This window comes from Gluconacetobacter takamatsuzukensis (genome assembly GCF_014174275.1).
Lineage (GTDB): Bacteria > Pseudomonadota > Alphaproteobacteria > Acetobacterales > Acetobacteraceae > Gluconacetobacter > Gluconacetobacter takamatsuzukensis.
The window spans coordinates 1-115,343 of record NZ_JABEQK010000011.1 but is presented as its reverse complement, the minus strand read 5'-3'; the positions used below and the strand labels follow the sequence as shown (position 1 = coordinate 115,343).

At 64.0% G+C, this 115,343-nt stretch carries 96 protein-coding genes and 3 pseudogenes (1 of these 99 running past the window's edge); 45 read left to right on the top strand and 54 right to left on the bottom strand.

Annotated features, from left to right (window positions below; translation table 11 throughout):
- From HLH27_RS13890 to HLH27_RS13850, 9 genes are all read left to right on the top strand, one after another.
- Positions 1–337 carry the 3' portion of a polysaccharide deacetylase family protein gene (locus tag HLH27_RS13890; RefSeq protein WP_182950632.1) on the top strand. 560 nt of this gene lie to the left of the window's left edge, so 337 of the gene's 897 nt are visible here — the last part of the coding sequence; its start codon lies off the left edge, out of view; its stop codon occupies positions 335–337.
- A gap of 6 nt (positions 338–343) precedes the next feature.
- Positions 344–1,309 carry a hydroxyacid dehydrogenase gene (locus tag HLH27_RS13885; RefSeq protein ID WP_182950631.1) on the top strand — a complete coding sequence of 322 codons (966 nt, stop codon included), beginning with the start codon at positions 344–346 and terminating at the stop codon, positions 1,307–1,309.
- Positions 1,310–1,356: 47 nt separating this feature from the next.
- Positions 1,357–2,145, top strand: coding sequence for an HpcH/HpaI aldolase family protein (locus tag HLH27_RS13880; RefSeq protein ID WP_182950630.1), 789 nt, complete (start codon positions 1,357–1,359; stop codon positions 2,143–2,145).
- 2 nt (positions 2,146–2,147) lie between these two features.
- Positions 2,148–3,437 carry a hydantoinase/carbamoylase family amidase gene (locus HLH27_RS13875; RefSeq protein WP_182950629.1) on the top strand — a complete coding sequence of 430 codons (1,290 nt, stop codon included), beginning with the start codon at positions 2,148–2,150 and terminating at the stop codon, positions 3,435–3,437.
- 110 nt (positions 3,438–3,547) lie between these two features.
- Positions 3,548–6,031: a TonB-dependent receptor plug domain-containing protein gene (locus HLH27_RS13870; protein WP_182950674.1), complete on the top strand. Its 2,484-nt coding sequence runs from the start codon at positions 3,548–3,550 to the stop codon at positions 6,029–6,031.
- Positions 6,032–6,128: 97 nt separating this feature from the next.
- Positions 6,129–7,154, top strand: a complete 1,026-nt coding sequence (locus HLH27_RS13865) for an ABC transporter substrate-binding protein (protein ID WP_182950628.1) — start codon at positions 6,129–6,131, stop codon at positions 7,152–7,154.
- A gap of 52 nt (positions 7,155–7,206) precedes the next feature.
- The gene (locus HLH27_RS13860) at positions 7,207–8,886 is read left to right on the top strand and encodes an ABC transporter permease (RefSeq protein ID WP_182950627.1); all 1,680 of its coding nucleotides are present in this window, start codon (positions 7,207–7,209) and stop codon (positions 8,884–8,886) included.
- Positions 8,887–8,983: 97 nt separating this feature from the next.
- Positions 8,984–10,060, top strand: coding sequence for an ABC transporter ATP-binding protein (locus HLH27_RS13855; protein WP_220790423.1), 1,077 nt, complete (start codon positions 8,984–8,986; stop codon positions 10,058–10,060).
- 61 nt (positions 10,061–10,121) lie between these two features.
- Positions 10,122–11,177, top strand: a complete 1,056-nt coding sequence (locus HLH27_RS13850; protein WP_182950625.1) for an Ldh family oxidoreductase — start codon at positions 10,122–10,124, stop codon at positions 11,175–11,177.
- A 205-nt stretch (positions 11,178–11,382) separates the two neighbouring features.
- On the opposite strand, the pseudogene HLH27_RS13845 reads toward HLH27_RS13850, so the two are convergent.
- Positions 11,383–11,607: pseudogene (locus HLH27_RS13845) on the bottom strand (IS701 family transposase); the annotation flags it as partial.
- Here HLH27_RS13845 and HLH27_RS13840 point away from each other — a divergent pair.
- From HLH27_RS13840 to HLH27_RS13830, 3 genes and pseudogenes are all read left to right on the top strand, one after another.
- Positions 11,603–12,406, top strand: a pseudogene (locus HLH27_RS13840) (efflux RND transporter permease subunit); the annotation flags it as partial. The pseudogenes HLH27_RS13845 and HLH27_RS13840 sit on opposite strands and share 5 nt — an antisense overlap.
- 440 nt (positions 12,407–12,846) lie before the next feature.
- A complete protein-coding gene (locus HLH27_RS13835; RefSeq protein WP_182950624.1) occupies positions 12,847–13,548 on the top strand; it encodes a response regulator transcription factor in 702 nt (233 codons plus the stop codon).
- Positions 13,538–14,953 carry a sensor histidine kinase gene (locus tag HLH27_RS13830; RefSeq protein ID WP_246375907.1) on the top strand — a complete coding sequence of 472 codons (1,416 nt, stop codon included), beginning with the start codon at positions 13,538–13,540 and terminating at the stop codon, positions 14,951–14,953. The genes HLH27_RS13835 and HLH27_RS13830 overlap by 11 nt, the downstream gene beginning before the upstream one ends.
- Positions 14,954–15,722: 769 nt before the next feature.
- Here HLH27_RS13830 and HLH27_RS13825 read toward each other — a convergent pair.
- From HLH27_RS13825 to HLH27_RS13775, 11 genes are all read right to left on the bottom strand, one after another.
- Positions 15,723–16,340 carry a polysaccharide biosynthesis/export family protein gene (locus HLH27_RS13825; protein ID WP_246375906.1) on the bottom strand — a complete coding sequence of 206 codons (618 nt, stop codon included), beginning with the start codon at positions 16,338–16,340 and terminating at the stop codon, positions 15,723–15,725.
- 28 nt (positions 16,341–16,368) lie between these two features.
- On the bottom strand, positions 16,369–17,700 hold the full coding sequence (locus tag HLH27_RS13820; RefSeq protein WP_246375905.1) for an outer membrane beta-barrel protein: 1,332 nt from the start codon (positions 17,698–17,700) through the stop codon (positions 16,369–16,371).
- A complete protein-coding gene (locus HLH27_RS13815) occupies positions 17,700–18,869 on the bottom strand; it encodes a glycosyltransferase family 4 protein (protein ID WP_182950623.1) in 1,170 nt (389 codons plus the stop codon). Before HLH27_RS13815 ends, HLH27_RS13820 begins: the two co-directional genes overlap by 1 nt.
- A 10-nt stretch (positions 18,870–18,879) precedes the next feature.
- Positions 18,880–21,123, bottom strand: coding sequence for a GumC family protein (locus tag HLH27_RS13810; RefSeq protein WP_246375904.1), 2,244 nt, complete (start codon positions 21,121–21,123; stop codon positions 18,880–18,882).
- Positions 21,105–21,971, bottom strand: a complete 867-nt coding sequence (locus HLH27_RS13805) for a WecB/TagA/CpsF family glycosyltransferase (RefSeq protein ID WP_246375903.1) — start codon at positions 21,969–21,971, stop codon at positions 21,105–21,107. The genes HLH27_RS13810 and HLH27_RS13805 overlap by 19 nt, the downstream gene beginning before the upstream one ends.
- Entirely contained in the window at positions 21,961–23,457 is a 1,497-nt protein-coding gene (locus HLH27_RS13800; RefSeq protein ID WP_182950622.1) for an exopolysaccharide biosynthesis polyprenyl glycosylphosphotransferase, read from the bottom strand. The genes HLH27_RS13805 and HLH27_RS13800 overlap by 11 nt, the downstream gene beginning before the upstream one ends.
- Before the next feature lie 56 nt (positions 23,458–23,513).
- Positions 23,514–23,948, bottom strand: coding sequence for a hypothetical protein (locus HLH27_RS13795; protein WP_182950621.1), 435 nt, complete (start codon positions 23,946–23,948; stop codon positions 23,514–23,516).
- A 1-nt stretch (position 23,949) separates the two neighbouring features.
- Entirely contained in the window at positions 23,950–25,275 is a 1,326-nt protein-coding gene (locus HLH27_RS13790) for a UDP-glucose dehydrogenase family protein (protein WP_182950620.1), read from the bottom strand.
- A gap of 28 nt (positions 25,276–25,303) precedes the next feature.
- Positions 25,304–26,326 carry a glycosyltransferase family 2 protein gene (locus HLH27_RS13785; RefSeq protein WP_182950619.1) on the bottom strand — a complete coding sequence of 341 codons (1,023 nt, stop codon included), beginning with the start codon at positions 26,324–26,326 and terminating at the stop codon, positions 25,304–25,306.
- Positions 26,323–27,486 (bottom strand): glycosyltransferase, encoded by a 1,164-nt coding sequence (locus HLH27_RS13780; protein ID WP_246375902.1) that lies wholly within the window; start codon positions 27,484–27,486, stop codon positions 26,323–26,325. Before HLH27_RS13780 ends, HLH27_RS13785 begins: the two co-directional genes overlap by 4 nt.
- A 167-nt stretch (positions 27,487–27,653) precedes the next feature.
- On the bottom strand, positions 27,654–28,760 hold the full coding sequence (locus HLH27_RS13775) for a GumK N-terminal domain-containing glycosyltransferase (protein WP_182950617.1): 1,107 nt from the start codon (positions 28,758–28,760) through the stop codon (positions 27,654–27,656).
- A 543-nt stretch (positions 28,761–29,303) separates the two neighbouring features.
- Between HLH27_RS13775 and HLH27_RS13770 the strand changes: the two genes are divergently transcribed.
- From HLH27_RS13770 to HLH27_RS13750, 5 genes are read left to right on the top strand one after another with little or no spacing between them, the layout of a single operon-like run.
- Positions 29,304–30,500 carry an acyltransferase family protein gene (locus tag HLH27_RS13770; protein ID WP_182950616.1) on the top strand — a complete coding sequence of 399 codons (1,197 nt, stop codon included), beginning with the start codon at positions 29,304–29,306 and terminating at the stop codon, positions 30,498–30,500.
- Positions 30,497–31,786: a polysaccharide polymerase gene (locus HLH27_RS13765; RefSeq protein WP_182950615.1), complete on the top strand. Its 1,290-nt coding sequence runs from the start codon at positions 30,497–30,499 to the stop codon at positions 31,784–31,786. The genes HLH27_RS13770 and HLH27_RS13765 overlap by 4 nt, the downstream gene beginning before the upstream one ends.
- 22 nt (positions 31,787–31,808) lie before the next feature.
- A complete protein-coding gene (locus tag HLH27_RS13760; RefSeq protein ID WP_246375901.1) occupies positions 31,809–32,816 on the top strand; it encodes a glycoside hydrolase family 5 protein in 1,008 nt (335 codons plus the stop codon).
- Positions 32,817–32,856: 40 nt separating this feature from the next.
- Positions 32,857–34,014, top strand: a complete 1,158-nt coding sequence (locus HLH27_RS13755; RefSeq protein ID WP_220790422.1) for a glycosyltransferase family 2 protein — start codon at positions 32,857–32,859, stop codon at positions 34,012–34,014.
- Between the two features lie 54 nt (positions 34,015–34,068).
- Positions 34,069–35,601 carry a lipopolysaccharide biosynthesis protein gene (locus tag HLH27_RS13750; protein WP_182950613.1) on the top strand — a complete coding sequence of 511 codons (1,533 nt, stop codon included), beginning with the start codon at positions 34,069–34,071 and terminating at the stop codon, positions 35,599–35,601.
- A gap of 38 nt (positions 35,602–35,639) precedes the next feature.
- Here HLH27_RS13750 and HLH27_RS13745 read toward each other — a convergent pair whose 3' ends face one another.
- The 8 genes from HLH27_RS13745 to HLH27_RS13710 all read right to left on the bottom strand — a co-directional run bounded on the left by HLH27_RS13745 (position 35,640) and on the right by HLH27_RS13710 (position 45,351).
- Entirely contained in the window at positions 35,640–36,434 is a 795-nt protein-coding gene (locus HLH27_RS13745) for a 2OG-Fe(II) oxygenase (RefSeq protein WP_246375900.1), read from the bottom strand.
- A gap of 415 nt (positions 36,435–36,849) precedes the next feature.
- The gene (gene argE / locus HLH27_RS13740; protein ID WP_182950611.1) at positions 36,850–38,019 is read right to left on the bottom strand and encodes an acetylornithine deacetylase; all 1,170 of its coding nucleotides are present in this window, start codon (positions 38,017–38,019) and stop codon (positions 36,850–36,852) included.
- A gap of 79 nt (positions 38,020–38,098) precedes the next feature.
- The gene (locus tag HLH27_RS13735) at positions 38,099–40,510 is read right to left on the bottom strand and encodes a TonB-dependent receptor (protein ID WP_182950610.1); all 2,412 of its coding nucleotides are present in this window, start codon (positions 40,508–40,510) and stop codon (positions 38,099–38,101) included.
- Positions 40,511–40,708: 198 nt separating this feature from the next.
- Positions 40,709–42,097, bottom strand: a complete 1,389-nt coding sequence (locus HLH27_RS13730; protein ID WP_182950609.1) for a purine-cytosine permease family protein — start codon at positions 42,095–42,097, stop codon at positions 40,709–40,711.
- 43 nt (positions 42,098–42,140) lie between these two features.
- Positions 42,141–42,920, bottom strand: coding sequence for an amino acid ABC transporter ATP-binding protein (locus HLH27_RS13725; protein ID WP_182950608.1), 780 nt, complete (start codon positions 42,918–42,920; stop codon positions 42,141–42,143).
- Positions 42,917–43,627 carry an amino acid ABC transporter permease gene (locus HLH27_RS13720; protein ID WP_182950607.1) on the bottom strand — a complete coding sequence of 237 codons (711 nt, stop codon included), beginning with the start codon at positions 43,625–43,627 and terminating at the stop codon, positions 42,917–42,919. The genes HLH27_RS13725 and HLH27_RS13720 overlap by 4 nt, the downstream gene beginning before the upstream one ends.
- A 9-nt stretch (positions 43,628–43,636) precedes the next feature.
- Positions 43,637–44,539 (bottom strand): substrate-binding periplasmic protein, encoded by a 903-nt coding sequence (locus HLH27_RS13715; RefSeq protein ID WP_220790421.1) that lies wholly within the window; start codon positions 44,537–44,539, stop codon positions 43,637–43,639.
- The gene (locus HLH27_RS13710) at positions 44,536–45,351 is read right to left on the bottom strand and encodes a phytanoyl-CoA dioxygenase family protein (RefSeq protein WP_182950606.1); all 816 of its coding nucleotides are present in this window, start codon (positions 45,349–45,351) and stop codon (positions 44,536–44,538) included. Before HLH27_RS13710 ends, HLH27_RS13715 begins: the two co-directional genes overlap by 4 nt.
- A gap of 203 nt (positions 45,352–45,554) precedes the next feature.
- On the opposite strand from HLH27_RS13710, the gene hisC reads away from it, so the two are divergent.
- From hisC to HLH27_RS13690, 4 genes are read left to right on the top strand one after another with little or no spacing between them, the layout of a single operon-like run.
- Entirely contained in the window at positions 45,555–46,709 is a 1,155-nt protein-coding gene (gene hisC, locus HLH27_RS13705; RefSeq protein WP_220790419.1) for a histidinol-phosphate transaminase, read from the top strand.
- 8 nt (positions 46,710–46,717) lie between these two features.
- Positions 46,718–48,109, top strand: coding sequence for an FAD-binding oxidoreductase (locus HLH27_RS13700; protein WP_182950605.1), 1,392 nt, complete (start codon positions 46,718–46,720; stop codon positions 48,107–48,109).
- Entirely contained in the window at positions 48,106–48,651 is a 546-nt protein-coding gene (locus HLH27_RS13695) for a HutD/Ves family protein (protein ID WP_275943917.1), read from the top strand. The genes HLH27_RS13700 and HLH27_RS13695 overlap by 4 nt, the downstream gene beginning before the upstream one ends.
- A gap of 18 nt (positions 48,652–48,669) precedes the next feature.
- Positions 48,670–49,620 (top strand): isopenicillin N synthase family dioxygenase, encoded by a 951-nt coding sequence (locus tag HLH27_RS13690; protein WP_182950603.1) that lies wholly within the window; start codon positions 48,670–48,672, stop codon positions 49,618–49,620.
- 15 nt (positions 49,621–49,635) lie between these two features.
- Here the strand turns inward: HLH27_RS13690 and HLH27_RS13685 are convergent, their stop codons facing one another.
- The 5 genes from HLH27_RS13685 to hutI all read right to left on the bottom strand — a co-directional run bounded on the left by HLH27_RS13685 (position 49,636) and on the right by hutI (position 56,182).
- Positions 49,636–50,793 carry an alpha-hydroxy acid oxidase gene (locus HLH27_RS13685; RefSeq protein WP_182950602.1) on the bottom strand — a complete coding sequence of 386 codons (1,158 nt, stop codon included), beginning with the start codon at positions 50,791–50,793 and terminating at the stop codon, positions 49,636–49,638.
- A 6-nt stretch (positions 50,794–50,799) separates the two neighbouring features.
- Complete coding sequence (gene hutH / locus HLH27_RS13680) at positions 50,800–52,347, bottom strand: histidine ammonia-lyase (RefSeq protein WP_182950601.1); 1,548 nt, start codon at positions 52,345–52,347, stop codon at positions 50,800–50,802.
- A gap of 5 nt (positions 52,348–52,352) precedes the next feature.
- Positions 52,353–54,038 (bottom strand): urocanate hydratase, encoded by a 1,686-nt coding sequence (gene hutU / locus HLH27_RS13675; RefSeq protein WP_182950600.1) that lies wholly within the window; start codon positions 54,036–54,038, stop codon positions 52,353–52,355.
- Between the two features lie 106 nt (positions 54,039–54,144).
- Complete coding sequence (gene hutC, locus HLH27_RS13670) at positions 54,145–54,870, bottom strand: histidine utilization repressor (protein WP_182950599.1); 726 nt, start codon at positions 54,868–54,870, stop codon at positions 54,145–54,147.
- Positions 54,871–54,937: 67 nt separating this feature from the next.
- On the bottom strand, positions 54,938–56,182 hold the full coding sequence (gene hutI / locus HLH27_RS13665; protein WP_182950598.1) for an imidazolonepropionase: 1,245 nt from the start codon (positions 56,180–56,182) through the stop codon (positions 54,938–54,940).
- A gap of 108 nt (positions 56,183–56,290) precedes the next feature.
- Between hutI and HLH27_RS13660 the strand changes: the two genes are divergently transcribed.
- The 3 genes from HLH27_RS13660 to HLH27_RS13650 all read left to right on the top strand — a co-directional run bounded on the left by HLH27_RS13660 (position 56,291) and on the right by HLH27_RS13650 (position 59,689).
- Positions 56,291–57,670 (top strand): formimidoylglutamate deiminase, encoded by a 1,380-nt coding sequence (locus HLH27_RS13660; protein ID WP_182950597.1) that lies wholly within the window; start codon positions 56,291–56,293, stop codon positions 57,668–57,670.
- Positions 57,671–57,684: 14 nt separating this feature from the next.
- Entirely contained in the window at positions 57,685–58,485 is an 801-nt protein-coding gene (hutG, locus tag HLH27_RS13655) for an N-formylglutamate deformylase (protein WP_182950596.1), read from the top strand.
- A 370-nt stretch (positions 58,486–58,855) separates the two neighbouring features.
- On the top strand, positions 58,856–59,689 hold the full coding sequence (locus HLH27_RS13650) for a slipin family protein (protein ID WP_182950595.1): 834 nt from the start codon (positions 58,856–58,858) through the stop codon (positions 59,687–59,689).
- A gap of 170 nt (positions 59,690–59,859) precedes the next feature.
- Here HLH27_RS13650 and HLH27_RS13645 read toward each other — a convergent pair.
- The 3 genes and pseudogenes from HLH27_RS13645 to HLH27_RS13635 all read right to left on the bottom strand — a co-directional run bounded on the left by HLH27_RS13645 (position 59,860) and on the right by HLH27_RS13635 (position 62,085).
- Positions 59,860–60,311, bottom strand: a pseudogene (locus tag HLH27_RS13645) (transposase).
- A 451-nt stretch (positions 60,312–60,762) separates the two neighbouring features.
- Entirely contained in the window at positions 60,763–60,942 is a 180-nt protein-coding gene (locus tag HLH27_RS13640; RefSeq protein ID WP_182950594.1) for a hypothetical protein, read from the bottom strand.
- Positions 60,943–61,020: 78 nt separating this feature from the next.
- Positions 61,021–62,085, bottom strand: coding sequence for a hypothetical protein (locus HLH27_RS13635; RefSeq protein WP_246375899.1), 1,065 nt, complete (start codon positions 62,083–62,085; stop codon positions 61,021–61,023).
- Between HLH27_RS13635 and HLH27_RS13630 the strand changes: the two genes are divergently transcribed.
- The 3 genes from HLH27_RS13630 to HLH27_RS13620 all read left to right on the top strand — a co-directional run bounded on the left by HLH27_RS13630 (position 62,084) and on the right by HLH27_RS13620 (position 65,258).
- The gene (locus HLH27_RS13630) at positions 62,084–63,055 is read left to right on the top strand and encodes a methyltransferase (RefSeq protein WP_246375898.1); all 972 of its coding nucleotides are present in this window, start codon (positions 62,084–62,086) and stop codon (positions 63,053–63,055) included. The two genes, HLH27_RS13635 and HLH27_RS13630, sit on opposite strands and share 2 nt — an antisense overlap.
- 15 nt (positions 63,056–63,070) lie before the next feature.
- Entirely contained in the window at positions 63,071–63,955 is an 885-nt protein-coding gene (locus HLH27_RS13625; protein WP_182950593.1) for an iron-containing redox enzyme family protein, read from the top strand.
- A 112-nt stretch (positions 63,956–64,067) separates the two neighbouring features.
- Complete coding sequence (locus tag HLH27_RS13620; RefSeq protein ID WP_182950592.1) at positions 64,068–65,258, top strand: pyridoxal phosphate-dependent aminotransferase; 1,191 nt, start codon at positions 64,068–64,070, stop codon at positions 65,256–65,258.
- Positions 65,259–65,291: 33 nt separating this feature from the next.
- On the opposite strand, the gene HLH27_RS13615 is transcribed toward HLH27_RS13620, so the two are convergent.
- The 18 genes from HLH27_RS13615 to HLH27_RS13530 form a co-directional block, all read right to left on the bottom strand.
- Entirely contained in the window at positions 65,292–65,750 is a 459-nt protein-coding gene (locus tag HLH27_RS13615) for a CBS domain-containing protein (protein ID WP_182950591.1), read from the bottom strand.
- A gap of 117 nt (positions 65,751–65,867) precedes the next feature.
- Positions 65,868–67,328: an NADH-quinone oxidoreductase subunit N gene (locus HLH27_RS13610; RefSeq protein WP_182950590.1), complete on the bottom strand. Its 1,461-nt coding sequence runs from the start codon at positions 67,326–67,328 to the stop codon at positions 65,868–65,870.
- On the bottom strand, positions 67,325–68,827 hold the full coding sequence (locus HLH27_RS13605) for a complex I subunit 4 family protein (RefSeq protein WP_182950589.1): 1,503 nt from the start codon (positions 68,825–68,827) through the stop codon (positions 67,325–67,327). Before HLH27_RS13605 ends, HLH27_RS13610 begins: the two co-directional genes overlap by 4 nt.
- Positions 68,824–70,674, bottom strand: coding sequence for an NADH-quinone oxidoreductase subunit L (gene nuoL, locus HLH27_RS13600; protein ID WP_182950588.1), 1,851 nt, complete (start codon positions 70,672–70,674; stop codon positions 68,824–68,826). The genes HLH27_RS13605 and nuoL overlap by 4 nt, the downstream gene beginning before the upstream one ends.
- 7 nt (positions 70,675–70,681) lie before the next feature.
- The gene (nuoK, locus tag HLH27_RS13595) at positions 70,682–70,993 is read right to left on the bottom strand and encodes an NADH-quinone oxidoreductase subunit NuoK (RefSeq protein ID WP_182950587.1); all 312 of its coding nucleotides are present in this window, start codon (positions 70,991–70,993) and stop codon (positions 70,682–70,684) included.
- Between the two features lies 1 nt (position 70,994).
- Complete coding sequence (nuoJ, locus tag HLH27_RS13590) at positions 70,995–71,534, bottom strand: NADH-quinone oxidoreductase subunit J (protein ID WP_182950586.1); 540 nt, start codon at positions 71,532–71,534, stop codon at positions 70,995–70,997.
- A 15-nt stretch (positions 71,535–71,549) separates the two neighbouring features.
- A complete protein-coding gene (gene nuoI, locus HLH27_RS13585) occupies positions 71,550–72,062 on the bottom strand; it encodes an NADH-quinone oxidoreductase subunit NuoI (RefSeq protein ID WP_182950585.1) in 513 nt (170 codons plus the stop codon).
- A 23-nt stretch (positions 72,063–72,085) separates the two neighbouring features.
- Entirely contained in the window at positions 72,086–73,042 is a 957-nt protein-coding gene (nuoH, locus tag HLH27_RS13580; RefSeq protein WP_182950584.1) for an NADH-quinone oxidoreductase subunit NuoH, read from the bottom strand.
- Complete coding sequence (gene nuoG, locus HLH27_RS13575; RefSeq protein WP_182950583.1) at positions 73,039–75,738, bottom strand: NADH-quinone oxidoreductase subunit NuoG; 2,700 nt, start codon at positions 75,736–75,738, stop codon at positions 73,039–73,041. The genes nuoH and nuoG overlap by 4 nt, the downstream gene beginning before the upstream one ends.
- A 13-nt stretch (positions 75,739–75,751) precedes the next feature.
- On the bottom strand, positions 75,752–77,047 hold the full coding sequence (gene nuoF, locus HLH27_RS13570) for an NADH-quinone oxidoreductase subunit NuoF (RefSeq protein ID WP_182950582.1): 1,296 nt from the start codon (positions 77,045–77,047) through the stop codon (positions 75,752–75,754).
- Entirely contained in the window at positions 77,044–77,538 is a 495-nt protein-coding gene (gene nuoE, locus HLH27_RS13565) for an NADH-quinone oxidoreductase subunit NuoE (RefSeq protein ID WP_182950581.1), read from the bottom strand. Before nuoE ends, nuoF begins: the two co-directional genes overlap by 4 nt.
- The gene (nuoC, locus tag HLH27_RS13560; protein WP_182950580.1) at positions 77,525–79,300 is read right to left on the bottom strand and encodes an NADH-quinone oxidoreductase subunit C/D; all 1,776 of its coding nucleotides are present in this window, start codon (positions 79,298–79,300) and stop codon (positions 77,525–77,527) included. The genes nuoE and nuoC overlap by 14 nt, the downstream gene beginning before the upstream one ends.
- Positions 79,301–79,312: 12 nt before the next feature.
- The gene (locus HLH27_RS13555; protein WP_182950579.1) at positions 79,313–79,948 is read right to left on the bottom strand and encodes an NADH-quinone oxidoreductase subunit B; all 636 of its coding nucleotides are present in this window, start codon (positions 79,946–79,948) and stop codon (positions 79,313–79,315) included.
- A gap of 2 nt (positions 79,949–79,950) precedes the next feature.
- Positions 79,951–80,355 (bottom strand): NADH-quinone oxidoreductase subunit A, encoded by a 405-nt coding sequence (locus tag HLH27_RS13550; protein WP_182950578.1) that lies wholly within the window; start codon positions 80,353–80,355, stop codon positions 79,951–79,953.
- Between the two features lie 289 nt (positions 80,356–80,644).
- Positions 80,645–82,087, bottom strand: a complete 1,443-nt coding sequence (locus HLH27_RS13545) for an efflux transporter outer membrane subunit (RefSeq protein ID WP_182950577.1) — start codon at positions 82,085–82,087, stop codon at positions 80,645–80,647.
- Entirely contained in the window at positions 82,077–83,255 is a 1,179-nt protein-coding gene (locus HLH27_RS13540; protein WP_182950576.1) for an efflux RND transporter periplasmic adaptor subunit, read from the bottom strand. The genes HLH27_RS13545 and HLH27_RS13540 overlap by 11 nt, the downstream gene beginning before the upstream one ends.
- Positions 83,248–86,421, bottom strand: coding sequence for an efflux RND transporter permease subunit (locus tag HLH27_RS13535; RefSeq protein WP_182950575.1), 3,174 nt, complete (start codon positions 86,419–86,421; stop codon positions 83,248–83,250). Before HLH27_RS13535 ends, HLH27_RS13540 begins: the two co-directional genes overlap by 8 nt.
- 373 nt (positions 86,422–86,794) lie before the next feature.
- A complete protein-coding gene (locus HLH27_RS13530; RefSeq protein WP_182950574.1) occupies positions 86,795–87,301 on the bottom strand; it encodes a YciE/YciF ferroxidase family protein in 507 nt (168 codons plus the stop codon).
- A 510-nt stretch (positions 87,302–87,811) separates the two neighbouring features.
- Here HLH27_RS13530 and HLH27_RS13525 point away from each other — a divergent pair.
- Both HLH27_RS13525 and HLH27_RS13520 read left to right on the top strand, forming a co-directional pair.
- A complete protein-coding gene (locus HLH27_RS13525) occupies positions 87,812–88,654 on the top strand; it encodes a hypothetical protein (protein WP_182950573.1) in 843 nt (280 codons plus the stop codon).
- 295 nt (positions 88,655–88,949) lie between these two features.
- Complete coding sequence (locus tag HLH27_RS13520) at positions 88,950–89,396, top strand: hypothetical protein (protein ID WP_182950572.1); 447 nt, start codon at positions 88,950–88,952, stop codon at positions 89,394–89,396.
- Between the two features lie 16 nt (positions 89,397–89,412).
- Here HLH27_RS13520 and HLH27_RS13515 read toward each other — a convergent pair whose 3' ends face one another.
- The gene (locus HLH27_RS13515) at positions 89,413–89,883 is read right to left on the bottom strand and encodes a hypothetical protein (RefSeq protein WP_246375896.1); all 471 of its coding nucleotides are present in this window, start codon (positions 89,881–89,883) and stop codon (positions 89,413–89,415) included.
- A gap of 245 nt (positions 89,884–90,128) precedes the next feature.
- Between HLH27_RS13515 and HLH27_RS13510 the strand changes: the two genes are divergently transcribed.
- Positions 90,129–90,332: a hypothetical protein gene (locus tag HLH27_RS13510; protein ID WP_182950570.1), complete on the top strand. Its 204-nt coding sequence runs from the start codon at positions 90,129–90,131 to the stop codon at positions 90,330–90,332.
- Between the two features lie 31 nt (positions 90,333–90,363).
- On the opposite strand, the gene HLH27_RS13505 is transcribed toward HLH27_RS13510, so the two are convergent.
- From HLH27_RS13505 to HLH27_RS13495, 3 genes are all read right to left on the bottom strand, one after another.
- The gene (locus HLH27_RS13505) at positions 90,364–91,068 is read right to left on the bottom strand and encodes an SDR family oxidoreductase (RefSeq protein WP_182950569.1); all 705 of its coding nucleotides are present in this window, start codon (positions 91,066–91,068) and stop codon (positions 90,364–90,366) included.
- A gap of 99 nt (positions 91,069–91,167) precedes the next feature.
- Positions 91,168–91,734, bottom strand: coding sequence for a TetR/AcrR family transcriptional regulator (locus HLH27_RS13500; RefSeq protein WP_182950568.1), 567 nt, complete (start codon positions 91,732–91,734; stop codon positions 91,168–91,170).
- Between the two features lie 61 nt (positions 91,735–91,795).
- Positions 91,796–92,257, bottom strand: coding sequence for a MarR family winged helix-turn-helix transcriptional regulator (locus tag HLH27_RS13495; protein WP_182950567.1), 462 nt, complete (start codon positions 92,255–92,257; stop codon positions 91,796–91,798).
- 136 nt (positions 92,258–92,393) lie between these two features.
- Here HLH27_RS13495 and HLH27_RS13490 point away from each other — a divergent pair, with 136 nt between their 5' ends.
- From HLH27_RS13490 to HLH27_RS13470, 5 genes are all read left to right on the top strand, one after another.
- Positions 92,394–92,804 (top strand): organic hydroperoxide resistance protein, encoded by a 411-nt coding sequence (locus HLH27_RS13490; protein ID WP_182950566.1) that lies wholly within the window; start codon positions 92,394–92,396, stop codon positions 92,802–92,804.
- A 70-nt stretch (positions 92,805–92,874) separates the two neighbouring features.
- Positions 92,875–93,399, top strand: a complete 525-nt coding sequence (locus tag HLH27_RS13485; RefSeq protein WP_182950565.1) for a DUF1097 domain-containing protein — start codon at positions 92,875–92,877, stop codon at positions 93,397–93,399.
- A gap of 18 nt (positions 93,400–93,417) precedes the next feature.
- Positions 93,418–93,888, top strand: a complete 471-nt coding sequence (locus HLH27_RS13480; RefSeq protein ID WP_246375895.1) for a DUF6130 family protein — start codon at positions 93,418–93,420, stop codon at positions 93,886–93,888.
- A gap of 18 nt (positions 93,889–93,906) precedes the next feature.
- Positions 93,907–94,944 carry an alpha/beta fold hydrolase gene (locus HLH27_RS13475; protein ID WP_182950564.1) on the top strand — a complete coding sequence of 346 codons (1,038 nt, stop codon included), beginning with the start codon at positions 93,907–93,909 and terminating at the stop codon, positions 94,942–94,944.
- A gap of 8 nt (positions 94,945–94,952) precedes the next feature.
- Complete coding sequence (locus tag HLH27_RS13470) at positions 94,953–96,116, top strand: thioredoxin family protein (RefSeq protein WP_246375894.1); 1,164 nt, start codon at positions 94,953–94,955, stop codon at positions 96,114–96,116.
- Positions 96,117–96,191: 75 nt separating this feature from the next.
- Here the strand turns inward: HLH27_RS13470 and HLH27_RS13465 are convergent, their stop codons facing one another.
- Genes HLH27_RS13465 through HLH27_RS13455 form a run of 3 tightly spaced genes read right to left on the bottom strand, consistent with a single transcriptional unit; the run spans position 96,192 to position 99,694 of the window.
- Positions 96,192–96,782: a polysaccharide biosynthesis/export family protein gene (locus tag HLH27_RS13465; RefSeq protein WP_246375893.1), complete on the bottom strand. Its 591-nt coding sequence runs from the start codon at positions 96,780–96,782 to the stop codon at positions 96,192–96,194.
- Positions 96,783–96,827: 45 nt separating this feature from the next.
- A complete protein-coding gene (locus tag HLH27_RS13460) occupies positions 96,828–98,204 on the bottom strand; it encodes an outer membrane beta-barrel protein (protein ID WP_182950562.1) in 1,377 nt (458 codons plus the stop codon).
- Positions 98,201–99,694 carry a hypothetical protein gene (locus HLH27_RS13455; protein ID WP_182950561.1) on the bottom strand — a complete coding sequence of 498 codons (1,494 nt, stop codon included), beginning with the start codon at positions 99,692–99,694 and terminating at the stop codon, positions 98,201–98,203. Before HLH27_RS13455 ends, HLH27_RS13460 begins: the two co-directional genes overlap by 4 nt.
- A gap of 232 nt (positions 99,695–99,926) precedes the next feature.
- Here HLH27_RS13455 and HLH27_RS13450 point away from each other — a divergent pair, with 232 nt between their 5' ends.
- Positions 99,927–100,793, top strand: coding sequence for a glycoside hydrolase family 16 protein (locus tag HLH27_RS13450; protein ID WP_182950560.1), 867 nt, complete (start codon positions 99,927–99,929; stop codon positions 100,791–100,793).
- Positions 100,790–101,665 carry a glycosyltransferase family 2 protein gene (locus HLH27_RS13445; protein WP_182950559.1) on the top strand — a complete coding sequence of 292 codons (876 nt, stop codon included), beginning with the start codon at positions 100,790–100,792 and terminating at the stop codon, positions 101,663–101,665. Before HLH27_RS13450 ends, HLH27_RS13445 begins: the two co-directional genes overlap by 4 nt.
- A gap of 256 nt (positions 101,666–101,921) precedes the next feature.
- Here HLH27_RS13445 and HLH27_RS13440 read toward each other — a convergent pair whose 3' ends face one another.
- Complete coding sequence (locus HLH27_RS13440) at positions 101,922–103,907, bottom strand: AfsR/SARP family transcriptional regulator (RefSeq protein WP_182950558.1); 1,986 nt, start codon at positions 103,905–103,907, stop codon at positions 101,922–101,924.
- A 1,042-nt stretch (positions 103,908–104,949) separates the two neighbouring features.
- Between HLH27_RS13440 and HLH27_RS13435 the strand changes: the two genes are divergently transcribed.
- From HLH27_RS13435 to HLH27_RS13400, 8 genes are all read left to right on the top strand, one after another.
- On the top strand, positions 104,950–105,654 hold the full coding sequence (locus tag HLH27_RS13435) for a sugar transferase (protein ID WP_246375892.1): 705 nt from the start codon (positions 104,950–104,952) through the stop codon (positions 105,652–105,654).
- A gap of 7 nt (positions 105,655–105,661) precedes the next feature.
- Positions 105,662–107,893 (top strand): GumC family protein, encoded by a 2,232-nt coding sequence (locus tag HLH27_RS13430; RefSeq protein ID WP_182950557.1) that lies wholly within the window; start codon positions 105,662–105,664, stop codon positions 107,891–107,893.
- Complete coding sequence (locus HLH27_RS13425; protein WP_182950556.1) at positions 107,880–109,028, top strand: glycosyltransferase family 4 protein; 1,149 nt, start codon at positions 107,880–107,882, stop codon at positions 109,026–109,028. Before HLH27_RS13430 ends, HLH27_RS13425 begins: the two co-directional genes overlap by 14 nt.
- On the top strand, positions 109,025–110,323 hold the full coding sequence (locus HLH27_RS13420; protein WP_338029914.1) for a glycosyltransferase: 1,299 nt from the start codon (positions 109,025–109,027) through the stop codon (positions 110,321–110,323). The genes HLH27_RS13425 and HLH27_RS13420 overlap by 4 nt, the downstream gene beginning before the upstream one ends.
- Positions 110,324–110,391: 68 nt before the next feature.
- The gene (locus HLH27_RS13415; protein ID WP_182950555.1) at positions 110,392–111,507 is read left to right on the top strand and encodes a glycosyltransferase; all 1,116 of its coding nucleotides are present in this window, start codon (positions 110,392–110,394) and stop codon (positions 111,505–111,507) included.
- Positions 111,495–113,078 carry a lipopolysaccharide biosynthesis protein gene (locus HLH27_RS13410; RefSeq protein ID WP_182950554.1) on the top strand — a complete coding sequence of 528 codons (1,584 nt, stop codon included), beginning with the start codon at positions 111,495–111,497 and terminating at the stop codon, positions 113,076–113,078. The genes HLH27_RS13415 and HLH27_RS13410 overlap by 13 nt, the downstream gene beginning before the upstream one ends.
- A gap of 54 nt (positions 113,079–113,132) precedes the next feature.
- The gene (locus HLH27_RS13405; RefSeq protein ID WP_182950553.1) at positions 113,133–113,909 is read left to right on the top strand and encodes a glycosyltransferase family 25 protein; all 777 of its coding nucleotides are present in this window, start codon (positions 113,133–113,135) and stop codon (positions 113,907–113,909) included.
- Between the two features lie 205 nt (positions 113,910–114,114).
- Positions 114,115–115,176, top strand: a complete 1,062-nt coding sequence (locus tag HLH27_RS13400; RefSeq protein ID WP_182950552.1) for a glycosyltransferase family 8 protein — start codon at positions 114,115–114,117, stop codon at positions 115,174–115,176.
- The last annotated feature ends 167 nt before the right edge of the window (positions 115,177–115,343 follow it).

Here is a 115,343-nt window from a genome sequence, read left to right as displayed (position 1 = left end):
CGCCCCGCGCGCGCCGTGGCGTGGGCAGCCGGTATCGAATGTCCTCGAAATTCCGATCGGCTCCGATGGTCTGGGGAGCGCCTATGGCAATATCCTGCATGTGGAGCAGTCAGATCTGGAAAATCTGCTGAGAATATGGAATGTGATCGTGAATCGGGCCGAAGAGTCCGGCACGCCGCAGATCGTCCATTGCCTCTTTCACACGGCATCGGTCCAGGATGCGGCATGGCTCGATCGATATCGCCGCTTTCTCGAAGAAGTCTCGGCTCGCAAAGGGCAGTTCGTCACCTCGGTCGAGGCGCGCGGGTTGCATGAACGGTTCGAGGCAGCGGAGTAGAGTCTCATGAAATGTCTTCTGATTCAGCCGATCCATCCGCGCGGCGTGGAAATCCTGCGTGCTGGTGGCATAGAAGTCGTGTCAGCGTCCTCCTCCGATATGCAGGTCGTGGCGCGTGAAATCACCGATGCGGATGCCGTGATTACCCGTAATGCCGGGCTGAACCGCGCGGCGATCGAGGCCGGGGCGCAGTTGAAGGTCGTCGGCAATCATGGCATCGGGCTCGATCCGGTCGATGTCGCCTATGCCACGTCGATTGGCCTGCCCGTCGTGTTCACGCCCTATGCCAATGTGCGCTCGGTAGCGGAACTGGCGATCACCCAGATGCTGGCGTTGGCGAAGCGGGTCTGCCGTTGCGATACCGCCACGCGCGAGGGGCGCTTCGATTATCGCTACAGCCGGGAATTCCACGAAATCAGCGGCAAGACCCTGCTGATCGTCGGTTTCGGGCGCATCGGCCGCCTGACGGCGGAGATGGCGCATGCAGCATTCGGCATGAAGATTCTGGTGCATAGCCCGAGCGTTCCCGTCGAGGAGATCGCGGCGGCCGGCTTCGTGGCGGCGCCCGTGCTGGAGCAGGCCCTGGCTCAGGTCGATATCGTCTCGCTGCATCAGGTGCTGAACGACCGCACGCGCGGCATGTTCGATGCCGCCCGCCTCGCGGCGCTGAAGCCGGGGGCGATCCTGGTCAATACGGCGCGTGGCGCGCTGGTGGATGGCCCGGCGCTGATCGCCGCCGTCCGCTCGGGCCAGCTTTCCGGCGCGGCGATGGATGTGTTCGACAAGGAGCCGCTCCCGGCCGATAGCCCGTTCGTGGCGGAGCCCGGCATCCTGCTCTCGCCGCATACCGGCGGGGCGACCGAGGAAGCCATGGAACGCACCGCCAGCCAGGTGGCCGGCCAGGTAGTCGACGTGCTGAACGGCCGGCGGCCGGAATATCTCGTCAATCCGCAGGTCTGGCGCGGCGACTGAACGTCGTCCGGCCTGCCTGCAACGTGCTTGAAGAAAGAGAGAAGAGAATGATCAGGAAAAATCCGGTCTATGATCTATGGGCGCAGAAAAAGCCTGCTTTCGGAACATGGATCACCCTGTGCCCGCACCCCCGGGTGGTCGGCATCCTGGCATCCGCCGATTTTGATTTCGTCATCATCGAGATGGAACACACCGATTTCTCGCTGGAGACGGTCGGCGCGCTGGCCATGCTGGCCCGCGCCTCGGGCCTTACGCCGATCGTCCGGCCGCCGGGAACGCTCAAGCCGCATGATCTGACGCGGGCGCTCGATGCCGGCGCGCAGGGCCTGCTTCTGCCGTCGATCGAAACGGCCGATCAACTGCGGACGATCATCGAGGCGACGAAATATTATCCGCTCGGCAACCGGCCGATGAATCTCAAGGGCCCCCATACCGATTACTGGGCGGGTACGCCGAGGGAAATCATCGAGATCCTGAACAACCAGACGCTGAGCGTGGCCATGATCGAAAGCCGCAGGGCGATCGACAACCTGCCCGAGATCCTCAAGGTCGAGGGGCTGAGCGGCATCATGATCGGTCCGGACGATCTGTCGCAGGATCTGGGCATCCCTGGCGACCTGCAAAACCCGAAGCTTCTAGCCGCCTATGAGGAAGTCTTCGCTCGGTGCCGCGAGCACCGCGTGCCGTTCGGCATTAGCGCGCAGAGCCCGGAGATGGCGGCCCGATGGCTGGCGGCCGGCGCTACCTGGATTCCCTACCAGAACGATGCGGCGATGGTGCTCAACGCGGCGCGGGCCGCCGTACCGCAGCTTCACAAGCTGGCGAACCGGGACTGACGATGACGACCTTCCCTGATTCCACCGATTTCGCGCCGGCCGTCGATCTCGCGCGCAGGCTTCTCGATGCGCTTGCCCTCGGAACGCAGGCCGATCCGGGCGTGACGCGCGTGGCGTATGGGGAGGGCGAATGCCTGGCGTTCCAGATCGTCGCCGAGGCAGGCAGTGCCTTCGGCGCCGAAGTCCGCCACGATCCGGCAGGCAATATGTTCGTCACCATTCCAGGTCGGGTGCGCGGGCGCCACGTCCTGATCGGTTCGCACATGGATTCGGTCCCGCACGGGGGCAATTTCGATGGCGCGGCCGGGGTCATCCTCGGCATCGCGCTGCAGTCCATGCTGGTCGCCCGTGGTATCGTGCCGGTTCATGATCTCACGGTCGTCGCCCTGCGCGCCGAGGAAAGCTGCTGGTTTCCCCACAGCTATATCGGCAGCAGGACGGCACTGGGCAAACTGGCGCCCGAGGCGCTGGACCGCGTGCGGCGCAGCGATACGGGCATGAGCCTCGCGGCGCACATGGCCGCCTTGGGCTTCGTGCCCGATGCGGTGCGCGCGGGCAGAACGCTGCTGTCCCGCGAGGAGATCGTCGCCTATATCGAGCCGCACATAGAGCAGACATCCGGCCTGCTGAACGCAGGGCTGCCCGTCGGGATCGTAACCGGTATCCGCGGCAGCTTCAGATACCGGAACATGCGCTGCATCGGGGAGTATGCCCATTCCGGCGCTACCCCGCGTGCCGACCGCCGCGACGCCGCCCTGGCCGCCGGGCGCCTGATCTGCGCGATGGACGATTACTGGCAGCAGGCGCAGGAATCCGGCGCGGACCTGACCGTCACGTTCGGCCAGGTCTCGACCCATCCCGATCGGCATTCCTTCTCCAAGGTCGCCGGCGAGGTCGATCTGTGCATCGATGTCAGAAGCCAGGACGAGGCAGCGCTCCACGCGGCGGAGATGGCGCTTATGGCGAACATCCGGTCCATCGAGGCGCAGACGGGTGCGCGCTTCGAATTGGGAGAGCGCACGGGCAGCACGCCCGCGCTGATGTCTCCCCCCCTGATGGCGCTCCTGCGCGAGGGCTGCGCCCATTACGGCATCCCGACCCAGGATATGCCCAGCGGCGCGGGTCACGACGCCGCAACATTCGCGGAGGTCGGAATCCCGACTGCCATGATCTTCATCCGCAATGCGCACGGCAGCCATAATCCGGACGAGATGATGGAGATCGATGATCTGGGACGCGCCATCGAGGTCGTGGCCTTCGCCATCGCGCATATCGGTCAGATGCATGAATAGAAGGAGACCGGCTGCGAACGCGGTTGGTTCTTAACGTTACGAATTGAAAATAAAGGTGACTGTCAGCCGTTCGAGAGTCGGTTCCGAGAACAAGGAGATCTTCCGTGATCATGAAACATTCCCGTGCCTATCGTGCCACTTTGCTTTGTAGCGTCTTCTTCTGTGGCCTCGGTGCAGGGCGGAGCGCATGGGCCGATACCGCCGCCGCCGCCATCAAGGACCTGACCGAGAAGGAAGAGAATGTCACGGTCACCGGCACGGTGCTGCCGGGCAATTCGGCGATCTCGACCTCCACGAAGCGGCACAGCACCGTCCAGGTCACGGTCGTCTCCGGTGCCCAGCTTCTCGCGACGGGGCAATCCAATTTGACGCAGGCGCTGGCCCAGATGTCGCCGGATGTCTCGTCCCCACCGCTCGGCGGCGGCGGCGCGAGTTCGCTAACCCAGACCATCCAGTTGCGCGGCCTTTCGCCCGATCACACATTGATCCTGGTCGATGGTCACCGCAGGCATATCGGCGCCAACCTCAATGCGCTCGCCGCGCCGAACTGGGGGTCGGAACCGACAGATATCTCGCTGATTCCCATTTCGCTGGTGGATCATGTCGAAGTGATCACCGAGGGCGCCAGCGCGCTCTATGGACAGGATGCGATCGCCGGCGCCATCAATATCGTTTTGAAAAAAAACACGCATGGTGGATCAATAAACTTCAAGAACAGTGGATATTACGCGGGTGACGGCCAGAGCATCGATGCGACGGGAAATTATTCCTTTGCGATTGGCCGCAAGGGGGGCTATGCGGACCTCGGATTCCAGATCCTGCATCAGCTTCCGACCAATCGCAGCGGCGATTATGTCGGTACCATGTATTACCCGCTGGCGAACGGCCAGCCCGACCCGCGTGCCGCAGTGGTGGGTCGTGACGTTCAGCGCAATCTCGGCCTGCCGAAGACGACCACCGAGACCATCGGCGACAATATCGGCATTCCTATTACCGACAATGTCTCGTTTTATAATACGTCGACATACGGTCATCGGAATGTGCATGTGGCCAACACGTATCGCAGCCCTGCCGACGCGCAGACGGTGGAGGCCCTGTATCCATACGGCATGCAGCCTTATCTCGACATGGAGGAGAACGATTTTCAGGTCAATACGGGGTTCAAGGGCAAGTCCTTTCATGACATCGCATGGGATGCCTATGTGAACTATGCGAGGGACGAACAGCAATATTACAATATGCACTCGAACAACCCGACATACGGCCTGGACAGCCCGACGAACTTCTATGATGGTCAGACGACGGTCAGCGAACTGAGCGCGGGCTTCAAGGGCTCGAAGAGCATCGATCTGGGCTTCCTGCCCCGCCCGGTGGGCCTTTCGTTCGGTACCGAATACCGGCACGATACGTTCCAGATGGGCGAGGGCGAATATGCCTCTTGGGCGGATGGAGGCGTACCGATCCTCGCGGGACCGAGTGCCGGCAAGGCCGCTAATCCGGGCGCGACCGACCATGCCGGTAATCCGCCCCTTTCCGCGACCAATAATAACCGCGACGTCTATGACGGCTTCGTCAATCTCGATTTTTTTGTAACAAAAAAATGGGAATGGACGCTGGGCGGTCATGCCACGGGATATAGCCGCCTACCAACCGTAGTCACCGGCTCTGTCGGTACGCGATATAATTTCTCCAAGCGCTATGCCATCCGGGCCAGCATCAACACGGGATATCGGCCGCCGACCCTGGGCCAAGAGAATTATTTCTATTCGTCGCCGCATGTCGGCTATTCCGTGGATACGCTGCCGGGCAGCAGTGCCGCAGCGCGCGCGCTGGGCGCGCAGCCGTTGAAGGGCGAATATTCGCGCAGCTTCAGCGTCGGGGTAGACATGAACCCGATCGACGATTTCGAGATTACCGGGAATCTCTATTATATCGCCATCAATGACCGCATCTACAGCACGACGACCTTCGCCGGTACGCAGGTGGAATCCATCCTTGCGGCCGCCGGCCTCACGGGGGTGACGAACGCCACCTATTTCGCGAATATCGGAAATACCAATACGTTCGGTGGTAATCTCCAGGCCAGCTACATGCTGCATACGCCGCGCGCCGGAACGTTCAAATTCTCGCTCGGCGTGAATCTGACGGATAACGAGATGCGGAGTCATGCCAAGGCGCCGCAGGTAATCCAGAACATGGGCCTGAGTTACTTCAATTCCTATGTGCAGGAAGTCATGCTGCGTAGCGCGCCGAAGAACCGGGAAAATCTTTCCATGGACTGGCGGTTCGGAAAATTCTCCCTCTTCGTCCAGGAAATGCGCTACGGTTCTGTGGTCAATATCGAATCCCCCACGACCGACGCATCGCAGTGGCAGCTGCAGAAGCCGGCTTTCCTGACCGATCTCGAGGTCGGATACCGGGTGATCCCCAGACTCTATCTGGCCGTGGGCGCCGATAACCTGTTCAATAAATACCCGACCCGTCAGGCGGCCAGCGCACTGAGCAGTTCCACGGGGGCGAATATCTACAACAGAAACTCCCCGTACGGATTCAATGGTGGAATGTATTATGTGCGGGCAAATCTCGATTTCTAAAAATTGTTAATTTGTCGATATTGTTCCTGTTTCGTATCTTGGTGGCCGGCGACAGACCTCGATTGCAAGTCTGCGCATCGCCGGGGAGAAAATGTGAATGACGGATCCGCTGCCTGATCATCCTACGCGGCGCCAGGTACTGACGCATGCCGTCGGCGCCGGGCTCGCGCTTCCTTTTCTCGCGAGGGGTGCGCGGGCGGCAGACGCAGGTGTGGTCACGGTCTATTCTTCGGTGCCCAGCCTGTATCTCAGCCGAATCGCGGAACGCGTCAATGCGGCCGGTCTGGACGTGCAGCTCAGGATCCTGAGTGCGGGAAGCTTCCAGATATACCAGCGTCTGCGGTCGGAACTGCGTACGGGGCGGCTCAAGGCCGATCTGTTCCAGGTTTCCGATATCAGTTCCTTCGTCGAACTGAAGCGCGACGGCGCCCTGATGTCCTACGATTCCGGGGTCTATGCGCATTATCCCGAGGGCCATCGCGATCCGGACTGCACCTGGGTCAATTCGCGGAGCATCCTCAATATCTTCGCCTGCAACCGCAACGAGGTGCCGGATCGCGAAATGCCGCGCACGTGGGATGAGTATGCCGACAGCCGCTGGGTGGGCCGGGAAGGCAATTCGGATGCCCGCGTCGATGGCGGGGCGCTGAACTGGTACTATTCGCTGCGCCTCGCGAAAGGGGTCGGGTTCTGGAAGAAATATGCCAAAAACCGTCCGGAGATCTTCCGTGGCCACGGCGCGCTGACCAACCGGCTGGTGGTGGGCGAACTCGCTCTGTGCGAACAACTCGATTATGTGGCGTATGCGATGACCCGTGGCGCCGATGCGCCCGTGGTTGCGGTCTATCCGGATGTGGTTGCCAACTGCATGACGCCGCTTGCCATCATGAAGCAGGCGCCCAACCCGCGCGGCGCGAAGATCGTGTTCGACTGGCTGCTGTCCAGGGAAGGGCAGGTCATGCTGTCCCATATCAATGGCACCTACTCGTTGCGTGACGATGTGCCGCCCCTGCCGGGCAAGCCTGCCTTCGCCACGCTGCCGGTCGTGAGGATCGATCCGGTCGATTACACCAACAGCAGGGAGGCCATGCAGGATGAGTTCATGCAGATCTTCGACCTCTGAGATGCGCGGCATTCCGGTAACCCGTGCGGAATACGGCACGGGAACGCAAGCAATGGCCCGTCGTCTCGGGCGCGTCGGCCGGCGGGAAGCGCCTGTCCTGGCCACGGTGATCATCCTGTTTGGTCTGGTCGTCGTGCCGGTCCTCGCGATGGTCTGCAACTCGGTCACCACGCCGCAGGGTGGCCTGTCAGGGCGCTACTGGGCGGAGGTGCTCGGCACCGCGCGCTACCTGCGGGCAATCGGTCATACGCTTCTGCTGGCGATACCAGCCACGGCGCTGGCCGGCGTGATCGGACTAGGCCAGGCGTGGCTGATCGTCCGCTCGGACCTGCCGGGCAAGCGTTTCCTGCACATGGCCTCGATTGTGCCGTTCTTCCTCTCGCCGTTCCTCGGTGCCGTCGCGTGGGGCATGTTGCTGTCGCCGCATGTCGGGCTGTTCAACCGCCTTTTCATGTTGGTGGGCATCGGACCGGTCGATATCTACAGCAGTTTAGGCATCATCTGGGTCACGGGGCTCTATTACGCGCCCTATGTCTATCTTTTCGTGCAGAGCGCGCTGCATAATCTCGATCCATCGGTCGAGGAGGCCGCCGCGATCAGCGGTCTGTGCCCGATGGGCACGTTCTGGCGTATCACCCTGCCGCTGATCTCTCCGGCGCTGATCTCGGCACTGCTGCTCACGCTCGTTGCGGCCACCGGCCAGTTCGCCGTGCCCGCCCTGCTGGGCGCACCGGTCCGTATCCGGACCATGACAACCTACATCTACGATCTTTCCAACATGTTCCCACCCCGTTTCGGGCTGGCAGCCGTTCTGTCGCTGCTGCTGGTCGTGATCGCCGCCGCCGGCCTGGTCGTGCAGAAGATCCTTCTGGGCGGCAGAAGCTTCGTCACGGTTTCAGCCCGCGCCCGCAAGCATACGGTCGTGCCGTTGGGCCGGCTGCGTCTGCCTCTGTTCGGCGTGCTCATGGTCTTCGTGCTCGCCACCACGGTGCTGCCGATCGTGATGCTGTTCTATGCCTCGCTGGTGCCCCATTATGACGGCAGCCTCGCTTTCCATCTTCTCACTTTCGCCCATTATCGCGAGATCTTCCTCTCGAACCATCTGGTCGAGAGCGCGGTGTGGAACAGCCTGTGGTTCGCCGGCATCTCGGCGACGGTCTCCCTGCTTCTGGCGGTGTGGATCAGCCTGATCATGAACCGTACCCGTTCGCCGCTGCGTGGGCTCATCGATTTCATGGTCACGATCCCCGCGGCCATTCCGGGGGTAACGCTGGGCGTGGCGTTACTATGGACATGGATCGACGTCCCCTTGCCGGTCTATGGCACGGGCTGGCTGCTGTTCATCGGCTATATCGTGGGCTTCATGCCCTTTGCGGTGCGCGCGGTCTCCAGCGTCCACCGGCAGATCGACGTGGTGCTGGAAGACGCGCTGCGCATGGCCGGGGGCAATGCGTTGCAGCGCCTGCGCCACGTCACGCTGCCGCTGCTGAAGCCCGGCATCGCCTCGGGCTGGGTGCTGGTCTTCGTGATCTGCGTGCGCGAACTCGATGTGCCGGTGCTGCTCTATTCACCAGGAAACGAGGTCCTGTCCGTGCTGATCTTCTCGCGATGGGAGGATGGTGACTACGGCATGCTGGCGGCGATGGCCGCGATCCAGATCATGCTGATCACGGTGGTGCTGATCGCGGCCTCGTGCCTGTTCCGCGTCGAGGTCGCGCCGCCCACCAGCTAGGGCGCGGCACTGTTCCGTTCTGTTTCGAAAAGCGTTTGAATGCCATGACCGGTCTGGATCAAGCCATCTGGGCTGGCCTGACGTGGAGAGCCATCGCGTGTCATTTCTTGAGGTTGAGAACGTAAGGAAGGATTTCGGTGACTATCACGCCCTGCGCGATGTCTCCTTTGCCGTGGAGAAGGGCGAGGTCGTCACCCTGTTGGGTCCGTCGGGCTGCGGCAAGACGACGATGCTGCGCGCGCTGGCCGGGCTGGAAACGATCGACCGGGGGCGGATTGCCTTGGGCGGCAGGGAACTGGCGCATGATGGGCGTGTCCACCTGGCGGCCGAGAAACGCGGGATTGGCATGGTCTTCCAGTCCTATGCCCTGTGGCCGCACAAGACGATCTTCGAGAATATCGGTCTCGGGCTCCGGCTGAAGAAGATGCCGCAGGCGGATATCGCGGCCCGGGTGCGCTGGGCGTTGGATATCGTGGGTCTGCCGGGAAGCGAGAGCCGTTTTCCGTCCTCCCTCTCCGGTGGCCAGCAGCAGCGTATCTCGCTGGCGCGGGCGCTCGCGCTGGAGCCGACATGCCTGCTGTTCGACGAGCCGATGAGCAATCTGGATGTCTCGCTGCGCGAGAAGATGCGTTTCGAGATCCGGACGATCATGAACGATGCCGGCATCACTTCGGTCTATGTCACCCACGATCATGAGGAAGCGATGGTCGTCTCCGACAGGATCATGATCATGCAGAGCGGCAGGATCGTGCAGCAGGGCAGCCCGCGCGAAATCTATCTGCGCCCGAAAAGCCGCTTTGTCGCGGAATTCCTTGGTGGAGCAAATCTTTTTCCTCTTGATGTCGAACGGTCAGTCCCGGTAGAGGGCCAGTTCGTGACCACGGGCGGCTTGATGCTGCGGGGCTCGCCGGTCGAAGCCCTGCCGCCTGATCCGCTGGTCTTTTTCCGCGCTGAGGCCCTGCGGCATGGATCTGCGGAGGAGGAGGGGGCGACGGTGCTGCGTGCCACCGTCGAAAGCGCATGCTTCCTGGGGGGCGCGATCCAGTGCGGCCTGCGGGCGAGCGGCATGGCGATCGCCGCATCGCTGCCGGTGGTGCCGGAGGTGTCCGTGGGCGAGCAGATCGAGCTCGTCCTGTCCCCACAGAGTGTTTCAGTGATTGCCGACTGCCATTGAAAGGCTCCCGTCGCGGTGGAGGAGTATGATGGCGCAGGTCTTGAAGGAACGGGATTTTCTGATGAGCGACACAGTCCAGATTCGCCAGGATGTGGTGCGCACGATGTGCGAATCCATCTTGGCCTTCCACGGCGTCAGCGCCGAAGACGCAGCCGTCACGGCCGATGTCTTCATGCAGGCAGAGATGATGGGTGAGGAGTCGCACGGCTTGCGCCTGTTCTGCCAAGTGGTCGAACGGATCAAGGGCGGCGGCGACCGGGCGCAGACGTTCATATCCGTGCTCAGCGACCGCGCGGCGGTTGCGCATTGGGATGCCAACCGCAGCCTCGGCCAGGTGGTCGCCGGGCGCGCGATGCGGCGGGCGATCGAGAAGGCACGCATCGCGGGGATTGGGCTGGTGGCGGTCCGCAACGGCAATTCGCTGACGTCGGCGAAATATTATCCTCTGCTGGCCGCGCGGCAGGGTATGGTGGGCGTCACCTTCACCAATACCAGCCGCAGGCTGATGGCGCCGCCGGGCGGTACTGTTCCGGTCGTCGGCAACAATCCGGTGGCCTATGCCGCCCCGGCGGGCCGGTATGGCTGCTTCGCGCTGGATATGGCCTGCACCACGGCGGCGATCGAGCGCATCATCAAGGCGAAGGAAAAAGGCGAGGCGATTCCGCACGGATGGGCGCTGGATCGCGCGGGACAGGAGACCACGGACCCGGCCCGAGCGCTGGAGGCGATGTCGCTGCTGCCGTTCGGTGGCCAGAAGGCCTTCAATCTCGGCGTGGTGCATGAAATCCTGACGTCGGTCCTGGCCGACGGCAAGATCTTCGGCGGCGGTTCCAGCGGATTCAAGCCGTACGACGGGGCGATGAACACCGCCTTCACCATGCTGGCGATCGATATCGCAGCCTTTCAGGACCCAGTCACGTTCGAGTCGACGATGGAAGACATGATCGAGCGCATCAAGGCCTCGCCGAAAGTGGAAGGCGTCGGCGAGACTTTCTTTCCCGGCGAGCGTTCGCAGGCGGAATTCGGGCGCCGGATGCGCGACGGCATCCCCCTGCTTGGAGAAACCCTGGGCATGATAAAGAGATTGGCTGAAGAGGCAGGGTTGGTGCGGTATTGAGCAGAAACTCCCGTCAGCGTCGCGCGCCAGCATGGGGCTTGATATAGGTGATCTGTGAGTAGCCCATAGCACTGCTTTGGCATTTGCTGTGATGAGGGTGGGCTGAGCGTCCTACCGCAGTGAGGGGACTGCCGGCATGGTGGTGGAAGGACGCGATCAAGAATGGCCTGACGGATTACGGGCAGGCTGGGCTGGGGCGGTTGGCCTGTGATGGTTTTTTCCGGCCTGCTGCCTTGAGGCGGCAGGATTGGAGAAACGCGAACGCCATCCTGCCCAGCAGAGCGTGCCGATGCAGCCCGATCCACGATCGCCCCTCGAAGTGATCGAGACTGAGTTCCTCCTTCAGTTGCTGACGGGCCTGCTCGCAGACCCATTGTGCCTTGATCGCTCGGGCGAGATCCTTGATCTGCGTGTCGGCCGATAGGTCAGCCGCATCGACCGGTGCGGAAACGATGGTGCCGCTGCCTTTCGTCACCCGTACCATGGCGGGTCTGACACCGCTTGCCATCAACCATCAGGGCAGGAAGTCGCGACCACCATATCCTTCAACCTGCCGACGGGCATGCCCCTTGGCGGGGCCATGCAGGTTGTGGAGGCACAGGTTCTGGCCCTGCATCTGCCGCCTTCGATCCATGGCGCGTTTGTCGGCAATGCCGCGCAACTTCAGAATTCCTCCAGCAGCGAGCCGCTGCTGATCGCGGCCGCGCTGGCGGCGGTCTATATGGTGCTGGGCATCCTGTATGAAAGCTACGTCCATCCTCTGACGATCCTGTCAACCCTGCCCTCGGCCAAGGTGGGTGCGCTTGTGGCCTTGTGGGTATTCGGGGAGGATTTCTCGCTGATGGCCATGATTGGCGTGATTCTCCTGATCGGAATCGTCAGGAAGAACGCCATCATGCTGGTGGATTTTGCCCTGGATGCCGAGCGCGAACGCGGCGTTCCGGCGAAACAGGCAATGCGTGAAGCGGGCCTGCTCCGGTTCCTTCCTATCATGATGACGACATTCGCCGCCGCGCTGGGGGCGTTGCCGCTGATCCTTGGCAATGGCTATGGCAGCCGAACTGCGGCGGCCGCTTGGCATCGCGATTATCAGAGGCCTGGCTGTCAGTCAGGCACTGACACTTTATACCACGCCGATCATCTATCTTTATCTGGGCAGGGTGGCGCGATATTGCTCATCCATCACGCCGGTCCGACAAAAAGATTCCCCGATGAGCATGATGCGATAATTGTCACGGCATACTGTTCGAGAGCCTGGCTGGACATGTGGGTGGCCGAACGGGAGCAGGCCGACAGGGTCGCGCCCGGCGTGCGTTCCGGTGCACCGAAGCGGAGCGGCCTTGATGGTCGCCTGCCGGGCTTTTGCAACAGCCGGTTCAAAACACACCGTACCAGACAATAAGGACCACACCTGTCAAGATAGCATAAAAAAGCGATGCCAGGGATGCGGCGAGACGGAGGTCCATTGTTGTTTCCGATGACATAAGCTTGTGCCGCATCTTCTACCAAAGGGTTGCAATCCGAAAATTAACAAATGCCAATCAGAACCATCTCCGGGCCATTGCCGGTGCTTTCGCCGTGGGTTCTGCTGCTAGGATGCCGCGCATTCCGTCTGGCGCCGGCCTGACGGACAAGGGGGAGGGACGAGCCAAATGATCTTTCTGTTGCCATGGCCCTGACCGCGCGCGCGCGTCTGCTTCTGGTCGAGGATGATTGCGCGACGGCAGCATATCTGCACGAAGGCCTGGCGGAACACGATATCGATGTCTTCGCTGTCGCGAACGGGCCGGATGGGTTACGGCGTGCCCTTTCGGAGCGATGGAGCCTCGTGATTCTCGACCGGATGCTTCCGGGGATGGACGGGTTGGAGATTCTGACCCACATGCGCGAACACGACATCATGACGCCTGTCCTGTTTCTGACGACGATGGACGGTGTGTCCAGCCGCGTCCGTGGTCTTCGCCATGGCGCCGACGATTATATGACCAAGCCGTTTGCGTTGCGGGAGCTGGTCGCGCGGGTGCAGGTCTTGCTGCGCCGGTTCATGCCGTGCCAGCAGGTGACAATGCTGTGTGTATCCGACGTCACGATCGACCTGTTGACCCGGGAGGTCACAAGGCATGGAGACAAGATCAACCTGCAGCCACAGGAGATGAAGCTTCTTGAATATTTCATGCGCAATCATGGAACGATTATCTCGCGCCGAATGCTGCTGAAGGACGTGTGGAACATGGATTTTCCCGTTCGCACCAATATCGTCGAAACGCATCTCTCCCGGCTGCGAGAGAAGCTGGGGCGGCACGGCCAGCCGCTGATCCATACCATCAAGGGTTCCGGTTATGTGATGAAAGAGGCCGATCTTGACCCGTAGGCACTGGCTTGTCGCGATCGGGCGGATTGCCGGAACATCTTCCTTCCGGATCGTGACCGGCTTTGTCGGCTTCTTCCTGCTCTCCGGCATGTTGATCACCGTCCTGACGGGATTTCATAACCAGCATCTGTTCGAGCGCCAGATCCGTCGCGCCATCACCAATGAGGGCAAGGAGACCCTTGCCGCGGCGGGACAGCCCGATGTCGCGCATTTTCTACCTGTAGTTAAAGCCCTTGTCCGCAATGAACCCGGTTTCTTCTATCTTTTGCAGGACAGGTCAGAGAGCGTTGTCGCGGGCAACATGCTGCATCTGAGGCCGGTCACCGGACTACGATGGCTGTCATGGGCGCATCGGATCCCCCGTGACACGCATCAGGTCACGATCTACGGCGAAGGATACCAACTGTCCGATGGTGGCTATTACTTTGTCGGGATCGATGCGTCTCAGCTGACACAACTGAGGCATGATCTGTGGAATACGGTCGCCTGGAGTTTTCTCGGTTTCATGATCCTGGGCCTGGCCGGTGGCATGCTGCTGAGCAATGCCGTTCTGAAACGGATCGAGAGCATCAGCATGACGGCGCGGAGCATCATGCGCGGCAATATCGCGCGCCGTATTCCGCTGCGCGGGACGGGAGACGAATTCGACCATCTGTCGCAGAGCCTCAATGCGATGCTGGGTCAGAATGAAACCCTGATTGTCAGCCTGCGCCAGGTATCGAACGATATCGCGCATGACATGCGAAGCCCCCTTTCGCGCCTGCGGCACAGGCTTGAACGGGCGAAGGATCGCGAGGATACGGTCGATGCGCTGAAAGAACAGATCGACCTGTCGATCGATGAACTCGACAAGGCGCTGGAGATTTTCGCCTCTCTCCTCGACCTCGCACAGATCGAGGCGCGGACACAGAGTGACGAGTTCTGCACGGTGGATCTTGTCGTCCTGGTTACCGAAATGGCGGAGATCTATCAGCCGATCGTCGAAGATCATCGGCAGGTTCTTCGCGTGCGCCACCCGCCTGAGGCGATCGTGACGGGTCAGCCGGTACTGCTGCGCCAGATGCTGGCGAATCTCGTGGAAAACGCGATTCATCATACGCCGTCGGGCAGCACCATCACGATTGAGATCGCGATCGGGAAAGGCGTTGTGCAGCTTGTCGTTTGCGACAATGGCGGCGGTATTCCCGCAGGCGATCTTGAACGGGTGTTTGACCGTTTCGTGCGGCTTGATAACAGCCGTTCAGAAGTGGGGAATGGGTTGGGGCTCAGCATGGTCCGCGCGATCGTGCATCTGCATGCTGGCACCATCACATTGAACGATAACAGGCCCGGCCTGCGCTCCCTGATCGTGCTTCCATGCGAGAACAGGGCACGTATCCTGGCCGATCAGTCATCTGGATCATGACCATTGTGGCACGGCGTTAGCAGAGCTTTTGAGACGGGACCCTGGAATCGTTTCCCGCACAGCCGGCCGGCGCATGCGCCGGGATTCGCGAAACAGGATTACGATTTCGCGATTTATCGCCCCATTGACCATGATGATGACGTCATCGCCTGGACGCAGCGCGACCAGATCTTCGGCAAAGGCGCTGCCGATCGACGGCCTGGTGAAGCTGTTTCGGTTCAAGACCCCGAGATATCGAGAAAAGGCAGATCGAGAAGACCGTCCAGGATGCCTGTCGGCAGGCCTGGCAGGAGATGCCCCATTTTCCTGATCTGGTCGTCTTGAACGTCTGGCTCGAAACCTGGTGCCGAGAGCGCTGGGTCATCTCGCGGTATGCCGGCCGCGCCTCAACGCACGCAATATCGAGGTTTTGTAGTATATAAATCTCAAATTCTATCCGAAGAAAGTAGATTTCAGATGAGTTTTGTTTTCCCTGAATCCGACTATGCGTGGACCGCCGTATTTGTCATCTCACTGATGTCGGTTTGCAGAGAGCAGACATTCGTCCTTTGGCTGCGTACGGCCATGTGCTCTGGTTCCCGGAGTACGCCTTCATCACCGGTGAGGATCACGCTGGAAGGCATGCTCGCTGACCCTGACCGGAAAATGAGAGTCCTGTTGTTGTCCATCGCACCGGGGCAACGCTCGGAACAGTTGCCACGCGAAGGCTTTCTGGGCAGCGCTTGCTCGCGGCCGCGTGCTCTGTGGCATGATGTCGGATGTTTTTTGCTCAGAAATATCGTTCGTAGATTGTTATGACATCGCCCGGTTGTAGAAGAGAGTCGCGCTTCAGCCGACCCTCGACAGTCTGGCTGTCGCCATTGTTGCGTACCGCGCCGGCGTAGCCGGTGACGGCGCGGTAGGTATAGCCGCCGGCCAGGGCCACGGCGCTGAGCGTTGTCATGCCTGGCATGTATGGGTATTGGCCTGGGTGGCTTACTTCGCCCAGCACGAAAATCGGCCGGTATTGTGTGACTTCGACGGAGATGCTGGGGTGATTCAGGATGCCCTTGCCGGCCAGGCGGCTGGCGATGTCGGTCTCCAGCTGGTTCGTTGTCAATCCCATGGCCGGAATCGTGCCGATCAGCGGAAAGGCAATCTGTCCGTTATCGCCGACGGTAAATGTATTGCTGAGCTGCAATTCGTTATAGGTTATCACCCGCAATTGGTCGCCCGCACCCAGACGGTAGGCCGTGTTGGACGGAGGCGGCAGGGGCGGCAGGCTGCTGCCGGGCGCGCAGCCGGCGAGGGGAGCGAGCAGCGTTGCCAGCATGCAGGCGGCCAATGGACGAACCCGACGAGCAGACATGTGGCAAGCATGAGGCAGGCGGGATGGTGCGGCGGTCATGGCGTTCTCCGTTGGCGGATACTGGTCGTTATTCGGCAAAGCTCACGCCCAGCGCGATATAATTGCTGGCAAAGGTCGATCTGCGTCCGGCATACAGCGTGTCGAGCGGCAGGCCGCCATGAGAGTAGTTGTTGACATGGCTGAAGGACAGGTCGGCCGTGACGTAGCGATTGATCGCCCAGTTGGCCGAAACGCCGAACTTGAACAGGGTCTGCGTGCGCGAGCGCGTGCCCGCCACCGTGCGGCCGGTCTGGCTCATGCCGCCTTCCGCGAAGCCGCGCAGAAAGACATTGCGGCGCAGTTCGTGATCGAGCTGGATGCGTCCGTCGGTCACCGTCTGATTGCGCGCGAAGGGCGAGGCGGGATCGAGGATGCGGCGATAGAAAAAGATGCTGACCGTATCCATGCGTGACGGCGACCAGATCGTGTCGATCTCGAAGGTCGGCGTGGTGACGGACGGTGCCGCGCTGCGGGTGAAATGACGTGTTTCGCCGCCTGCCAGCAGGCGGTAACGGATGACCGAATTCGTATCCAGGTCCAGGCCGGCGAAGGCTGCGCCATCGACATAATCGTTGGGTGTCCCGCCCTGTGTGCTCTGATATTGCGCAGCCGATCCGCGCAGGATCATCACGGCGGAATTGCCGGTCGACAGCTCGAAACGCGAGGTCAGGGAGCCGGTTTCGAGGTGATGGCTCAGGCTGCCATAGTCGGTGTCGATGCCGCCGCCGGTCGCCCGGCCGAAGGAATAATCCTCGTAGATCGCCGACGGAATCACGCTGAAGCGCCCGAACAGCTTGGTATAGGTCAGGCGTACATCGTCGGCGGAATAGGGCACGGGGCGCGAGACGCCGAAATTGCCCAGATCCATCGAGGACAGATGCTGCCGGTAATGGGTATATCCCAGCGCCAGGGTGTCCTGTCCCAGCGACAGGGAGCCGCCCGCGCCGGTGGTCCAGTTGGTATAGTCCGCAATGGGAATCCGGGAGAACCGCCGGTCGCTGACCGAGGCGAACAGGCCGAACGCATGGCGTGTCCAGTCCGAATTGACCTTCAGGCCGCCATCCATGACGAATTGCGGGCTCTGCGTATCGGGGGTAGCCAATGTGTTGGTATTGTAGCCGGCGCTGAGGGCGGCCGAGGGGCGCACGAGGAAGTCGCCGACATGGATGCCGGCCGGCTGATGGCTCATCAACTGGTGCATGATGACGGAATCAGCCTGCTCCGGCGATGCGTATCCCGGCAGGTCGGACGGAAAATATTGCGCAATCAATTGGGCCCGTGCCGGGTGGGTCCATGATGCCACGGCCAGGGGGACCATGGGGCCCAGGCGCCGGATGATCGCGGCGAGGCGGGTGGGCATCAGGATGGACTGCCCTCCCGCACCGTATCGAGCGGAACGTGCGTGGCTGGACGGCCCGATGAAGGGTGGATAGCCTCGTACAGGTCCATATAACGTCGGGCGACATCGTTCCAGTCATATCGGGAAGATTCCATGATGGCGCGGCTGCGCAGGGCATGCAGTGCGGTCTCGCCGCGATCATGCAGTGCCAGGATGTCGCGTGCGATGGCGTCCAGGTCGGTAGCCGTTCGTACGATGCCCATGCGTGTCTGGTCGGCCAGACGGCGGAACGGCACGATGTCGCTCAGGACAGGAAGCAGACCGGCGGACAGGGCTTCGACCGCGGCAATGCCGAAACCTTCATGCTCCGACAGGCATGCGTAATAGCTGCTCTGGCCGAACAGGGCCTTCAACTCCTCGTCCGAGGGGGCGATGACGAAGCGTACCGCGTCCGTTACCCCGGCGGCGCGGGCGGCGGCAGCCAGGTCGGCCTGGGACTGGTCGGCCGGGCGCCCGGCGACAATCAGGCGCCAGTCGTCGCCGGAGGCGCGCAGGCGGGCGAGGAGGGGGAACAGCAGGTCGATCTGCTTGTGGCGGGCAAACCGACCGAAGCTGATGAGGGTACGCGTGGGGGCCTCGGCCGACGCGGCATGGAATTTCTGCTGGTTGATCCCGTTTTCGATTGTCAGCAGGCGACGGCCGGCGATCGGTGCGAACATCTGGGCATCGCTGTCGCTGCAGGCCACGATCCGTTCGTACCCACGGATCGAGAGGCGTGTCAGTGTCTGGAACCAGACGGCCTTGATCGCCCCCAGGGCGCGCGTGTGGAAGAAGCCGCCATGCGTGGAGGCCACGAGCGTACGGCGATGCAGCCAGCGTGTCGCAGCCAGGAAATCGAAGAAGAAATCGATGGCATGGACGTGGACGATCGTGGCATCGCCCAGGTGCCGCAAGACGCTCGGTGCGAGGGGATAGCGCGACGAGCCCCGCCAGGCGATCCGCCGGACCGGCACGCCCTGGACGGTGTCGGTTGCCGGCAGGCGGTCGGTCTGGCCGAAGACACGGTCGAGCGTCAGCACGCGGGCATCGTGTCCCAGCAGGTCTCGCTGGATCCGTGCAAGGCTGAGAACCGAATCTTCCATTCCCCCGACCGAGGGGCTGAACTGACGGACGACATGCAGGATTTTCAAGGCTCGTGCCTCACGAATCGTAAGGAAGGGCGATGGGGCGGCGCCGCAGGTAATGCGACGGACCGGGGAAGGCGGCGGCCGAATCCTCGGCCATCGATACGACGACCCCTGCGACCTGCGCTCCATAGGAACGCAGCCGTTCGAGAGACGACAGGATGGCGGTGCGGGACGTTTGCAGCCACCGGCAGACGAACACGGTCTGATCGGCCACCGCGCCGTACACCAGCCCGTCCGGCATGCTCTGCAAGGGAGGGCTGTCGATGATGATCAGGTTGTAGGACCGCCCGAGATCCTTCAACAGGCTGCGCAGGCGGGCGATTTCGGCCGTGTCGAACGAAAACATGCCTGGTGCGCCGGCCGGGATGAAATCGACGCCGCTTTCGGGATCGTGTTGCACGACGTCGGCGACCGAGGCTGCGCCCGACAGAAGCTCGCTCAGGCCCCGCCGGGTCGGAGCGGTATCGCGCCGCTGGCGGTTCTCGCGATGGTCGCCGTCGATGACCAGGACGGGCTGGCCGCCTGTCCGCGCCAGTGTTGCCAGCCAGTTGGCCAGGGAACTCTTGCCTTCGGCCGGCGAGGCCGAGGTGATAGCCACCACCCGGCCGCGCTCTGTCATCGGAGCGGATAGCGACAGTTGCGCCAGCAGGCTGCGCACGGCCTCGCTGGCGGGCGAGAAGGGGGCATCGACGACATGGCGGCGGATCAGGCGCCCGTCGCGTCGGGAAATGCGGGGAATGGCGGTCAGCAGCGGCATGCCGATCATGGTCCGCAACTGCTCGATTTCGCCGAAGCCGGGGGACAGCAGGTCGCGCAGGAAGACGGCACCGGCTGCCGCCGTCAGGGACAGAATGACTACGCCCATCAACAGTTTCTTGCGGTTGGGAAAAGTCGGGGCGTCCGGTGCCGTAGCATGCGAGACGAATGCCACCGGGGGTTGCAGCAGTTCGACACGGTCGACCATTTCCTTCGACCGGCCGAGGAACGCTTCATAGACCTCGCGGGCGCTCTGTGCCTCCTGCACCAGCATGCGGTATTCGGCCTGCGGTGAACTCTGGGTGCCGGCCTGTTCGCGCAGCGTGTCCAGGTTGCGGGTCAGGCGCGTGACTTCGGCGCGGGTCGCGTCGACTTCGGCGTTGATGGAGGCGAGGGCGGCGCCGGTTTCCTGCGCCAGGCTGGCCCGGGCGGCCGCGATCTGCCGGTCCAGACCGGCCAGTTCGGGATGGTGCGGGCCCATCGTGCTGGCCCTCTGCATCCGAGTGCTTTCCAGTTGCGTCAGCGTATTTGCGGCCGCCACCAGAATTGGTTGCTGGGCGAGGGCGATGAGCGCGCGGCTTTGGCCCTGGGCGCCGGCACGGGCCAAGGCGTCGGCCCGCGCCTGGGCTGCGGCCAGGCGGTTCTGGGCCTGCGTGAGGCTGATCGCGGTTTCGGATATCTGCCGGTCGATCAGGGGGCCGTTTCCTGCATCGTCGCCGGTATTGGTCAGATGATGGGCGCTGTTGAACAGGCTGACCTTGGTCGCGGCTTCCAGCCAGCGTTCGCGCAACTGGGCCGTCCGGTTATCCACCCATGCGGCGGTGCGGTTCAGGTCCGCGCGCCGCCGGTCCAGCGCGATCTGCTGATAGGCGGTGACGAAGGCGTTGGCGATGTCCGCCGCGCGCTGTCCATCGGCGGCGTTCACGCTGATGCTGATGATGCGCGAGTGGACGGCCGGCGCGACCGTCACGGCCGCTTGCAACTGGTCGACCTGAGCCTGGAAGACCGAGTCCGGGTGTGTGGGGCCCGGTTTTGCGCATAGCAGGTGGGTGTGGGCGCACAATGCGCCACGCAGGCTGAAGGTCTGCGGTGCCGGGGATGGGGGCAGGGCGCGCAATACCGTGGCGGCTACGTCGCGCGATTGCAGGAGCCCGGCCTGGGTGGCCAGTTCGTCATCCTCGAGCCGGTCTGTCGGCTGGGCGTTCGGAAGGGCGGCCTGATCCGTGCTGGTGGGAGAGACCACGACGGTTGCCGTGGCCATGAACGTGCGTTTCAGCGAGAGGGTCACGCCGCAACCCACGAGGAACGTGCCGGCGCCGACGGCCAGGAACAGCGTGCGATAGCGGCGGACAAGGCGCAGGCCATGCATGAGGATGGCCCGGTTGTCGCGCGCGGGGGGAGCCATTGCCAGAGCGTCGGTCGTGCTGAAATCGTTCATGCCGGAGGGCGATCCCATCGAGGGCCAGAGATCGGTGCGATTGGTCAGGATTCGGTGGGGCAAGATGTGGACCTCCGTCCCAGGTGGAAACGCCAGCGCAGGACATGGTAACCGAAGATCGGCAGTCCGATCAGATAACGACGCCATAACCGTTTCGGTTCGCGGCAAAGGCGAACCAGCCATTCCACACCCATGTTGGCGACCCAGCGCGGTGGCCGCCGGACGCGCCCGGCGGCGTGGTCGACCAGGGCGCCGGCGGTGATGGCGACGGTGGGCGGGAGGCGGTCCCAATTGTCGTACAGCCAGCGTTCCTGCCGGGGCATGCCCATGTTGACCAGCAGCAGGTTCGGGCGGGCCGCGGTGATCTGCCGGATGATGTCCTCGGAATCGGTCGATCCGGGGATGGCGTCGAAGAAGCCGTTGCGGATACCGGCAGTCTGTACGCCGTATCGGACTTCGAAAGCGCGGGCGCCTTCTTCCGCCACCGACTGTTCCCCGCCCAGCCAGAAGATGCGGGCGTCGGCCCCCAGATCCTGCAGGACGGGGCCGATCCATTCGGGGGGTGTGGTGCGGTGCGGGCGCCGGCCGATCAGGAACAGAGCGGCAAGCTGTACGCCTGCCCCGTCGCAGAAGGCAATGTCGGCACGGTCGAACAGGTCGCGCAGCCAGGGCGCGCGCTGGGCCAGGACCATGCAATGGGCATTGGCGTTCACGACCAGCATCCGCGCTTGGCGGCGGGCGGCCTGTGCCACATGGTCGGCCAGTTCATGACGGGGAATATCCAGCAGGCGCAGGCCCATGACCTGCAATTCGTCATAGGGCAGTTCGGCACGGGGCGTCGGGCCGACGGCCCTGGATGGCGGCATTGCGGCGCCGGGGGGCGGGGGAGCGGACAGGGTTTCAGAAGGCATGGCGGCTGACGACCTCCCGCATCACGGTCAGGAACAGGATCTTCAGGTCGAAACGCAGCGACCAGCGCTGCATGTATTCCAGATCCAGGGCGACGCGCCGGCGCAGGTCGTCCAGCGTGACCAGCTGGCCGCGTGCGCCGTTGACCTGTGCCCAGCCGGTGATGCCCGGCTTGACCTGGTGGCGGATGACATATTCCGCCAGTGCGTCGTCCAGCAGCATGCCGTCGGCACGGGTTTGCGGGGCGTGCGGACGAGGGCCGACCAGCGACATTTCGCCGCGCATCACGTTCAGCAATTGCGGCAGTTCGTCGATGCTCAGCCGGCGTAGCCAGCGCCCGACGGGGGTGACGCGCGGATCGTCCCGCGCGGTCTGCCGCGCCGCCATCCTGTCCGACATATCCGTATACATTGTACGGAACTTGAAGATCATGAACATCCGGTTGTTGAAGCCCAGCCGGGGCTGCATGAAGAATACCGGACCGGGAGACGTGGCCTTGATGGCAATTGCGGCCCCGATGATCAGCGGCGACAGCATTACCAGTGCCATCGTGCCCAGGATCCCGTCCAGGATCGTCTTCTTGACAACCTGCCAGTCGGAGAGCGGTCGGCGCTGGAGCACCAGCAGCGGGAAGGGGCCCAACTGCTCGATCGGCAGCAGGACATCGATGCCATGAACTGTATTGGGTACCACGTAGACGTCGGACAGGACGCTGCGCAACTGCCAGATGATCGTGGCAACGTGGTCGACTGGATCGGCGGCGGGCGGGATGGCCAGCACGATGGCATGCAGGGGGTTTTCGCGACTATGAGCGATCAGGTCCAGCAGCGTGCCGTCGGTAATCTGGGGGTTCTGGGCGGTTTCATGGTCGTCGAACACGCCGGCCATGCGGTAGGTCGACCCGGCCTCGTTGGCGATGCGGCTGGCGAAGCGAAGGGCTGTCTCGTCGCTGCCGACGACCGCGATATCGCGGGCCAGTTGCCGTGCGATGGCTGGTCTGCCCAGAAGAAAAATCTCGAAAAAGCGAACAAGAAATAGAAAAAAAGCTGAAATAAGAAGCCATGCCATCGAGAGTTTCAGGCTTGGTGCCAGCGGATGATGCAGCATGTAGAGGACGACGGTATGCAGCAGCGCGCCGATCAGCAGCGGAGGTGCGAGATAGCGTATTTGCGCGGCGGGCTGGCGCACAGTCGGGACGTAAAGCAGGGCCCTGTTCTTGGGAATCATCATGAAACCCAGGGCGGACATCATCTCGGCCAGCGGCAATGCCAGGTGCCAGTCCTGATGGATGATCGAGGGTTCTATCGACGCCGCCATCAGGGTGGATGCAATGATCGTGGCGGTATCTATGCCGCTTATGATGCCGGACAGGACGGAATGACAATAGGGATAGGCATCTGGTTCCGTGATTGCAGGCGCAGCCATCATGGGCAGGCTGCGTTCGGGAAGGCCGAGAGGCTCCTGCAAGGGGCTGTACGATTCGCTCATACAAAGACCTCCATGGACACGGGTTCATTCAAAACCATTCATATGGTCCTGAAACATTAGAGTCTGAAAAAAGACTTTTTTAAGATCATGGACGACGGAAAATATGCCGTCATCGAAATGTCATACGGTGTGGCACGAACAATGGAGGCGCGGGAAATCTGCCCAGGCTGTCTGGGAATTTCCGAGTGACCGGAGCGTATTCTATTGATTCTTCGATAAAATACCAGCGACGGATCCGAGAGATCCGCATATCCGTCATGGATATGCCAAACGCTACACGCAATGGCCTGGGCATGTCCTCTTCCATAAGGGGAAGGAGGCTTGTCCGGGGCTGGAGGGAGAATAAGAAAATAGTTAATTTTCTGTCCAGTTTTTTTATGACTTTTTTCGAATTTTGATAAAATACGTTTTTTCCCGTGGCTTTCCGTGTCGCGTCCCACGATGGCGGGGTCGTGCGCGGGGACGCCGCGCATTGGGAATGGGCGGCTCATGTCAGAGGCGCCCGACCGACTGGTAGCGAAAGCCAAGATCGCGCATTGCCCTGGGTTCCCAGATATTGCGCAGGTCTACGATCACATTTCCCTTCATCAGCTTGCGCAGGCGTTCCGGCGACAGGGCGCGGAATTCGTTCCATTCCGTCAGAACAAGCAGAATGTCGGCGCCTGTTGCGGCATCCAGCGCGTCCTCGCAATAGTGTACGGTCTCGGGGAGAAGGGGGCGCGCGGATTGCATGCCGGCGGGGTCGAACGCGCGCAGATGCGCCCCTTCCCGTGCCAGGCGATGCAGGATGGGGATCGACGAGGCCTCGCGCATGTCGTCGGTCTGGTGTTTGAAGGTCAGGCCCAGGACGCCGATCGTCGTGTTGGCTACCGATCCGCCGTTGGCGGCGATAACACGTTCCGCCATGTGGATTTTTCGTTGGTCGTTGATGTCGACGGTCGTTTCGATCAGCCGCATGGGCGAGCCGGCATCCTGGGCGATGCGAACCAGCGCCAGCGTGTCCTTGGGGAAGCACGATCCACCGAAGCCCGGGCCGGGATGGAGAAATTTGCGGCCGATCCGGTTGTCCAGTCCGATGCCGCGTGCCACGTCATGTACCTCGGCCCCCACCCGTTCGCACAGATCGGCGATTTCGTTGATGAAGGTTACCTTCATCGCCAGGAAGGAATTGGAGGCATATTTCACCAGTTCCGCCGTTTCCAAGCTCGTGAACAGGACAGGTGCCTCGATCAGGTAGAGGGGGCGATAGAGCTGGCGCATGATCTCCATGGCGCGCCCGGTGCCGCCGGGCTTTGTGGTGTCGGTGCCGATGACCACCCGGTCGGGGCGCATGAAATCGCCGATCGCATTGCCTTCACGCAGGAATTCGGGATTCGAGGCGACATCGAAATCCAGTTCGGGCCGGACGCGGCGAATCAGTTCGGCCACCTGCCGGCCGGTGCCCACGGGCACGGTCGATTTGGTGACCACGACCGCATAGTTTTTCATGCTCTTGGCGATCTGTTCGGCTGCCGCGTAGACATAGCGGAGGTCGGCATGTCCGTCGCCGCGACGGCTGGGTGTGCCGACGGCGATAAAGATCACCTCGGCTGCCTGGACGGCCTGTTCGATATCGTCGCCGAAGGTCAGGCGCCCTGCCGCCACATTGTCTGCCACCAGCTTGTCCAGCCCTGGCTCGTAGATCGGGATACGGCCGTCGCGGAGTGCTGCCAGCCGGACGGGATCGGTTTCCACGATGGCCACGTCGGTGCCGAATTCGGCAAAGCAGGCACCGGATACGAGGCCGACATAACCGCCGCCAATCATTGCGATCTGCATGGTCAACTCCTCTGGTACGGGATCTCGTTCACGACGGGGACATTCCTTGTCGATCGGACGGGAGGCGGGCCGTTGGGGTACGTGCCGAGCGCCATTGCAGGGCCCGGCGCCGCATCGCGCGGGCGACCTGCCAGCCCACGCGCGGTATGAATGACGGGCGCCGCAGCGCACGCCTCGCCAGGGCACCGACCGCGCCACGCCGGACCGCCTGGGAAAAGAAATGCGCGTCGTCGAGTCGCCGCAGGCCTTCGGCGCGCCGGCGTAGCAGGGCCGCGAGGGCCGGTGCGCCGCGCACCGCCGGATCGCTCGCCAAGTCGAGCGCCGACTGGGCCAGGGCGCCATAGGCGATGGTGGTGCGGGTCATGCCCGATGTCTGGCGGCTGACCGCCCCTTCGCGCTGGGTGTAGAGGTAATGGGCGGAGTTCAGGATCCGCAGTTGCGCGCCTTGCAGCAGCAGGCGCAGCATGAAGGTGAAATCCTCCCCATGGCGCTGGCCGGTGGGGTAGCGGATGCCCGAACGGACCAGGAGATTGCGTCGGATGACGGGTTTGAGCAGTCCCCAATCCAGGCCTCGTCCATCGGCCAGATTGTGAGCCACATAATCGCTTGCCGTGACCGCACCCGTCGGCGTTGCGCCGGGACCCATCGCTCGGCCGGTCACCTGGCCGGCGACTGCGTCGTAATAGAGCAGATCGTCGGCCAGGATATCGGCGCCGGGATCATGCGCCATCGCGTTCGCCATGACCTCCAGCCGGTCCGGCGCATAGGCATCGTCGGCATCCAGGACGGCGATCCAGTCACCTGTGGCGTATGCGATGCCCGTATTGCGGGCCGCTGCCGGGCCGCCATTGCGGTCGGTGCGCAGCAGGCGAATGGTGGGATGGCGCCGCGCCAGATCCTCGACCACGGCGCAGGTCGTATCGGTAGAGCAATCGTCGATGACCAGGATTTCGGTGGCCGGCAGGCTCTGCGCCGTGACCGATGCCACGGCGCGCGCCACGAAATCCGCAGCGTTGTAGACCGGGATGAGGACCGAGAATGTGCCCGTCATGCGTCGACCCTCACCAGATGGTCGTACAGATCCTCCAGCGCGGCGGTGCAGTGGCGGATATCGTGATGGGTGCGGACGAACTGCCGCCCGGCCGCCCCCATCCGGTCGGCCAGCATGTCGTCGCGCAGAAGCGTTTCCAGATGCCGGGTCAGGGCCGCGACATCCCGTTCGGCAAAGGCGAAGCCGGTTTCGCCGTCGACGATTCCTTCCGTCACGCCGCCGCGGGCCGATGTGACCACGGGCAGGCCGCTGGCCTGGGCCTCCAGTAGCACCAAGGGCAGCCCTTCAGCGTCGCCGCTGGTGGCTGTCACGCTGGGGAGGCAGAATATTCGGGCCTCGCGCATCAGCGCCAGCACTTGGTCGCGCGGGACGGCGCCGAGGAAGGTGATGCCGTCCAGCGATGCCGCCATCGTTTCCAGAGCGGGACGTTCGGGACCGTCGCCGGCAATGACCAGGCGGGCCTCAGGCATTGTCTGGCGTAAGGTACGGAAGGCCTCGATCAGGAAACGGCAGCCTTTTTTTTCGACCAGCCGGCCGAGGAACAGGATCGTCGGTGGACGGGAGCCGGGCGGAGTGTGGCCGGGGACGAAACGGGCTGGATCGATGCCGATATGGTGGACGTGGATCCGCGCGGCAGGCAGGCCAACGGCGATCGCCGCTTCGCGGATATGGCCGGAGACGGCGATGAAGCTGACGCCCGGCTGGCGAGCCAGCCTGTGCAGGCGGTGGGGATAGCGCTTCCAGCGCCTGCCGCTTCGGCCGGCTGCGAACCAGTCCATGTGGGTGGTGATGTCCGCCCCGTGCAGCGTGACCAGCAGCGGGACGGACAGGCGCTGGGCTAGGTGCCAGGCTTCGACCCCGTCAAAACCGAAATGGGCGTGAATCAGTGCCGGGCGTACATGGCGGGCGATGCGGGTGAGGCCCGGTGGCGCGCGATCGAGCGTGCGGGCCACCAGGCTGCGCAGCCGCTGGGGCACGGTGGCCGGGCCGCGATAGGCCGCCCATGCGGACAGGCCTTCCAGTGGCAGGCGGTCGATCAGTCGTTCGCCGATCATGACCGGATTCCAGCGCCGGAGTGCCAGAGACTGATCGCGCACGAAGGTTTCGGACAACGGCAGAAGCTCGGTCCGATAGATGCCGACGATCGGAGCCGCCGTCATCGTGCCTGTCCGTTGTAACATCGCTGTTCTCCGCTTCCATCTTCCTGTCGGACGGGCGTTGCATCCGTGTTTTCGGCCGTCGGCAACGTAATGGGGCGCTGTCCATATGCTGGCCCGGTAGAGGTGCTGCGATATAAAGAATCCGGAATATCGAAGTTGAAACGATTCTAGAGCCTGGTATCGGCGTACAGGTCGGGCGTCAGGATACGATCCACGACTTCGTCCCACGCCAGCATTGGGGGGCGGATCGGCTCGTCATGGGATAGGGCGTTCTGGATGGCCTGCCGGATAGAGGCGCGGTCTCCGGGTACATAGCCGCAGCGGCCCGGCTGGTCGCCCAGGGCGAATTCCGGGCAGACGGCCGGGATGCCGAACAAGCCAAACTGGCCCAGTTTCAGGGATGTATCGAGCAGGTAGCGCGGCGTGCCGCGATCCAGGTAAGGTGCAATGCCGAACGCCGCATGCTGGACATAGGGCAGGGTCTGCGCGAAGGGCATCTCCGCGTGAACGATGATATTGGGTGCCGTCAGGCCATTGGCTGCCTTGCCCGCGCCGATGACATGAAAATCGATATCCGGAAACTCTTCCGCCGCGATGGTGAAGAATGACGCATCGAACAGCATGGACCCCATCGATACGCCGCAGCGCCGGTTGCCATAGGGATCGGGATAGGTACGTTCGGCAAGCGTGCGGTCGATACCCTGTGGAATATAATAGGCATTGCGGTCATGCGGCATACCATGGCGCAACAGGCGCGAAGGCAGGCGGACGGTATCGATACTGTCGAAATAGGCGCGAAACCGACGCTTGATGGTTTCCGCGCAGTCGATGACATCCAGATCGTCCGACGCCAGATAGACGATCCGGGCATTGGGATTCAGCCGCCGGACGTCCTCGATGAACACCGGGGCCATGCCGGATTCTATGAAGACCGTTTCGGCTTCACGTAGCCACTGCTTTGGAATCCTTGGTGTTATACGACGGTAAAACCAGAACAGCATCTCTTCGACCGGCGCGAGCGCCGGTCGACGGATGTTGAACGGGTGCCAGAGGGTTCGCCAGAGGAAACACTCGACACCGTTGATAGTTTCCACACGATTTGCACAAAAAGCGAGATCGGCCCGGGTGTCGCCGCGATGTTCGGACATGCGGCTGAGGCCGATGGAAAAGAACCGCGTCCGGCCGCGCCGGGCCAGTTCGGAGGTGATGAAATGTACGCTCGCCTTTCTTCGCGAACGATAGTCATGCACCGATATAACCAATGACCCGGTCATGCCACTACCTGCCTCGCCGTTATTACGGACAACGTCGTGAAGAATGCATTACCGATCTGGGATCAAAGCCAGGCGCTCTGTGTTGGTCCAGCGCATGGCAACCCGAATCTGTAAGGGAGGAACGTTGGGATTGCAAGATGAATGAAAATCCTTCGTTCGAAAAAGCGTGCTTCTAATCGGGGGGCAAATAAGGCGGTTTTTTGGCAGGATCGTGTTTTTGCGAAGACGAGGTCCCTCTTGTTGAAGGAACGCGAAAAATGCTGGCACTGGCACATCTTATTGCTTGCAACGTCGCGTTGGACGAGGATAGGTATGTGCCAGGACGATCCGCCATGCCTGCCTGACGGTGGCTGATTTTCCGGATCCTTACAGGAAATACACGCATTATCAGGCGCTTCGGGCGCCAGGGCATGAAAACGGACCGTTCCTCCCTTCCGGGCAGGTCTGTGTCCTCTTGTCTCGATATTGTCTCATGCGGGTCGGGGCCGTCGGCATTGATGTCATGATGGCGCGGCCGGAATTCGTCAGCGGGGGGACAGTCGCTTGTCGGACCATCTGTTCGAAGCACGATCGGAACGATCCTATCTGCTGCAACTAACCTCGCTGCGCGGGGTCGCCTGCCTGTTGGTACTGGTCGGGCATGTCATCCAGGTCATCCGATATGATCCGGTAACGCGCGGACCGTGGGGACGGGCGGCCCATGACCTGCTCACCTATTTCTTCAATGCCCAGGCGGCGGTCCTGCTGTTCTTTGTACTGAGTGGCTGCGTGCTGTCGCTGTCGTTGCGACGGGTCGGGCGCTTTGACGGGGCGGTGCTGGCGCGATTCTATATAAAGCGGTTCTTTCGCATCTATCCGCTGCTGTGGGTCTCGGTGCTGGTTGCCGTTATGGTGACGCTGCATGTGCGCGGTACGATGGATGTGGAGGTTTTCGTCGACTGGCTGTCCCGCAACCTGCACGCGCCGGTTTCGCCCGTGCATGTGGGTCTGGCGCTGACGGGGGCCTATACACGTTATAACGGCCCCATGTGGTCGCTGCGGGTCGAGCTGATCTTTTCGGTGCTCTTTCCTCTTGTCCTTCTGTTGATGCGCAGCCGCACCACACGGCCCTGGGCCCTGGTGGGTTTCTTCATGCTGGCGCTGGTGCCCATGCCGTCGGAGGTTGGGCTGAATTTCGGGCTCGCTTTCGCGCTCGGGGCGCTCATCCCCATGCTGCCGTCTCCGGCATGGGCGGCATCGCCGGCCCTGCTGCTGGTGGGGGTTGTCGTGCTGCTGTACGACCGGCTGGCGCTGGGCGGGCATGCGGTGCCCGAACAGATTTATGACGTCGTCGAGACTGTGGCCGCCTTTGTGATCGTGCGCGACCTCTATGCATCGGGACGGTCTTACGGGGTGCTGACGCATCGGGTCACGATATGGGTAGGAGAATTGTCCTACAGCGTCTATCTGCTGCACCTGCCGATCCTGCTGCTGCTGTTCGACCTGATGCAGGGCCATGTCGGGCTGCGTCCGCTGCTGTCCGATCCGGACGTGACGCAGACCGTGCTGGCGCTGGGCACCATCTGCGTGACGCTGGCGATATCGGGTGTGACCTATCATCTTGTGGAGTTGCCCCTCCATAATCTGGGCCGCCTCCTGGCCAGCCGCCTGCCGGATCATGGTCGGCCGCAGGCCGGCGGGCGGGGCGGGGAGGTCGTGCTGGCGACGCCGGTGGCTGCCTGCACCGAGCGTGACGGATGAGAGGCGGGCATATCGGAGCAGGAGGGGTGGTCGTTGCGGCCGAGGAGCGATTGGGAGGATTGTACCTCGTCATCGCGGCGGCGATGTTCAACCTGGTGTTGTGCTTCGTCTCCACACGGCACTGGATGATGGTCGGAAATTCACAGATTGCCGTGGTTGAAATCGGGATCATGGCGGCGGGTCTGTATCTGATCCGGCACAGGATCGACCTCGCCGCCCTATGGCTCATGGCGCTGACGGCGAGCTTCGTGGTCGGGGCCCGGCTGGTCAATCCGTCCCTCAGCGTGAAGATCCTGCATGATGTCGGCATCATGTACATCTTCTACATGCTAGGGCGCATGGCCAGTGAGCGAACCGCCTGGTCGGCGCTCCGGATCCTGATCGTGCTGGTGCTGGGGGTGGGGTTCGTCGAGCTGGTCTTTACGAACATCTATGCCAGTTTCTTCAATATCTGGGACTATTATGTGCAGAAGGGCGTGATCGCCAAGGACACGGTCAATTACAGCAACAGCAACCTGTTTCTCAGTGGCAATCGGGGTGCCGGGGCCAGCCGTACCTTCTTCCAGTCGATCTTCGGGCCGCATCGCATCTCTTCGATCTTTCTGGAGCCGGACTCGCTGGGGAATTTTTCGGCTGTGCTGTTTGCGTGGTGCCTCAGCGTGTCGCGCAACCAGCCGGGCCGGCGTTGCGTGGTGATGTACGCCATGGCTGTACTGTGCTTCGTGCTGGCGGATTCCCGTTTTGCCTCGGGATGCTGCCTGCTGATGCTGCTGGTGCGGATCAGCCCGCTTCGCCGGTCGGCGCTGGCGGCATTTCTATTCCCGATCCTGGTCGGGACGCTGCTGACCCTCGTGGGCACGATGCATGAACTGCCGGGTGTCCTGCCCGCCATCATCAAGGACGATCTGGCCGGGCGGCTGATCTTTTCGGGCCGGCTGCTGGATTACTGGGGCCCCGGCCAGTGGTTCGGGCTGGCGCCCTCGCCTGTGTACACCCTGGATACCGGTTATGCCTATGTACTGAACAATCTCGGGGCGGTCCTGACGCTGTTCTATCTGGGACTGTTCGCGTTTCACCCGTCCCGCACGCCCCAGGGGGCGACGATGAAGACCATGATCTCGGTCTATTTCGCGACATCATTGTGCATCGGGGCGTCGGTCTTCACGATCAAGACGGCGGCGTTGCTGTGGTTCCTCTATGGCGTCACCGATGCGATGGGGCCTGCTGCCCTGCGTATCCGCCCCCGCATGATCCGGGTGCCGGCCGGCATGGCCGTGCCGTCCTGACCAAGACGATATGGAAAAGCCCATGCGCAGTCTGACAATCCTCTTTCCGGCCTTGCTGGCGCTGTCGGTTGTCGGGAGAGGGACGCCGGCGCCGGCACAGGAATACAAGGGTGTAAACCTGGCAGGGGCGGCTTATTCCTCGAACAAGATTCCCGGCCGCTATGGCTATGATTATCTGTTTCCCAAGTCGGGCGAGGTGACGTATTTTCACGACAAGGGCATGAATATCTTTCGCCTGTCAGTGCTGTGGGAACGATTGCAGCCCACGCCAGGCGCCGCGCTGGATGCCGACCATATGAAGCGCATCCTGGCCTTCGCCGACCAGGTGCGGGCGGTGGGGGGGACCGTGATCCTCGATGTCCACGATTATGGCCGCTATCGGGGGAACCTGATCGGGAGCGACACGGTCTCGGCGGATGATTTCCGCGACCTGTGGACGCGCCTGGGCGCGGCGCTGCACGACAGGCACGAGATCTGGTTCGGCTTGATGAACGAGCCTCAGCAGCGCTCGGCCCGCCAGTGGCGCGACATCACCCAAGAGGCGATTTCGGGCATCCGCAGTGCCGGAGCGGACAATCCGATCCTGGTGTCGGGTATCGGCTGGGATTCCGCGCATGGGTTCGCGACGCAGAACGGGCCGGAGATGGCGGCGTTGAGAGACCCGGTTCATGCCCTGATCTTCGAGGTGCATGAATATTTCGACACGGATAGCAGCGGCCGCAGCGCGGAATGCGTCCCGGCAGACCAGGCGATCGGGCGCCTGACATCCTTTACGACCTGGCTGCACCAGACAGGGAATGTCGGTTTCCTGGGGGAGTTCGGCGTGGGGCGGAATGCGGCGTGCCTCGATGTACTGGACAGGGTTGCCGCCTATCTCGCAGCGAACCGGTCGGTCTGGCGTGGCTGGACCTACTGGGCGGCCGGCCCGCTATGGGGCGAATACATGTACACGCTGGAGCCGACGCGCGACGGGCAGGATCGGCCGCAGATGCAGGTTCTGGGACGGCATCTGGGCCATCATGAGGGATGACCGCCCTATCCGGAATGGCGCGGAGGAGGAGAGGAACAATATGGTGGCCGATCCCCTGATCGATATCCTGATCCCGGCCTATAATGCGGAATCGACCATTCGCGAGGCCATCGATAGTCTGCGTGGCCAGACCATCGCCGCGATCCGCATCGTCGTCGTCGATGACGGCTCGACCGACGGGACAGGTCGGATTCTGGCCGAGATGGCGTCGCAGGACCCGCGGATCGTGGTTCTGACGCAGCCGAATGGCGGCATCACCGCCGCGCTGAACCATGGGGTATCGCAGTGTCGCGCGCCGTTCATTGCCCGGCTGGATGCGGACGATCTGGCAGCGCCTGACCGGCTGGAACGGCAGTTCGGATACATGACGGCGCATCCGGACTGCATCGCCCTGTCCGGTAGCGGGCGGCATATCGATGCCCAGGGGCATCCGACCGGTGGCAGGGTGCGCGCCGCCCTGATAGACCGGGCCGATCCGTCATGGCTGCCGGCGCGCGAGCCCTATCTGCCCCAGCCCTTCCTGATGATGCGGCGCGCGGCGTTCGACCGGGTGGGGGGGTATCGCAGTCTGACGGTGGCGGAGGACAGCGACCTGTGCTGGCGGTTGCAGGAAGTCGGCACCATACTGAATCTTCCGGAAGATTTCGGTGCGTACCGGGTGCATGCGCATTCCATTTCCAGTGCCTCGATCCGCAATGGGCGGTCGATGGCGTTCTGGTCGCAGATGGCGGCGGTGTCTGCCCGCCGGCGGCGGTCGGGACAGCCCGATCTGGCTTTTTCCGCGGATGAATTGCGGCGTTGCGCGCAGGCGGTTTCGTTGGAGGATTTTCTGCATGCGGGCGCGACGGTTCTGAGCGCGGACGAACGGTCATGGCTGGCGCTGGCCATGGGGATGAAGCTGGTCGCACTGGCTTTCTACCGTCCTTTTGAACTGGATAATGCGGATTGTGGCTTTATCCGCCGTGCGCTTCGGGATCCTTCCGTCGCGGTTCGGGCGGAAAATCGGGCGGAGATGGCGGACCATCTGATGGGGACGGCGACGCGACTGGCCATTCACGGGCGGTTCGGCGACGCGCTGGGGCTGGTGTCGCCCGCGCGCTATCCGGTGCTGCTGGGGCGCATCTCGTTCCGGCTGGCTTTGCCGCAGGGGGTAAGGGAGATGTTCAAGCGCCTGGTCGGGCGGGCCCAGCCAGCCTGACGGCGCAGTCGCGATGTCGGGCCAGTGAATGCAGCAGACAGGAAGGAAAATGGCATGGCGGAACAGGGGCGGGGCATGGCGGCAGGTCCACATGGTCTGGGCCGGGCGGCGACGAGCGGTGTGTTATGGCTGATGGTGCAGAGCCTGGCCGCGCGCGGGATCGGCTTCGTTTCCCAGTTGGCGCTGGCATGGCTGCTGACGCCGGCCGATTTCGGGGTTATTGGACTGGCCTATACGGTTTTCGGTATCGCCAATGCGCTGGTCAGTTTCGGGGTAGACGATGTCCTGTTGCAGCGGCAGAAGGCCATGGCGTTATGGTCTGCGCCGGCATTCTGGATCTGCCTTTCATTGGGTCTACTGGGAATGGTGGGCATGCTGGCGGCGGCTCCCTTCGCTGCCCGGTGGTACCATTCGCCGGAACTGGTCGGCCTGATTGCGGCGCTGGCGGTAGCGACGCCGATCAAGACCCTGGCCACCGTGCCGTCGGTCCGCATCCGCGCCGACATGAATTTCCGCTTTCTGGCTGCCTACAACACTTTTGAGATCTTTGCCCTGCAATTGGGGACGATCCTGCTGGCGTGGCTGGGATGCGGGGCCTACAGTTTCGCGATTCCGATCCCGCTGCTGGCCGTGACCAAGGCTGCCCTGTTCTGGTGGAAGGCGGCTCCGCGGATCGGCCGTGGGTTCCGCAGGGTCCAGTTGCAATATATTCTGGGAAGCAGCACCACTGTCTTTGCTACGCGGACGATCATCGAAATCATCAATCAGGGGGACTATATCGTCCTGGGGCTGATTGCCTCGCATTCCGTGGTCGGCCTCTATTTCTTCGCTTTCCGTTTTTCGGCGCAGCCGGTGCGGATGCTGGCCGGGAATTTCATCAATGTTCTGCTGCCTGCATTCGCGCAACTGCGTACCGACCCGCAACGCCAGACTGAAGCCGCGCTGAAGGCATGCCGTCTGTTGGCTTATATCGTCGTTCCGTTCTGTTTCCTCCAAGCCGTCCTCGCGGGGCCTGGATTGCATTTTCTGTTCGGCGAGCGCTGGATGGCGGCGGTTCCGTTCGTTCAGATTCTCAGTCTCGGGCTTCCGTTCGACGCGGTATCCTGGATTACCGGATCGCTGCTTAGTGCCCGGCGCGAGTTCCGGCTGGCGTTGATCTTTGCCATGATTTCGGCACCGGTCTTTTTCGGCATGGTGATCGCGGGAGGACTGGCCGGTAATGCGATGGGTGTCGCGGTGACCGTGGCTCTCTATTATTTCACCTATCCTCCGCTTTGCTCGCTGCTGATTCTAAAGCGCTGCGGCGTGTCGGCCTGGCGGGTCGTGGAACTCTACGTCATTCCCTTTGTCATTTCGGCATGTGCCATGGGGTTGGGATATGCAGGATCCCTGCTGCCGGTCATCAATGCGCATGATCTGTCGCGGATCATCGTGATCGGGGTGGTGGGGACAGGATTGTATCCGGCCATGCTGTTCGTGTTGCGGCGGGATGTGTTCGACCAGCTTGCCGAGCGGTTCGGTGGCATACTTGGCAAGGCGCGGCGCGTCAGCGTCCGTGGTCCTCAGCCGGTCGCCACGGGGGGATGATCATTCGTTTGTCCGGGGCTGAATTCAGGACCGGGCGGCTAACGCTTGCTGGAGCGCCGTGGCGCGCGCAGGCTATGGCGGACGGTTCTCAGACCCCTGATGATTGGCTGGGGCAGAACGTTATGGAGGGCTGCCTGCAGGCGTGCATTGGCCGATCGGCCGGTTCGTGGGACGTAGAGTGTGGACGTCCGGCGCCGATCGATGCGCAGGGTGGCGGGATCGCTGGTATAAAAATAGGCGATCACCGCGATACGTTCGCGTCCCGGGAGGATCGGCGTGGGGTGGCCATGCGCCGCGATTGCGGATTGCGCCATCAGAACGGTCCGTCCGAAATGCGGAATGATCTCGACCGCGCGCCGTGCCGGCGCGATTTCCCATAACTCCAGATTACCACCGCATGCCTGATCCCATTCTTCGTTAAGATAGGTTATGATCGCCAGGCGGTTGGTCAGTAGCGTCCTGGGATGATGCTGGAAATCGACGTGCAGGTCGAAAAATCCCTGCCCCGAGACGACATGCAGGCCGCCGCCATAAAGCGTGGGATCGGGAAGCAGGGATTCAATCCCGGTCAATCGCGTCAGGAGCCGGAGAAACGGACCGGAATTGACGAAATCGAAATATCTTTGAAGATATGGTGGGAAATCGGAGTCCGGTTCGGTGCCGCGTTTCTTTTGTAATGCTGTATCGAAGGATTTCCAGCGCAAATTGCGGTCCTCGTGGCACTCCTTCAAAATGCCAAGCAGCCAGGCGGCGGGAAACAGGTCGTCGATGATCAGATGGGGGAAGGGTCTGGCCGCCAGATATTGTGCTTTCAGCTGGTCCGGCTGGTCCATAAGATGGAGATCCCGGACAGCATAAGGGTTTTCCGATCGTGTTTCGATATCCGGAACCATGCAGCCGCCCTCTTTGCCTGATCTATGGCCGATTTATCACGATGCGCTATAAACGGCTTCCATCTGATGCGATGGCAGAGGAGGGCTAGCTGCCCGGCTCCCTCCCGTGTGATCGGACGTCGACATGCAACCGCCGTATGGGCATGCGGGTGAGATGTCACGTTGATTCAATCATACGTGCTCTCTTTCGAATTTTACAACATTTTATTGCAAGGTGGAGGAGTGCAGGACCCGGCAGGCCGCTCTCGCTCACCAGCCCACATTTACGGTCAGGCGTCATAGACGCGGACCTTGCCATTGAATGCAATTCCCGTTCTGGAATGAATCGTAATTCCCGCATTTCTCCGCAATGATCTTACTTATCTCGGGCGATGACTTTCCGGAGCCAGGCTTCGCATTGGGCCAGTTGATCCAGCGTTACATATTCGTCGGCCCTGTGGGCCTGAAGGATGGAGCCCGGGCCGCAGACGAGAGTGGGGATGCTCGCTTCCTGAAAAAGTCCGGCCTCGGTCCCGTAGGAGACGCAACTTTCTTGCGTCTTGTCCAGCAACGCGATCATTGAAGTGACGGCTTCGCAGTGGTCAGCCTGCATTGCCGGGACCGAGGCGCGGCGATGAAGGGTGACGTCGGCCGTGGGATCTTCCTGCTGCATGTCGGGCAGGATGTCGTTGGTGATATATGTGCGGATGATATCTTCGATGCGGGCGGCGTTCGTTGGGGGCAGGGTGCGGAACGTGAAGGTGAGTGTGCAGGCTTCCGGGACGCTGTTCGTCGCAACGCCGCCCCGGATTGTGCCGACCACCAGCGTGCCGTAGGGCGGATCGAAGGCCGGATCTTCACCTTCCTCAAGTCGGATACGGTCGCCGAGCGTGTGAAGAAAGGCGACGATCCTTGAAGCGTAGGTGATGGCATTGACGCCATCCTGCGGCCGCGAGGAGTGGCAGGCTTTTCCCCGGACGTGGCATTCGAATACCCGCGACGCCTTGTGCGCAATAACGGGGCCCATCTCCGTCGGTTCGCCGACGATGCAGGCGCGTGGGCGATAGCCTTTCGCCACGATGTCGCGGATCATCAGCGGGGCGCCGAGGCAGCCCAGTTCCTCATCGAAAGACAAGGCAAAATGGACGGGGTGAAGGGGAGGGTGCTCGCCCAGTTCCTGGCTAAGGCCGAGCATCACGCCAAGAAAGCCTTTCATGTCGCAGGCGCCGCGTCCATGGACGCGGCCATTGCGTATGCTCATCGTGAACGGATCCGACGCCCAGTCCTGGCCTTCGACGGGAACCACATCGGTGTGACCCGACAGGACCAGGCCGTTTTCGTATGCCCCGGCGCGCCCCGGTAACGTGGCGAACAGATTGGCTTTTGTGCCTTCGTCGTTCGTCGTGCGCCGAACGTCCAGGCCGAGGGTGTGAAAATGAGCCGCCACGTCGTCGATGAGTGTCATGTTCGACAGAGAGGACACGCTGCGATGGGCGATCAGGCAGGCAAGCCAGTCGAGGGTTGCGTCGCGTGGTATCTGGCTCATGCATTCAGGACCTTCTTGGGTCAAAAAAACCTGGGCGCGTTTGATGGACGCGCCCAGGCCCGATTGACGATCACAGGAGTCAGAAATTGGCGGTCAGCGAGCCGAAGAACATGCGCGGTGCGCCGACCAGGAACGACTGATAGGCCAAGGCGCCGCTGTCTATGTTCAGCGGGTTGCCGTTTTCGCCCATCGTCGCGATGTAGTGGTTGTTCTGCAGGTTGGCCACGCTGAAGGACAGTGTCAGGTCCTTGACCGACCGGATGCTCCGCTGGACGGGTTTCAGCCTGGTGAGGTTGTACTGGATGCCGAGGTTGGAGAGCCAGTAGGCCGGCGCTTTCACGTCGCCCGTATAGCTGAAATTCCGCTTGCTGTTGTAGCTCGCGTCGATATAGGCGGTCAGGCCGTTCCAGTCATAGGACAGGCGCGTCTTGTACATGTAGCGCGGGTAATTGACGATTTGCGCGCCCTTGAGATGGTAGACGGTGCCGGCTTCGGTGATGTTGTTGTCGTAGGTCGCGTGATTATAGCTGAAGCTGTTGGTGAACATCAGGTTGCGGATCGGCATGAGGGTCAGCGCGGCATCCGCGCCGTTCATCGTTACGCCGCCGACATTGGCCACTGTCGAGAACGGATTGACCGCGGAACCGGAGGTTACCTGCTGGAGACGGTTATTGAAGTTGGTCCGGTAGCCATAGAGCGACAGGCCCACGCGTTCGCTGGAATAGCGATAGCCGACCGCGTAGGTCCAGTCCGTTTCCGGCCGGAAGGACGATTTTCCGGCATCGAAGGCGCCTTGCGTGACGGCGAAGGGTGAGGCGCACAGCTTGTATCCGCATTGCGCGTAGGTATGAACATTCTCGGAAATGTCGAAGAAAAGCTCGTTATGTTTCATGAAGTGCCAGTCCGCGCTGATATGCGGCAGAAAGGGCTTTGCGGTGGTCAGGCCGACGCCGCTGGCGAGCTGCGTTCCTGCGCCATAATAATCGGGATTGGCATAGCCGTTGCCGACGCGCGTCGTGCTGAGAACGGATTTGAAACCGAAATGCAGCGCGAGATGCTCGATCGGATGATAGGTATCTTGAACGAAAGCGGTGAACGTATTGGTGTTGTAGTCCTGATTGAAGATTTCCGCGAACGGGTTCTTCCAATAATCCAGCGGATTGGGCAGGACCGAAGTGAGCTTGCCGTCGACGATATTTGGCATTGAGAAATCATACTGGGGAGAACGGTAATTGTTGTTCTCGTACCACACGCCGCCGCCGAGCTGGTTATTTTCGGTATCATAATGGATACGTGACAGGATGCCGAAACGCTGGATCGCGGGTGCCTTTCTCAGTTCCGAAAGAGGCGATCCATTGGGGGATGGGTAGTAGGGTGTCGTCCATGTGGATTGGTTGGTTTCGCCGTGTCCATAGGCCGTCGTGTCCCACAGGAGGTGGTCCGTGAGTTGCAGATGGGCGCGGATGCCGCCCATGTAATCTGCGCTGTTGAGGGTCGCGTCGTAATAAGCGGAATCCTCGGGGTCTTCCAGGCCTGCGAACGAGGACGGGAAAATGCCGTTTGCGGCGTTGATGGCGGCCTGAAGGCCGCTCTGCTTGCCGTTATAGTAGTTCGTGACGTTGTAGCCGACCTTCTGGATGACTTCGGGAGAGGCGTCGGGGGTCGAGAACTGATGTTCGTCCGCCCAGTCGAAATAGGCGGAGAGGAAGCTCTCGGCGCCGAGGGGCTGGATGAGCTTTGCGTTGACCTGCTGGACGAACTGGTCGCCGGTGCCTTTCCAGATCTGGCCGTCCTGGCGGCTATAGGATGTGTAGAAGCGGGTTCCGGTCCGGTTCAGGTCGCCGCTGTCGAAGCGCAGGAACGTGTGGTAATTCGCATAGCTGCCGAAGCCCTGGCTGATGGTGCCGCCCAGCTTGTGCGATGGATCGCGCGAGACATAGGCCAGGGAGCCGCCGAGATTGCTTGTGGAGGCAACCTCTTCGGCGCCGGCAGACTGCGACACGTCGATGCGTGCGACGTTTTCGGACGAGATCGCGAGGAGCGTATTCAGGCCGTTGTAATTGCGCAGCGACTGTTCGCCGAGGGGCATGCCGTCCAGCGTGAAGCCGATTTCCTGCTGCTGGAAACCATGCATGAAGAGCTGCTGGGACCAGATGTCGATGCCCTGTGGTTCGGCCGACTGGAACATGACGCCGGGAAGCTGCGAGAGGACTTTCAGCGGATTCGTGCCGGCGGGTGCCTGCGAGAGAAGCTTCTGGCTGACCGTGACCAGCGCGCCGCGCGTGATGTGCGGGGCCCGGACGTCGTAGGTCTCGGACGTCGAGCTGAGATAGATCGCCGGCGTCTGCGCGGACGCGGGAGGTTTCGTCGGGGCGGGGGCGGCCTGTGTCTTCGTGGTCTGGGCGACCGGGCTGTGCTTCGCAGCGGTTCCGGCTTTCGTCGAAGCATCGGTCTGCGCGGAGGCTGCTGCCGTACCGATCGAAATGAGCATGGTGGAGAACAGGCATAATTTCGATAATGGCATTATTTGCATATTTATCCACCCAATAGGTCATGCAATCGGCTTCACGAGCCTTGCTGTGATGAGCTGGTGCAATTCCCGAAAGCCCGCCGAGGCGGCTTTGCTGCTCGTTTGGAGCCTAAGATGTCTATACGAGTATAGTCAATGATATTCGTATCGGAAATGAAATCAGGTGGATTTCGGTGCGAGACGTACGGCCGCCGCGTATGCGAGGCCCGTCAGGGACAGGCCGAAGACCCATGACAGATCGGCGCCCCCGAAAAATCTTGCGACAGGGCCTTCGTACAGCGCGTTGGCCAGGAAGGGGATCTGGACCACCAGGCCAAAAACATAGGCCGCGAGCGCCGGGATGTTGAAGCGGCCATAGATGCCACCGTCTGCGGCGAAGAAGGAGGGAATATCGTAGCTGCCGTGGCGCAGGATATAATAATCGACCAGATTGATGGCGGACCATGGCACCATGATGGCCATCAGCAATTCCAGAAAACCCGCGTAGGCGGCGTCGAACTGTGAAGCCATCGCGATCGCGACGACCAGCGAGACGATGAGGAGGCCGGTCGTTACGCCGATTCTCCAGCCACGGCCGAAATGTCTTGATGGCACGACCGTCTGGAAGACCGTGATGGAGGAAAGCGCGCCGCAATAGAGATTCATGGCGTTGGCGACGATGATGCCAAGCGAAAGGATGCCGAGCACCGGGGCGCCCCATGCGCCAAAGGCGCGCGTCAGGACCGTCGTGACGTTTGCGCCCGTCACGACGCCGACAAGCATGGCGATGAAGGAGCCCAGAACGCAGCCCCAATAGGTTGCATGGAAAGCCTGACGCTCTCCGGCCCTGCTGCTGGGCAGATAGCGCGAATAGTCCGAGACGTAGGGGGCGTATGCGATCTGCCATAGCGCGGCGATGGACATGGCCCCGAGAAAACCAGGGATCGTGTCATCGCCATCGGAGAGCCACCACGCGGCGGTATGCGGGACGCTCATGAACGCGACGCCGAGACAGGCGAAGACGGCCCCGCCGCATAAAAACGCGGCGAGGCGTGTGGCGCTGTGGATGGCGCGGTAGCCGAGGACCGCCGGGGCGAGCGAGAGCAGGGCTACGGCGACCATGCCCGGCGTGCCATCCAGTCCGTGAACGATCGTGGACAGGCCCTGGGCGCCGAGGACGAGGTTGGATGCCGAAAAGCCGAGGAACATGATGACGATCAGCGCCGTCATCGGAGCGGCGCCGAGCATGCCAAATTGCGCACGGGACTGCACCATCTGCGGAATGCCCAGATGCGGCCCCTGGGCGGCATGGAGCGCCATGAAAAGACCCCCGACGAGATTGCCGACGATGGCGGCGACCAGTGCGGTGAGGGGCGTCAGATGGAAGGTGCCGCGCATCACTCCGCCTGTGGTCACGGTGAGCATGGTCATGTTCGCGCCGAACCACAGACCGAACAGATCCTTCGCCCGCCCGTGACGCTCGGAGGCTGCCACGGGGTAGATCGTCTGGAACTCCACCCCTGCTTCCGGGAGATGATGGGGGACGGTCATGGTCGGGCACTCGGTCATGTTCACCTGCGTCGAAGTCTCGGGAAGGGGGGCGGCATGGTGCTTAATGTGCGGCCGCGTCCATGAAGGACTGGATGCGGGACGGGGCTGTGTCGCCAAAGAGAAGCGCGGGCGATCCGCTTTCGGCGATATGGCCGTCGGCGCAGAAATGGATCGTCGTCGCGATGCTCTTCACGAGACGCATGTCATGGGTGACGATCAGCATGGTCATGCCCTCGGCCGACAGATCGCGCATCACGCCCTGCACCTCCTGCACGAGTGCCGGGTCGAGCGCACTTGTCGGTTCGTCGAACAGGATGAGGGCTGGAGACATAGCCAGTGCGCGGGCGATCGCCACGCGCTGTTTCTGGCCGCCGGAAAGCTGGTCGGGGTAGAACTCGGCGCGTTCCAGCATGCCGACCCGGGCGAGGCAGGCGCGGGCGCGGTCTCGCGCCTCGTCCCTATTGCGGTGCAGGACGACCATCTGTCCTTCCATGACATTTCCGATGACCGTGCGATGCGAGAACAGATTGAAGTGCTGGAACACCATCGGCATCCGGGCGCGGGCATGCTGGAGGGTGCGTTCCGGCGCGATGTGGAAGATGTTTCCATCTTCCGAGCACAGGCGCTCGCCGAAAAAGGTGATCTCGCCGGAATCGGGGCGTTCGAGGAAGTTGATGCAGCGCAGGATCGTCGATTTGCCGGCGCCGCTCGGCCCGATCAGGCAGGCGATCTCGCCCTGGTGGATGGCCAGGTCGACACTCTTGAGGACGGGTGCGCCGCGGAAGGATTTGCGAAGCTGGCGTACCAGCAGGACGGGAGAGGATGGCGAGAAGGAGGTCAACGTGCGCCCTCCTTGTCCATGGTCAGAGGGACGCTGATCGTGCCGCGCCGGTTGGTGGGTGCCAGCCGGACCTCGATGTGACGGATGATGCGTGCGCTGACGAAGCTCATCACGAAATAGATGATCGCCACCATGATATAGGTGTTCATGCTGTCGAACGTGTCGGAAATGACGATCGTCGCGTGGCGCAGCAACTCGTTGACCGAAATGAACGAGACGAGCGAACAGTCCTTGAGCAGGGCAATGAAATAACCGCCGAGCGTGGGGAGGGCGGCCAGGCCGGCCTGGGGAATGACGACGCGTCGATAGACGGCGACGGGCGACATGCCGAGCGAGATGGCGGCGGCCTTCTGGCCCGGATCGACCGCCGAGATGGCGGCCCGGAACACTTCGGAGAGATAGGCTGCCAGATTGAGTGTCAGCCCCGCAATGCCGGCCCAGAACGCGCTGAGGACGATCCCGGCTTCAGGCAGCGAGAAATAGATGAGCAGAAGCTGCACGATCAGCGGCGTGTCACGCATGATTTCGACGAAAATGTCCATCGGCAGGCGAAGCAGGCGCCGGGACGACAGGCGCCCGATAGCAAGGAAAAAGCCCAGAGCGGTGCCGAGAACCATCGAGATGAGTGAAAGTTCGATCGTGACCAGCGCGCCCTTGAGAAGGAACGGCAGGTGTTCGGGAACCTCGAAAAAGAAGAAATTATACATACGGCAGGCTCAACCTTTTTCGCCGGTTCCGATTTTTTCGTCCGGCGGGGCGGGGGGCGTCTTGATGAGGTGATCCTGCTGCGGCTCCCACACGCCGTAACGCTTGAGGATCGTTCTGATCGTGCCATCTTCCCGCATACTGTCCAGTGCGACGTTGACGGCCGCGAGCAGGTCGGGGCAGTGCTCGGGCACAACCACGCCCTCGCTGCCGAGGCGATAGGAGGCGCCGGCTTCCGCCGTGGCCCAGCGCGGCTTGGGTGTGTAGAAAACCGGGCCGCCGACGGTGCGCAGCCCCTTGAAATGCGCCTGCTGGGCGTGGAGCGTACCCTGGTCGACAACGACCGCATCGATCTGGCCATTATGCAGCGCGAGGAACGGATCGCCGAACGTGTCGTAATCGGCGACGGCCGCGCCGATGCCGTGCTCCACAAGGCGATGCGCCGTGGCGGAATCGTTGGTGCCGAGAACCGAGCCGATGATCTTGCCTTTCATGTCGGCAAGGGAGTGGATCGGCGAATTCTCGGGTACGATGATATAATCGTACAGCATGAAATAGGGCGACGAAAACAGGACGTGCCCCATCACCCGACGTTCCTGGGTGATGTTTACGTCCGACAGGACGATGTCCCACCGTCCGGCCTTGAGGCCCGGCACCATGGTCGACCATTCGGTGATCATGAACTCCGAACGCGGCAGGTTCATGCGGCGCGTCAGTTCCTGAAGGATGTCCGCGTCGATCCCGTGATAGACGCCGTCGCGATCCTGCCAGAGCGAGGGGTGCGCGCCGAGCAGGCCGTTGCCCACGCGCATGACGCCGGCTGCCCGGACATTGTCGAGACAACCCGCCACGGCGGGTTGGGACAGGAGGCCGGCAGATATGGCCAGCGCGGAGAAGAGGGGGGACAGGGTCACGCGCGCGCGGGATGCAGGACGGGAAAATCGTCGCCGATGAGCGGATCGCCATCCTGGAGGGCAAGATGGGAGAAGGGTGGTGAGCCTTTGCCGCCCCGGTCGGCGAAACGGGCGTCGTCTCCGACAAGGCGCGCGGAGAAGACGCGGCGGCGGTCGATTGCCCCGATCGTTGCGGCAGCACCGTGTATGGTCCCGAAATCGAACGCCACGGCGTCGCCGGGTGCCATGTCCCATGCAAGAATGCGGTAATTTTCCCGGTTGGCATCGATGTCGGGCATCGGTTTGCTGTCGTCATCGGCATAGAGCGGGGTGCCGTCAAAGCGCATGGGCTTGTGGTCCCGACCCCATTTATGGGAGCCCGCCACACATTCCAGCGCGTTGGCTGCGGGAACGGGGTCGAGCGGGATCCAGAAACTGACTGTCTGCGGCCCCCGAGCGCAGTAATAGGGCAGGTCCTGATGCCATGGCGTCACCAGGGATGTGCCGGGTTCCTTGACCAGCACATGGTCATGGAAGAACCGGACCTGATGGGCGCCCATGAGCTGTGCGGCGAGCAGGCCGATATCGGAACGTTCCACAAAGGTCCGAAACTCGGGAATGCGTTGCCAGTTGCACAGGTCCTGGAAGAAGGGTGCGGAGCCTTCGGGCTTGTAAGAGCGTTCCAAAGGGCTGGGATCGGCCATCAGGCGGTCAATCCCGGCGCGCAATGTGTCCACCCAGGGGGCGAACGCGCCACGCAGCAGCACGGCGCCATAGCGGCGGAAGGCCGCGATCTGCGAGGCCGAGAGAGGCGTCAGTTCGGTCGATGACATCGTCCTGGCAACTCCTGCATGGCGGAAACCAGCTTCGAGCCTATGTTGTCTGTACAAGAGAGGTCAATCGTCTTTCGAAACGAGGGCGCACTTTTTGTTTCGTGTCGATATGTCTCATCGTAACATGCGAAAACGTTTCGATCATGCTCGACCTCTGCGTATTCCTGTGCTTGTATATACGTGATTGCACAGGAGATACGGCCATGCCGTCCGCCCCCCCGTCTTTGCACACGCCGATTGCATGTCGCCCGGAAATCGCGCGGTTGCCGCCTTATAATGCGGGGTTGGGCACGGAGGCCGTCAAGGCGCGATATGGGGTGGCTTCCGTGGTGAAGCTCGGCAGCAACGAAAATCCCTATGGACCGCCGCCGGGCGTCAAGGCCGCGCTGGCCGGTCTGGTGGAGCAGGTCGCGCTGTATCCCGAGGCCGATGTGAAGCTGCGCAGCCTGCTTGCCGCGGAACTGGGAGAAGCCGAGGCGCGGATCGTGCTGGGCAATGGCTCCGAGCAGATCATCCGCATGATTCCGGAGGCTTATGTCTCGCCGGGAGATCGGGTGGTGACGGTCGTCCCGTCATTCGGGCTGCATATTCTGGATGCCGAGGCGATGGGGGGCGTGGTCGAGGCTGTGCCCGTGACCAGAGATTGCGCATTCGATCTGACCGCCCTGATCGAGGCGGTATCGAAGCCGCTCAAGATGCTGATCTTTGCCAATCCATCCAATCCTGTTGGCTGTATGATGGGCGAGGCCGATCTGCGTGCGCTCATCGATGCGTGCCCGCAGGATTGCCTGATCGTCGTGGATGAAGCCTATCGCGAATATGCCGAGATCGACCCGGCCTATCCTCAGGCCCGCGAGATCCTGCGTGCCCAGAGTCGTCCCTGGATCGTTCTGCGGACATTTTCCAAGGCTTACGGGCTGGCGGGACTTCGTATCGGCTATGCCGTCGCCTCCTGCGAAGAGATTGCCCGCACGCTGGGCACGGTGCGGGATCCGTTCAATACCAATATCGCCGCACAGCTTGCTGCCATCGGGGCCTTGCAGGGCATGGAGCATGTCCGCCAAGGCGTCGAGCGGACGGTGCGGGACCGCGAAGCGGTGCGGGAAAGGCTGGAGAGGCTGGGTCTGGCCGTTGCGCCGTCTCTGGGCAATTTCCTGTTTTTCCGCACCGCCGTGTCGTCCGGTGAGCTTGCCGAGCGTCTTCTGCGCCATGGCGTGATCGTCAAGCCATGGAAGGAGACGGGCTACACGAACTGGACGCGTGTGAGCATTGGGTTGCCCGAAGAAAACGAACGCTTTCTTGCGGTTCTTTCTGTCGTCCTTGAGAGTGTCGCCGCACAAGAAACCGTGGAGGCCTGACAGACATCATGAGCACGGACAGGATCGAAGCCGCCATTGCGGAACTGGCGCTGCATTTCGGGGACCGCTTGTCGCGTAACATGTCCGTGCGCGAACTGCACGCCCATGGGGAAGGCTATCACGCGCAGCATTTCCCGCATGCGGTGGTCTTTGCCGAGAGTACGGATGAGGTTTCCACCGCGTTGAAGATCTGCAATGCCCATCGCGCGCCGGTCATCGCCTTTGGCGGCGGTACCTCCCTGGAAGGGCAGCTAAATGCGGTTGCGGGGGGGATTTCCGTCGATCTCTCACGCATGACGGCGGTGCTCGAGGTCAATGTGGGCGATCTGGACTGCCGCGTGCAGGCCGGAGTCACCCGGCAGGCGCTCAATGCCTATCTGCGTGACGAGGGGCTGTTCTTTCCCGTCGATCCGGGCGGGGAGGCGACGATCGGTGGCATGTGCGCGACGCGCGCATCGGGCACCGGGGCGGTGCGGTACGGCACGATCCGCGAGAATGTCCTGGGCCTGACCGTCGTGCTGGCGGACGGGCGTGTCATGCGGGTCGGCCGTCGCGTGCGCAAATCGGCCATGGGCTATGATCTGACCCATCTCATGATCGGTTCGGAAGGGACGCTTGGCCTCATCACCGAGGTGCAGCTAAGGCTGCATGGCATTCCCGAGATGATGGCCGCCGCCGTCTGCCAGTTCGAGACGCTGGCGGACTGCGTCGAGACGGCGGTGCAGGTGATGCAGATGGGTGTGCCGATCGGGCGCATGGAACTGCTCGACGACGTGCAGATGGATGCCTGCATCGCTTATTCGAAGCTGGAGGGCTATCGTTCTGTGCCCACGATGTTCTTCGAGTTCGCGGGTGGTCCGGCGTCGGTGCGCGAGCATATCGAGACGGTTGAAGCCATCGTCGCGGAAAATAACGGCTCGGCCTTCCAGTGGAGCACGCAGTTCGAGGAGCGGGCCGCGCTGTGGAAGGCGCGCCATGCCGTCTATTGGGCCTGCCTGGCCTATCGGCCGGGCTATACGGGTATTTCCACCGATGCCGTCGTGCCGATCTCGGCCCTGACGGACATGATTCTCGGGGCGAAGAGCGATATCGAAGCCTCGGGCATCACGGCGCCCATCGTTGGCCATATCGGTGACGGAAATTTTCATACGGTCATGCTTGTGCCGCCGGGGGCGGACGGGATCGAGAAAGCCCATGAACTCGACCGGAAGCTGATCGCTCGCGCCTTGTCTCTCGGCGGGTCGGCAAGTGGCGAGCATGGTGTGGGGCTGGCCAAGATGGAGTTCATGGCCGATGAGCACGATGAGGTTGCACTCGATATCATGCGTACGATCAAGAAGGCGCTTGATCCCAACAATATTCTCAATCCTGGCAAGATGCTGCCGCCTCTCGCGTCATGACGGTCGTGGTCTCGCCCGTGACGTCCTTTCCCGCTCGCCCGTGGCGCAACGGACGTGGCATGACGCGCGAGATCGCGGCCGGCTCGGGCTGGCGGGTCAGTCTGGCGGATATTGACGTCGATGGCGCGTTTTCCACGTTTCCCGGGCTGAAGCGTCGCCTTGCACTGGCCTCGGAGGGGCGGCTGACGCTGCATGGTCTGTCGCCGGACCCGGTTTGCCTTCAGGTGCCGGGCGAGATCGTCCGCTTTGATGGCGAGGCGGCCGTATCGGCATGCTGCCATGGCCATGCGGTGCAGGCTTTCAACCTGATGGCGGAAATCGGCGCGCAGGCGGACCTCGCATGTCACCGCGATCCGTTTACGCTGCCGTCCGGCGTGCGTTTCTTTCTCCTGCCGCTTTCCGGCTCGTGGCGTGTCGAGGCAGGGACCCGGAGCATCGTTCCCGGTGCGATTGCCACGGGACAGATGGCGGCGCAGCCGATCTCCGTATCCCTTGATGGAGGGCCGGGATGTCTGGTCGCGGCTGTTCTTCACGCAACCTGATTTCGATGAGGGCAATTCATGAGTGAGGCCGCTTATCTTCCGATCATCGACCTTGGTCCGGCGCGTGGCGGCGATTATGCCGCGACCGGCGCCCTGATCAGTGACGCTTTTTCCACGTCGGGTTTCTGCTACATTCGCAATCACGGTATTCCGGAAGAGCTGATCCGGTGCGCCCATGATGAGGCACTCGATTTCTTTCATGCACCGATGGAAGAAAAGCTTGCCTGCAAGCCGAAAGAGGCTGTGCGCGGGTTCAATGCCCTCAATCGCACGACGATGTATGGCGCGGAGAATCCGGATTACAAGGAGTTCTACCAGATCGGTCTGGAGCTGCCTGCGGATGACCCCGTCGTGCTGGCCGGGCAGCCTCTCCGCGGTCCGAACCAGTGGCCCGCGGATCGGCGGGCGTTCCGCGAGGCGATGGAGGCCTATTTCGAGGCGGCTGGGATCTGTGGCCAGCATCTGCTGCGCGCCGTGGCCTGTTCGCTGGGGATCGCGCCGGATTTCTTCGTGTCCAAATACGTTCGTCCGCTGCAAAGAACGCAGGCGATCTGGTATCCGCCGCATCCGCCGGAGCGCGAAAAGGACCAGTTCGGTGTCGCGCCGCATACGGATTATGGCTGCATCACGCTGCTCTGGCAGGATGGAACCGGCGGCCTGGACGTGCAGGGGGTGGATGGCCAGTGGGTGCCTGCGCCGCCCATTCCGGGAACGCTGGTCATCAATATCGGCGATCTGCTCTGTCGCTGGTCCAACCGGCGCTACAATTCCAACATGCACCGTGTGACCAATCGCTCGGGCAGGGAACGTCTTTCGATCGCGACGTTCTATGACCCGGATTATGACGCCATGGTCGATCCGCGCGACCTGAACCTGCCCGAGGGCGTGGAAACGCTGTTTCCACCCGTCTCGGCGGGGGATTACATTATTGGCCGGATCCGGGATTCCCAGAAACCGAAAATTGCCTGAGCGGTTGGTTCGGACCTATCCGAGCGGCCAGAGCGCCGCTCGCCCGGCCGTGCGCACGGCGTCGATGTCGCACAGTCCGGCCAGCGCCATGACGTCCCGCACTTCGCGTTCCAGACGGTCCAGAACCGCGTCCACCCCCCGCTCGCCGTGCGCCGCCAGCCCCCATGCCCAGGGGCGCCCGAACGAGACGGCTTTTGCGCCAAGCGCGAGGGCCGTGACGACGTCTCCGCCCCGGCGGATGCCGCCGTCGAGGATGATATCGATCCGCTCGCCCACGGCTCCGGCAATGGCGGGTAATACGTCCAGCGTGCCGGGTGCCGGGTCCATCTGGCGGCCGCCATGGTTGGATACGATGATGCCGTCCGCCCCGCGTTCTGCCGCACGCAGGGCATCGTCGGGATGCATGATGCCCTTGACGATGAGGTGGCCGTTCCAGAGATCGCGCAGCCATGCGAGATCGCTCCAGTCCAGCGCCGGGTCGATCTGCGCGGCGACGTCGCGCGCCTGTGCCATGACGCCGCGTGCGGTCGTGTAGCGGTCGATATTGGCGACTGTATTGCCGCCATGCGTGATGGCGCCCGACAGCCATGCGGGACGTTTCAGGAGTCCGGCCATCTGCGCCACCGTCGGGCGTGCGAGATGGCGGAAACCGTTGCGGACATCGCGTTCGCGGACCGGTGTGAGAGCTGTGTCGATGGTGACGATCATGCAGGACATGCCGCAGGCTTTCGCGCGTGCCAGCATGTCGCGGGTGATGGCGCGATCGCGCATCACGTAGATCTGCGCCATGAGATCGGCATTGGTGGCGGCCACGGTTTCCATGGCGGCGACGGAAAAGGTGGACACGCCCATGCCGATCGATTGCCGGCTTGCGGCCCTGGCAGCGCCGGCCTCGCCATGGGCGTGGAACATGCCCGCGAAGCCCACTGGTGCGAGAAAGAAGGGAAGGCGCCATGTGCGCCCGAAGCAGGTTGTCGTCAGGTCGATGGATGAAACGTCACGCAGCCCGCGCGGCGTGACGCCCCATTGTGTGAAGGCGCGGCGGTTGCGATGCAGCGTGCGTTCCCCATGTGCACCCCCGTCGATATAGTCGGCGAAGAGTCGCGGCAGACGACGGCGCGCTTTTCGTGCCAGATCGAAAAAAGTGCCGTCGTCGATGCCGTTTTTGATCATGAGCCCTTACGCGGCCTCGACGCCGGGAAGTGCCAGCGCGCCGGCGACGATCCGGGTCAGGAGGCCATCGGCGATCAGGCTGTCCGCAATTTCCATGTCCGGCGTGAACAGCCGGTCCTGTGCGAAGAACGGGACATGCTCGCGCAGGAGTGCTGCCGCCGCCACCAGGGGCGAGGAGGAGGTCAGCGGGGCAAGGAAGTCGAGGCCCTGCACGGAGGCGAGATATTCGATGCCGAGAATGGTACGCACGTTGGCGTTGATGTCCCCGACCCGCCGGGCCGCGAATGTGGCCATCGACACGTGGTCTTCCTGATTGGCCGAGGTGGGCAGGCTGTCCACACTGGCGGGGTGGGCGAGTGTCTTGTTTTCCGATGCCAGGGCGGCGGCCGTCACCTGTGCGATCATGAAGCCGGAGTTCACGCCGCTATCGTTGACGAGGAAGGGCGGCAGGCCGCTCATGCTCGGATCGACCAGCAGGGCGAGGCGACGTTCCGCGATCGCGCCGATCTCGGAAACCGCGATGGCGAGAAGGTCGGCGGCAATGGCGACGGGTTCGGCGTGGAAATTGCCGCCCGAAATCATCTCGTCGGTGTCCGGGAAATGAATCGGGTTGTCGGAGACCGCGTTGGCCTCGATCAGCAGCACGCGCGCGACGTGACGCAGGCTGTCGAGCGCCGCGCCCATGACCTGGGGCTGGCAGCGCAGGCAGTAGGGATCCTGCACCCGCTCGTCATCCACCTGATGCGAGGCGCGGATGGCCGAGCCTTCCATGAGCTTGCGATAGACGGCGGCGCACTCGATCTGCCCCTGTTGACCGCGCAGCGTGTGCAGGCGCGGGTCGAAGGGTGCGTCGGTGCCGCGTGCGGCGTCCAGCGTTAGCGCGCCTGTGACAAGGGCGGCCTGAAACAGGCGCTCGGCATCGAACAGTGCCACAAGGGCAAGCGATGTGGATGCCTGCGTGCCGTTGAGAAGTGCGAGCCCTTCCTTGGGGCCGAGTTCGACCGGCTCCAGCCCGGCCGCTTTCAGGGCCGCTCGGCCGGGCAGGCGCTCGCCGTTGAAAAAGGCTTCGCCCTCGCCGATCACGACGGCGGACATATGCGCCAGCGGAGCGAGATCGCCCGATGCCCCGACCGAGCCCTTTTCCGGGATCACCGGAATGACACCGCGATCGAGCATGTCGAGAAGGAGTTGCACGACTTCCAGCCGCACGCCGGAGAAGCCGCGCGCCAGCCCGTTGGCTTTCAGCAGGAGGATCAGTCGCACGACGCGCTCGGGCATCGCCTTGCCGATGCCTGCGGCGTGGCTGAGCACGAGGTTGCGCTGGAGATCGCGCAGGCGGTCGTCGGGGATGCGCGTCTTGGCGAGCTTGCCGAAGCCTGTGTTGACGCCATAGACGGCCGCCCCGCCCGCCACGATGCGCTCGACGGAACGCGCGGCGGCATGGAGCGTCTCGGCCGTATCGGGGCTGAGGGTGATGCGCGGCGCGTCGAAGACGAAACCGCGTAACGTCGCGAGGTCGAGCTGACCGGGGTGGAGAACGAGTGTCGGCGTCATGGCCTTCAGCCTTTGGTGATCATGGGGAGGTTGAGGCCCTTTTCGTGGGCGCAGTCGATGGCGATGTCGTAGCCCGCATCGGCGTGACGCATGACGCCCGTTCCGGGGTCGTTCCACAGCACACGCTCCAGGCGCTGGGCTGCGTCCTCGGTGCCGTCCGCCACGATGACCATGCCGGAATGCTGGGAGAAGCCCATGCCGACGCCGCCGCCGTGATGCAGCGAGACCCATGTCGCGCCCGAGGCCGTGTTCAGCAGGGCATTCAGCAGGGGCCAGTCGGATACGGCGTCGGAGCCGTCGCGCATGGCTTCCGTCTCGCGGTTGGGGCTGGCGACCGAGCCGCTGTCGAGATGGTCGCGCCCGATGACGATCGGTGCCTTGAGTTCGCCCTTGGCGACCATTTCGTTGAAGGCGAGGCCGAGCCGGTGGCGGTCTCCCAGACCCACCCAGCAGATACGCGACGGCAGGCCCTGGAAATGGATCTTCTCGCGCGCCATGTCGAGCCAGTTGTGGAGGTGTTTGTCGTCGGGAAGCAGTTCCTTGACCTTGGCGTCGGTCTTGAAGATGTCCTCCGGATCGCCCGACAGCGCCGCCCAGCGGAACGGGCCGATGCCGCGGCAGAAGAGCGGGCGGATATAGGCGGGTACGAAGCCGGGAAAGGCAAACGCGTCCTCACACCCGGCCTCGAAAGCCATCTGGCGGATATTGTTGCCGTAATCGAAGGTCGGGATGCCCATGCGGTGGAACGCCACCATGGCCTCGACATGCAGGCGCATCGACTCCCTGGCGGCCTTCTCGACGGCGGCAGGGTCGGTGATGCGCATCTTCTCCGCCTTGTCGAGCGTCCATCCGGCGGGGAGATAGCCGTTGAGAGGATCGTGCGCCGAGGTCTGGTCGGTTACGCCGTCCGGGCGGATGCCGCGCCGGACGAGTTCGGGGAATACTTCGGCGGCATTGCCCAGCAGGCCGACCGAGACGGGCTTGCCGCTCTTGCAGGCGGCGTCGATGATCTCCAGCGCTTCATCCAGCGTGTCGACGCGGCGGTCGAGATAGCCGGTCTGGAGCCGCTTCTCGATGCGGCTTGGCTCGCATTCGACCGCGAGCAGGGATGCCCCGGCCATGACGGCGGCCAGCGGCTGCGCGCCGCTCATGCCGCCGAGGCCGCCGGTGAGGATCCAGCGGCCCTTGAGATCGCCGCCGTAATACTGGCGCCCCATTTCGACGAAGGTTTCGTACGTGCCCTGCACGATGCCCTGGGTGCCGATATAGATCCACGAACCGGCCGTCATCTGGCCGTACATCATCAGTCCGGCGCGATCGAGTTCGTTGAACTTGTCCCAGTTCGCCCAGTGCGGAACGAGGTTGGAATTGGCGATCAGGACGCGCGGGGCATTGGGATGGGTGCGGAACACGCCGACCGGCTTGCCGGACTGGACGAGCAGCGTCTGGTCACTTTCGAGCGCACGCAGGCTCTCGACGATCTGGTCATAGCATTCCCAGTTGCGGGCTGCGCGGCCGATCCCACCGTAGACAACCAGCTCCGACGGCTTTTCGGCGACGTCGGGGTCGAGATTGTTCATCAACATCCGCAACGCGGCTTCGGTCTGCCAGCTTTTGGCTGTCAGCCTGGCGCCATGATCGGCACGGACGACGCGGTCGTTGGAGAGACGGGAGAAGGTCGGACTGCTCATGAGGCTACCCTGACTGTACTTGTATATACATTAATGAGTGCCGCACGACAGGACCCATTGTCAACGACAAATCGTCGGGGGAGCGTATCGAGTGATCGTATGAATTTCAGGGGCGGTAGCGGCCTACGAAGCTGTAACGGCTGCCGGAATAGGTGAAGATGCCCTTCATCACCACGCGTCCGTCAACCCATGTGCGGCGCATGAGTTGCAGGCATGCTTCCGGTTCGTCGAGGTCGAGCAGCGCGCAGATATCGAGGCTGGGTGTGACGGCGAAGACGACATGTTCGATTTCTTCGGGATGCGCGATTGCCGAGAGATGGCGATGCGGATGCGTCAGGGAAAAATCCTGATCGAGATAATCCGGTGCGAAGTGGGGAGAGACAAAACGCTCCTCGACCTGAAGCGGCGTGTCGTCCTCGTAATGAACGATGATCGAATGGAAAAGCCGCGCGCCGGGGCGCTGTCCGAAAGCCATGGCGAGGTCGCCGTCGGCGCGAATCGAATCCAGCGTCACGATGCGCGTGTTGTGGATATGGCCGTTGGAGGTGATGTCGTCAGCGATGTCGCGCAGTTCGAGAAGTTCGACGCGTTGCGCGGGTTCGGCGACGAACGTGCCCACGCCCTGGGTGCGCGTCACAAGTCCGTCTGCCGTCAGTTCGCGCAGGGCGCGGTGAACCGTCATGCGAGACACGCCCAGAAGTTCGACGAGCTCGCTTTCGGAAGGCAGGCGATGGCCGACCTCCCATTCGCCCATTTCAATCCGCTCCGTGATATATTGTTTTACCTGTTCATAACGAGCCGCAGGCTTGTCTTTTCCCAATGTACTCGACATTCAGCTTCACCTCATTCCAAACGGCTGCTGCCTATACTGGCATGAACTATGTGAGCGCATCCATATGTCAGGTAAGATTTCGGTCCGGCATGCCACCGAAAATCCGCGTCTGCGGCACTAACCCTCCGATCCAGTAGGACAGTTCATGCGGCCCCGACATATCCCATAGCGCCATGTCGGCCGCCATTCCGGGGCGTAGGCGGCCTGTCAGAGCATCCAGCCCGAGGGCCTTGGCGGCGATATGGGTGTGGCCGGCCAGGGCCTCGCCTGGAGTCAGGCGGAACAGCGTGCAGGCCATGTTCATGACAGCTGTCGGTGTCAGGATGGGCGACGTGCCGGGATTGCAGTCCGTCGCGAGCCCCATGGGGACGCCATGCTCACGAAACAGTGCGACGGGTGGCTGTTGATGCTCACGCACGAAATAGAACGCGCCGGGCAGGAGCATGGCGACGGTGCCGGATTCCGCCATGGCACGGACGCTGGCCTCGCTTGCATATTCGACATGATCGGCGGAGAGCGCCCCCCATCGGGCGGCAAGATGGCCACCGCCGAGATCGGACATCTGGTCGGCATGCAGGCGCAAGGGCAGGTTCCAGCGGCGTGCGGCTTCGAAGATGCGCTCCACTTCAGCGGGCTGGAAGGCGATGGTTTCGCAGAAGGCATCCACGCTATCGGCAAGTCCGGCTTCGGCGACGGCGGGGAGCATCGTCTCGCAGAGATGGGCGACGTAATCGCCTTGGCGCCCCGTGAATTCCGGGGGGAGAGCGTGGGCGCCAAGGAACGTGGTATGGACGCGCAGCGGCACATGGCGGCTGACGGCACGGGCGACGCGGAGTTGCTTGAGTTCATCCTCCAGCGTCAGACCATAGCCTGATTTGATCTCGACGGTGGTCACGCCGTTGGCCACCAGGCGGCGCGCCCGTTTCAGCGTGAGGTGAAGGAGCTCTTCCTCGCTGGCCGCGCGTGTCGCGCGTACGGTCGAGAGAATGCCGCCGCCCCGACATGCGATATCCTGATAGGAGACGCCCTGAAGGCGCTCGGCGAATTCCGCGCTGCGATCACCACCGAAAACGAGGTGGGTATGGGGATCGACCAGTCCGGGCGTCATCCAGCGCCCGTCGCAGGAAGTCACCTCCCGGGCGAGGGCTTCCGGCGCGCCTGGCAGATCCGCCTGCGAGCCGACCCATGCGATCCTGCCCCCATGTGCGGCTATGGCGCCGTTCAGGATTATGCCGAAATCATCGCCGCCGGGCTGTCCTGTGCCCCGTGCATCGGTTGCGAGATGAACATTGACCCATAGCCGGTCCCACATGCGCCTCTCCGTTCCGGGCTCTTGACCTATAACATATATACATGTCTAGTTCTTGTAATGTCGTCGTGCAACGACAATTCCCCGCGTCAATCATCGACAGGCGGCGCCATGTCCTTACCGACCCTCTCCCGTTCCGTTTTCGCCACCCAGGCCTTTCTACCCGAAGGTTGGCGCGAGAATGTGCGTCTTGAGTGTGCGAGCGGCGTCTTCACGCGTGTTCAGCCGGATGCCAAGCCTCAGCCGGGCGATCATCGTGCCGATATCGTGCTGCCGCCGCTGCCGAGCCTGCATTCCCATGCCTTTCAGCGCGCCATGGCCGGATTGACGGAAACGCGTCGCGATCCGGCGGACTCGTTCTGGACATGGCGTGAGCAGATGTATGCCTTGGCCGCGCGCATCGCACCGGATGGCATGCGTGCGATCGCGGCCCAGCTTTATATGGAGATGCTCAAGGCGGGCATCACGCAGGTCGCGGAATTTCATTATCTTCATCGTGCACCGGATGGGACGGCTTACGATTGCCCGGCGGAAATGGCCCGGAGTGTGATCGACGGGGCGGGGGAGGCGGGCATCGGCATCACCATGCTGCCGACGCTCTATCGCCATGCCGGGTTCGGCCGCGTGCTGGCACCGGAGCAGAAGCGTTTTGAGAGTGCGCCGGATTTCATCGCCGGAATGATGGCGGACATTGCCGCGACATATCGCGACAACGGGCTGGTGGATGTTGGCGTCGGGCTGCATTCCTTGCGTGCCGCGAACCGTGAAGACATTTTGGAAATGCTCGCCCTGACGCCGGAGCGTGCGCCCGTTCATATTCATATTGCGGAACAGCAGCGCGAAGTTGCGGATTGTCTGGATTTTCTCGGTCGACGTCCCGTCGCGTGGCTGCTCGACGAAATCCCTGTCGATGAGCATTGGTGCCTCGTCCATGCGACGCATCTCGATGCAGAAGAGACGCGCCGCCTTGCCGCTTCTGGTGCTGTAGCCGGGCTTTGTCCGGTTACGGAGGCCAATCTGGGTGATGGATTGTTCCCGCTGGAAGATTTCATCGACTACGGTGGCCGGTTCGGGATTGGTACTGACAGCAATGTCCTGCCGAGCGCGAATGAGGAATTGCGTCTGCTGGAATATGGCCAAAGACTGGCTCTTCAGAAACGGTGCCGCGCGCTGCCGGGAGAGGCGATGGGATCGGTCGGGCGCTATCTTTATGACGCATCCCTGAAAGGCGGCACGCAGGCTTGTGGACATGGCGGGGGAGCGCTTGCGATAGGGCTGCGCGCCGATCTGTGTGTTGTAAACGAGGAGGCGTTGTCTCTTCCGGATCTGCAGGGAGATACCGTCCTCGACAGCCTGATTTTCGCACGGGCGACGTTTCCGGCCAACGATGTTCTCTGCGGTGGTGAATGGGTGGTTCGCGATGGCCGTCATATTCACGAAAACAGGATTGCCGCAGCGTTTCTGTCCGCGATCAGACATCTACATTCCTGAGAAGGAAAGAAAACATGGTCGAGATTCCGGTTTTCAGTTTCACGCGCGGCGATGCGCCGGTTCTGGTGACGATTCCTCATGCCGGAACGGCGCTTATGCCCGGCATGGCGGAGCGGATGACGGAGATCGGAGTCTCGCTGCCGGATACCGACTGGTATATGGAACGACTTTACGCTGCTGCCGCCGATCTGGGCATCGGCGTGCTGCGTGCCAATTATTCGCGTTATGTGATCGACCTGAATCGTGGCGCCGATGATGCGATGCTTTATCCCGGCCGCCCGAAGACGGGTCTTGTGCCCAAGTTCACGTTCGATGGCGAGCCCATTTATCGTACGGATGAAGTGCCGGATGAGTCCGAGATCTCCCTGCGGCGCAGCCTTTACTGGCAACCTTATCACGATGCCGTCACGGAGGAATTGGCCCGACTGAAAGCCCGCTGGGGCTGGGCGATTTTATGGGACGGCCATTCGATCCGGGACGAAATTCCCCGTCTGTTCGAGGGAATGCTGCCGGACCTCAATTTCGGCACGAATGACGGCGTGTCCTGCGCGGCCTCCCTAATCATGCCGATCATGGAGAGCGTGACACGGCAGCCGGATTATACGCATGTCCTGAACGGGCGTTTCAAAGGTGGCTATACGACCCGGCATTATGGCCAGCCGGAAACCGGTCTGCATGCGATCCAGCTGGAAAAGGCGCAGAGCATCTATCTCTCTCGTCAGAGCGCGCCGTGGCCAATCAGCGAGATGAAGAGACGGGCTGTGGTCGATGTCGTCGGCGCGTTGCTGCGTCAGGCGTCGGCATGGCGCCCGTGATCTGCTCCTTGCGCTGATCCGCTCTTAAGTCAGCCAGGGCGTAACCGTCGCCGCCGATTGCTTCTGCGGCTTCCAGCTTGTCATCGGGATTGCTCACCGGGCCTTTAGGCAGGGAGAAACGGATTCGGCTGATCCCGAGGCAATTCCGTTCGGGGCTGGCGACACGCACCAGCGTGGCCTCTCGAAACCAGGGCTTTGCTGCCACGTTCCATGGGTAACGTACAAGTCTGTCCTTAGGGGGAAAGCGACCTATATTCGGTCATCAGTTCCGTCTGCGGTGTTGCGTGGCATCTTGATGTCGAGGTGATAAGCCGCGTCGATCGAATCAACAGGGGGGCTTTGTCGCCTTCGCAGAGAAGGGTGGTGTACTATGTATTTCTCACCTCTCTACATCAGCTCGCCGATCATCCTGATCGCGGCTTTTGTTCTGGTCACGGCCGCCGTGAGGATTTTGCGCCAATATGAGCGTGCCGTCGTCTTTACCCTTGGCCGGTTCTCGAAGGTCAAGGGGCCTGGGTTGGTGTTGCTAGTACCTTTCGTCCAGCGGATGGAGCGTGTGGACCTACGCATCCAGGTTATCGAGATACCAAGCCAGGATGTGATTTCGCGCGACAATGTTTCTATTAAAGTTGATGCTGTGCTCTATTTCAATGTCGTCAGTCCCGAACGCGCCATCATCCAGGTCCAGAATTACATGCCCGCGACGCAGATGCTGGCTCAAACGACCCTGCGTGCGGTGCTCGGGCAGCACGAGCTGGATGAGATGCTGGCTGAACGAAAGAAGCTGAGCACCGACGTGCAGAGCATTCTGGATTCGCAAACCGAAAACTGGGGTATCAAGGTCAGCAATGTCGAGATCAGAACCGTTGAACTGACGGACAACATGGTGAAGGCGATCGCCAAACAGGCGGAGGCAGAACGTGACCGGCGCGCCAAGATCATCCATGCGGAAGCCGAGCTTCAGGCTTCGCAAACACTGGTCAATGCCGCTTCGATCCTGTCGAGCATTCCGGCCGCCATGCAGTTGCGTTACTTGCAGACACTGGCGGAAATCGGGGCGGAGCAGAACTCGACCATTATCTTTCCGATGCCGATCGACATCATCAAGCCGTTCCTGGAGCTTTTGGACAAGGTCGACAAGACGTCTGTAATCGATGTTCGTCTTCAAGGCTTGTCTGAGCAGGAATTGCCTTTGCCACACTGACACCGGCGAAGAATGGAAGGCGGCATACGGGACTGACGCCGATCTGCCGAGAAGACGTACGTCAGATGGTTCTGACCGGTAAAGGCGCAACCAGGGCGATATGAGAGCTTGAATCAGAAAGCGATTTGATTGATTTTCCACAGAACTCTACGGATATGAGCGATCATCAATCACCCGCATGATGACAAGATTGTTTCCTGGACATCCTTGATGAGGCGGCGGCAGCGTCCGAAGCGATGCAAGGCTGCGCTCCACGATCCGGCGTTTCGGGAGGACGACGAAGCCTTCGGCCCGATCGCTACCCTTGACGATCTTGATCGTCGATCGGCCGAGTTCAGTCAGCGCACCAGGCAACTTCTTGCCAGCATATCCTCCGTCACCGATCAGATGGCGAAGTCAGGGGAACAATGAGCGTATCCTGGACGCTTGCAGCGACGCGCCGTCACGATCCTGAGCGTCGGCGGAATGCTCGATAGCCGCCATTTTCAGCGATTTTAACCGATTGGCTGTGACTTTCTAGTCGTTTCCTCTCGGGCATCAGCGACGCAATCAGCGCCCACTCCGCGTCGCGCAGGTCGCTTGTATACTCCAGGTCGTCCCGGCAATACTGCGCGTGGGTGATTTCAGTTCAGGCCTTCTTGATCTCATCAGGTTCTCGCAAATTCATGAATCATAACTACCTGAAATCACTTAACTCATTTTCAGTCAGACACTGAGAGAAAGTTCCCCTGCCGGCGATGCGGCGCGCGTTTCCGCGGTTTGGTGCTCACGGCCATTGAGGGCGCTCCGCTCCGATGCTCGGAAACACATGACGGACTCGGCCCTGACGGGGCGCTTTCGGTTGCCAGCCCGAATTTACGGGCAGGCTTTTGGGGACGTCCTCGGGAAAGGGGGACGCGGGCTGGGCCGGCAAGACTGGAACGTCGATCTGCGCGTTGTGGAGCGCGGTGTTCATGATGGTTGTCCGCGCGGACATATCCCCTAAACCGATATGGTAGCCCGCTCATCGCACGCGCTTTTCGTGTTTGTGGTTCCTGGCTGGAACGGGGCCGCGTACGGAGCAGGGAGGCGGGTCATGGTCCGGCCGGACTGCGGAAGAGCAGGAACAGGGCGATGATGATCACGATGATCGGCAATAGGCCCAGCCCGTTGAATCCCGAGCCTCGCGGGCCGCCATACCAGCCGGAGCGAATGCCGTAGCCGCCGCCTCCGATGGCGAATATGATGAGGATGATCACGAGAAGGGTCAGCATCGTGAGGACTCCGGAAATGGTTGTCCTGATAACGCTTCATCGTTCGGATTGTTCATCGGCCGTTCAGGCCGGGTGGCGTTAATTCGACGGCGGATAGCATCGCATCAGCCGCAATTGTCGCCTCCACGCGCGGAACAGGGCGGCCGGGCCGATCGGAATTTGGCCGGCAGTCCGCATTTCGGCCGCCAGTGCGAAAAGAATCTTCTGCTTGGCGAAGACGCCGCGATAGGCGGCCGCGAGGCTCAGCGTCGGGTCCCAGAACTCGATGGCTTCCGATCCCGCGCCATTGATTTCGATAATCTGGAATTGTCCCTGGCGCAGGGCGTCTTCGCTGCTGAAACGTACGTCGAGGCGGCCGAAATGGAAGCCGTTCATCGATCGGGCGATCGCATCGACGCGTGCTTCGAGGTCGGGGGTGTTCAGCCGCATGGCGTTTTCGTAGCGCCCCCCGACCCGCAGGGAGGCGACGGTGCCGAGGAGGATGCATTCACCGATTGCCGGGATATGGTTCAGGCGGCCGGGCGGAAGGGCCGCCTTATAATGCTTGATCAAGGGAGCGAGCCGGGGATCGGAGAGCATCAGTTCGGCGATGGAGCGCACTCCGTCGCCGACGACCTGCGGCGGATGACGCACGGCGAGCCCGATGAGGCGGCCATGCGCCTCGGCAGGCCCGCGGATGTAGAACAAGCCGGCTTCATGGGGGCCGGGGATGAATTCCTGCAGCAGGAAGCCGGCATGGGATGGAAAAGCCGAGATGTAATTGGCCAGTTCATCAGTGTTATTGATACGCCGGACGCCGTAGCCGCACCATCCGATGTCGGGTTTGGCGATCAGTGGAAAGGTCGGGTCGTCCGCCATGGCGGCTGCCGTGCGGAATCGGGCGGGGGGAATGAGAACTGTGCGGGCGATCCAGGGGGCATGCTCCGGGCCGACGCGGGACAGGCAGGCATATTTTGATTCCCCCGCCAGTCCGCCGGTCTCTATCGCCGGGTTGACGGTCGATGGCAGAGTCTGGCTGCGATGACGAAGTCCCAGCCAGAGCCACTGGATGACGAGGGGGATGCATAATATCGGTTTCGGCAGGCGCTCGATGGCGCCGAAGCCGGGGCGGCCGGTGAGGAGACGGGAACAGGTGTCCCTCATGCTGCGTTGGGACCTCATCATGGAACAATGTAACGCCTTCACTTCGAATCCAGATCGGGCAATGCAGCAAGTGGGCTTCACGCTGTTGCGAGGGGGTTACCGATTTGTCTGCCCGACGCCTGAAACCCAGCGCCGGGTGAATGGCCGGCCGGGCAATGAATGGGCCGGCAATCTGGTCGATATCTTCGGCTGGAGCCGGCCGTTTCGGCAGGATCTGTTGCCTGTGCCGTTGTTCGAACAGGCGATGGCGGCGGGGATACTGGTTGCCGATGAGGGGGCGTGGCGCAGCCGTTTCCGGTTCTCGACGCTAGGGTCGCATGGGTTCTTTCACTCTGCTTTTCCGACCGAGGCGGAGGATGCCGTGTTCTTTGGGCCGGACAGCTACCGGTTTGCTGCCATGCTTGCGGCCTATCTTCGCGATGCGCCGTCGCCCGTGCGGGCGGTCGATATCGGCTGCGGCTCGGGCCTGGGGGCGATCCTGATCGCGCAGCATGAGCCGGCAGCCGACATCGTGATGGTCGACATCAATGCGGCCGCACTGCGGCTGGCGCGCGTCAATGCGGCCCTGGCCGGCGTCGACATCATTCAGGCGCAGAGCGATCTTCTGTCGGAGGTTTCGGGCTCGTTCGACCTGATCGTCTCCAATCCGCCCTATTTGCCCGATCCTCGACGCCGGCTCTACCGGAACGGAGGCGGCAAGCTGGGGGAGGGGTTGTCGCTGGCGATTGTCGGGACCGCCATGGAACGCTTGGCGCCGGGAGGGACGTTACTGCTTTACACCGGGACCGCTATCATCGGCGGAGATAATCCGTTCTTGCGGGATGTCGCATCTTTGGTAGGGCTTGGAGATTTCGTCTGGGAGGCGGTCGAGCTTGATCCGGATGTCTTCGGTGAGGAATTGGAGGACGGGCCGCTAGCTGTCGCGGAGCGCATTGCGGTGATCTGCCTGACGATGACACGGCAAAAATAGTACGGGATGGCGCCGATGAACGACTGCCTGCCGGGGGATAGCGTGGAGCGGACGCAACGGCGCTTCCATTTGGGGCTTGCGACACTGAACCGCGTGCGTCTGACGCCGTGCCTACCCGAGGATGAGGACCCTGGCGGGCTGGATCTCAGCCCGTTGCTGGCCGACGAGGCGCGCTTTCTGAGAGAGGCACGCGCACGGGTCGCACCCGCCGCCGCCCTGGCGCCCGAGGATGGGGCAGCATTTGTGGCGTGGTTCGAGAGGTTGGAGTGCACCGGTCCCGGTCAGGGAGACGCGCTTTTCTCGTGGCTGGCACGGGAGGCGCCGCGGGAGGCCATGTGCTGGTTTCTGGAGCAGGAAGTGGCTGGCGAAGCTGGTTTCGAGGATCTGACGGCGCTGGTGCAGGTGCGGATGCCGACACGGCCCAAGCTCGAATTGGCGCGGAATTACTGGGACGAGATGGGCCATGGCCGCGAACCCGGTATGCATGGGCCGATGCTGGCGCATCTGGTGCATGCCCTGGAGTTGGCGCCCCAGCCGGAGGGGACGGTGTGGCAGTCTCTGGCGCTTGCCAATACCATGGCCGGGCTGGCGTTGCACCGGCATCTGGCATTTCACGCCATCGGTGCGTTGGGGGTGATCGAACTGACGGCGCCGGGCCGGGCGGCAATGGTTGCCGCCGGGTTGAAGCGCCTTGGGGTGAGGGCGGATGACCGGCATTATTTCGATCTGCACGCCGTGCTGGATATCCGCCATTCCGCGGCCTGGAACGCGGAGATTATCGGCCCGCTTGTCACGGAGGACCCTCGGCGCGCAGCGGCAATCGCCGAAGGAGCGCTGATGCGGCTTGAATGTGGGGCGGCCTGTTTTCGCCGCTATCGAGAGCATTTCGGCCTGAACTGAGCCGGTGGGTACGGTGGGGCCGATCGGAGGTGGACTTCTGTCCGGTCAGCATACAATATCGTGATCGTAATTGATCTCATTGTGAAATGGCCGACAGGCGTGGAGTGCTCGAATGACGACAATGATCCCCAAGGAGGGCCGGGAGGATCTGCTGGAGCGCGGCTATTCGCGCCGCCAGTTCGGCCGGATCGCGGCCCTGCTTGGCATGCCGGTGGCCGCCGCGGTCGCGCTGCCGCATCTGATGGGGGAGGCGCGCGCCGCCGGGGCCGCGATCCCGGAGATGAATCGCCCCGACAAGTCCGGTATGGTGCGGATCGCCAGCAATGAGTGCTGGACGGGCCCATTTGCCAGTGCCGCCGAAGCGGGTGCTGCGGTGATCAAGGTGGGGAACCGCTATGAGCCCTCTAATCTGCGGAGCCATCTGATTGAGACTGCATCGGGCGTGGAGGGGATTCCGGCCACGCATATTCTGCCCTGGCCGGGGTCGAGCGACCCGCTTTCGCGTGTTGTCGTCACATTCTGCTCGCCCACGCGTGGCCTGGTCACGGCTGACCCGACGTTCGAAGCCTCATGGCGGACGGGAGCATGGCTGAATATCAAGGTCTCCAAGGTGCCGTTGAGTGCGCACAATAATTACGCCACCGACGTGCGGGCCATGCTCCAGGCCGATCCGAATGCCGGCCTGTATTATGTCTGTTCGCCTAATAACCCGACCGGGACTTTGACGCCGCTGGAGGATATTGCGTGGCTGGTGGACAACAAGCCTGCGGGTGCCGTGGTTGTTGTGGATGAAGCCTATCTGCATTTCGCTGGAGCGAAGAGCGCGGCGTATCTTGTAGCCCAGAACAAGGATGTCATTGTTCTGCGTACATTCTCGAAGCTGTTCGGGATGGCGGGTTTGCGGCTGGGGTTCAGTTTTGCGCGTCCAGACCTGCATGCGCGGATGATGCGCTATGATGGCCAGAACCAGAGCGGCACCCTGTCGATCGTGGCACTGGCGATCGGTGCTTCGAGCCTGACGCAGGCCGAGAATATCGTGGCGCGACGCAATGAAATGATTGCCGCGCGCGAAGAGACGTTCGACTATCTGCGCAAGCGGAAGATCGCGTTTATTCCAAGCAGTGCCAACATGTTCATGGTGAACTGGAACCAGCCTGCCCACCATGTGAAGCAGCAATATGCAGCGCAGTGGATCGATATTGGCCGCAACTGGCCGATCTGGCCCAATATGTCGCGGATCACTGTCGGATCGGCGGACGAGATGAGGAAATTCTGCGCTGCAACTGACAAGGTCTTTGCCTGATTTCTGATCGAATGAAGTGGCGAGACGGTGCGGTCAGTGTCCGACCGCGCCGTGATCGTTGCGCCAGACGTAATCCTGCATCGCGGAGGCCAGACGTTCGGCTTCGTCGACACGGAATTTAACGATATCGCCGATGCTGACGATGCCGATGACGGCACTGTTGTCTATGATGGGCAGGTGACGGGCCCGGCGGTCGGTCATCTTGCGGCCGACCTTAAGGATATCTTCGTCCAGCGTGGTCGTCGGCACATCGCGGGCCATGATGTCACGTGCCGCCAAGTGGACGACGTCCATGCCGTGTCCGGCCAAGGCGGCGACGAGGTCGCGTTCCGACACCAGACCGCCGAGATGGGCATGGGCGTCGAGCACGGGGACGGCGCCGATCCTGTTCTGCGTCATGAGGCCGGCGATTTCGCGGATCGGTGTGTCTTCGTGCACCGTGAAGAGATGGCGATCCTTTTTTTCCAGGGCCTGGAGAACGGTGGTGGTCATGGCGTCTTCCCCCCCTTTATTCGGGTTGGTGATATGATGTGCGCGTCGCGGCGCTGCCCGTATCGATCAGATGGGAGGGGCCTCGGGGAAAAGACAGGGTTTTGGGGCAGTATCGGCTTATTCCCTGTACAGCATGTCGTGAGCGGCGACGGGGCCTAGGCCGGCCTCGTGCAGGATGGGCGTGGGTTGCAGGAGTGAGCGGGTCTGCCGGACGAGCGTTTCGGGAAAGAGCCCGGCCAGGACGGTCACGATGGCCAGGGCGGTGATCAGGGCGGCATTCGCGGTCGTGCCGCGTACCGCGCGGGGGACCTCCGGAACCGGTTCCATCATCGCGCGCACGACGTTGAGATAATAGTAGAGACCGATAATGCTGCTTGCGACCAGCGCGCCCAGCAGCACGATTCGCCGTGCCGAGACGCCTGCGATGACGATGTAGGTCTTGGCGAAGAAGCCGATGGCGGGGGGGATCCCTGCCAGGGAGACTAGCATGACGACCATGGCCAATGCCAGCGCGGGACGGCGGTGGAACATGCCGCGCCATGCGCCGATGTCGGACAGGCCGGATGCGCCGCGCATCGCGGCGAAGGCGCCCGATGTCGCGGCGGCATATGCTGCAAGGTAGAAGGCGGCGCTGGCCATGCCGAACGGCCCCGGCGACAGGAGGGCGAGCAGCAGGTATCCGACATGGGCGATGGAGGAGCCGGCCAGCAGGCGCTTGAGGTTGACCTGCCCCAGCGCCAGCAGATTGCCGCCGAACATGCTCAGCATCGCGACGATGGCGAGTTCGGCGCCCACGGCGTCGGGGCGGAGCAGATCGGCCCCTGCAAAATAACGTGCGAGAGCTGAGAACAGGGCGATCTTGGAGGTGACGGCGATGAAGGATGCGACCGGAATCGGGGCGCCTTCCATGACGTCGGGAAGCCAGGTGTGGAAGGGAACGGCGGACAGTTTGAAGAACAGGCCCGTCAGCACGAGCGCCGTTGCCGCCAAGGGGAGGGCCGGACTTTCCGACCCGCTCCGGGAGGGGGCGGCAAAGCGCAGGCTGCCGCTGTCGGCGTAGGACAGGGCGAGGCCGAACAGCAGGATCGCCGAAGAGAGACCGGCCAGAATCAGGTATTTGATCGCCGCTTCGTCGGCCGTGGGCTGGGTGCGGTGATAGGCGATCAATCCCAGCAGGGACAGGCTCAGCGTCTCCAGCCCAAGGAAGAAGATCACCATGTCCATGCTGCCGGCCATGACCAGAGCGCCCAGCGTGCCGAGCAGCAGCAGCAGGTAGAATTCATCGGCCGGGGTGCCGGCCTCGCGCCACGCCATGATGACGCTTGCGGCCGAGGACAGCAGCATCAAGGCGGCAATGTAGGTGAACCATCCGTCGGGCACGAACAGCATGCCGGTCGGGTCGCCAGGCCAAGGGAGGACGGGCAACCACAGGCTGGCGAAGGCCAGCACCAATGTTGTCAGCGCAATGAGGATGGCGCGCGTTTCCGACCGGTGCCAGGCGATGCACAGCATGAGAAGCGCGATGCCGCCGCCCAGGATCGGCAGCGCCGGCGGCAGGCCCGGGAGCAGGGCGGTCATGGGTGGATGGCCTCCATCTCCGGCGCGGCGTGGGGCGTTGCCGGCAGCGATAGGTCCAAGACCGGCTGGGGGTAGGTGCCCAGCACCAGCAGCAGGGCCATGGTGAGACCTAGCACCGTCATCTGCCGGGCGCCGAAATCGGCGGGGGGTGGCGTTTGGTCGGTGTCCTGCCCCGCATGAGGCGAGCCAAGGAAGGCGCGGCCGACCATCGTGAGGGAATAGACCGCCGAGAGTACCAGCCCGGCGGCGCCGAGGATCGCGATTGGCGGACTGATGCGCCAGGTGGCGAGCAGGACCAGGAATTCGCCGACGAAATTACCCATGCCCGGCAGGCCGAGCGACGCGATGGCGAAGAACAGGCCGATGGAGGAAAGATGCGGCAGGGCTTGCCACAGGCCGCCCATGCGCCGCATGTCGCGCGTGTGCAGCCGGTCCTGCAGCGAGCCGGCGATGACGAACAATGCGCCTGTGCTCAGCCCGTGTGCGACCATCTGCACCACCGCGCCGCGCATGCCCATGGCGGAGCCGGAAAAGACGCCCAGCAGGACAAAGCCCAGATGGCTCACGCTGCTGTAGGCGATCAGGCGCTTCATGTCGTCCTGCGCCAGGGACAGCCATGCGCCGTACAGGATGCCGGCTGCCCCCATGGCCAAGGCCACCGGCGTGAAGCGGGCCGTCGCGTCGGGGAACTGCAGTACGACGAAGCGGATGAGCCCGTAGCCGCCGGTTTTCAGCAGGATGCCGGCCAGCAGCACGCTGCCGGCGGTGGGGGCCTGGGTATGGGTATCGGGCAGCCAGACATGCAGCGGCACCACTGGCAGCTTGACGGCGAAGGCGATGAAGAAGCCGAGCATCAGCACCATGGCGGCAGTCGGCATCAGCGGCGTGTCGGCCAGCGCGAAGTAATCGAAGGTGACGACGCCCGTGGCGTGCTGGTGCAGGATGACGAGGCCGAGGATCGCGACCAGCATCAGCAGGCCGCTGCCCTGGGTGAACAGGAAGAACTTGATGGCGGCGCGGCGCCGGTCCTCATGCCCCCATTGCAGGATCAGCACGTACATCGGCACCAGCATCAGCTCCCAGAAAAAAAAGAACAGGAACAGGTCGGTGGCTAGGAAAACGCCGTTGATGCCGGCGATCGTTGCGAGAAGGAGCAGGTGGAACAGACCCGGCCGTTCGCCGACGTCGCGCGCGGACAGGATCACGCAGGGAAAGGACAGGATGGTCGTCAGCCACAGCAGCACCAGGCTCAGCCCGTCCATGTCCATGCGCGCGGCGATGCCCAGCGCCGGAATCCACGGCATGGAAAAATGGGCGAGCCATGGGCCGCTGCTCCATCCGGCAGTGCAGGTGACGAAGAGCAGCAGCAGCGTCTGCGACAGGATGGTGGCGATGGCGATCCACCATGGGAGGTGGCGCGCCGGAGGGCCCCGGTCGGACAGCCATGCGGCGAGGCCGCCCGCCGCCGGCAGCAGGACGAGGGAGGGAAGGGCGATCATGGCCGGGCCCCCAGGCACAGGGCGACGACCGTGCCGGCCGCGATCCAGCCCGCATAGCGTCGGACCTGCCCGCTTTGCATGCGGCCGAGCATCCGGCCGCCGGCGCGGGCCGTTGCGGCCGTGGCGTTGGAGAGGCGATCGCAGATGTCGGTCTGGTTCAGGCGGCCGAGCGTGACGAACGGGTGGATGATCAGGACGTCATAGAGCGTATCGAAGTCCCAGCCGGCGCGAGCCAAGCGGGCGAGGGCGTCTTCCGGGGGGGCGCGCGTCTGGATGCGTGGCCGCCACAGCAACCACGCCACGCCGACCCCGGCGAGCGGGACCAGTGAGCCTGCCCACAGCAGCCAGGTCGGACCCTCTGGCATCGGTGCGCCGAACAGGGGAGAGAGCAGGTGCGACAACAGATGCACCGGGGCGATAGCGTCGGGCATTTCCATCCATCCGCCCGTGAGCGCCAGAACCGCGAGGCAGGCAAGCGGCATGGCCATGGTGGCGCCCGTGCGGCCGTGTGGTTCCGTGTGCCGGGTTCCGAAAAACACGATGAAGAGGCAGCGGAAGATATAGATTGCCGTTGCGAAGGCGCCGAGCAGGGCACCTGCCCAGAGCAGGGGGGCGGCGTGCCATGCGCCCTGCAGGATCATCTCCTTGCTGTAAAAACCCGCTGTCAGCAGCGGCAGGCCGGCCAGGGCCGCCGCGCCCGCCAGGAAGGCGACGAACACGCCCGGCATTGCACGCGCGAGGCCGCCCATCTGGTAGATGTCCTGCCGGTGATGGACGCGCAGGATGATTGCGCCGGCGGCCATGAACAGCAGGGCCTTGAAGAAGGCATGGGTGACGAGGTGGAAGATCGCCGCCTGCCAGGCTCCGGCGCCGAGGGCGAGAAACATGTAGCCGATCTGGCTCATGGTCGAATAGGCGAGGATGCGCTTAATGTCGGTCTGTACCAGGGCGCTGCCGGCGGCCAGAAGGAGGGTGACCAGTCCGATGATCGTGACTGCCGTCATCGCGGCCGGGACCGAAGCGAACAGGGGATGGAGGCGTGCGATCAGATACACGCCGGCTGTCACCATGGTCGCGGCATGGATCAGCGCGGAGACCGGGGTGGGGCCGGCCATGGCGTCGGGGAGCCAGGTCTGGAGCGGCACCTGCGCAGATTTGGCGACGGCGCCACCCAGCAGCAGAAAGGCGGCCGTTTCCGCCGACAGGTCGGCGGGGCGGGTGGCCGCGATGTGCAGCAGGGCCGGAATATCCAGCGTGCCGGCACGCGTTGCCAGCAGCAGCAGGCCGCAGAGCAATGCTGCGTCGCCGATGCGGGTGACGATGAAGGCCTTGCGCGCGGCGGCGACGTTGGCAGTGTCGGTATGCCAGAATCCGATCAGCAGGTAGGAGCAGATGCCCACGCCCTCCCAGCCGATATAAAGGCTCAGCAGGTCCGATGAGAAGACGAGGACCAGCATTGCTGCGACAAAGAGGGTCATGCAGCCGAAGAACCGTGCGATGCCGGGATCGTCGTGCATATAGCCGTATGCGTAGAGCTGGATCAGGAAACCGACGCCGGTAACGACCAGCATCATGACCAGTGACAGCGGGTCGAGCGTGAAGGCGATCCGGGTGTTAAAGCCTTCGACCTGCATCCACGACCACAATGTTGCGTGCAGCGCGCCGGCGGGCGGAGGAGTCCGCAGGAACCCGGTGGCGAGCATGGCTGCCATCAGGGCCGAAAGCCCGACCGAGCCGGCCCCGATCACGCAGGTGGGGAGCGGAGGCATGCGGCCGGCCGACATGAACAGGAGGCCGGCCGCGAGGAGGGGGCAGGCGACGATCAAGGGCAGGAGCAGCGCATCCATGGCCTTATTATCCCTTCAGCCGGTTGCCGGTATCGGCGTCCAGCGTCGGGCGGCCAGCGGCATGCAGACGCAGGATGATGGCCAGCCCGACGGCGGCTTCGGCGGCGGCGAGCGACAGGATCATCAGGAACATCACCTGTCCCTGTGCCGCGTGCCAGCGTGCGCCGGCGGCGATGAAGGCCAGGGCTGCCGCGTTCAGCATGATTTCGATCGACATCAGCATCAGCAGCAGGTTGCGGCGGGCCAGCACGCCGAGCATCCCGATCGTGAACAATATGGTCGCCAGCAGCAGGGCCTGGGTGGGAGAGGTGGCGTTCATATCAGACGTCCCCCGTTGCGGTGCCAGAGTTGACGCCAGTGGCGCGGGTATCGCGGCCGATGTGGAAGGCGCTGACCAAGCCGGCGAGAAGCAGGAAGGAGGCCAGTTCCACGCTCAGCACGTATGGACCGTAGAGCAGGATCCCGACTGTCTGCGGTCCGATCGGGGCCAAGGTATCGGAGCCCGTCGTGGGCGGCATGGCGCGCAGCGTGAGGCAGAGGGCGATGAGCAGGAGGCCTGAGAGGAGGGTGGGCCCGATCCAGACCCCGGGTGCCATCCAGTGCCGCTCGCGGTCGCGGTCGGTCTGGCCTAGATTGAGCATCATGACCACGAAGACGAACAACACCATGACGGCGCCGGCATAGATGATGATTTCCAGCATCGCGGCGAACGGCGCACCCAGAGCGAAGAAGACGCCGGCGAGCGACAGCAGGACCACGACCAAGTATAACAGTGCGTGCACCGCGATGTCGCGCGTGACGACCATGATGGCCGCCCAAGCGGCAACCAGCGAGAACAGGATGAAGGGCAGGTCCGACATCGTGCCGCTCTTCCTTTATGGCAACAGAGTGTGGAGGTCGATCGGCGGGGATTCGCGCTCGGCTTCGCCCTTGTCCTTGCCGGGGATTTTTACGCCCGCTACGTGGTAGAAGCTGTAGTCGGGATATTTTCCCGTACCGCTGATCAGCAGGTCGTCCTTTTCGTAGACCAGGTTCGGCCGCAGATATTCGCTCATCTCGAAATCGGGGGTGAGCTGGATGGCATAGGTGGGGCAGGATTCCTCGCACATGCCGCAGAAGATGCAGCGGGAAAAGTTGATGCGGAAATAATCGGGATACCATCTGCCGTCCTGTTCGGCCTTTTGCAGGCTGATGCAGTCGACCGGGCAGGCTACCGCGCACAGGTTGCAGGCCACGCAGCGTTCCATTCCGTCGGGGTCGCGCGAGAGGATGATGCGGCCGCGATAGCGCGGCGGCAGGGGGGGCTTGTGCTCGGGATAGCCCACTGTCACGCGGCGGTGGGCCATATGCAGGAAGGTCAGCCAGAGGGTGCGCAGGATTCCAAACATAGCGTGGTTTTCCTCTCGCTTTTCTATCCCGGCGCATGCAGCAGCAGGATCGCGCCGGTGGCGGCGATATTGAGCAGGGACAGCGGCAACAGGATCTTCCAGCCCAGGGCCATCAGCTGGTCGTAGCGCGGGCGGGGGAGTGCCGCGCGCAGCAGGACGAACAGGCAGACCAGCGCGCTGGTCTTCAGCGCGAACCATAGCGCAGGCGGCAGAAGCGGGCCCTCCCAGCCGCCGAGATAGAGCGTGACCAGCAAGGCCGAGACCAGGACCACGCCCGCATATTCGGCCAGGAAGAACATGCCGAACTTCATGCCCGAATATTCGGTGTGAAATCCGGCACCAAGTTCGTTCTCGCCTTCCGGCAGGTCAAAGGGCAGGCGGTGCGTTTCCGCTATGCCGGCCAGCGTAAACACCGCGCAGCCCAGCGCCTGCGGCACGACGAACCAGAGGCCGGACTGGGCCAGCACGATGTCGCGCATGGTGAACGAGCCTGCCTGCATCACGACGCCCAGCACCGACAGGCCCATGAACACTTCGTAGCTGATCATCTGTGCTGCCGCGCGCATGCTGCCCAGCAGCGCGTATTTGCTGTTCGAGGCCCAGCCGGCCAGCACCACGCCGTAGACGCCCATGCCCATCATCGCCAGCACGAACAGCAGACCGACATTCAAGGTACCGGCGATGCTCCAGAATGCCGTGACCGGCACGACGCCGAAGGATAGCAGCACCGTCATCATGCCGATCGCAGGCGCCAGCACGAATACGCCCCGGTCGGCGAAAGGGGGAATCCAGTCCTGTTTGAACAGGATCTTGATGCCGTCGGCCACGGCCTGGAGAATGCCGCCCGGGCCTACCCGGTTGGGGCCGTAGCGATCCTGCCACAGGCCCAGTAGCCGGCGCTCGAACCATGTCAGGAACGTCGCCAGACCCAGGAGGATCGCGAGGGTTACGCCGATGATCACGGGCATCGGGGCGGTCATGACGCGTCTTCTCGGCGCAATTGTATGTGGACGGGGGTACCGAAGGCGCGCGCTGCCAGATGGGGGGGACACAGAGCGATGCCGGGGGGCAGCGCGGAATCGTGACGGACGGGCAGGGTGATTTGCTCGCCGGCCAGCGTGATGGTGGCCGTGGTGCCGTTTTCCAGCCCTGCCGGCATGGTGCCGAGGCGCAGGGCGGCTGGAGCTATGCGCGTGGCGATTGGGGGAGAGAGGGTGCTGAGTTCCTCCGTGCCGAACAAACGGTATTCGGGCAGCAGCAGGAGGTCGTCGGGGCCGGTGGTAAAGGGCGGGGGGATGTCGTGATGCCAGTTGGGGGGCGTGTGGGGCGTGCCGTCCAGCAGGCGTGTGCCGGCTTCGCCGCCGCGCATTTTTCCGCCGATTTCCTGTTGGAAGCGGTTGAGGGATTGGACGGAATTCCAGCCGGGGGCATGGTAGAAGGGTATCAGGGCCCCCGGTATGTCGGGGGAATAGGCGCCTTCCATGGTGGGTGCGAGGGGGGTGTCGGGTGAGGCTTGGAGGGGGCGGTCGTGGACGCTGACATGGGCGCGTAGTGCGGTACGCCCACTGATCCTGGCCGGTTCGCTGCGGACCCTGCGGCCGTCGAGACGATAGCCGGCGCCGGGGGCGGCGTCGGCGACGGCCGAGAGGGACGGGATGTCCTGCGCCATGGCGGCGATGATCTGGTCGAGGTCGGTCCAGTCGGGTTCCGTGCCGGCCGTGGCCAAGGAGAGCTGGCGTGCCCAGCGCCAGCTTTCCTGGACCGGCATGGCGGGGAGAAGGGCGGGCAGGAAACGTTGGGCGCGGCCCTCGGTGCTGACCAGTGTGCCGCCGCTTTCGGTGAGAGCCGTGGCGGGCAGTACCAGATCGGCCTGCTGCGCTAGTGGCGTGGCGATGTGGTCGATGACCACCAGATGGGGCACGGCGGCCAGGAGGTCGTGCAGGATGGTGGCGTCCAGGCGCCGGGTGAGGTCGTTTTCCATGACCACCAGCGTGCCGATGCGGCCCGCCTGGGCCATGGCGCGGACGTCGTCGAGCGGGATGCCGCCCATGAGCGCCATGCCCATGCTGTTGCAGTCGGGCACCACCAGCGACAGCGCCGCGTCGGTGCCGGCGGCGTGCAGGGCGGTGGCGATGTTGGCGGCGGCGTGGAGCAGGGCGGCGTTGGCATATTGCAGGCCGGCGACGATCAGGGGGCGACGGGCCGTGCGCAGGGCGGTGGCGAGCGTGTCGGCCAGTTGGAGGTCGGTTTCCGACAGGTCCGGCACGTCGGGGGCCGAGGCGTCGATCCGGTGGGCGATGGCGAAGCCCAGCCGGGCGATGTCGTCGGGAGCCGCGCGGTGGGCCGTGGCCGCTATCGGGTCGAGGTCGGTGGCGGCGGGGGTGAGCACTCGTAGCGGCGAGGGTGTGTCGGCGCCCAGCATGCGCACGGCGGCATCCATCCAGTGCGGCACCTTTGCCGCGTCGGCGGCGGGATTGGCGGCGCGGCGCAGCGTCTGGCGCAGTGCCAGGCCCAGGCGGGGGGCGGTGGCGCAGACATCCTCGCCCAGGACCAGGACCGCGTCGGCGGATTCCATGTCGTGCAGGCTGGGGTTGCGTGCCGGGGTGGCGCGCAGGAGGGCCGGGACCTGCATCGTCAGGTCGTGCTCGGGTTGTGGCAGTCCGGTTGAAAACCGGTCGGGGCCGGTGAGGGCGCGGAGGGCGAAATTGGATTCCAGGGAGGCGCGTGTCGAGCCGATGCCGACGATCGGGCCCCGGGCGGCCATGGCGGCGAAGCGGTCCAGCGCGGTCGTGATGGAGACGGGAACGGGGATGCCGTCCTGCCGTGTTGTGGGCGTGCGCGGGCGGGTGGGGGTGGTGGCGAACCCGTGGCCGTAGCGCCCGCGATCGCACAGGAAATAGCGGTTGACCGCGTCGTGATAGCGGTTGATCACCCGGCGGACCGTGCCCTGCCGCGCATTGACGATGGTGTTGCAGCCTACCGCGCAATGCGCGCAGACCGAGGGGGCGCCGCGCATGTCCCATTTGCGGCTGTAGATCGCCGAGAAGGGTTTGTCGGTGAAGACGCCGGTGGGGCAGATTTCCACCAGGTTGCCGCTGAAGGCGTTTTCCAGCGCGCCGTCTTCGTGACGGCCGAAATAGAGGTCGTCATGGGCGCCGAAGGCGGCCAGGTCCTCGCTGCCAGCATAGTCGCGATAGAAGCGCACGCAGCGATAGCAGCCGATGCAGCGGTTCATTTCGTGATTGAGGAACGGCCCCAGATCCTGGTTGCGGTGCGTGCGCTTGGTGAAGCGGTAGCGGCGCCGGGCGTGGCCGGTCATTACCGTCATGTCCTGCAGGTGGCACTCGCCGCCTTCGGGGCAGACGGGGCAGTCGTGCGGGTGGTTGATCATCAGCCATTCGACGACGCCGGCGCGGAATTCCTTTGCCTGGGGATCGTCGATCGACAGGATCGCGCCGTCGGTGACGGGTGTCATGCAGGCCATGACGATGCGGCCGGCCTTGTCGTCGGGGCCGCTGAACTGCTTGACGGCGCACTGGCGGCAGGCGCCGACCGAGCCCAGTTCGGGATGCCAGCAGAAATAGGGGAGGTCGGCGCCGGATTCGAGGCAGGCTTGCAGCAGGTTCTCGTCCATGCGGGCGGGGCAGGCGCGGCCGTCGACCAGGATCGTCGCCATAATCCCGTTCCTTCTATGCGGTTTCGCGCAGCGGGCAGGCCCGCTGGCGGATATGGGCGTCGAATTCCTCGCGGAACAGTTTCAGGCCGCTGGCCAGCGGGGCCATGGCGCCCGGTGCGTGGGCGCAGAAGGTGCGGCCCATCGGGCCGAGCAGGCGGGCATGGTCGTGCAGGCGATCCAGGTCCTCGGGCTCGCCGGTGCCGGACTCGATGGCGTCCAGCAGGCGTTCGACCCAGGGCAGGCCGTCGCGGCAGGGGGTGCACCAGCCGCAGGATTCCTGCGCGAAGAAATGTTCCAGATTGTGCAGCATGCCGACGGGGCAGGTCCGGTCGTCCAGCAGGATGGCGAGGCCGGTGCCCAGCCGGCTGCCGGCCTTTTCCACCGCGCCGTACTCCATCGCCACGTCGACCTGGCCCGCGTCGAGGAAGGCGGTGGAGGCGCCGCCGGGCAGGAATGCGCGCAGCCGGTAGCCGTCGCGCATGCCGCCGGCATGGTGCTCGACGATTTCGCGCAGGGGGGTGCCCATCGGCAGTTCCCACGCGCCCGGCCGGCGGACCCGGCCGCTGACGCCGTAGATCTTGGTGCCGCTGTCCGGCCCGAGCCCGAGCGAGAGGAACCACTCCGCGCCGTTGGCGACGATATGCGGCAGGTTGCACAGCGTCTCGACATTGTTGACGACGCTGGGGGCGCCCCACAGGCCGCCGACCTGCGGGAAGGGGGGCTTGCTGCGCGGCTGGGCGCGGCGGCCCTCCAGCGCGGTCAGCAGGGCGGTTTCCTCGCCGCAGATATAGCGGCCGCCGCTGGCGTGGACGTGGATTTCGAACCCGAAGCCCGAGCCCAGGATGTTCTCGCCCAGCCAGCCGACCTGCCTTGCTTCCGCGATCGCGTGGTTCAGCCGTGCCAGTGCCAGGTGATATTCCCCGCGCAGGAAGATCACCCCGTGGCCGGCCTGGATGGCGTAGCCGGCGATGATCATGCCCTCGACCAGTTGCAGCGGATTGCCTTCCAGCAGCAGGCGGTCCTTGAAGGTGCCGGGTTCCATCTCGTCGGCGTTGGCGACCAGGTATTTGCGGCGGGTAGCCGGCGGGTCCCTGGGGACGAAGCTCCATTTCTGGCCGGTGCCGAAGCCCGCGCCGCCGCGTCCGCGCAGCTTCGATGCCGTGACCGTCTCGATCACCGCTTCGGGCGTCATGTCGCGCAGGGCGCGGCGGACTGCCTGCCAGCCGCCGGCGCGGCCATAGGCGGCGCAGTCGGGCGGGCCGTCGGGGAGGCCGATCATGGCGGTGAGGGGGCGCTCGGACACGTTCATGGCGCGGCCTGCCGCAGGGTGTCGGCCAGATGTTCCGCCGTTTCGGCGTCGAGGTCGCCATGCAGAGTGTGGTCGACCAGCATGGCCGGTGCGTGGTCGCAATGGCCCAGGCAGACGATCGGCAGCAGCGTGACCGCGCCGTCGGCCGTGGTTTCGCCCGGCCGGATGCCCAGCCGGGCCTGGAGGCGCGCGCAGACCGCGTCGCGGCCCATGATCCAGCAGGAGACGCTGTCGCACAGCATGATGACGTGACGGCCCACCGGGCGGCGGAAGATCAGGTTGAAATAGGTGGCGATGCCGTCGAGATCGGCCGGGGACATGCCCAGCAGGGATGCGGTTTCGGCCAGGTGCGCGTCGCTGACCCAGCCGAAATGCGCCTGCACCAGCGTGAGGGCGGAGACCGAGGCCGCGCGGGGCCGGTGCTCGGCGCGCGCGAGCTCGGTGATCTGGGCCCGCAGGTCGGGCGGGAGGAGGGTGTCAGCGGTCGACATCGGCCATCACGAAATCGATGCTGCCGATGATGGCGATCAGGTCCGCGATCATGGCGCCGCGGCTGATCAGCGGGATCATTTGCAGGTGGGGGAAGGAGGGAGTGCGGATGCGCGTGCGGTAGGACATGGTGCCGCCGTCGCTGACGAGGTGATACTGGTTGAGGCCCTTGGTGGCCTCGACGCAGCCGCGGGCCTCGCCGGGGGGAATGACCGGGCCCCAGCTCACGTTCAGGAAATGGTGGATCAGAGTTTCGATGTCGTGCATCGTCCGCGTCCTGGGCGGCGGGGTGGTGAGCGGATGGTCGGCCTTGATCGGGCCGGCCGGCATGTTGTCCACGCACTGGCGGACGATGCGCAGGCTCTGGCGGATTTCGGCGATGTGCACCACCACGCGGTCGTAGCAATCGCCGTTCGCTGCCGTCGGGATATCGAATTCGAGCTGGTCGTAGCAGGCATAGGGCGCGCGGCGGCGGTAGTCCCATTCCAGGCCGCAGGCGCGCAGGCCGGGGCCGGTGACGCCCCATTCGATGGCCTCGCGCACCGTGTAGGCGCCCACGCCCTTGGTGCGCGCGCGGAAAATGCCGTTGCGCATCACCATTTTCTCGTATTCGTCGAGGCGCTTCGGCAGGTAGTCGAGGAAGGTGCGGACCAGGCCGTCCCAGCCCGTGGGCAGGTCCATCGCCACGCCGCCGATGCGGAAGAAGGCGGGGTGCATGCGAAAGCCACAGATGGCCTCGATGATCTCGAACACGCGCTCGCGGTCGGTGAACATGTAGAAGACGGGCGAAAGCTGGCCGACATCCTGGCTCATGGTACCGTAGAAGACCAGGTGGCTGGCGATGCGGAACAGTTCGGCCAGCATCACGCGGATCATCTGCGCGCGGGGGGGCGGCTGGATGCCGGCCAGCGTTTCCACCGCCATGACGTAAGGGAAATTGTTCATCACGCCGCCGAGGTAGTCGACGCGATCGGTGTAGGGGATGTAGCTGTGCCAGGACTGGCGCTCGCCCATTTTCTCGGCGCCGCGATGGTGGAAGCCGATATCGGGCACGGCATCGACGATCCGCTCGCCTTCCAGTTGCAGCACGATGCGGAACACGCCGTGCACGCTGGGATGGTTGGGGCCGAGATTGAGGAACATGAAATCGGTGTTCGCGGAATGCCGGTGCATGCCCCATTGGCCGGGATCGAAGCGCAGGGCTTCCTGCTCGCGCTTTTCCTGATCCTCCGTCAGGCTGTAGGGCGGCATTTCGGTGGCGCGGGCGTAATGGTCCTTGCGCAGCGGGTGGCCGGTCCAGGTGGGGGGCGTCAGGAGGCGGCGGAGGAACGGGTGGCCGTCGAAGACGATGCCGAACAGGTCCCAGGCCTCGCATTCGTACCAGTTCGCGTTCGGCCACAGGTCGCTGATGGTGGGGGCGTGGGGACGGTCGGCGGGCAGGGGGACCTTCACGCGCAGTTCGTCCCCATCGTCGGCGAAGGAGAGCAGGTGATAGACCAGGGTGAAGGCGGATGGGGGCTGGTCGCCGCGATGCGTGCGCTCGCGCTCGTCGATCACCGTCAGGTCGAGGAGCATGCGCAGTGCCGCCTCGGGCTGTTTGAGGCGGGCGAGTGCCGCATGCGCGTCCTGCCGCGCGATCCAGACGGTCGGGACCGCGTCGCGCGTGGCCTCGATGGCCAGGATCGCCGGGGTGTGCGCCACCTGTGCGAACATGGTTGCGGGGGCGCGAAGATCGGCCGGCCGGGGTGGGGTGGCCACGATCATCGTCGTCTCCGTTCAGAGAGCGTCAGGAGAGCGAAGGTCGCGCGCCGCGCGGCGCGCGTCGCGCTTGGCGTCGCGCATGCTGGGCGGTGTGACGCGTTCGATGCCCTGCGGGCCGACCATCCAGCTGAGCGGGCGCCTTTGGGTGCCGATGGCGTTTTGCAGCAGCATCAGCCCTTCCAGCAGCGCGTCGGGCCGGGGTGGGCAGCCGGGGACGTAGACATCGACCGGCAGGAAGGAATCCACGCCCTGCACCACGCTGTAGATATCGTACATGCCGCCCGAATTGGCGCAGGAGCCCATCGAGATGACCCAGCGCGGCTCCAGCATCTGGTCGTAGAGATACTTGATGATCGGCGCCATTTTCACGAACACGGTGCCGGAGATGACAATCAGGTCGGCCTCGCGCGGGGTGGCGCGCAGCACTTCGGAGCCGAAGCGGGCGATATCGTATTTGCTGGTGAAGGCGGTCGCCATTTCGACATAGCAGCAGGACAGGCCGAAATTGAACGGCCAGATCGAGTTCTTCTGGCCCCAGGACACGAAATCCTGCAGGCGGCCCACGACGAGGTTGCGCCGGATCGTCTCGGTCACGCTCGGGTTTTCCGGGCGTGCCGTGGGCGGGGTGGCCGATGTCAGGGACCAGCGCATGCCTAGGGCACCTTTCGGGTCAGTCGTTGCGTCGGGCCCCATTCAAGGCCGCCGCTGCGCCACAGATAGGCCAGTGCGATACCGAGGAAGACCACGAACAGCAGCACCGCGCCGTAGCCCTGCCACCCGGTCTGCCGCACCACCGTGGCCCATGAGAACAGGAAGACCGCCTCGGCATCGAAGATCACGAAGAACACGGCGACCAGGTAATATTGCACCGGCAGGCGCAGATGGGCCGAACCCACGGGCAGGATACCGGATTCGAACGGCAGGTTCATCGACGCGCCACGGGCCGGTCCGACCCGCCGGTTGCCGGTGACGGATGCCAGGGCCAGCATCACCGACAGCAGGGCCGCGATGGCGATTGCGTAGGTCATCAGAGGATGCAGCGTACAGAAGCTACACATGGACAACACCATCGGGTTGTCGCGGGAGCAGGAAGTCGCGGCGCCGCGTGCGCCTTGGTCCGGATCGCCGAAGGTTGTTTCAAAAGTGCCGATAGCGGCCGGAAGCGTGGCGCCAGACACGCGTCTGGCGGTGGTTTCCCGGCATCGGAGCGGCCTTGACGGCTGCCCGCCGCCAGCGGGGTTTTTGAAACAACGGCTCGGTCCCGGCTGAACGTGTGTTGCGAATGCCGGGTTGCAGGGTGGGGAGGGTTTTCCGAATATTTAACGATATCGCGGGCGTCTTTTGCGGTCAGGCGGGACGGCCCGTTGCCTGCCAGCCGCCGCCCAGGGCGCGCACGAGGTCGATCGCCGCGGCCAGGCGGCGGGTGGCGATGGCGATCATGTCCTCGCGCGCCTGCAGTTCCGCCGTCTGGGCGATGACGACCTGGAGATAGTCCACCGCGCCTTCGCGATACTGGATGGTGGCCAGTTGGTTGGTGCGGGCGGCGGCGGAGACGGCTTCCTGCTGCCGGGCCGAGGCGTCGGCCAGGTGGTTGAGCAGGGCAAGCTGGTCTTCGACCTCGCGGAACGCGGTGAGCGCGGTCTGGCGGTAGTTTGCGGCCATTTCGGCATAGGCGGCGTGCATGGCCGCGAGATCGGCGAAGCGCCGGCCGCCGTCGAAGACCGCCAGCGTGGCCAGGGCGGGGCCGAGCGCCCAGACCCCCGTGCCGGCGGCGAGCAGCATGCCGGTCGTCGTCGACGACCCGCCGGAGGCGCCGAGGGTGATGGTGGGGAAGAACGCCGCCCGCGCGATGCCGATGCGGGCATTGGCGGCCGCCATGTGCCGTTCGGCGGCGGCGACGTCCGGCCGGCGTTGCAGCAGCGTGGAGGGGGCGGTGACGGGAACGGGCGGCACCGGGTCCAGGGTGCCGGCCGGCGGGAGCGAGAAGAGCGAGGGGTCCTCGCCGATCAGCACCGCGATGGCATGTTCGGTCAGTGCGCGGTTGGCCACCTGCTGGTCCAGCTCCGACTGGGTGGAGGCAAGCTGGGTGCGGGCGCGGCCGACATCGAGTTCGCTCGCGGAGCCGCCGGTAAAGCGCTTTGTCGTCAGGTCCAGCGCCGCCTGGTAGGCGGTGACGGTGCGCCGCAATACGTCGATCCGCGCATCCAGGCCGCGCAGCTGGAAATAATCCTCGCCCAGTTCGGCTTCCAGGCTGAGGCGCATGCCGGCGAGGTCGTCGGCGCTGGCCTGGGCCTCGGACCGCGCGGCGGCGACGAGGTTGCGGATACGGCCCCAGATATCGGGCTCCCACGCGATGGTGCCGCCGGCGGCGTAGGTGCGATAATCGAACGAATTGCCGGTCTGGACCAGCACGGCCCGTTCGCGCTCGGCGCTGGAGGACGCGTCGATCTGGGGGAAGAATTCGGCCCGGGCGCGCCGGACCAGGGCGCGGGCCTGGTCGTAGCGCGCCACCGCCGCCGCAAGCTGCGGGCTGCCGTGTTCGATCCGGGATTCCAGATCGTTCAGCCGGGCGTCGGCCATGATCGTCCACCAGTCGGCGCGCGCGGATGGGTCCGCCGGCTGGGCCGGGGTCCAGGGGCCGGTTTCCTTGAAGGTGGCGGGCAGGGTGGGGGGCGCGGGCGGGCGATAGTCGGGGGCCAGGTTGCAGGTGGAGAGCAGGGTGAGCAGAAGGACTCCGCTCTTTTTTACGGCGGGGCTTCTGCGCCTGGCGGCCGGGGGCTCAGGCGCCATGCGGGTGGTCCGGTTGCTGCGGTTTGACTTCGTCGCCGTCGCGGAGATCGTCCCTGGGGTTGTCGATGACGGCGCTTTGGGGGGGCAGGCCCGTGACCTCGAGCTCGGTGCCGAAATCGGTGACGATGGCGATGGGCTGGATCCTGACATGGTGGCTGGAATCCATCACCGCGACGGTGGTGTTGTCGCGCCGGAACAGCAGGCTGCTGGCGGGGATTCGGACGGCGGCCGCCGTGCCGGTGCCGGGGAAGGTGAAGGCGATCTGGGCGTAGGCGCCCGGTTTCAGCAGGTTTTCGGCATTGTCGTAGACGAGTTGCACCAGCATGGCGCCGGACTGGGGATCGACGGCATCGGACGCGTGGATGAGGTGGGCCTGGAAGGTTCGGCCGGGATAGTCGGGCACCGTGAAGGCCACCACCATTCCGTCGTGCATCCGCGCGGCATAGGCCTGGGGGACGCTGACATAGAGCCGCAGCCTTGCGACGTCGGAGACGGTGAAGAGCGGTTGGGCGGCCGAGGTGCCGGCGACGATCAGCGCGCCGATATCCGTGGCGCGGCTGGTCACGACCCCGGTGAACGGCGCCATGATATGTTTGAAGCCGGAGAGGGTTTCCAGCCGGTCCACCTCGGCCGCCGCTTCGTGGCGCGTGGCTTCGCTGGCGGCGAAATTGCCCCTGCGCTCGTCGGTTTCCTGTTGCGAGACCGCGTTCTGCGCGTTCAGGCGGTCCCATCGGCGGGTGGTGATGCGGGCGAGGTCGCGCTGGGCGGTGCGGGTGGCCAGGGCGGCGCGGGCGGCGGCGAGCTGCTGGTCCACGTCCGGCGTGTCGATATCCGCCAGTAGCTGGCCCTGCTGCACCTTCTGCCCGATATCGACATACCAGCGCCGCAGATAGCCGTTGGTGCGCGCGTAGGCGGGGGCGCTGTACCAGGCCTGCAACCGGCCCGGCAGGACCAGCCTGTCCGTGGCCATGCCGCCCGGATGGACGATGGTCACTGTCGGGATCGCGGCGGCGAGGGTCTGCGCATGCAACTGGTGGCGGGCGTGCAGGCGCAGGAGCGTGCCCGCCACCAGCACCAGTGCGAATAGCGCACCGGCGAGCAGGATGAAGCGGCCGAGCCGGGGGGGCGGCCTGTCGCGTTGGGGCTCGGTCTCGGCGGGGTCAGGCATGGGCCGATGCGCCTTGCCCGGCTGCCTGCGCGCGCCGCCGATAGATGATGGCGAACAGGGTCGGCACGAAGAACAGCGAGGCGCAGGTGGCGAAGACCAGGCCGCCGACCACGGCGCGGCCGAGCGGGGCGTTCTGCTCGCCGCCCTCGCCGAAGCCCATCGCCATGGGCAGCATGCCGATGACCATGGCCAGTGCCGTCATCAGCACCGGCCGCAGGCGGGTCTTGCCGGCTGCCAGCGCCGCCTGCACCGCATCGCCATGTTCGGCAAGCTGTTCGCGGCAGAAGGCGATGACGAGGATGGAATTGGCGGTGGCGACCCCCATGCACATGATGGCACCGGTGAGGGCCGGGACCGACAGCGGCGTGCCGGTGGCGAACAGCATCCAGCAGATGCCGGCCAGCGCCGCCGGCAGGGCGAGGATGATGATGCAGGGATCGGTCCAGCTCTGGAAATTCACGACGATCAGCAGGTAGATCAGCACGATGGCGCCCATGAGCCCGGCGCCGAGGCCGGAGAAGGCGGTGGTCATGGATTCGTACTGCCCGCGCAGCGCCACCGTGACCGTTGGCGGGCGCTGGTGGTCCAGCCGGTCCAGCACCGCCTGCACATCGGAGGCGACGGCGCCGAGATCGCGCCCGTCGCTGCCCGCGAAGACGTCGATCAGCGGGCGGATATTGTACTGGCCTTCGACCGGCGAGGTGGTGCCGCGCGTGATCGTGCCCAGCGCGCCCAGAACCTGCGGGCGGGTGGCCAGCGCGCCCGTGCCCGTTACCGGCAGGCCGATCACGTCGGCCAGGGCACCGATGCGGTATTCGGGCATCTGCACCGAGATCGGGTAGGTGACGTTGTTCTGTGGGTTCAGCCAGTAGAGCGGGGCGGTCTGCGACGTGCCGGCGATGGAGGTCGCGATGCTGCTGGTGACGTCGCCCTCGGTCAGGCCGAGCTGGTTGATGCGGGTGCGGTCCACGTCGAAGCGCAGTTCGGGATAATTGGCGGGCTGCTGGATGCGGGCGTCGACCAGGCCGTCGATATGGCGGATGTCCCGCAGCACCTGTTCGGCGAACTGCCGGGTCTCGTCGGGGTGGGGGCCGCTGACCTGGACGTCGATCGGGGCAGGGGCGCCGAAATTGAGGATCTGGCTGGTGATGTCCGACGGCAGGAAGGCGAAGCCGGCCTGCGGGAACAGAATGGGGAGCTCGGCGCGCAGGCGGCGGATATAGCGCGCGGTGGGGTGATGGTTCGGCCTGAGCGCGATCAGGATGTCGCCGTCCTCGGGGCCGATCGTGCCGGAGGCGCTGTAGGAGACGTTGATGGCGCTGTTGGGCAGGCCGATCAGGTCGGCGACGGACAGGATTTCATCCGCCGGGATGCGGGCGCGGATCGCTTTCTCGATATCGAGGAAGAGGGAGGCGGTTTCCTCGATCCGCATGCCGACCGGTCCGCGCACGTGCAGCGTCATGGCACCGGCATCGACCTGGGGAAAGAAATTGCGGCCGAGAAAGGGGAGGAAGGCCAGGCTGAGGACGGCGAAGGCGAGGAAAGCGCCGACGAAGCGGCCGCGATGGGCCAGCGCGGCCTCCAGCACCATGCCGTAATGCTCGCGGAAGGCTGCGAAGCGCCGTTCGAACCCTTGCTGGAAGCGGGTGAAGAGGCCGCGGCTGCCCGGTTTGTTTTCCTGATCATGCTGGCGCAGCAGGAACATGGCCATGGTGGGGACCAGGGTGCGCGAGAGGATGAAGGACATCACCATCGCGAACATGACCGACAGCGCCATCGGCACGAAGAGGAAGCCCGACACGCCCGGCAGGTAGAACATCGGCACGAAGACGATGCAGATGCACAGCAGGGAGAGGAAGGCGGGGACGATGATCTCGCCCGAGCCGTCGATGATGGCGGCGTGCACGTCCTTGCCCATTTCCAGATGGCGCTCGATATTTTCGATCGTCACCGTGGCCTCATCGACCAGGATGCCGACGGCCAGCGCCAGGCCGCCCAGCGTCATGACGTTGAGGGTCTGGCCGAAGGCCGACAGGATGGCGACCGCGCCCAGGATCGAGAGCGGGATCGAGGTGGCGACGATGAGGGTGGAGCGCCACGAGCCAAGGAAGAGCAGGATCATCAGGCTGGTCAGCCCCGCCGCGATCGCGCCCTCGCGCAATACGCCGCTGACGGCGGCCTTGACGAACAGCGACTGGTCGTTGACGGGCGTGATCCGAAGCTGCTGCGGCAGGCCGCGCCTGGCGTCGGGGATCGTGTCGCGGATGCCCTGGACGATGGCGATGGTGGAGGTTTCGCCCGATTTCAGCACCGTCAGCATGGCCGAGCGCTGGCCGTCGACATGGACGATGTTCTGCTGCGGCAGCGCGCCGTCGCGCACATGGGCGACGTCGCGGACGCGGACCACCGCGCCGTTGACCGTGCGGATCGGCAGCATGTTGAGCTGTTCGACCGATAGCGGCGCGTTGTTGAGGCGCAGATTGTACTGGTACTCGCCGATCTTCACGAAGCCGGCGGGGGTGATCTGGGTCTGGATGGACAGGGCGTTGGCCACGTCCAGCCCGGAGACGCCGCGCGCCTGCAACTGGCTGGGGTCGAGGTCCATCTGGATCTGCCGCACCCGGCCGCCATTGGGGAAAGGGATGGCGGCGCCGGGGACCATGACCAGCCGGGTGCGGATGAAGTTGAAGCCGAAATCGTAGAGCTGCTGTTCGGTCAGCCCCGTGCCCGACAGGCCGAGCTGGAGGATGGGCACGGTCGAGGCATTGTAGTTGAGGATGAGTGGCGGGGTGGTGCCGAGCGGAAGCTGGCGCAGCAGCGTCTGCGCGATGGCCGTGACCTGCGCGTTGGCGAGGCGGACATCGGCGCCCGGCTGGAAGAAGATCTTGGTGATGCCGATCCCGGTCAGGGCCTGGCCCTCGATATGCTCGATATCGTTGACTGTCGTGGTCAGCGCGCGCTGGAACGGAAGCTGGATGCGGCCCGACATGTCCTGCGGCGAGAGGTTGGTGTAGGTCCATGCGACCGCGACCACGGGGATGTCGATGTTGGGAAAGATGTCCTTGGGCGTTCGGATGGCCGAGAGGATGCCCGCGATCACGATCAGGATCGCCATGACCACGAATGTATAGGGTCGCGCGAGCGCCAGCCGGACGATCGCGTTCATGGCCGCGTGGGGCTGGCTTGCGGCCGATCCGGTGGGAATGCCCCGCGGGGCGCCATTTCCGGCGGGCGCCCTGGGCAGGCGCCGTGCCGTCCGCTAGTCCTCCGGTCGTGCATCAAGCGGCATCTTTCCATGGTCCGGCGTACGGAACTTCCGCATGCGGGCAGGGTTGCCCGCCAACTGGTGATATAGCCGCCGGCGGGGGCAGGAGGTTTGTCACATACGAGCGATCTGGATGAATTCGATCAGGATGAATTCCGCAGGATGAATTCCGGACTGGCCGCGACGCGCGGCGCCCGGCCTTCCATCCCGCGCGTTCTCCGCTGGGAGAACGGGAAATGGAAGGCCCCCGGTCATGGATGGCGGGGTGGGCTGGTCATGTCGGCTGGAGGGCGGCTTCCGGATTGCTCTCGCGCTCGGCGATTTCGGAGAGGAGGGCGTCGGTCCGCTTTTCCTCTTCGAGGGTTGCGCCCAGCAGTTCCTCCGCCTCGGCGAGGCCGAGCGTGGCGGCCCAGGCCTTCAGCGTGCCGTAGCGGGAGATTTCGTAATGCTCGATGGATTGGGCGCAACCGATCAGGACCGCGTCCGCGGCCTCGGTCTTGCCGAACTCTTCGAGATCTTCTTCCATTTCGGCCAGGATGCCCTGCGTCGCTTCGCAGGTCTTGGCGCGCGGCGCCTTGCCGATCAGGCCGAACACGTCATTCAGCCGCTCGACATGATGGGCGGTCTCGGCGGCGTGCGTTTCGAACGCCTGTTTGAGATCCGGCGCCTGGGCGGCGCGGACCGACCGCCTGAGGGCCTTCAGGATCTGTTTCTCGGCAAAATAAATATCCTTAAGCGTTTCATAGAACGCGTCGGACAATGTCTTTTCCTGGGTGGCCATGATGGAGTCCTTTCCGTTTCATGGGGGTGCGCGGAGCCTCGGCGGGACGTATTCCCGGGAGCGTCGATCGTCCGTGCCCGGAGGGACCGCCCCTTTTGCGCGTGCGAGCGGGTGCTCGGGGGAAAGGGGGCGGTGTGCGGGATGCCGGTCGGTGGGCTCCGGGGGATTCCTGTCCGCCGGGACCGCCTCGAGAGCGCCATCGCCGATGGCAGCTCCCCCGTCGGGAGGCATGCCTGACCCTACGCGCCTGTGCCCGGAGGGTTGCCCTGGGTTCGAAATTTCTCCTGATTCCGGAAGCGATGTGTCGATGGGCGGGGTGGAGGATCGGGGGGCGGGAAGGAGGACGGCGGTCGATCGGGCGCTGCCGGCGGCAAACTTCGGAGAGGGCGGCACGTTGGGGGAATGAAACCATGGGAGAATCCTGTCATGCCAATTCTGCTCTGGCTTCTTGGCGTGCCCATTCCGATCATCATTCTTCTTCTTCTGTTCTATCATTGAGGAGCATCTGCCATGCCCACCCTCATGACGGACGATGTGGCTGTGGTCTCTCCGCGCGCGGGGATATCGTGGGCAGCCGTTCTTGGTGGTGCCATCGTCGCGACGGCGATGGCCATCATGCTCATGTCGCTCGGCTCGGGCCTCGGCCTGGCCTGGGTTTCACCCGTTTCCGGCGATAACCCGTCGGGGATGACGTTTACCGTGGTGACGGCGATCTGGCTGATCGTGGTCCAATGGATTTCCGCGTTCTTCGGCGGGTATCTGGCGGGCCGGCTGCGGCCGGCCGCAATGGATGTGGATGGCCGCGAAATCATGTTTCGCGATACGGCGGCCGGTTTCGTCGCCTGGGCGGTTGCGGCCGTGCTGGTGGCGGGACTGGTGGGATCGGCGGCCTGGTCGGCGGCCGGGGGCGTGGGGAAAAGTGCCGCGACCATGATTGCGGGGGTGGGGGCGGGAGCTGCCAGCCATGCGGGATCGGGGCCGGACGCATATATGCTCGATACGCTGTTCCGGACTGCCCAGCCGGATGCGGCGGCGCCCGCCCATGACGCGAAGGCCGAAGCGGGGCGGATATTGGCGACCGCCGCCACCGGGTCCGTCGCGCCGGCGGATCGTGATTATCTGGCCCAACTGGTTGCGGCCCGCACGGGTATTTCGCCCGACGAGGCCGGGAAGCGGGTCGATCTGGCGATATCCACCGAAAGCCAGGCCCTGGCAAAGGCGCGGCATATTGCGGACGTCGCGCGCAAGGCGGCTTCGTCCTTCGCGCTTTATACGTTTTTCTCCATGCTTGTCGGGGCGTTCGTCGCCTCTGTCGCCGGGGCGATCGGCGGGCGGCAGCGCGATGCGTTCTGACGGGACTATTTGATCGGGGGTGTCGCGGGGAGGAAGCCTGCGACCCCACACCGATGCATACAGGCCAGTTCTGTCATGCGCCCTGCATGCGGCATGCGTCCGGAACCGTCGGAGCGGCCTGTCGTTGAGGATTCAATCGCGGCGGGGATCGGAATTTTTCCTGACATGCGGGAATTCGTGACCGGTGCCGGCACGTCGCAGGGCACGGCGTGATGCCGTGCCTCGCGAATGATGGGGGCATGGGCGGCCTGTCCGATCAATATATGGAATTATATAGAAATATATGAGGATTTTCATGAGGACGATTTTTGTCGCCGGATTCTGTCTTCTGGTTGCCGCGGGTGCCCATGCGCAGACGGTAGCGCCGTCGGGGCAGACGCCGCTTGCGCGGATGCAGGAGGATGAGGTGAGCGGGTCTGCCCATGAGACGGTTGAAAATGCGAAAAAGCAGCCGGCGCCCACGCCTTCGGCCCCCGCTTCGCCGTCGGCCATGACGCCGCCGTCGGGCGGTGGGTACCTGCAGAAGGACAAGAAGGTTCCGCCATCGGAAAAACTGTCCGACTGGCCGCAGCTGAAGCGGGACCAGGTCTCGCCGACGCCTCGGGCGCCATGCCCGGGCAAGGCCGATTGCAAACTGGTGCCGATGTCGCGCCAGGATGCGACGAAGCGGCTGGGTCATGCGCCGCCGGGCAGCGAGACGTCCCCGGACCGGCAGGGGCCGGTCAATACGCCCCGCGACTAGCCTGCGGGGCGGGGCCTTATTTCGGGCGGACGGAGGAGCGGGATTCCTGATTTTCGGTATCCACGCTGATTCGCTGGTAGACCGCCAGCGAAAGCACCACGACCGTCGCCGTGACCAGGAGGCCGATCGGGTAGAAGATCTGCTGTATGTTTTCCTTGCTGACCTCGAAGACCGCCACCAGGCCCTCGATGAAGACGGCGATGATGATCGTCGTGATGAATTTCGTAAGGCTGAGGCGGGCTTCGAGGGGGGAGACCTTGACGCGGCTTTGAATGACTTCCTCTTCCATGAAATACTTGGCCACGTCGAACACGGCGATGGCGATGACGACATAGCTGATGGCGAGAAGAAGGGCGTCCCGTCCCTCGTGCCAGGAGGTCAGCAGGGTGAAGAGCAGGTTGAAGACGCCGTAGAAGATCAGCCCTATGGACAGGACCATCAGCATGATGCTGGCGGTGCCGAAGGCGGCACGGGAGACTTTCTTCAATGTACCTTCATAGGTGATCGACATCTCTTGACCCGACCTCGCTGGGATGAAGCGCGTGATGCACTGGTGGGGAGGATGGTGGGCGTGGCCGCCCGCCGGCGCGCCTGGGGGCCCGTTGCGGGCAGGCGTCAGGCTTCAACGCCGCCCGTGGGCGACAGTTCGACCGTGCCCTGGGACGGTCGGCCGCAACCTGTTGGATGCGCGCCCGTTTCCTGTCGAGGACGATGAGGACGGAGGGAGACATCATGGGGAAGGCAGCGGACAGGCCTGTCCGGCAAGAGCGTGGCGCCGAAGAGCGCTATCCGGCCCCCGGCGTCAGCTCGCCGCCCGAGGCGCGCCCGGACCCCGATGCGCAGACGCCCCCCGCGCCGGAGCCGGTGCCGCAGGATCTGCCGGAACCGCTTACCCTGCCGGAGCAGGGGGAGGGCGCGGGAAAGGATGGGGGCTGAGAGGCCGGGGGCGCGTTGGTCGTGACGTGGCCTAGAGGACGAAGCCGCCGTCGATCGTCAGGCTGGCGCCGGTCATGAAGGAGGCGGCGGGGCTGGCGAGGTAGGAGGCCAGGGCGGCGATGTCCTGTGGCTGTCCCATCCGGCCCAGCGGCATGGCGGCCACGAGATGCCGGGTCATGCCCTCTGTCATATCGGTTTCGATGGGGCCGGGCTGGATGTTGTTGATCGTGATCCGGCGGGGGGCGAGGTCGAGCGCCGCGCCCTTTACGAACGCGGCGACTGCCGCCTTGGTCATGGCATAGATGCTGGAACCCGGGGCGATGGGCCGGATGGCGGCGATGCTGCCGATGGTGATCACGCGGCCCCCATCGCGCATGCGGGCGATTGCGGCCTGGACCGCCAGCACGACGCCGCGGACATTGACGGTGAGGGACAGGTCGAGATCGTCGGGAGCGAAGGTCTCCAGCGGGCCCAGCCTGAGGACGCCCGCGTTGACGACGGCGACATCCAGAAGGCCGTAATGCGAGACGACCTGGTCGACCGCCGCGTGCAGGGCCGACGGGTCGGCGCTGTCGGCGGGAATGGCCATGGCGCTGCCGCCATCGGCGACGATTGCCGCCGCGACCGCGTTGGCCTGCTCGGGGCGGGACACATAGGTGAGGCCGACCGCGTAGCCGTCCTGAGCCAGTTGCCGGGCGATTCCGGCCCCGATGCCGCGCGAGCCGCCGAATATCATGGCGACTTTCCGCTGTTGGGGCTGGGGTTGTTCGTTGTCGTGATGGGTCATCGTGCGTCTCTTGTTTTTGAATGAATGTTCCAGAATTGGGAAAATTTTTTACCGGATGCCTCTCATCGCCGCGCGAGCGATGGCGGCGCGTGTCTTGCGGTCGGCGCCGGCGCGGGCCGACACCCGCAGGCCGGCGAGGGTGGAAACCAGGAAGGCGACCGTGTCGTCGGCATCGGTATCCGGGAGGAGGTCGCCCTCTTCCCGGGCCTGGCGGACGCGTTCGATCAGCGCGGCGTTCAGGATTTTTCCGCAGCGATCGTGGATTGCGGAGAGGTCGGGGCGGGTAGTGCCGAATTCGCAGATGCTGCTGACGCCCAGGCACATATCCTGCGCCGAGGCGGCCACCCGGTCGAGAAAGCAGGCGATGCCGTCGATGGCGCGGGGGCCTGTTTTCAGCGCCGCCAGATGGGCTGCGATCTCGCCTGCCGCATAGTGTTCGATGGCTGCGCGGTAGAGCTGCCATTTGTCGCCGAAGCTGTTGTACAGGCTCTGGCGGCCGATCCCCATCGCTTCGACCAGCATGGAGGCCGAGCTGCCCTCGAAACCATGCTGGCGGAAGACGCCGATTGCGGCGTCCAGAACCTGATCCCGATCGAATTCCTGCGGTCGTGGCATGGCTGCCGCATAGCAGGATATGGAACGAACGGTCAATAACGATGTGACGGGAGGTGGCCGCTCAGTCCGCCGGGTCTGCCGCATGGTGGAGCAGGTTTGTCCGGAGCTTGACGATGGCTTTCTGGAGCACGCGGAATTCCTCCGGTTCCAGGCCCGTCGCCTTGACCAGCGTCTTCTGGGCGCCCTGTTCGCGCAGGGCGCGGCCGGCCTGGGTCAGGCTGACGATGACCTGCCGCTCGTCCTTCGGGTCGCGTTCGCGCCGCAGGTAGCCGAGGGTTTCGAGCTTTTTCAGGATCGGTGTCAGAGTGTTGGATTCGAGGAACAGTTTCTCGCCCAGGGTGCTGACGGTCTGGTGATCGTCCTCCCACAGGGCCACGATGGCGATCCACTGCGTGTAGGTGACGCCCAGCGCCTCCAGGATCGGCTTGTAGGCCCGGCCGTAGGCGAGGTTGGTCGAGTAGACCGCGAAGCACATGAAATCGGCGAGTTTCGGGTAGTTGGGCTTGGGGGCGCTGGCGTCCATCGGGGGTTTTCTCCTTCACGGGCTGGGTGGTCCCTATATAAATCGGATCCGATTAAATCGGAAGGCTTGACTCTGGGGACGGGGAGCGCCTATGAAATCGCATCCGAGTTAATCGGATACGATAGGAGTATCGATCATGGACAGGACAATTCTCTATACCGGCCGCGTCCACACTGTTGGCGGTCGCGACGGTGCGGCGCGCAGTGACGATGGCCGTCTGGATGTGCGTCTTTCTCCGCCCGGCTCGGGCGGGGAGGGGACCAATCCCGAGCAGCTTTTCGCCGCCGGCTGGTCGGCCTGTTTCATCGGTGCGATGCGCATGGCCGCCCGCGCGCAGGGCGTGGCCCTGCCGGCGGATGTCTCGGTCGATGCGGATATCGACCTGGCGAGGGAAGGCGACGGGTTTGTGTTGCAGGCGCGGTTGGCTGTGCATCTGCCGGGCCTGGACGCGTCGGTCGCCCGCGCCGTTGCGGATGCGGCGCATCGGACCTGCCCCTATTCGCGGGCCACGAGGGGCAATATCGACGTCGTGATCGAGATCGCCTGATCCAGACAATGATTTTTACGATCTACGGGCGGATCCGTGCCGGTCCGCCGTTCCTGCCGGAGGAATTCCCATGACTGCTTTCTCTTTCACCTCGCCCCGTTTTCATGTCGTGTCGGTTGCCGTTGCGTCGGTTGCGGGGCTGTCCACGTTCGGAACGCTCCATGCGATGCTGCCGGCATCGGCCATGTTCCTGGGCTGGGTTGCCTATGCGCTGGGTGGCCCGTCGGTGCGCGGCGGCTGTGCGCATTTCGTCTCGTTCCTGTTCGGGCTGCTGTTCGGCATCGGTACGGCGCTGGCCATCAGGGCCCTGACGCCGGGCCTGGGGGACGCCGCGACGCCTCTGGCGGTGTCGGGCGTCGTGATCCTGGTGCTGAGCCTGCGGACCATGGCGCCGTTCGGGAACCCGCTGGCCTATTTCCTGGGGCTGACAAGCTTCTTCTATTCGGGCTTCGCGCCCTCTGCCGGGACCTTTGCCATTCTCGCCGCCGCCGGCGCGATCGGGGCGGCCTCCTGCGCCGGTGCCGCCTGGCTGGAAGGCCGCGTGACGAGCGGGCCGCACGGCCGGCGCCCGGCGGCGTTCACGGCACTGTCCTGAACGATAGATCGGAGACGTATGATGTTCACGCTCGATTATATGGCGCTGGTCGTGGTCGCCGCCCTGCTGATCCCGGCCGGGGCGGCCGCTGGCCAGAGTGCGGCGGATTATCTGGGCCCTGCCGGGGTGGTGCCGCTGAGTGCGCCCCAGCCCCCGGCGCGGTTGATCGTCGATCCGCCCTTGCCGGCGCCGCTGGCCCGCGGGCAGGTCTTTATCCAGTACCGGGCAGAGAATTTGCGGATCGAGCCCGTCTTCGGGCCCAAGGCGACGGAGGTGACGCCGCGGATCGGGCATCTCCATGTCTCGCTGGACCATGCCCCATGGCATTGGGCGGATGCGAGCGGCGAGCCGCTGATCCTCGTCGGGCTGCCCGCCGGGCCGCATGAGGTGCTGATCACGCTGGCGGATGCGAACCATCATCCGCTGGACCGCAAGATTGTCGATTTCGTCGTTCCGGCGACCGCCGCGAACATGCCTTCCAGCCATTAGCAATCCGGAGTTCCTGCCATGTCCTCCACCTGTTTCCGCAATCCGGGCCGTCGCCGCTTTCTTGGCCTGGCGGCCCTGTCCGCCGCCGCGTTCGAGGCCGGGATGTTCGGCCGTGCCGCGCAGGCGACGGTGCCGTCGGCCGGTCGGTCGGCGGTGGCCTCTGCCCTGCCGGCCCCCCGGCAGGTCGATGCGGGCCCCCTGTCGGTCGGTTATGTCGAGATGGGGCCGGCGGACGGGCCGGTCGTCATGCTGCTGCATGGCTGGCCCTATGACATTCACAGTTTTGCCGAGGTCGCGCCGATGCTCGCGGCCGATGGCTATCGTGTCGTGGTTCCGTATCTGCGGGGATACGGCACGACCATGTTCCGCTCGGCGGCCACGCCGCGGAATGCGCAGCAGGCGGCGTTGGCGACCGATGCGATTGCGCTGATGGATGCGCTGGGCATTCGCAAGGCGATCTTCGCCGGGTTCGACTGGGGTGCCCGGACGGCGGATTGTGTTGCGGCCCTGTGGCCGGAGCGGTGCGTCGGGCTGGTTTCGGTCAGCGGTTATCTGATCGGCAACCAGCAGGCCAATGCGGTACCCCTGCCGCCGAAAGCGGAATTGTCCTGGTGGTACCAGTTCTATTTCGCGACCGAGCGCGGGCGGCTGGGCTATGCCCGCAACACGAAAGAGTTCAACCGGCTGATCTGGCAGCTTGCGTCGCCGCAATGGCATTTCGACGACGCGACCTATGACCGGTCGGCCCGGGCCTTCGAGAATCCCGACCATGTTGCGGTCGTGATCCATAATTACCGCTGGCGTCTGGGGCTTGCGGCAGGGGAGCCGCGCTACGATGCCATCGACGGCCGGCTTGCGGCTTTGCCGTCCATTACGGTGCCCGCCATCACCATGGAGGGGGATGCCAATGGGGCGCCGCACCCTTCACCCGAGGCCTATCGGGCGCGTTTTGCCGGACGCTACGCGCACCGGCTGATCCGGGGCGGGATCGGCCATAACCTGCCGCAGGAGGCGCCTGCCGCCTTTGCGGATGCCATTCGGGCGGTCGTGTCATGACGCACCGCATGACAGAAGATAATGCCAGTGCGAAAGATCGCGGCATGACGGGCATGTTTTCTTCCCGGGCGCGGCGGCGGGTGGGGCTTCTGGCCGCGCTGGCGCTGCTGGGGAGCGAGGCCGGCGGGGGACGCTGCGCGCTGGCCCACACCGTTGCCGGCAACGGGGCCGGCGCGGCTTCGGAACTGTCCGCCCGTGGCGAACTGCCGGTCGAGGGGGAGATGCCGTCGCTCGATGGGGCCGTGGCGTGGCTCAATTCGCCGCCGCTCGATACGCGGCATCTGCGCGGCAAAATCGTGCTTGTGGATTTCTGGGCGTATTCCTGCATCAACTGTATCCGCACGGAGCCGTATATTCGCGCGTGGGCCGACAAATACCGTGATCGGGGGTTGGTCGTCATCGGTGTGCATACGCCGGAATTTCGCTTCGAGACCAATATCGCCAATATCCGCCGGGCTGCGGACCGGTTCGGCATGACCTATCCCATCGCCGTCGACAGCGATCGGTCGATCTGGAACGCATTCGGCAATCAATACTGGCCTGCGCTCTATTTTATCGATGCCCAGGGGCGCATCCGTCATCATCAGTTCGGCGAGGGCGAATACGATACGTCCGAGCGGGTCATCCAGCAGCTTCTGGCCGAGGCAGCGGGGGAGGGAGCGGCGGGCGGGGAGATGGTCGTGCCGCATGCGCAGGGCGCGGAGGCTGCGCCCGATATGGCGAATATCGGCTCGGAAGAGACATATCTGGGGTATGCGCGCGCGACCGGGTTTGCATCTGCCGGGAGCGCGCGTCGGGATGCTTCGAAAAGCTACACATCCGGGACCCTGGCATTGAACCAGTGGAGCCTTTTAGGTGTGTGGACGGTGGGGGCCGAGCACGCGACGCTCGACGCGCCGGGCGGGGCGATTGCCTACCGGTTTCGTGCGCGTGACCTGCATCTGGTGCTGGGCTGTGTCGCCGGGGGGAAGCCGGTGCGGTTTCAGGTGCTGATTGACGGTGCGCCGCCCGGCGCCGACCATGGCAGCGACATCGATGGTGCCGGCGAGGGTGTCGTGACGGAGACGCGGCTCTATCAACTGGTGCGGCAGTCGGGCGCCGTCAGGGAGCGGACGTTCGAGATCCGGTTTTCCGATCCGGGCGTTGCGGCCTATTCGTTCACGTTCGGGTAGCGGGAATACGACATGCCGGAAACCTGTCATGCGCGATGACGGGTTTCCGGCATTCCCGAGTGCCGGGGCGGCCTGTCAGAAATGGCGTTCGTAGACCTTGATGACGTCGTCCGGCTTTACGTAGTCCTGCGGTTCGATGCGGCCGACCACCGCGCCGCCGGGTTCCTGACGGACGACATAGGCGTAGTCCTGGAAGGCGCGATAGGAGAAGCCGCCGGCCGCCGCCACGGCCTTCAGCATGGTCATGCCGGGCTGATAGGCGAACTGTCCGCCATGTTCGACCTCGCCGATGACGGAAACGGGGCGGTAGTCGATGACCTGCACGGTGACGCGCGCATTGCTGAGAATATGCTGGTCCTTGAGGGAGGCGGCGATGCTCTGGCTGAGTTCCCGGGTTGTCAGCCCCTCGGTCTTGACCATGCCGATCAGCGGGAAGGCGATGCTGCCGTCGACCGGCACGCGGGCTTCGGTCTGGAACTGGTTTTCGCCGAAGGTCGAGACGGTGATCCGGTCGCCGACGCCGATCGTGTAGCTCGCCGGGTCGTAGCGCGGTACCGGCGTCAGGTCGCTTCCGGGTGCGCAGCCGGCGAGGCAGGCCCCCGTGATCATGAACGGGAAGCCGAATTTGGCGGTACGGGCACCAATTGTATGACGGAGCGGCGACATATCGGAACTTCCCTGCTGAGGTTGGTTGGTGAGGATCGGTTGGGGTTACAGGCTGACATCCACCCGTATCATGATCGTGTTGACGGTGAATTTTCCCATCGTGCCCAGGACATTCTGATTGGAGACGTCGTAATCGAGGTTCAGCCTGAGGTGCCGGTTGATGAGCCATTGAGCGGAGAGTCCGCCGCCGAAAATGGTCTGGTTGCCGCCGGCCTGGGTCAGGATGCTGCCGACGAGATGGGTCGGCGTGTTTTGATATTCGCCCTTCTGAAAAGTGAAATGCCCGGACAGGATGACGTCGCGCCGATATTGGTGGCTGATGCCGAGCTGCAGATTCGTGTAGGTGAAGCCGGCCACGTTTTCGAAGGCGCTGTCCTCGATCCCGTGCTGGACGTCCAGTTGCAGGCGTGTCAGGCGCGAGGGCGCCCAGCGCGCCTGGGCTTCCACGATCGGGGTCGCGTAGTCGGGATAGGCGGCGTTGCGGTAGAAACGGCGCTGGTACCCGGCCAGGACGCGCAGGTCGACGAGGTGGACGGCGTTGTAGTCGAGCCCGGCCATGACGGCCAGTCCGTTGGAATCGCGGCCTGGGTAGCCGGCCAGCCCGTGCGTGTAGAGGATTTCGGTCCCACGCAGCATGACCAGCGCGCTGGCGGCCTCCGTCCAGTGATAGCGGCCCGTGAGGCTTTCGAGGATCACCGCGCGGTTGCGATAGGTCTGCGGGACGGAAATGCCGATTGCCGAGGGCAGGCGCGCGCCCTGGTCGAAGGCGAAATTGGTGATGTTGCCTTCGGAGATGAGGGAGAAGCGCCCGTCGCGCGCCAGCGTGTAGCTGAGTGCCGCGCGGTCGACCCGGTATTTGACGGGCTGGATGGTGGCGAAGCTGCCGAGCGTGTTGGGGGTCTGGACCAGGTCGAGATGGGAATAGTCGAAGCCCAGCCTGTCGTTGGCGATGTCGTGGTATCCGCCGATGGAGGCGGTCCAGGTCGTCTGGTTCTGGGTGCCTTGGCTTGGATAACGCAGGTCGGAGACCGAGGCATTGGTGTAGAGACGGTCTACCGACCAGTCGGAGGTCAGGCCGAGTGCGGCGATGGTCGAGATGATCGCGCTCTGCCCGCCGCCCGGCAGGCGATTGGCGTTGTCGATATAGCCGACGCCCTCGTTCAGGTCTCCGTTCAGCTTGAACCCGCCGAGATGCAGGCCCTGGGGCATGTATTCCCTGCTGATGCGGATCTGTTCGGAATCGACCCAGGTTTCACCGACCCCGCGCCCGATTTCGGGGAAATACTGGCTGAGGATCTGGGCGGACGCATGGGTGGGAAAGAGCGGGGCGGCGCAGGCGACGGCGCCCATGAGGCGGTAGAGCGTGCCGGTTCTGCGCGCCGGTCTGTCTGGCCCGTTCGTGACGGGAATGCGTATAGTCACTGTGTGATCACCCACGAATGCTGGAGGGGGCGGTCCCGCGTGTCCTGCCGGGGTTCGGGCTGGCGGCGTTCGGCGGGCGGGAAGAGACGGGCGGGTGTCCTGCTTGCCTGCGCGCCTTCCGCCCGGGCGATGCCGGAAACCAGCAGGGCGAGAAAGACGTAGAATGTGGCGGAGGTGATGGTCGGTGCCGAGACGCAGGCCGGAACCAGATAGCCGACGAGGGCCGCGCTGGCCCCGTTGACGACCTGGATATCCTCCAGTTTCCGGTTCATGCGGTGCAACGACCGGACGCGCGATACGAGGCGCCAGCCGAACCAGATGAGGCCGAGCATGCCGGGGATGCCGATTGCCGCCAGCAGGCCGGGAATGAGGCTGGACGACCGGTTGTTCCCCCAGCCGACGCCCAGGCCGAACGTGTCGAAGGCCGCCTGGAGGCTGTCGAGGTCGGTGGAGCTGCGCGCGTTATAGGACTCGCTGTCCTGCTTGTTCGTCACGCTGTCGAAGATCGTGCCGAGGCTGGTCAGCAGGTTGGGCGCCATGACGGTGACCAGAACCATCAGCAGGATGCTGAGGATGAGGAACTGGATGGCCCGCCGCTTGATCATGGGCAGGAACCGCTTCGCATGGAGTGTCAGGCCCATGAGGACCACGATCAGCGCGCCGATGGCCAGGGAGACGATCCCTGTCGCCGATGTGGAAAGCAGGACGCCGGCGATGGAGGCCACCAGGATGATTCTGACCAGGGTGCCCGGAAAATCATTGAGGATCAGCCATCCCGCACAGAAGGCGCCAGCCGCCATGTAGCCGCCAAACGCCGATGGCTCCGAGAAAGTTGCATTGATCCGTGGAAGGGAACCGACTGTTTGTTCGGTAAGGATCGACCATCCCGGATTTGAATAGAGCATGTCGGAAGGAAAGGGGACGTGTGCGACGTCGCTGGCGAACTGCCAGACGCCGAAACCGAAGGCGATCAGGACGCTTGCGAAATAGGCGTGCAGGATGGAGACGGGATGGAATGCGCGTCCCGGAGGGCCTTGTCTTGTCGTGTACAGCGCGATCATGACGAAAAGGACGATGTTGAGCGCCAGGTACAGATCCTGGTTGAGATTGGCCGAGCCCGGGGAGAGAAGGGTGATGACGAAGGGGGGCGTGGATTTCTGCGGCCAGACATAGACGCGCCCTTCGAAAAACCGGGGGCTTAGCCAGGATGTCAGGATTGCCCATGCCGAGACGACGATCAGGGGGACGGCCAGCGGCCAGACCCGTGCGCGGCCGGGATAGCGTGCCCCGAGCAGGAACTGCGTCCCGATATAGCCGACCAAGGTCAGGGCCGGCAGCGTGTTGGGGGCGATGCCGAAGCCGCCGATCGTGATGGCGGCGCTGGCCTCGAAGATTCCCATGATCACCATGAGCTGAATCAGCCGCTCCGGACGATTGGCCCATATGAGGCAGAGAGGCGCCAGGACCAGGAAGAAAAGCGTGATGCCCACGGGACTTCCTTCCACCGCGGTCATGCGGCATTGCGCACGTGGCGGCCAGAGGTGACGATTCGAAAAGATGGACGGAATGCGTTGGATGTATTAACCATCGTCTACGTCCGAGCGCGAATCAAGTTCATTTCAGGCGGGTGTCTCGCTTCCGGAAACGGCAAGGGGAGGTGGCCTCTGATCGGCGGGTGGCGATGCCACGCCGCAAGGAACCGGCATTGTCCAAGGAGACGCCATGACCAGGTCCATCGCAGCGATTATCGGAAGAGTGCGGCAGCGTATCGTCCCTGCCGTGGCGGGCGGTTTTGCCGTTCTGGGTGTCGGGTGGGGAGGATTTTGCGGGGCCGCGCTGGGTGCGCCGGGCGATGTGCTCGACCTTGACGGTCGGTCCGTGATCTTCAGCGATGAATTCGACCGTATCAGTGTCTCTCCGCATGGTCCGGACACGGTCTGGAGCGCGCATACGCCATGGGGCGGCGATTTCGGCGATGCTGTTTTCCGCGACAAGGAACCGGATTTACCGTTCAGCGTTCGAAACGGAATCCTTCGGATCGAGATGCGGCGTATGGCGGACGGCAAATGGCAATCCGGCCTGTTGTCGTCCGCGCCCGGGTACGGCAGCGGTTTTACCGCGCCCTATGGTTATTTCGAGATGCGGGCGCGCCTGCCGGCGGGGGATGGTGTGTGGCCGGCCTTCTGGCTTGAGGAGCTGACGCCCACAGGATCGGGGAAACATGCCGTGGAGGTCGATATCATCGAGCATTATGGGCGTTTCCCTGCGGCCTTCAACTCGACCGTTACGGAACGGAATCCGTTGAACAGCCGTGAGAACCATTCGGAGATGCATACCCAGCCTGTTGCGAGCGGAAGCCTGTCGCAGGCGTTTCACACCTATGGCGCGGATGTGACGCCGCAATGGGTGATTGTCTATTTCGATCGTCGGGAGATCTGGCGTACGCCCACGCCGGCGCGTCCTCTGGCTGGGCTGGATGTGCTCGTCGATCTCGGGCTGGGTGGTGGGTGGCCGATCGACAAGGCGCCGAGCCCGTCGATCATGGAAGTCGACTATGTCCGCGTTTACGAGAGCAGGAAGGCGCCATGAAGATTGTCGTTGGTATTGCCACGGCCGGACGGGCATCCGTCCTTGCTGAAATACTTCGTGACCTCATGCGCCAGACCCGCCAGCCCGACGAGGTGGTGGTCTGCGCGCCGTCGGAAGAGGATATGCTGGGGGCGGCCGAGGCTCTTCCCGGTGTGCACCTGATTACCGGCCCGCGCGGACTGACGCGGCAGCGGAATGCGATCATCGCCGCCGTTCCCGATGCGGATGTCGTGATGTTCTTCGACGACGATTTCCTGGCCGACCCCCATTATCTTCAGGCTGTCGAGGCGCATATGGCGGCGAACGATCGTACGGTTGTCGTGACCGGGGCGGTTCTGGCCGATGGAATCAAGGGACCGGGCCTCGGTGTGGCCGAGGGGCGGGCGATTCTGGCCGCGCGCGCGCAGGAGGGCGGGCCGTCGGCGCCCGAGCCCGTCTTTACCGGATATGGCTGCAACATGGCGCTGCGCCTGGCGCCCATGCGCGCTTTCGACCTGTGGTTCGATGAGCGTCTGCCGCTTTATGGCTGGCAGGAAGATGTGGATCTTTCGCGCCGGCTTGCTGCCCATGGCGACGTGCGACTTCTGCCGGATGCGCGGGGGGTTCATCTGGGTGTAAAGCGCGGGCGGAGTTCCGGGATCAAGCTGGGCTATTCGCAGGTTGCCAATCCGCTTTATATTGCGGCAAAAGGGGAAGGGTATCCTCGAACGCGCGCATGGGAGCATATTATGCGCAACCTGCTCTCCAATGTCGCGAAGGCTCTTCGCCCCGAACCCTATATAGACCGGCGGGGGCGCCTTGCGGGCAATATGCTTGCTTTTTTCGATCTCGTGCGCGGCCGGATGACGCCGGAGCGGGCGGCGACCCTGTGATATACGGTTTTTTTCGACACGCTCATCCTAAGGACGATCGCGCACGGGCATGATCCAGACAATCCTTGCCGCCATTGGCGCCTATATCGCTCTGAGTTTTCCGATCGCGCTGCTGATCGCGCGCTGGCTCAGGATTTCGCGCAGGAAATGACGGGGGCCGGGCGGATGGCTCCCTCGAGAGGGTCTGCAAAGTCGGTTCGCCGGTGAGGGCACGTGGCATGCCGGTCCGTGGACCGACTTTGCAGACATTTCCCAGTTATTCCGGAAGGCCTGTCAGGCGTAGTGCTGCTGCGAGCTTTGCGCGGGCCGCTGCGGGAAGATAGGGATGGGCCGCCATCACGCGCCGGATCGTCAGGGTCGGGTCGAGCGTTGAGAGGCGGGCGAGGATGTCGGCGCGTTCGGTGTCGTTCTCCTCGGTGGTCAGGACCACCAGATGGTACACGAGAGCCGAGGGAAGCTGCGGATAGAGGGCGGAGACCATCCGCCCGATCCGGCTTGCCTCCTGATGCAGGTCGGCCAGGAAGAGATAGAGGATCGCGCAGGGGTCGATCGCGACGCTGAGCGGCTGGGCATTTCCGGACATGCGGTAATTTTTCAGCAGGTTGCGCGCTGTCTCCTGCCGTCCGTTCAGCAATGCCAGGAGAGCCTGGAGGGCGCGGTACGGGGCGAACCAGGCCTGATCGCGGTCCTCGCCGTTGCTCTTGAATGCGGAGAGCAGGGCCTCGGCCGTGTCCGCGTAGCCGGGAATATGGCAATAGACGAAGGCGAGCAGGAAATTTCGGCTGATATTGTGCTGGGAAAGCACGGCTGCGTGCTGGGCCGCCGCCAGGGCGCGCGCGACGCCCTCCGCGTAGTCGCTCTGGAGGAATGCGCCGGCGCGCGTCATTTCCGTTACCGCCCGGGCGATGGCGACCAGGGGCTGGGTGGGGCCGAGCCATTCCGCGAATTTGAGAAGGTTTTCGGCTTCGTGTAGCGCGTGGTGGTTTGCCTGCAGCAGTGTGACCAGCGCCCGGGCTGCCAGTTGATCCGGCGCCAGTGTCTGGATGCTGCATTTGAGGAGGTACCGCGCGTGGCGGAGCACGGCGGCCCATTGCGACGACAGCACCGCGCCGGCAAGCAGGGGAGCTGCGTGGCCGGGATTCTGCCTGGTGTCGGACGGCAGGACGGCGCGTACCGTCCAGATCATTTCTCCACCGTTCTGAACGTCGATCAGTCGCAGCAGCAGGATGGCGTGTTCCCGCGTGCCCTCGGTGCCGGCATGGAGCACGCCCGTGCACAGGAAATCGATGTTTTTGGCGCGAAGATTCTCGATCCAGTCGGCTGTTGCGTTCTGGTCCTCGTGGGACGGGCGGGGGACGACCAGCGTGAAGGCGTCGGACCCGACGAACAGGATGTTGAGCAGGCTTCCGACCTCGTCGGCCAACGCCGTCAGCGACGGGTCTTTCGGCTCGATCGGCATGAGGGCGAGGCTCAGGGAGCGCACTTTCTGCAATGGAGAGGAAAGCGGAGAGTCGCTTCCCGCTTTTTGCGGGCGCTGCCCGATTTCGAGCGGATCGGAGAGGCGGCGCAGGGTTTCGAGCGCCGGGGCCCGGTCCTTCCAGGGGATGCGGCCGGGAGAAAGCGGGGTATTCGGCGGGGTGTGGAGGGACCCCGTGCGCGCCGTGGGGGTGTCGTGGGGGCCCTCGCCGGAGAGCGGGCCTTTTCCGTTCAATGACGGTGTTGGAATGAGGATTCTCGTGGGATCATTCTGGTTTGCCAGTTCTGATTTCATGAGATGCTCTAGGTGACGGGAAAATCGTGCCCGTTGGTTCTGGAGCCAGAGGTCGAAGGCCGGATCGATTCCGTTCAGGTCGATGACCAGCATTTCGTCGGGCTCGGCTGTCTTGTCCAGCGCATCGAGGCCGCGGGCGTAGATGTCTTCGACATCGACCGAGGTCAGGTCTGGCTTGAGCGTCAATGTATGGCGCCCGATGTCGATGATCTCGGTCCCGAAAGGCTGGAGCGCGTCGAGCAGGCGATGGATTTCCTGCCGGAGGGATGCGCGTGCGAGGTCGGTCGGGCGCTTGCTCCACAGGAGTTCGGTCAGGCGCTGCCGCATGACGGGCTTGCGGTTGGACAAAGCAAGGATGGCCAGCAATCCGCGCGTTCTCCGCGCGCCGGCCGGAAGAATATTCTGTCCGGTCGCGGTTATGGCGACCATCTGCCCGATCAGTCTGATTTTTAGGATGTTCGCCCCCGTCATAGGCACGTCATGCTAACTCCCCGTTCGCGATACGCCCTGTCTCTCGCCAGGCCATATGTCGATCAGATACGGAAAAGGAGCGGCTGTTATCTTTACGTCCCTTTTGTAAGCAGATATTGAAATGATGAAGCGGTGATCTGGAATCAGGGCAAACGAATGCCTGCCGCGCTCCGGATTGATTCCGGATCGGTTGAGGTTGGCGTCGGGCTCGCGCAGGAGGAAATGGCCTTCCTACCGTTCGGTTGCCTCGGCATATGCTGATCCCGTTTCCGCCCCAGTCAAATAACAATGGCGTCAGAGGAAGGAGCGCCGGACCGTGCCGGCGCGCCCATGCCGGATGCCGGGCGGGCGGAGCGCTAAAGCGGAGGGAGTGTTCGGTCGGTCGATGGATTTCCATTATCATGTCAGGCTTGTCGCGCATCTGGGTCTCCCTCTTTGGCGCGTGGTCTCACGGGCGCTTGGTAGGTGACATCACACTCTGGAGCCGAGCGGAAATTCATGATGGTTTACCGTTGAATGCGTCCATTCGTCGTGCAGTACAGGGAACAACGCCCGACAGGACAAAAAGACGCCATCAGAGACGTCCTCGGCGAAATATAAGAATTACCAAGATCTGTCGTTCCGAGGCGTAACGAAATATTACGTGAAAAATGGCGGATTTATTCGTTAAATCTCTTTTGGGCGATCGGCGCCGATTCTTCGCGCCCCAGCAGAAAAACTCGCATTTATGTGATCGGAATTTCGTGGAACAGGAGCGGTTTGACGCCAGGTTTGACGAGGAAATATAGGATTTTCAATGGTAAATGTTTAATTTAACAAATAAATGACGATAAACTTCGTCCGTAATTACTTTCGTTAATGATTAAAAACACATTACGTCCTGTTTTTATTATTGCTTCCGCCTCGTCCATACAGGCAACGTCCCGCTCATACCAGGGAGGTAGCGATCTGATCCGGGTCACGCCGCTTGAACTTGCCTGACAGCTTCATTCTTCGCTGATGACGAGGTGCTAGTATGTCTGGTCTGCAACAAGAGAAATTCTTGGGAACGGCCTTTATCGCGGACGATGCGACGGTTGTTGTTCCCTATACCGGGCTGATGGGCGTGCAGGTCGCCAGGCCCGAGAGTGCAGCGCCGATCCGCGATCCGCGCAAGCGTGTGATGGATATCGTGATTGCAGGGACGATGCTGTTCTTCGCCCTGCCTGCGATGCTGGCCATCGCCTTGCTGGTGCGCCGTGACGGCGGTGCCGCGCTGTTCGGTCATAATCGGATCGGCGAGGAGGGGCGGATTTTCCGCTGCCTCAAATTCAGGAGCATGGTTGCCAACGCGGATGAGGTCCTGAAGGACCTGCTGGCGCGGGACGAGGCCGCACGGGAGGAATGGGTCAGCACCCAGAAGCTGCGCCACGATCCGCGCATCACGCGACTGGGCCGCTTCCTGCGGGCGACCAGCCTGGACGAATTGCCGCAATTGCTGAACGTCCTGCGTGGCGACATGAGCCTTGTCGGGCCTCGCCCGATCGTTCAGGCCGAGGTCGAGCGTTATGGCGAGAATATTGCCTATTATTATGCGACCCGGCCGGGCCTGACCGGGCTGTGGCAGGTCAGCGGGCGGAGCAATACCAGCTACGCGCGGCGTGTGGCGCTCGATAGCGCCTATGTCCGGCACTGGACGATCTGGCAGGACGTCACGATCCTTTTGAAGACGATACCCGCCGTGCTGCGGCACGACGGTGCGCATTAGGCCCGCCATGACAATGCTGTCCGTTCGCGACGAATCATTCGTCGGGCCGCCGCCCCTGCCGCTTGCGGCAGCGGCGGCGGAGCAAGTGCCGCTGGGCAATGCGCTGGTCATCGTGCGACGTCGGCGGTGGACCGTCGTGCTGATTACGGCAGGGCTGTTCGTTCCGCTGGCGGCCGTGATCTTTTCCATCCCGCGCTATTACGAAACCCAGTCCTCGCTGCTGGTCGATACGGGAAAGACGGAGTTCACCGACCTTCAGGCCCATGGGGGGGCCGTGAGCGGCGATACGCTCATGATCCATACCCAGACCGACATTCTGCTGTCGCGGGACATGGCGGGAAAGGTGGTCGATCGCATCGATCTGGTCCATCGGCCGGAACTTCAGCAGATCATCCATCCGCCCGCGACGCCGCCGTGGCCGTGGTCGATGGTCGATACGGTGCGGCATCGGCTGGGCCTCGATCGTGTTCGGCCGCTGCCGCTTTCGCGCGCCGAGGAGCGGCAGGTCGCGGTCGACTGGCTGCTGCGGCATGTCACGGTGCGCAATGACGGGCGTTCGTACACGCTCGCGATCAGTGCCAAGACGAATGACGCGGCGCTGAGTGCCCGAATCGCGAATGCCTATGCCTCGGCCTATCTGGATTTCATGCGCGACCTCAAGATCACGACCGTGGCGCATGCCCATGAATGGCTGAACGAGCAGATCGGTGCCCTGCAATCGCGCGTGGCGCATGCGGAAAGCCGTGTCGAGGAGTTTCGCCGGGCGCATGGGTTGGTGTTGAGCCAGGAGGTCTCGCGCGACGGCGACCAGACGACGCTGACCGGGCGGCGGATGAGCCGTGTCGATATCGCGCTGACCGAGGCTACCAACAAGCTTGCCGAGCAGCAGAGCGCCTATGACCAGGTGCAGGCGGCGCGGCGCGGCGGATCGCTGGGGGCGTTGCCGGCCGTGGTGGCATCGCCGCTCGTGCAGCGCCTGTCGGGCGAATTGGCGGAGCTGGAAAAGCAGCGGGCCGGCCTGGGGGCGACGGACATGTCGGAAAGCCCGCGCCTGCGGCAGCTCGATTCCTCGATTGCCGGGCTTCGGGCCCAGCTTGGCGCGGAAGAGGGGCATATCGCCGGAAGCCTGCGAGCCCAGGTCGACGCGACCCGTGCCGAGGTCGCCACGCTGGAGGCGCGGGTGCGCGACCTCAAGGGGGCGGTCGCCGGCGAGAACGTGGCCGAGGTGCAGCTGCGCCAGCTGGTCAGCGAGGCGGAGGCCGCCGAAGTGGTCTATCGCGACTATCTGACCCGCTTCGAGCAGACATCCGCCCAGGCGGCGATGCAGGAGCCGGATGCCGTACTCATTTCCTACGCGCAGACGCCGCTCGGCCCGTCGGGCCCGCATCGGGGGCAGTTGCTTGGCGCGGCGGGGCTGCTGTCGCTCGCGGTGGGCTGCTTCGGTGCGATCATGCTCGAACGGCTGCGGCCGGGCGTGCGGACGCTGGAACAGCTCGAGCAGAAGACGACGCTGTTTCCGCTGGGCGTCGTGCCCTTCGCGGGGCGGGAGCGCCGGCCGCTGCTGGAATACCGGACATCGTCCTACACGCTCTCGGTCGATCATATCTGCAACATGCTGCGGCATGGTGACGACCGGTTTCGTGCGCAGGCCGTCCTTGTGACCTCGGCCCTGCCGGGGGAGGGCAAGACGTTTCTCTCGGTCGCGCTGGCCGCGAGCACGGCGCGCAACCATGGGCGTGCGCTGATCATCGATGCGGATATCCGCCGCAACCAGGTCGGCCTGTCGATCCGTCCGACCTTTCGGCCGCCGCCCGGCGAGGGGCCGAACGGAACGGGACTGCCGGGGCTGACGCGCGACATCATGCAGAATGTCGACCTGATCACGCTGCGCGGTGCGCGGCCCAACGGGAGCGGGCGGTATCTTCTCGACCTCAAGCAGCTCGGGGCGATCATCGTCGAGGCGCGGGGACTGTACGACCTGATCCTGGTCGACATGCCGCCGGCGCTGGTCATTCCCGATGCGGCCTCTGCCGGACGGCTGGTGGATGGGGCGGTCATCGCCGTGCGGTGGCAGCGGACCGAGATGGATGCCGTGCTGACCACCATGCGGCGGCTGCATGCGTGCGGCGTGCGCGTGCTGGGGGGCATCCTGACCCAGGCCGACATGAACGACCTGGGACGGGACAGCGGCATGCATGCCTATCTGGCACAGGATCTGGACGGCTATGACAACGCATGAGGCGCGGGAGCTCCCCGTCTATCTGAACGGCCGCTTCCTGCGGCAGACGCTGAGTGGCGTACAGCGCTTCGCGACCGAGATTTCGGCCGGGCTTGCGCGGCAGGGGGTGATTTCGGAGATCGTCGTCCCGCCCTCGGGCAAGGAGGGCGGGGGGGCGGACGCGACGCATTTCGCGAATGTCCGGATCAGGAAAGCCGGGTTCATGGGTGGCCATCCGTGGGAGCAGACCGCGCTTCCATGGGCGGCGGCGGATGGGCTGCTGGTCAACCTGGGCAATACCGCCCCGCTGCTGGCGCGCCGGCAGATCGTCGTGATCCACGATTGCGGGTGGGCGAGTGTGCCGGAGGCCTATTCCGCGCGCTTTCGGGCGACCTATCGCGTGATGCAGGCCGGGCTGGTGGCGCGACGGGTGCGGATCGTCACCGTGTCGGAATTCGCCCGGGGCGAGATCATGCATCATCTCGGGGCGCGGGCCGAGCAGGTTTCCGTCATTCCCGAGGGCGGGGAACATGTCAGGGCCGTTGCCGCCGACGCCACGGTACTGGCCGCGAACGACCTGGTGCCCGGGCGCTATGTGCTGGTGGTGGGCAACCTGGTCGCGCACAAGAACCTGCGGGTTCTCGCGAAGCTGGGCGAGGCGCTGGAGGCGCGCGGCATGGTGCTGGCCATCGTGGGCGCGCGACGGGACGGGATCTTCCAGCAGCAGGGCGGCGAGGACATGCCACGGGCCGCCCGCTATCTGGGCCGGGTGTCGGATGGTGCGCTGCGCGCGCTGTACGAGCATGCCGCCTGCTTCGTATTTCCCTCGCGCTACGAAGGGTTCGGGTTGCCGGCGGTGGAGGCGATGGCCTGCGCCTGCCCGGTCGTCGCGAGCGACATCCCGGTCCTGCGGGAAGTCTGCGGCGAGGCCGCGCTGTTTGCCGACCCGTTCTCGCAGAATGCCTTCGTGCGGCAGGTCATGCGCATCCTCGACGAGGATGGGCTGGCCGACCGGCTGCGCGACGCCGGGGCGGCGCGCCTGCTGCGCTACAACTGGACCCAGGCCGGCACCGCCATGGCCGGTGTCATCCATGCCGCCCTGCGTGCCGTGCCGACACAGATTCGTCGTCCCTCAAGCATGGAGCCGTCCAGATGATGCGCAATTCGCATGCCGTGCCGGCGCAAGGGGCTGCCGGGCGGACAGAACAGGGCCCCCGGATCGCGGTGATCCACGAATGGCTGGAGAAGCATGCCGGGTCGGAGCATGTGCTGGAGCAGATCCTGCTGTGCTATCCCTCGGCGGATGTCTTCGTGGTTGCGGACTTCATGCCCCCGAAGCAGAGGGGATTTCTCGATGGGCATGCGGTCCGGACCTCGTTCATCCAGAAACTTCCCTTTGCCCGGAAGCATTTCCGCAAGTTTCTGGGCCTGATGCCGCTGGCTGTCGAGCAGTTCGACCTGACGGGGTACGATCTGGTGATTTCCAGCCATCATGCTGTCGCGAAAGGGGTCATTACCGGGCCGGACCAGCTTCATGTCAGCTATGTCCATAGTCCGATGCGCTATGCCTGGGACCTTCAGGCCCGCTATCTGGAGGAACGGGGGCTGCGCTGGGGGGCGATGGGTCTTTATACGCGCTGGCTTCTGCACCGGCTGCGGAACTGGGATGCACGGTCGGCCTCGGGCGTGGACCTGTTTGTCGCCAATTCGCACTATATCGCCCGGCGCGTGCAGAAGGCGTGGCGCCGGGAGGCGCTTGTCCTGAACCCGCCCGTTGCCGTCGACAAGTTTTGCCTGTCGTCGGAGCGGCAGGATTTCTATCTGGTCGTCTCGCGCTTCGTTCCGTACAAGCGGATCGACCTGATTGCCGAGGCGTTCAGCAGGATGCCCGACCGCAGGCTCGTCATCGTGGGCGAGGGCGAGGGGGATGCGGCGATCAGGGCGGCGGCGGCCGGATGCGCGAATATCGAGATCCGCAAGCCCGTGCGGATCGACGAACTGGTCTCGCTGATGGGGCAGGCGCGGGCTTTCGTCTTCGCCGCCGCCGAGGATTTCGGTATCGTCATGGCCGAGGCCCAGGCCTGCGGCACGCCGGTCATCGCCTATGGCGTGGGGGGCGCCTGCGATATCGTGATCGATGCCGATGCGGCCGATCCGACCGGGCTGCTGTTTGCCGAGCAGACGGCGGAGGCGATCGTCGCGGCCGTGCGGGCGTTCGAGCAGAAGCGCCACCGTATCCGTGCCGAAACCTGCCGTGCCAATGCCATGCGCTTTTCGGAAGCGGAATTCCGGCGGCGTTTCATGGAAATCGTCGACGAGGCGATAGCCGCGCGTGCATCCCAGCCGCCGGCCCCGGCCGGGCGGATCGGAGCGGTGCGGGACCTGCACGGGATCGTGGCGGAAAATGCAGGCGAATCGCGACGTCAGGGACTGAAAGACGAAGTGATATGAATACATTTTCCGAATCACGCAGAACGGTTATCCATCTGTCCAAACATTGCGGCCGTGGAAACGGCAATGTGCATGTTGCCGTCGACCTGGCCTGCGAGCAGGCGAGGGCCGGGCATGACGTCTATTTCTGCAGCGGGGGCGGCACGTTTGTCGGGCTGCTGGAGCGCGAGGGGGTCCACCACCTGACGCTGGTGCAGGACCACCGGAAGCCTTTCGCACTTCTGCGCAGCAGCCTGGTGCTGGCGCGGCTGTGCCGGACCGTCCGCGCGGACATCCTGCATGCCCATATGATGGGGGGTGCGCTGATCGGTGCCCTTGCCTCGCGCCTGACCGGCGTTCCGCTGGTTACGACGGTGCATAATTCCTTCGACCGGCATTCGGTCCTGATGCGGCTGGGCGAGAGGATCGTGGCCGTCAGCGAGGTCGACCGGAATGTGCTCGTCGATCGCGGCTTTCCGCGGGCCCGGACGCGGGTGGTGTGGAATGCGCCGGTCGCGTCTGCCCGGCAGGAACTGGTGGCCGCGGAGACGGTGCCGGATGCGGTGCCGGCGCTGCGCCGCCCCAATATTACCGTGATCTGCGGCCTGCATGCGCGCAAGGGCGTGTTCGACGTCATCGAAGCGGCGGCGTCGCTGCTGCGGGCCAGGCCGGAATGGACGCTGTATATCGCCGGCGAGGGCCCGGACCGGGCCGAACTGGATGCGCGGGTCGCGGAACTGGGCCTGGCGGAGCGGATCGTCTTTCTGGGCTATGTGGAGGGTCCGGAGGTTCTCTACAGCCAGACCGATATCTTCGTGCTGGCCTCGCATGCCGATCCGGGCAGCCTGACGATCGGCGAGGCGCGTGCCGCGGGGTGCGCGATCGTCGCGACCTCGGTCGGCGGAACGCCCGAGATGCTGGGATTTGGCGCGTCCGGGCGCCTGGTTCCGCCCGGGCGCCCCGATATCCTGGCGCGGGAGCTTGGCGAGATCATGGGCAACCCGGACCGCCGGCTGGCCATGGGGCGGGCCGCGCGGCGGGGGGCCGATGTCTTCAACGCCCGGCGGCTGGTGCCGGACTATATGAGCGTGTACGAGGAGGTCGTCCGCAGACGCCGCCCCGGACGGACATCGTCCGCCGGCGCCGCGGATCGTGGCGCCGCCTCGGGCTCGATGCCGGGCAGGGGGGGCGTATGTCCGGGATAGCGAAGCCGTCCAATATCGGCGCGCGTACCGCGACGGGGGCGGCGCTGATGGTCGCCGCGCGCCTGATGACGCGCTTTATCGACCTGGGCAGCATGCTGGTGCTGACGCGCATCCTGGTGCCGGCCGATTTCGGGCTGGTGGCGATTGCCGGCAGCCTGTGCGCGCTGATGGAGGCGATCCTGGAATTGCAGATCAACCAGGCGCTGCTGCGCCTGCCGGCCGTCGCGCGGCTGCATTACGACACCGCCTTCACGATCGGGCTGATCCGCGGTGTGGTTTTGATGGCGATCCTGGTGGCCAGCGCGTTTCCCGTCGCGCGGTTCTACCACGATGCGCGGCTGTTCCCGCTTGTATGCTTTCTGGGACTGAGCCCCTTCATGCGCGGGATCATGAGCCCGCGCATGGTCGCCTTCCAGAAGCAGCTGAGCTTCGGGCGGGATTTCGCCATCGAACTGTGCGGCAAGGGCATCAGCTTCGTCTTCGGTACCGGGATGGCGCTGCTGACGCACAGCTATTGGGCGATTGCGCTGAATACGGTGATGTATTCCGGCGCCATGATGGTGCAATCGTACTGTTTTGCGCCCTATCGCCCGCGGCTGAGCCTGCGCGAGATCCATGTCTTTGCCGGCTTTACCGGCTGGATGACGATGGCGCAGATCGTCAGTGCCCTCAACTGGCAGTTCGAGCGGCTGTTGCTGGGCAAGGTGATGAGCCGGTCGGCCCTGGGCATGTTCTCGACGGCCATCGACATCACGAACATTCCTTTCCTGGCCCTGTTTACCCCGATGGCGCGGCCGTTGCTGGCGGCGTTTTCGCATCTCGGCGAGGATCGGGAGCGGCTGGCCGCGAGTTACCAGAAGGCGTCGGTGGCCATGGCGACGGTCGGGCTGCCGCTGCTGATCGGCGAGAGCCTGGTTGCGGACAGCACGGTGCGGGTGGTCGTCGGGCCCGCCTGGGCGGGGGCGGTGCCGATGGTGCGCTGGCTGGCCCTGAGCCTGACGCCCGCCGTGTTCACGCTGGCGACCTGGCCGCTGCTGCTGGCGTTTGGACGGACGAAGACGCTGCTGAAGCGCAATCTGCTGGAATTCGGCGTCAAGTTTCCGCTGGCGATTGCCGGTGTGCTGTATGCGGGATTTTCGGGCGTCATCGCCGCGCGCTTTGCGTCGGAACTGGCATCGGACATTTTCGGGCTGTTTCTGGTGCGCGGCCTGACCGGGCTGGGTGTCTGGGAGCAGGTGCTGGGGTGGAAGCGCAGCGTCGGGGCGTCGGTGTTCATGGTGCTGGCGGTCGAGGGGCTGAAATGGCTGCTGCCGCCCGTCGACACGCTGGCGCATGCGGCGGTCGACCTGCTGGCCTGCGGCGCATGCGGAGCCGTGGCGTACACGGTCGGGCTTTGCGGGCTCTGGGTCGTTTCGGGACGCCCGGACGGGATCGAGACGATGGTTTTCGACCGGGCCCGCCGTACCCTGTCCGCGATGAAGGGCAGGGGCGGCGGCATGTTCGGCAGGCCGGTGCCCTTTCCCGCCAGCCAGCCCGTCGTCGAGCAGGGCGGCCAGGATTCGTTTCACTGAAAGCCGGTGTCGATGCGCGGCATCGGGGGAATTCGTTCTTGATCGAGGAAGCGGATGACAAAGACCCTCATTCGAGTGATCAGCGTTGCAGGTAGTGCCCGGCGCGACACATTCCATCGCCCCCCGGCGGGGGTGGAGTGGGAATTTTTCGATGCGTCCACCGGTCTGGCCGAGGGGTTCGAATATGATATCGACATCGCCTGGGCCCATATAAAGCGCGCGCTCGCGCCCGGCGAGATCGGGTGCTATTGCAGCCATGTCCGGGCGTGGCAGGCGTTCCTGGCCGACCCGACGGCGGACCAGATCCTGGTCGTCGAGGACGATGTGTATGTCGACTGGCCCGTCACGCTGCATCTCACCGAGGTCGACTGGGCGTCGAAAGGTGTGCATTTCCTGAAATTCTTTGGGCGATTCCCGGCGAAATTTCATGTTGCGGAGTGGAATTATCCGATCTGGGACCGGCATGTGGTGCAATATGAGACCCAGCAGTTCGGCACCCAGATCTATCTTCTGACACGGCACGCCGCCACGCGCTTCGTGCAGAATTTCCGCAGGCTTTCGCGGCCGATCGATGCCGAGATGGAGCGCCCCTGGGCAACCGGCATCCCCGTTGCCGGGATCGTGCCGCCGACGGCCCTTGAACTGTCGGTGCCGAGTTCCGTCTCCGGCCGGCATGCCGACCGGCAGGCCACGCATCTTGAAAGCGCGCGCTATTACAGTGGCCGTGTCCTGGAGCGGTTGCGCGGGCGGATGTACCGGACGGCGGGACCGCGCGTGAAGATCAGCGGGAAGGACCTGTCGCAGTCCGTATTCGATTACCGGAACCAGTGATGGAGGGGAAACTGGCCGGTTGTCCGCATGATGGTCATCCGGATGATCGTTGTCAAAAAGAGACGACAGGATATCCGCGGCAAATCCAACTGCGGCCGGGAACGTTGAGGTTGCTGCGCGACGTGGGCCGGAAGGCGGAAGCCGGATTCTTCGACCGGAGCCTGTCTGGCGGTTTGAGTGGATACCGTGAGGAGAGCGAGAGCCCATGCGAACCGGAGAGCCGGCGCGAGCCGAGAATCAGTCCCAGGGGGTAGCGAAGATCTGTGTCTGCTATACGCCGGATCTGTCGTACCTCTTCCCGAGTTTTGTCAGCGCGTTGCAGGCGCGGCGGTTTGCGCCGCGGAGCCTGGCGGATATCGTCATCATCGCGTTCGGGATCGATCCGGTTGCCGAAGTGATCTTCGCGGAGGCGTGCGCGCGGGCCGATATCGTGTTCATGAGCCGGAGCGAGGCCGATATCCAGGGGGCGCCCGCCATGCTGGCGCGCCTGTTCCTGTCGGATCTGCTGCCGCCGCAATACGAGTCTTTCCTGTATGTGGACGGTGATACCCAGATCCGGGGTCCGCTGGACGACCTGCTGATGAAGCCTGTCCCGCACGGAATGTTCTACGGTACCGCCGACCCGATGACGTTTACGCGTGGTGACGAGGACCGGCTTAGCCGCTCGGTCGCCGCGCATTTCGCGTCGCTGGGCCTGTCGTCGGCCGATACGTGCCGGTATTTCAATACCGGGGTGATCTATGCCGAGCGCAGGGGGTGGGCGCGGATCGGCGCGGAAGCCTGGAAGGTCTTTTCCAGCCAGTCGGGGGCCTCGCGCTTTCCGGACCAGGATGTTCTGAACCTGGTCGGGCTGCCTTATTGCCTTTCCATGTCTTTGGCGTGGAATTTTCCGGTCTATATGAACAATATCCGTGTCGCCTCCGCGATCAGGCCGCGCATCGTTCATTACATGTCGCGGCCCAAGCCGTGGGAGGGGGTGTTTCCGCCCTGGAACGCCGATGCCTCGGTGGCTTATCGGGAGGCCGCGCTGGCCTTTCCGGAGACGGCGCGGTACTGGCGGCGGATGGGGCGCATGAAATGGGTGCGCTATCATGTCCAGCAGCGCTACAAGCGGATGCAGGAGATATTTGCGTGGGGGTTCGGAGCCAAGAGGCGCCGGATCCTGGCCTATGAGCGCATGCTGAAGCGGGCGGAGGCCATGCCGGGCCTGTCGGACCGGGCGGTGGTGCAGCCGGTGCTGTCGCCTTCGGTCGGGGCCACGTTCTGACACCGTGCGGACGCGCGCCACATGATCCTGCGACCAGGAAGAGAGCGGAAGGAGCTTGCCATGTCTGACACGACCTTGCCGATGATCGGCACCGAAGCCGCGAGCACGACCCGGATTGTGCCTGTCATCCTCTCCGGCGGGACGGGCAGCCGGCTGTGGCCCCTGTC

Coding starts and splice junctions, on each gene's coding strand:
- HLH27_RS13885 (WP_182950631.1), top strand. CDS start 344: ATGAAATGTCTTCTGATTCAGCCGATCCATCCGCGCGGCGTGGAAATC.
- HLH27_RS13880 (WP_182950630.1), top strand. CDS start 1,357: ATGATCAGGAAAAATCCGGTCTATGATCTATGGGCGCAGAAAAAGCCT.
- HLH27_RS13875 (WP_182950629.1), top strand. CDS start 2,148: ATGACGACCTTCCCTGATTCCACCGATTTCGCGCCGGCCGTCGATCTC.
- HLH27_RS13870 (WP_182950674.1), top strand. CDS start 3,548: ATGAAACATTCCCGTGCCTATCGTGCCACTTTGCTTTGTAGCGTCTTC.
- HLH27_RS13865 (WP_182950628.1), top strand. CDS start 6,129: ATGACGGATCCGCTGCCTGATCATCCTACGCGGCGCCAGGTACTGACG.
- HLH27_RS13860 (WP_182950627.1), top strand. CDS start 7,207: ATGGCCCGTCGTCTCGGGCGCGTCGGCCGGCGGGAAGCGCCTGTCCTG.
- HLH27_RS13850 (WP_182950625.1), top strand. CDS start 10,122: ATGAGCGACACAGTCCAGATTCGCCAGGATGTGGTGCGCACGATGTGC.
- HLH27_RS13835 (WP_182950624.1), top strand. CDS start 12,847: ATGGCCCTGACCGCGCGCGCGCGTCTGCTTCTGGTCGAGGATGATTGC.
- HLH27_RS13825 (WP_246375906.1), bottom strand. CDS start 16,340: ATGACCGCCGCACCATCCCGCCTGCCTCATGCTTGCCACATGTCTGCT.
- HLH27_RS13820 (WP_246375905.1), bottom strand. CDS start 17,700: ATGCCCACCCGCCTCGCCGCGATCATCCGGCGCCTGGGCCCCATGGTC.
- HLH27_RS13805 (WP_246375903.1), bottom strand. CDS start 21,971: ATGCCTTCTGAAACCCTGTCCGCTCCCCCGCCCCCCGGCGCCGCAATG.
- HLH27_RS13800 (WP_182950622.1), bottom strand. CDS start 23,457: ATGAGCGAATCGTACAGCCCCTTGCAGGAGCCTCTCGGCCTTCCCGAA.
- HLH27_RS13795 (WP_182950621.1), bottom strand. CDS start 23,948: ATGAGCCGCCCATTCCCAATGCGCGGCGTCCCCGCGCACGACCCCGCC.
- HLH27_RS13790 (WP_182950620.1), bottom strand. CDS start 25,275: ATGCAGATCGCAATGATTGGCGGCGGTTATGTCGGCCTCGTATCCGGT.
- HLH27_RS13785 (WP_182950619.1), bottom strand. CDS start 26,326: ATGACGGGCACATTCTCGGTCCTCATCCCGGTCTACAACGCTGCGGAT.
- HLH27_RS13780 (WP_246375902.1), bottom strand. CDS start 27,486: ATGACGGCGGCTCCGATCGTCGGCATCTATCGGACCGAGCTTCTGCCG.
- HLH27_RS13775 (WP_182950617.1), bottom strand. CDS start 28,760: ATGACCGGGTCATTGGTTATATCGGTGCATGACTATCGTTCGCGAAGA.
- HLH27_RS13765 (WP_182950615.1), top strand. CDS start 30,497: ATGAGAGGCGGGCATATCGGAGCAGGAGGGGTGGTCGTTGCGGCCGAG.
- HLH27_RS13760 (WP_246375901.1), top strand. CDS start 31,809: ATGCGCAGTCTGACAATCCTCTTTCCGGCCTTGCTGGCGCTGTCGGTT.
- HLH27_RS13755 (WP_220790422.1), top strand. CDS start 32,857: ATGGTGGCCGATCCCCTGATCGATATCCTGATCCCGGCCTATAATGCG.
- HLH27_RS13750 (WP_182950613.1), top strand. CDS start 34,069: ATGGCGGAACAGGGGCGGGGCATGGCGGCAGGTCCACATGGTCTGGGC.
- HLH27_RS13745 (WP_246375900.1), bottom strand. CDS start 36,434: ATGGACCAGCCGGACCAGCTGAAAGCACAATATCTGGCGGCCAGACCC.
- argE (WP_182950611.1), bottom strand. CDS start 38,019: ATGAGCCAGATACCACGCGACGCAACCCTCGACTGGCTTGCCTGCCTG.
- HLH27_RS13735 (WP_182950610.1), bottom strand. CDS start 40,510: ATGCTCATTTCGATCGGTACGGCAGCAGCCTCCGCGCAGACCGATGCT.
- HLH27_RS13730 (WP_182950609.1), bottom strand. CDS start 42,097: ATGACCGAGTGCCCGACCATGACCGTCCCCCATCATCTCCCGGAAGCA.
- HLH27_RS13720 (WP_182950607.1), bottom strand. CDS start 43,627: ATGTATAATTTCTTCTTTTTCGAGGTTCCCGAACACCTGCCGTTCCTT.
- HLH27_RS13710 (WP_182950606.1), bottom strand. CDS start 45,351: ATGTCATCGACCGAACTGACGCCTCTCTCGGCCTCGCAGATCGCGGCC.
- hisC (WP_220790419.1), top strand. CDS start 45,555: ATGCCGTCCGCCCCCCCGTCTTTGCACACGCCGATTGCATGTCGCCCG.
- HLH27_RS13700 (WP_182950605.1), top strand. CDS start 46,718: ATGAGCACGGACAGGATCGAAGCCGCCATTGCGGAACTGGCGCTGCAT.
- HLH27_RS13695 (WP_275943917.1), top strand. CDS start 48,106: ATGACGGTCGTGGTCTCGCCCGTGACGTCCTTTCCCGCTCGCCCGTGG.
- HLH27_RS13690 (WP_182950603.1), top strand. CDS start 48,670: ATGAGTGAGGCCGCTTATCTTCCGATCATCGACCTTGGTCCGGCGCGT.
- HLH27_RS13685 (WP_182950602.1), bottom strand. CDS start 50,793: ATGATCAAAAACGGCATCGACGACGGCACTTTTTTCGATCTGGCACGA.
- hutH (WP_182950601.1), bottom strand. CDS start 52,347: ATGACGCCGACACTCGTTCTCCACCCCGGTCAGCTCGACCTCGCGACG.
- hutU (WP_182950600.1), bottom strand. CDS start 54,038: ATGAGCAGTCCGACCTTCTCCCGTCTCTCCAACGACCGCGTCGTCCGT.
- hutC (WP_182950599.1), bottom strand. CDS start 54,870: ATGTCGAGTACATTGGGAAAAGACAAGCCTGCGGCTCGTTATGAACAG.
- hutI (WP_182950598.1), bottom strand. CDS start 56,182: ATGTGGGACCGGCTATGGGTCAATGTTCATCTCGCAACCGATGCACGG.
- HLH27_RS13660 (WP_182950597.1), top strand. CDS start 56,291: ATGTCCTTACCGACCCTCTCCCGTTCCGTTTTCGCCACCCAGGCCTTT.
- hutG (WP_182950596.1), top strand. CDS start 57,685: ATGGTCGAGATTCCGGTTTTCAGTTTCACGCGCGGCGATGCGCCGGTT.
- HLH27_RS13650 (WP_182950595.1), top strand. CDS start 58,856: ATGTATTTCTCACCTCTCTACATCAGCTCGCCGATCATCCTGATCGCG.
- HLH27_RS13640 (WP_182950594.1), bottom strand. CDS start 60,942: ATGCTGACCCTTCTCGTGATCATCCTCATCATATTCGCCATCGGAGGC.
- HLH27_RS13630 (WP_246375898.1), top strand. CDS start 62,084: ATGCTGCGTTGGGACCTCATCATGGAACAATGTAACGCCTTCACTTCG.
- HLH27_RS13635 (WP_246375899.1), bottom strand. CDS start 62,085: ATGAGGGACACCTGTTCCCGTCTCCTCACCGGCCGCCCCGGCTTCGGC.
- HLH27_RS13625 (WP_182950593.1), top strand. CDS start 63,071: ATGAACGACTGCCTGCCGGGGGATAGCGTGGAGCGGACGCAACGGCGC.
- HLH27_RS13620 (WP_182950592.1), top strand. CDS start 64,068: ATGACGACAATGATCCCCAAGGAGGGCCGGGAGGATCTGCTGGAGCGC.
- HLH27_RS13615 (WP_182950591.1), bottom strand. CDS start 65,750: ATGACCACCACCGTTCTCCAGGCCCTGGAAAAAAAGGATCGCCATCTC.
- HLH27_RS13610 (WP_182950590.1), bottom strand. CDS start 67,328: ATGACCGCCCTGCTCCCGGGCCTGCCGCCGGCGCTGCCGATCCTGGGC.
- HLH27_RS13605 (WP_182950589.1), bottom strand. CDS start 68,827: ATGATCGCCCTTCCCTCCCTCGTCCTGCTGCCGGCGGCGGGCGGCCTC.
- nuoL (WP_182950588.1), bottom strand. CDS start 70,674: ATGGATGCGCTGCTCCTGCCCTTGATCGTCGCCTGCCCCCTCCTCGCG.
- nuoK (WP_182950587.1), bottom strand. CDS start 70,993: ATGAACGCCACCTCTCCCACCCAGGCCCTGCTGCTGGCGACCATATTG.
- nuoJ (WP_182950586.1), bottom strand. CDS start 71,534: ATGTCGGACCTGCCCTTCATCCTGTTCTCGCTGGTTGCCGCTTGGGCG.
- nuoI (WP_182950585.1), bottom strand. CDS start 72,062: ATGTTTGGAATCCTGCGCACCCTCTGGCTGACCTTCCTGCATATGGCC.
- nuoH (WP_182950584.1), bottom strand. CDS start 73,042: ATGACCGCCCCGATGCCCGTGATCATCGGCGTAACCCTCGCGATCCTC.
- nuoG (WP_182950583.1), bottom strand. CDS start 75,738: ATGGCGACGATCCTGGTCGACGGCCGCGCCTGCCCCGCCCGCATGGAC.
- nuoF (WP_182950582.1), bottom strand. CDS start 77,047: ATGAACGTGTCCGAGCGCCCCCTCACCGCCATGATCGGCCTCCCCGAC.
- nuoE (WP_182950581.1), bottom strand. CDS start 77,538: ATGTCGACCGCTGACACCCTCCTCCCGCCCGACCTGCGGGCCCAGATC.
- nuoC (WP_182950580.1), bottom strand. CDS start 79,300: ATGATCGTGGCCACCCCACCCCGGCCGGCCGATCTTCGCGCCCCCGCA.
- HLH27_RS13555 (WP_182950579.1), bottom strand. CDS start 79,948: ATGCGCTGGTCCCTGACATCGGCCACCCCGCCCACGGCACGCCCGGAA.
- HLH27_RS13550 (WP_182950578.1), bottom strand. CDS start 80,355: ATGTGTAGCTTCTGTACGCTGCATCCTCTGATGACCTACGCAATCGCC.
- HLH27_RS13545 (WP_182950577.1), bottom strand. CDS start 82,087: ATGGCGCCTGAGCCCCCGGCCGCCAGGCGCAGAAGCCCCGCCGTAAAA.
- HLH27_RS13540 (WP_182950576.1), bottom strand. CDS start 83,255: ATGCCTGACCCCGCCGAGACCGAGCCCCAACGCGACAGGCCGCCCCCC.
- HLH27_RS13535 (WP_182950575.1), bottom strand. CDS start 86,421: ATGAACGCGATCGTCCGGCTGGCGCTCGCGCGACCCTATACATTCGTG.
- HLH27_RS13530 (WP_182950574.1), bottom strand. CDS start 87,301: ATGGCCACCCAGGAAAAGACATTGTCCGACGCGTTCTATGAAACGCTT.
- HLH27_RS13525 (WP_182950573.1), top strand. CDS start 87,812: ATGCCCACCCTCATGACGGACGATGTGGCTGTGGTCTCTCCGCGCGCG.
- HLH27_RS13520 (WP_182950572.1), top strand. CDS start 88,950: ATGAGGACGATTTTTGTCGCCGGATTCTGTCTTCTGGTTGCCGCGGGT.
- HLH27_RS13510 (WP_182950570.1), top strand. CDS start 90,129: ATGGGGAAGGCAGCGGACAGGCCTGTCCGGCAAGAGCGTGGCGCCGAA.
- HLH27_RS13505 (WP_182950569.1), bottom strand. CDS start 91,068: ATGATATTCGGCGGCTCGCGCGGCATCGGGGCCGGAATCGCCCGGCAA.
- HLH27_RS13500 (WP_182950568.1), bottom strand. CDS start 91,734: ATGCCACGACCGCAGGAATTCGATCGGGATCAGGTTCTGGACGCCGCA.
- HLH27_RS13495 (WP_182950567.1), bottom strand. CDS start 92,257: ATGGACGCCAGCGCCCCCAAGCCCAACTACCCGAAACTCGCCGATTTC.
- HLH27_RS13490 (WP_182950566.1), top strand. CDS start 92,394: ATGGACAGGACAATTCTCTATACCGGCCGCGTCCACACTGTTGGCGGT.
- HLH27_RS13485 (WP_182950565.1), top strand. CDS start 92,875: ATGACTGCTTTCTCTTTCACCTCGCCCCGTTTTCATGTCGTGTCGGTT.
- HLH27_RS13480 (WP_246375895.1), top strand. CDS start 93,418: ATGATGTTCACGCTCGATTATATGGCGCTGGTCGTGGTCGCCGCCCTG.
- HLH27_RS13475 (WP_182950564.1), top strand. CDS start 93,907: ATGTCCTCCACCTGTTTCCGCAATCCGGGCCGTCGCCGCTTTCTTGGC.
- HLH27_RS13470 (WP_246375894.1), top strand. CDS start 94,953: ATGACAGAAGATAATGCCAGTGCGAAAGATCGCGGCATGACGGGCATG.
- HLH27_RS13465 (WP_246375893.1), bottom strand. CDS start 96,782: ATGTCGCCGCTCCGTCATACAATTGGTGCCCGTACCGCCAAATTCGGC.
- HLH27_RS13450 (WP_182950560.1), top strand. CDS start 99,927: ATGACCAGGTCCATCGCAGCGATTATCGGAAGAGTGCGGCAGCGTATC.
- HLH27_RS13445 (WP_182950559.1), top strand. CDS start 100,790: ATGAAGATTGTCGTTGGTATTGCCACGGCCGGACGGGCATCCGTCCTT.
- HLH27_RS13440 (WP_182950558.1), bottom strand. CDS start 103,907: ATGACGGGGGCGAACATCCTAAAAATCAGACTGATCGGGCAGATGGTC.
- HLH27_RS13430 (WP_182950557.1), top strand. CDS start 105,662: ATGACAATGCTGTCCGTTCGCGACGAATCATTCGTCGGGCCGCCGCCC.
- HLH27_RS13425 (WP_182950556.1), top strand. CDS start 107,880: ATGACAACGCATGAGGCGCGGGAGCTCCCCGTCTATCTGAACGGCCGC.
- HLH27_RS13420 (WP_338029914.1), top strand. CDS start 109,025: ATGATGCGCAATTCGCATGCCGTGCCGGCGCAAGGGGCTGCCGGGCGG.
- HLH27_RS13410 (WP_182950554.1), top strand. CDS start 111,495: ATGTCCGGGATAGCGAAGCCGTCCAATATCGGCGCGCGTACCGCGACG.
- HLH27_RS13405 (WP_182950553.1), top strand. CDS start 113,133: ATGACAAAGACCCTCATTCGAGTGATCAGCGTTGCAGGTAGTGCCCGG.
- HLH27_RS13400 (WP_182950552.1), top strand. CDS start 114,115: ATGCGAACCGGAGAGCCGGCGCGAGCCGAGAATCAGTCCCAGGGGGTA.